The organism is Pseudomonas sp. Leaf58 (assembly GCF_003627215.1).
Taxonomy (GTDB): domain Bacteria; phylum Pseudomonadota; class Gammaproteobacteria; order Pseudomonadales; family Pseudomonadaceae; genus Aquipseudomonas.
Genome location: NZ_CP032678.1, coordinates 558,645 through 671,356 on the forward strand (window position 1 = coordinate 558,645; position 112,712 = coordinate 671,356).

The 112,712-nt window shown below is 54.4% G+C and carries 114 protein-coding genes and 2 pseudogenes (2 of these 116 cut by a window edge); 60 read left to right on the plus strand and 56 right to left on the minus strand.

Annotated elements, in window-relative coordinates:
* Positions 1-118 carry the start of a hypothetical protein gene (locus tag DV532_RS28245; protein ID WP_056798539.1) on the minus strand. The gene continues 1,073 nt to the left of window position 1, outside the view, so 118 of the gene's 1,191 nt are visible here — the first part of the coding sequence; it begins with the start codon at positions 116-118; its stop codon lies beyond the left edge, outside the window.
* Between the two features lie 127 nt (positions 119-245).
* Between DV532_RS28245 and DV532_RS28250 the strand changes: the two genes are divergently transcribed.
* Together DV532_RS28250 and DV532_RS28255 are read left to right on the plus strand one after the other, a co-directional pair.
* Positions 246-1,307: a hypothetical protein gene (locus DV532_RS28250; protein ID WP_120715488.1), complete on the plus strand. Its 1,062-nt coding sequence runs from the start codon at positions 246-248 to the stop codon at positions 1,305-1,307.
* A gap of 26 nt (positions 1,308-1,333) precedes the next feature.
* Positions 1,334-2,380, plus strand: a complete 1,047-nt coding sequence (locus tag DV532_RS28255; protein WP_120715489.1) for a LysM peptidoglycan-binding domain-containing protein — start codon at positions 1,334-1,336, stop codon at positions 2,378-2,380.
* A gap of 25 nt (positions 2,381-2,405) precedes the next feature.
* On the opposite strand, the gene DV532_RS28260 is transcribed toward DV532_RS28255, so the two are convergent.
* The 4 genes from DV532_RS28260 to DV532_RS28275 all read right to left on the minus strand — a co-directional run bounded on the left by DV532_RS28260 (position 2,406) and on the right by DV532_RS28275 (position 8,478).
* Positions 2,406-3,188, minus strand: coding sequence for a hypothetical protein (locus tag DV532_RS28260; protein ID WP_056798532.1), 783 nt, complete (start codon positions 3,186-3,188; stop codon positions 2,406-2,408).
* 410 nt (positions 3,189-3,598) lie between these two features.
* Positions 3,599-5,221 carry a hypothetical protein gene (locus DV532_RS28265; RefSeq protein ID WP_056798529.1) on the minus strand — a complete coding sequence of 541 codons (1,623 nt, stop codon included), beginning with the start codon at positions 5,219-5,221 and terminating at the stop codon, positions 3,599-3,601.
* A 60-nt stretch (positions 5,222-5,281) separates the two neighbouring features.
* Positions 5,282-6,928, minus strand: coding sequence for a hypothetical protein (locus DV532_RS28270; RefSeq protein WP_156675911.1), 1,647 nt, complete (start codon positions 6,926-6,928; stop codon positions 5,282-5,284).
* Positions 6,929-6,951: 23 nt separating this feature from the next.
* On the minus strand, positions 6,952-8,478 hold the full coding sequence (locus DV532_RS28275; RefSeq protein WP_056798524.1) for a hypothetical protein: 1,527 nt from the start codon (positions 8,476-8,478) through the stop codon (positions 6,952-6,954).
* A 119-nt stretch (positions 8,479-8,597) separates the two neighbouring features.
* Here DV532_RS28275 and DV532_RS28280 point away from each other — a divergent pair, with 119 nt between their 5' ends.
* The gene (locus DV532_RS28280; RefSeq protein WP_056798521.1) at positions 8,598-9,950 is read left to right on the plus strand and encodes an HD domain-containing protein; all 1,353 of its coding nucleotides are present in this window, start codon (positions 8,598-8,600) and stop codon (positions 9,948-9,950) included.
* Positions 9,951-10,008: 58 nt separating this feature from the next.
* Positions 10,009-10,374: a hypothetical protein gene (locus DV532_RS28285; protein WP_056798518.1), complete on the plus strand. Its 366-nt coding sequence runs from the start codon at positions 10,009-10,011 to the stop codon at positions 10,372-10,374.
* A gap of 10 nt (positions 10,375-10,384) precedes the next feature.
* Here the strand turns inward: DV532_RS28285 and DV532_RS28290 are convergent, their stop codons facing one another.
* The 7 genes from DV532_RS28290 to yidD all read right to left on the minus strand — a co-directional run bounded on the left by DV532_RS28290 (position 10,385) and on the right by yidD (position 14,062).
* On the minus strand, positions 10,385-10,744 hold the full coding sequence (locus DV532_RS28290; protein ID WP_056798516.1) for a hypothetical protein: 360 nt from the start codon (positions 10,742-10,744) through the stop codon (positions 10,385-10,387).
* Between the two features lie 34 nt (positions 10,745-10,778).
* Positions 10,779-11,234 (minus strand): hypothetical protein, encoded by a 456-nt coding sequence (locus tag DV532_RS28295; protein WP_162949016.1) that lies wholly within the window; start codon positions 11,232-11,234, stop codon positions 10,779-10,781.
* Positions 11,189-11,596, minus strand: a complete 408-nt coding sequence (locus DV532_RS31310) for a DNA-formamidopyrimidine glycosylase family protein (RefSeq protein WP_120715492.1) — start codon at positions 11,594-11,596, stop codon at positions 11,189-11,191. The genes DV532_RS28295 and DV532_RS31310 overlap by 46 nt, the downstream gene beginning before the upstream one ends.
* A gap of 48 nt (positions 11,597-11,644) precedes the next feature.
* Complete coding sequence (locus DV532_RS28305; protein ID WP_056798510.1) at positions 11,645-12,343, minus strand: glyoxalase superfamily protein; 699 nt, start codon at positions 12,341-12,343, stop codon at positions 11,645-11,647.
* 288 nt (positions 12,344-12,631) lie between these two features.
* Complete coding sequence (locus DV532_RS28310; RefSeq protein ID WP_056798507.1) at positions 12,632-13,129, minus strand: hypothetical protein; 498 nt, start codon at positions 13,127-13,129, stop codon at positions 12,632-12,634.
* Between the two features lie 16 nt (positions 13,130-13,145).
* Positions 13,146-13,634, minus strand: coding sequence for a hypothetical protein (locus DV532_RS28315; protein WP_056798504.1), 489 nt, complete (start codon positions 13,632-13,634; stop codon positions 13,146-13,148).
* The gene (yidD, locus tag DV532_RS28320) at positions 13,631-14,062 is read right to left on the minus strand and encodes a membrane protein insertion efficiency factor YidD (RefSeq protein ID WP_082476801.1); all 432 of its coding nucleotides are present in this window, start codon (positions 14,060-14,062) and stop codon (positions 13,631-13,633) included. The genes DV532_RS28315 and yidD overlap by 4 nt, the downstream gene beginning before the upstream one ends.
* 131 nt (positions 14,063-14,193) lie before the next feature.
* Here yidD and DV532_RS28325 point away from each other — a divergent pair, with 131 nt between their 5' ends.
* Positions 14,194-14,469 (plus strand): type II toxin-antitoxin system RelB/DinJ family antitoxin, encoded by a 276-nt coding sequence (locus DV532_RS28325; RefSeq protein ID WP_056798501.1) that lies wholly within the window; start codon positions 14,194-14,196, stop codon positions 14,467-14,469.
* 25 nt (positions 14,470-14,494) lie between these two features.
* Here the strand turns inward: DV532_RS28325 and DV532_RS28330 are convergent, their stop codons facing one another.
* Complete coding sequence (locus DV532_RS28330; protein ID WP_056798498.1) at positions 14,495-15,112, minus strand: hypothetical protein; 618 nt, start codon at positions 15,110-15,112, stop codon at positions 14,495-14,497.
* Between the two features lie 119 nt (positions 15,113-15,231).
* On the opposite strand from DV532_RS28330, the gene DV532_RS28335 reads away from it, so the two are divergent.
* Positions 15,232-15,885, plus strand: a complete 654-nt coding sequence (locus DV532_RS28335) for an Arc family DNA-binding protein (RefSeq protein ID WP_236707500.1) — start codon at positions 15,232-15,234, stop codon at positions 15,883-15,885.
* A 102-nt stretch (positions 15,886-15,987) separates the two neighbouring features.
* On the opposite strand, the gene tuf is transcribed toward DV532_RS28335, so the two are convergent.
* From tuf to recA, 4 genes and pseudogenes are all read right to left on the minus strand, one after another.
* Entirely contained in the window at positions 15,988-17,178 is a 1,191-nt protein-coding gene (gene tuf / locus DV532_RS28340) for an elongation factor Tu (RefSeq protein ID WP_056798492.1), read from the minus strand.
* A 182-nt stretch (positions 17,179-17,360) separates the two neighbouring features.
* Entirely contained in the window at positions 17,361-17,906 is a 546-nt protein-coding gene (locus DV532_RS28345; protein ID WP_162241124.1) for a CbrC family protein, read from the minus strand.
* 146 nt (positions 17,907-18,052) lie between these two features.
* Positions 18,053-19,516 carry a hypothetical protein gene (locus DV532_RS28350; protein ID WP_056798485.1) on the minus strand — a complete coding sequence of 488 codons (1,464 nt, stop codon included), beginning with the start codon at positions 19,514-19,516 and terminating at the stop codon, positions 18,053-18,055.
* Positions 19,517-20,063: 547 nt separating this feature from the next.
* A pseudogene (gene recA / locus DV532_RS28355) lies at positions 20,064-21,071 on the minus strand (recombinase RecA); the annotation flags it as partial.
* A 346-nt stretch (positions 21,072-21,417) separates the two neighbouring features.
* On the opposite strand from recA, the gene DV532_RS28360 reads away from it, so the two are divergent.
* Positions 21,418-22,083: a sigma-70 family RNA polymerase sigma factor gene (locus tag DV532_RS28360; RefSeq protein ID WP_256659152.1), complete on the plus strand. Its 666-nt coding sequence runs from the start codon at positions 21,418-21,420 to the stop codon at positions 22,081-22,083.
* Between the two features lie 288 nt (positions 22,084-22,371).
* On the opposite strand, the gene DV532_RS30555 is transcribed toward DV532_RS28360, so the two are convergent.
* The gene (locus tag DV532_RS30555) at positions 22,372-22,656 is read right to left on the minus strand and encodes a hypothetical protein (RefSeq protein WP_156675909.1); all 285 of its coding nucleotides are present in this window, start codon (positions 22,654-22,656) and stop codon (positions 22,372-22,374) included.
* 183 nt (positions 22,657-22,839) lie between these two features.
* Here DV532_RS30555 and DV532_RS28370 point away from each other — a divergent pair, with 183 nt between their 5' ends.
* The 4 genes from DV532_RS28370 to DV532_RS28385 all read left to right on the plus strand — a co-directional run bounded on the left by DV532_RS28370 (position 22,840) and on the right by DV532_RS28385 (position 24,929).
* The gene (locus DV532_RS28370) at positions 22,840-23,313 is read left to right on the plus strand and encodes a 3'-5' exoribonuclease (RefSeq protein WP_056798476.1); all 474 of its coding nucleotides are present in this window, start codon (positions 22,840-22,842) and stop codon (positions 23,311-23,313) included.
* Positions 23,314-23,447: 134 nt separating this feature from the next.
* The gene (locus tag DV532_RS28375) at positions 23,448-23,861 is read left to right on the plus strand and encodes a hypothetical protein (RefSeq protein WP_056798473.1); all 414 of its coding nucleotides are present in this window, start codon (positions 23,448-23,450) and stop codon (positions 23,859-23,861) included.
* A gap of 53 nt (positions 23,862-23,914) precedes the next feature.
* Entirely contained in the window at positions 23,915-24,355 is a 441-nt protein-coding gene (locus DV532_RS28380) for a hypothetical protein (protein ID WP_056798471.1), read from the plus strand.
* Positions 24,356-24,362: 7 nt separating this feature from the next.
* A complete protein-coding gene (locus DV532_RS28385) occupies positions 24,363-24,929 on the plus strand; it encodes a hypothetical protein (protein ID WP_056798467.1) in 567 nt (188 codons plus the stop codon).
* Between the two features lie 60 nt (positions 24,930-24,989).
* On the opposite strand, the gene DV532_RS28390 is transcribed toward DV532_RS28385, so the two are convergent.
* Positions 24,990-25,508 (minus strand): hypothetical protein, encoded by a 519-nt coding sequence (locus DV532_RS28390; RefSeq protein ID WP_156675908.1) that lies wholly within the window; start codon positions 25,506-25,508, stop codon positions 24,990-24,992.
* Positions 25,509-25,709: 201 nt separating this feature from the next.
* Between DV532_RS28390 and DV532_RS28395 the strand changes: the two genes are divergently transcribed.
* Together DV532_RS28395 and DV532_RS28400 are read left to right on the plus strand one after the other, a co-directional pair.
* Entirely contained in the window at positions 25,710-26,096 is a 387-nt protein-coding gene (locus tag DV532_RS28395; protein WP_056798462.1) for a hypothetical protein, read from the plus strand.
* 96 nt (positions 26,097-26,192) lie between these two features.
* Complete coding sequence (locus DV532_RS28400) at positions 26,193-27,011, plus strand: hypothetical protein (RefSeq protein WP_056798459.1); 819 nt, start codon at positions 26,193-26,195, stop codon at positions 27,009-27,011.
* Between the two features lie 122 nt (positions 27,012-27,133).
* On the opposite strand, the gene DV532_RS28405 is transcribed toward DV532_RS28400, so the two are convergent.
* The 6 genes from DV532_RS28405 to DV532_RS28435 all read right to left on the minus strand — a co-directional run bounded on the left by DV532_RS28405 (position 27,134) and on the right by DV532_RS28435 (position 33,406).
* Entirely contained in the window at positions 27,134-28,258 is a 1,125-nt protein-coding gene (locus DV532_RS28405) for a hypothetical protein (RefSeq protein WP_056798455.1), read from the minus strand.
* Positions 28,259-28,307: 49 nt separating this feature from the next.
* Complete coding sequence (locus DV532_RS28410; protein ID WP_056798452.1) at positions 28,308-29,252, minus strand: hypothetical protein; 945 nt, start codon at positions 29,250-29,252, stop codon at positions 28,308-28,310.
* A gap of 311 nt (positions 29,253-29,563) precedes the next feature.
* Complete coding sequence (locus DV532_RS28420; RefSeq protein ID WP_056798446.1) at positions 29,564-30,055, minus strand: DUF2269 domain-containing protein; 492 nt, start codon at positions 30,053-30,055, stop codon at positions 29,564-29,566.
* Between the two features lies 1 nt (position 30,056).
* On the minus strand, positions 30,057-31,157 hold the full coding sequence (locus DV532_RS28425) for a saccharopine dehydrogenase NADP-binding domain-containing protein (RefSeq protein WP_056798442.1): 1,101 nt from the start codon (positions 31,155-31,157) through the stop codon (positions 30,057-30,059).
* A gap of 211 nt (positions 31,158-31,368) precedes the next feature.
* Positions 31,369-32,340 (minus strand): hypothetical protein, encoded by a 972-nt coding sequence (locus tag DV532_RS28430; RefSeq protein ID WP_056798439.1) that lies wholly within the window; start codon positions 32,338-32,340, stop codon positions 31,369-31,371.
* Between the two features lie 172 nt (positions 32,341-32,512).
* Positions 32,513-33,406, minus strand: a complete 894-nt coding sequence (locus DV532_RS28435) for a hypothetical protein (protein ID WP_056798436.1) — start codon at positions 33,404-33,406, stop codon at positions 32,513-32,515.
* 613 nt (positions 33,407-34,019) lie between these two features.
* On the opposite strand from DV532_RS28435, the gene DV532_RS30560 reads away from it, so the two are divergent.
* Positions 34,020-34,508 (plus strand): hypothetical protein, encoded by a 489-nt coding sequence (locus DV532_RS30560; protein WP_156675907.1) that lies wholly within the window; start codon positions 34,020-34,022, stop codon positions 34,506-34,508.
* Positions 34,509-35,031: 523 nt separating this feature from the next.
* Here DV532_RS30560 and DV532_RS28440 read toward each other — a convergent pair.
* Positions 35,032-36,858 (minus strand): AAA family ATPase, encoded by a 1,827-nt coding sequence (locus DV532_RS28440; RefSeq protein ID WP_056798434.1) that lies wholly within the window; start codon positions 36,856-36,858, stop codon positions 35,032-35,034.
* A 497-nt stretch (positions 36,859-37,355) separates the two neighbouring features.
* On the opposite strand from DV532_RS28440, the gene pilV reads away from it, so the two are divergent.
* Complete coding sequence (gene pilV, locus DV532_RS28445; RefSeq protein ID WP_120715494.1) at positions 37,356-38,795, plus strand: shufflon system plasmid conjugative transfer pilus tip adhesin PilV; 1,440 nt, start codon at positions 37,356-37,358, stop codon at positions 38,793-38,795.
* 367 nt (positions 38,796-39,162) lie between these two features.
* Here the strand turns inward: pilV and DV532_RS28450 are convergent, their stop codons facing one another.
* The gene (locus tag DV532_RS28450) at positions 39,163-39,999 is read right to left on the minus strand and encodes a hypothetical protein (RefSeq protein WP_056798429.1); all 837 of its coding nucleotides are present in this window, start codon (positions 39,997-39,999) and stop codon (positions 39,163-39,165) included.
* A 289-nt stretch (positions 40,000-40,288) separates the two neighbouring features.
* Here DV532_RS28450 and DV532_RS28455 point away from each other — a divergent pair, with 289 nt between their 5' ends.
* The 4 genes from DV532_RS28455 to DV532_RS30570 all read left to right on the plus strand — a co-directional run bounded on the left by DV532_RS28455 (position 40,289) and on the right by DV532_RS30570 (position 41,688).
* Complete coding sequence (locus DV532_RS28455) at positions 40,289-40,714, plus strand: hypothetical protein (RefSeq protein ID WP_056798426.1); 426 nt, start codon at positions 40,289-40,291, stop codon at positions 40,712-40,714.
* Positions 40,715-40,812: 98 nt separating this feature from the next.
* Positions 40,813-40,998 carry a hypothetical protein gene (locus DV532_RS30565; protein ID WP_156675906.1) on the plus strand — a complete coding sequence of 62 codons (186 nt, stop codon included), beginning with the start codon at positions 40,813-40,815 and terminating at the stop codon, positions 40,996-40,998.
* Complete coding sequence (locus DV532_RS28460) at positions 40,973-41,308, plus strand: zeta toxin family protein (protein WP_120715495.1); 336 nt, start codon at positions 40,973-40,975, stop codon at positions 41,306-41,308. The genes DV532_RS30565 and DV532_RS28460 overlap by 26 nt, the downstream gene beginning before the upstream one ends.
* A gap of 197 nt (positions 41,309-41,505) precedes the next feature.
* Positions 41,506-41,688, plus strand: coding sequence for a hypothetical protein (locus DV532_RS30570; RefSeq protein WP_162949019.1), 183 nt, complete (start codon positions 41,506-41,508; stop codon positions 41,686-41,688).
* Positions 41,689-41,796: 108 nt separating this feature from the next.
* On the opposite strand, the gene DV532_RS28465 is transcribed toward DV532_RS30570, so the two are convergent.
* Positions 41,797-42,240 (minus strand): hypothetical protein, encoded by a 444-nt coding sequence (locus DV532_RS28465; RefSeq protein WP_056798422.1) that lies wholly within the window; start codon positions 42,238-42,240, stop codon positions 41,797-41,799.
* Between the two features lie 504 nt (positions 42,241-42,744).
* Here DV532_RS28465 and DV532_RS30575 point away from each other — a divergent pair.
* The gene (locus DV532_RS30575) at positions 42,745-42,885 is read left to right on the plus strand and encodes a hypothetical protein (RefSeq protein ID WP_156675905.1); all 141 of its coding nucleotides are present in this window, start codon (positions 42,745-42,747) and stop codon (positions 42,883-42,885) included.
* 608 nt (positions 42,886-43,493) lie between these two features.
* On the opposite strand, the gene DV532_RS28475 is transcribed toward DV532_RS30575, so the two are convergent.
* Positions 43,494-43,691 (minus strand): hypothetical protein, encoded by a 198-nt coding sequence (locus DV532_RS28475; protein WP_056798418.1) that lies wholly within the window; start codon positions 43,689-43,691, stop codon positions 43,494-43,496.
* A gap of 403 nt (positions 43,692-44,094) precedes the next feature.
* On the opposite strand from DV532_RS28475, the gene DV532_RS28480 reads away from it, so the two are divergent.
* Positions 44,095-44,667, plus strand: a complete 573-nt coding sequence (locus DV532_RS28480; RefSeq protein WP_056798416.1) for a hypothetical protein — start codon at positions 44,095-44,097, stop codon at positions 44,665-44,667.
* A gap of 202 nt (positions 44,668-44,869) precedes the next feature.
* On the opposite strand, the gene DV532_RS28485 is transcribed toward DV532_RS28480, so the two are convergent.
* Positions 44,870-46,123, minus strand: coding sequence for a HipA domain-containing protein (locus tag DV532_RS28485; RefSeq protein WP_056798413.1), 1,254 nt, complete (start codon positions 46,121-46,123; stop codon positions 44,870-44,872).
* Positions 46,120-46,344, minus strand: a complete 225-nt coding sequence (locus tag DV532_RS28490; protein WP_056798410.1) for a helix-turn-helix domain-containing protein — start codon at positions 46,342-46,344, stop codon at positions 46,120-46,122. Before DV532_RS28490 ends, DV532_RS28485 begins: the two co-directional genes overlap by 4 nt.
* Positions 46,345-46,623: 279 nt before the next feature.
* On the opposite strand from DV532_RS28490, the gene DV532_RS28495 reads away from it, so the two are divergent.
* Positions 46,624-46,824: a hypothetical protein gene (locus DV532_RS28495; protein WP_056798407.1), complete on the plus strand. Its 201-nt coding sequence runs from the start codon at positions 46,624-46,626 to the stop codon at positions 46,822-46,824.
* A gap of 213 nt (positions 46,825-47,037) precedes the next feature.
* Here the strand turns inward: DV532_RS28495 and DV532_RS31315 are convergent, their stop codons facing one another.
* Positions 47,038-47,919, minus strand: a complete 882-nt coding sequence (locus DV532_RS31315; RefSeq protein ID WP_372340015.1) for a hypothetical protein — start codon at positions 47,917-47,919, stop codon at positions 47,038-47,040.
* Positions 47,920-48,131: 212 nt separating this feature from the next.
* Between DV532_RS31315 and DV532_RS28505 the strand changes: the two genes are divergently transcribed.
* Positions 48,132-49,859 carry a Shedu anti-phage system protein SduA domain-containing protein gene (locus DV532_RS28505; protein WP_056798403.1) on the plus strand — a complete coding sequence of 576 codons (1,728 nt, stop codon included), beginning with the start codon at positions 48,132-48,134 and terminating at the stop codon, positions 49,857-49,859.
* A 45-nt stretch (positions 49,860-49,904) separates the two neighbouring features.
* On the opposite strand, the gene DV532_RS28510 is transcribed toward DV532_RS28505, so the two are convergent.
* From DV532_RS28510 to DV532_RS28520, 3 genes are all read right to left on the minus strand, one after another.
* Complete coding sequence (locus DV532_RS28510; RefSeq protein WP_082476795.1) at positions 49,905-50,189, minus strand: Arc family DNA-binding protein; 285 nt, start codon at positions 50,187-50,189, stop codon at positions 49,905-49,907.
* 478 nt (positions 50,190-50,667) lie between these two features.
* Positions 50,668-50,790: a hypothetical protein gene (locus tag DV532_RS31045; RefSeq protein WP_256659154.1), complete on the minus strand. Its 123-nt coding sequence runs from the start codon at positions 50,788-50,790 to the stop codon at positions 50,668-50,670.
* 491 nt (positions 50,791-51,281) lie between these two features.
* The gene (locus DV532_RS28520; protein ID WP_120715498.1) at positions 51,282-51,542 is read right to left on the minus strand and encodes a hypothetical protein; all 261 of its coding nucleotides are present in this window, start codon (positions 51,540-51,542) and stop codon (positions 51,282-51,284) included.
* Positions 51,543-52,184: 642 nt separating this feature from the next.
* Between DV532_RS28520 and DV532_RS28525 the strand changes: the two genes are divergently transcribed.
* Positions 52,185-52,820 (plus strand): ERCC4 domain-containing protein, encoded by a 636-nt coding sequence (locus DV532_RS28525; protein ID WP_056798397.1) that lies wholly within the window; start codon positions 52,185-52,187, stop codon positions 52,818-52,820.
* Positions 52,821-52,921: 101 nt separating this feature from the next.
* Here the strand turns inward: DV532_RS28525 and DV532_RS28530 are convergent, their stop codons facing one another.
* Entirely contained in the window at positions 52,922-53,713 is a 792-nt protein-coding gene (locus DV532_RS28530; RefSeq protein ID WP_056798393.1) for a hypothetical protein, read from the minus strand.
* Between the two features lie 299 nt (positions 53,714-54,012).
* On the opposite strand from DV532_RS28530, the gene DV532_RS28535 reads away from it, so the two are divergent.
* The 5 genes from DV532_RS28535 (at position 54,013) to DV532_RS28555 (ending at position 59,353) form a co-directional block, all read left to right on the plus strand.
* On the plus strand, positions 54,013-55,242 hold the full coding sequence (locus DV532_RS28535; protein ID WP_156675904.1) for a hypothetical protein: 1,230 nt from the start codon (positions 54,013-54,015) through the stop codon (positions 55,240-55,242).
* Positions 55,243-55,333: 91 nt separating this feature from the next.
* Positions 55,334-56,317 (plus strand): ATP-binding protein, encoded by a 984-nt coding sequence (locus DV532_RS28540; RefSeq protein WP_056798388.1) that lies wholly within the window; start codon positions 55,334-55,336, stop codon positions 56,315-56,317.
* A 76-nt stretch (positions 56,318-56,393) separates the two neighbouring features.
* Positions 56,394-57,416, plus strand: coding sequence for a hypothetical protein (locus DV532_RS28545; RefSeq protein WP_056798385.1), 1,023 nt, complete (start codon positions 56,394-56,396; stop codon positions 57,414-57,416).
* A 192-nt stretch (positions 57,417-57,608) separates the two neighbouring features.
* A complete protein-coding gene (locus DV532_RS28550) occupies positions 57,609-58,322 on the plus strand; it encodes a hypothetical protein (RefSeq protein ID WP_056798383.1) in 714 nt (237 codons plus the stop codon).
* Positions 58,323-58,381: 59 nt separating this feature from the next.
* The gene (locus DV532_RS28555; protein WP_056798380.1) at positions 58,382-59,353 is read left to right on the plus strand and encodes a DUF6685 family protein; all 972 of its coding nucleotides are present in this window, start codon (positions 58,382-58,384) and stop codon (positions 59,351-59,353) included.
* 72 nt (positions 59,354-59,425) lie between these two features.
* On the opposite strand, the gene DV532_RS28560 is transcribed toward DV532_RS28555, so the two are convergent.
* Both DV532_RS28560 and DV532_RS28565 read right to left on the minus strand, forming a co-directional pair.
* Entirely contained in the window at positions 59,426-59,866 is a 441-nt protein-coding gene (locus tag DV532_RS28560) for a hypothetical protein (RefSeq protein WP_056798377.1), read from the minus strand.
* Between the two features lie 63 nt (positions 59,867-59,929).
* Positions 59,930-60,751, minus strand: coding sequence for a ceramidase domain-containing protein (locus DV532_RS28565; protein ID WP_056798374.1), 822 nt, complete (start codon positions 60,749-60,751; stop codon positions 59,930-59,932).
* A gap of 192 nt (positions 60,752-60,943) precedes the next feature.
* Here DV532_RS28565 and DV532_RS28570 point away from each other — a divergent pair.
* Positions 60,944-61,872, plus strand: a pseudogene (locus DV532_RS28570) (DUF808 domain-containing protein).
* Between the two features lie 136 nt (positions 61,873-62,008).
* Positions 62,009-62,542: a hypothetical protein gene (locus DV532_RS28575; RefSeq protein ID WP_056798369.1), complete on the plus strand. Its 534-nt coding sequence runs from the start codon at positions 62,009-62,011 to the stop codon at positions 62,540-62,542.
* An 84-nt stretch (positions 62,543-62,626) separates the two neighbouring features.
* On the opposite strand, the gene DV532_RS28580 is transcribed toward DV532_RS28575, so the two are convergent.
* A complete protein-coding gene (locus tag DV532_RS28580; protein WP_156675903.1) occupies positions 62,627-62,881 on the minus strand; it encodes a hypothetical protein in 255 nt (84 codons plus the stop codon).
* A gap of 482 nt (positions 62,882-63,363) precedes the next feature.
* Here DV532_RS28580 and DV532_RS28590 point away from each other — a divergent pair, with 482 nt between their 5' ends.
* On the plus strand, positions 63,364-63,771 hold the full coding sequence (locus DV532_RS28590; RefSeq protein ID WP_056798363.1) for a hypothetical protein: 408 nt from the start codon (positions 63,364-63,366) through the stop codon (positions 63,769-63,771).
* A gap of 238 nt (positions 63,772-64,009) precedes the next feature.
* Here the strand turns inward: DV532_RS28590 and DV532_RS28595 are convergent, their stop codons facing one another.
* Positions 64,010-64,726, minus strand: a complete 717-nt coding sequence (locus DV532_RS28595; protein ID WP_056798360.1) for a S24 family peptidase — start codon at positions 64,724-64,726, stop codon at positions 64,010-64,012.
* 333 nt (positions 64,727-65,059) lie between these two features.
* Between DV532_RS28595 and DV532_RS28600 the strand changes: the two genes are divergently transcribed.
* Together DV532_RS28600 and DV532_RS28605 are read left to right on the plus strand one after the other, a co-directional pair.
* Entirely contained in the window at positions 65,060-66,046 is a 987-nt protein-coding gene (locus tag DV532_RS28600; protein ID WP_056798357.1) for a hypothetical protein, read from the plus strand.
* Positions 66,047-66,136: 90 nt separating this feature from the next.
* Positions 66,137-67,843, plus strand: a complete 1,707-nt coding sequence (locus DV532_RS28605; protein ID WP_162241123.1) for a Shedu anti-phage system protein SduA domain-containing protein — start codon at positions 66,137-66,139, stop codon at positions 67,841-67,843.
* 156 nt (positions 67,844-67,999) lie between these two features.
* Here DV532_RS28605 and DV532_RS28610 read toward each other — a convergent pair whose 3' ends face one another.
* Positions 68,000-68,638, minus strand: a complete 639-nt coding sequence (locus DV532_RS28610; RefSeq protein WP_056798352.1) for a hypothetical protein — start codon at positions 68,636-68,638, stop codon at positions 68,000-68,002.
* A gap of 334 nt (positions 68,639-68,972) precedes the next feature.
* Here DV532_RS28610 and DV532_RS28615 point away from each other — a divergent pair, with 334 nt between their 5' ends.
* Positions 68,973-70,172: a hypothetical protein gene (locus DV532_RS28615; protein ID WP_056798349.1), complete on the plus strand. Its 1,200-nt coding sequence runs from the start codon at positions 68,973-68,975 to the stop codon at positions 70,170-70,172.
* Between the two features lie 85 nt (positions 70,173-70,257).
* Here the strand turns inward: DV532_RS28615 and DV532_RS28620 are convergent, their stop codons facing one another.
* The 3 genes from DV532_RS28620 to DV532_RS28630 all read right to left on the minus strand — a co-directional run bounded on the left by DV532_RS28620 (position 70,258) and on the right by DV532_RS28630 (position 71,931).
* Positions 70,258-70,575 (minus strand): hypothetical protein, encoded by a 318-nt coding sequence (locus tag DV532_RS28620; protein ID WP_156675902.1) that lies wholly within the window; start codon positions 70,573-70,575, stop codon positions 70,258-70,260.
* A 412-nt stretch (positions 70,576-70,987) separates the two neighbouring features.
* Positions 70,988-71,230: a hypothetical protein gene (locus DV532_RS28625; RefSeq protein WP_162949020.1), complete on the minus strand. Its 243-nt coding sequence runs from the start codon at positions 71,228-71,230 to the stop codon at positions 70,988-70,990.
* 29 nt (positions 71,231-71,259) lie between these two features.
* Positions 71,260-71,931 carry a hypothetical protein gene (locus DV532_RS28630; protein WP_120715501.1) on the minus strand — a complete coding sequence of 224 codons (672 nt, stop codon included), beginning with the start codon at positions 71,929-71,931 and terminating at the stop codon, positions 71,260-71,262.
* A 222-nt stretch (positions 71,932-72,153) separates the two neighbouring features.
* Here DV532_RS28630 and DV532_RS28635 point away from each other — a divergent pair, with 222 nt between their 5' ends.
* The 5 genes from DV532_RS28635 to DV532_RS28655 all read left to right on the plus strand — a co-directional run bounded on the left by DV532_RS28635 (position 72,154) and on the right by DV532_RS28655 (position 77,920).
* On the plus strand, positions 72,154-73,011 hold the full coding sequence (locus DV532_RS28635) for a DNA/RNA non-specific endonuclease (RefSeq protein WP_056800080.1): 858 nt from the start codon (positions 72,154-72,156) through the stop codon (positions 73,009-73,011).
* A gap of 340 nt (positions 73,012-73,351) precedes the next feature.
* On the plus strand, positions 73,352-73,816 hold the full coding sequence (locus DV532_RS28640) for a helix-turn-helix domain-containing protein (RefSeq protein ID WP_056798340.1): 465 nt from the start codon (positions 73,352-73,354) through the stop codon (positions 73,814-73,816).
* The gene (locus DV532_RS28645) at positions 73,809-74,375 is read left to right on the plus strand and encodes a hypothetical protein (RefSeq protein ID WP_056798337.1); all 567 of its coding nucleotides are present in this window, start codon (positions 73,809-73,811) and stop codon (positions 74,373-74,375) included. Before DV532_RS28640 ends, DV532_RS28645 begins: the two co-directional genes overlap by 8 nt.
* A gap of 62 nt (positions 74,376-74,437) precedes the next feature.
* Positions 74,438-75,979, plus strand: coding sequence for a hypothetical protein (locus tag DV532_RS28650; protein WP_056798334.1), 1,542 nt, complete (start codon positions 74,438-74,440; stop codon positions 75,977-75,979).
* Positions 75,980-76,276: 297 nt separating this feature from the next.
* Positions 76,277-77,920 (plus strand): GNAT family N-acetyltransferase, encoded by a 1,644-nt coding sequence (locus tag DV532_RS28655; protein ID WP_156675901.1) that lies wholly within the window; start codon positions 76,277-76,279, stop codon positions 77,918-77,920.
* A gap of 104 nt (positions 77,921-78,024) precedes the next feature.
* Here DV532_RS28655 and DV532_RS28660 read toward each other — a convergent pair whose 3' ends face one another.
* The 3 genes from DV532_RS28660 to DV532_RS28665 are packed head-to-tail and all read right to left on the minus strand — an operon-like array spanning position 78,025 to position 84,537.
* Entirely contained in the window at positions 78,025-79,611 is a 1,587-nt protein-coding gene (locus DV532_RS28660; protein WP_236707496.1) for a hypothetical protein, read from the minus strand.
* Positions 79,574-81,250: a DEAD/DEAH box helicase gene (locus DV532_RS31050; protein ID WP_256659155.1), complete on the minus strand. Its 1,677-nt coding sequence runs from the start codon at positions 81,248-81,250 to the stop codon at positions 79,574-79,576. The genes DV532_RS28660 and DV532_RS31050 overlap by 38 nt, the downstream gene beginning before the upstream one ends.
* The gene (locus tag DV532_RS28665; RefSeq protein WP_256659156.1) at positions 81,247-84,537 is read right to left on the minus strand and encodes an NERD domain-containing protein kinase family protein; all 3,291 of its coding nucleotides are present in this window, start codon (positions 84,535-84,537) and stop codon (positions 81,247-81,249) included. The genes DV532_RS31050 and DV532_RS28665 overlap by 4 nt, the downstream gene beginning before the upstream one ends.
* A gap of 884 nt (positions 84,538-85,421) precedes the next feature.
* On the opposite strand from DV532_RS28665, the gene DV532_RS28670 reads away from it, so the two are divergent.
* The 3 genes from DV532_RS28670 (at position 85,422) to DV532_RS28680 (ending at position 86,847) form a co-directional block, all read left to right on the plus strand.
* Positions 85,422-85,661 carry a hypothetical protein gene (locus DV532_RS28670; RefSeq protein ID WP_056798324.1) on the plus strand — a complete coding sequence of 80 codons (240 nt, stop codon included), beginning with the start codon at positions 85,422-85,424 and terminating at the stop codon, positions 85,659-85,661.
* Complete coding sequence (locus DV532_RS28675; RefSeq protein WP_056798322.1) at positions 85,661-86,257, plus strand: YkgJ family cysteine cluster protein; 597 nt, start codon at positions 85,661-85,663, stop codon at positions 86,255-86,257. The genes DV532_RS28670 and DV532_RS28675 overlap by 1 nt, the downstream gene beginning before the upstream one ends.
* A gap of 284 nt (positions 86,258-86,541) precedes the next feature.
* Positions 86,542-86,847, plus strand: a complete 306-nt coding sequence (locus DV532_RS28680; protein ID WP_056798319.1) for a hypothetical protein — start codon at positions 86,542-86,544, stop codon at positions 86,845-86,847.
* 63 nt (positions 86,848-86,910) lie between these two features.
* Here DV532_RS28680 and DV532_RS28685 read toward each other — a convergent pair whose 3' ends face one another.
* The 3 genes from DV532_RS28685 to DV532_RS28695 all read right to left on the minus strand — a co-directional run bounded on the left by DV532_RS28685 (position 86,911) and on the right by DV532_RS28695 (position 89,137).
* A complete protein-coding gene (locus DV532_RS28685) occupies positions 86,911-87,612 on the minus strand; it encodes a CerR family C-terminal domain-containing protein (RefSeq protein ID WP_056798316.1) in 702 nt (233 codons plus the stop codon).
* 162 nt (positions 87,613-87,774) lie between these two features.
* Positions 87,775-88,836: a hypothetical protein gene (locus DV532_RS28690; protein ID WP_056798314.1), complete on the minus strand. Its 1,062-nt coding sequence runs from the start codon at positions 88,834-88,836 to the stop codon at positions 87,775-87,777.
* Positions 88,823-89,137: a hypothetical protein gene (locus DV532_RS28695; RefSeq protein WP_056798312.1), complete on the minus strand. Its 315-nt coding sequence runs from the start codon at positions 89,135-89,137 to the stop codon at positions 88,823-88,825. Before DV532_RS28695 ends, DV532_RS28690 begins: the two co-directional genes overlap by 14 nt.
* Positions 89,138-89,506: 369 nt before the next feature.
* On the opposite strand from DV532_RS28695, the gene DV532_RS28700 reads away from it, so the two are divergent.
* From DV532_RS28700 to DV532_RS28745, 10 genes are all read left to right on the plus strand, one after another.
* The gene (locus tag DV532_RS28700) at positions 89,507-91,174 is read left to right on the plus strand and encodes a hypothetical protein (protein ID WP_056798310.1); all 1,668 of its coding nucleotides are present in this window, start codon (positions 89,507-89,509) and stop codon (positions 91,172-91,174) included.
* Positions 91,175-91,301: 127 nt separating this feature from the next.
* Complete coding sequence (locus DV532_RS28705; RefSeq protein ID WP_120715502.1) at positions 91,302-92,771, plus strand: hypothetical protein; 1,470 nt, start codon at positions 91,302-91,304, stop codon at positions 92,769-92,771.
* 108 nt (positions 92,772-92,879) lie between these two features.
* A complete protein-coding gene (locus DV532_RS28710) occupies positions 92,880-93,647 on the plus strand; it encodes a hypothetical protein (protein ID WP_056798303.1) in 768 nt (255 codons plus the stop codon).
* 208 nt (positions 93,648-93,855) lie between these two features.
* Positions 93,856-94,962 (plus strand): hypothetical protein, encoded by a 1,107-nt coding sequence (locus DV532_RS28715; protein ID WP_056798301.1) that lies wholly within the window; start codon positions 93,856-93,858, stop codon positions 94,960-94,962.
* Between the two features lie 96 nt (positions 94,963-95,058).
* Positions 95,059-96,429 (plus strand): hypothetical protein, encoded by a 1,371-nt coding sequence (locus DV532_RS28720; RefSeq protein WP_056798297.1) that lies wholly within the window; start codon positions 95,059-95,061, stop codon positions 96,427-96,429.
* Positions 96,430-96,501: 72 nt separating this feature from the next.
* The gene (locus DV532_RS28725; protein ID WP_056798294.1) at positions 96,502-97,875 is read left to right on the plus strand and encodes a hypothetical protein; all 1,374 of its coding nucleotides are present in this window, start codon (positions 96,502-96,504) and stop codon (positions 97,873-97,875) included.
* A gap of 281 nt (positions 97,876-98,156) precedes the next feature.
* A complete protein-coding gene (locus DV532_RS28730; protein ID WP_156675900.1) occupies positions 98,157-98,450 on the plus strand; it encodes a hypothetical protein in 294 nt (97 codons plus the stop codon).
* 227 nt (positions 98,451-98,677) lie between these two features.
* Positions 98,678-99,250 carry a non-canonical purine NTP pyrophosphatase gene (locus DV532_RS28735; RefSeq protein WP_056798288.1) on the plus strand — a complete coding sequence of 191 codons (573 nt, stop codon included), beginning with the start codon at positions 98,678-98,680 and terminating at the stop codon, positions 99,248-99,250.
* A gap of 4 nt (positions 99,251-99,254) precedes the next feature.
* Positions 99,255-99,512 carry a hypothetical protein gene (locus DV532_RS28740; protein WP_056798283.1) on the plus strand — a complete coding sequence of 86 codons (258 nt, stop codon included), beginning with the start codon at positions 99,255-99,257 and terminating at the stop codon, positions 99,510-99,512.
* A 130-nt stretch (positions 99,513-99,642) separates the two neighbouring features.
* Complete coding sequence (locus DV532_RS28745) at positions 99,643-100,581, plus strand: hypothetical protein (RefSeq protein ID WP_056798279.1); 939 nt, start codon at positions 99,643-99,645, stop codon at positions 100,579-100,581.
* Between the two features lie 160 nt (positions 100,582-100,741).
* Here DV532_RS28745 and DV532_RS28750 read toward each other — a convergent pair whose 3' ends face one another.
* Positions 100,742-101,035 carry a hypothetical protein gene (locus DV532_RS28750; protein WP_156675899.1) on the minus strand — a complete coding sequence of 98 codons (294 nt, stop codon included), beginning with the start codon at positions 101,033-101,035 and terminating at the stop codon, positions 100,742-100,744.
* 213 nt (positions 101,036-101,248) lie between these two features.
* On the opposite strand from DV532_RS28750, the gene DV532_RS31320 reads away from it, so the two are divergent.
* Positions 101,249-101,590 carry a hypothetical protein gene (locus DV532_RS31320; protein WP_372340016.1) on the plus strand — a complete coding sequence of 114 codons (342 nt, stop codon included), beginning with the start codon at positions 101,249-101,251 and terminating at the stop codon, positions 101,588-101,590.
* Between the two features lie 180 nt (positions 101,591-101,770).
* Positions 101,771-102,859 (plus strand): hypothetical protein, encoded by a 1,089-nt coding sequence (locus DV532_RS28755; RefSeq protein ID WP_056798267.1) that lies wholly within the window; start codon positions 101,771-101,773, stop codon positions 102,857-102,859.
* 442 nt (positions 102,860-103,301) lie between these two features.
* On the opposite strand, the gene DV532_RS30580 is transcribed toward DV532_RS28755, so the two are convergent.
* The 4 genes from DV532_RS30580 to DV532_RS28775 form a co-directional block, all read right to left on the minus strand.
* A complete protein-coding gene (locus DV532_RS30580; RefSeq protein ID WP_162241122.1) occupies positions 103,302-103,847 on the minus strand; it encodes a hypothetical protein in 546 nt (181 codons plus the stop codon).
* A 341-nt stretch (positions 103,848-104,188) separates the two neighbouring features.
* On the minus strand, positions 104,189-106,156 hold the full coding sequence (locus DV532_RS28765) for a TonB-dependent siderophore receptor (protein ID WP_056798261.1): 1,968 nt from the start codon (positions 106,154-106,156) through the stop codon (positions 104,189-104,191).
* Positions 106,157-106,366: 210 nt separating this feature from the next.
* Positions 106,367-106,747: a DUF2388 domain-containing protein gene (locus tag DV532_RS28770; protein WP_056798258.1), complete on the minus strand. Its 381-nt coding sequence runs from the start codon at positions 106,745-106,747 to the stop codon at positions 106,367-106,369.
* A complete protein-coding gene (locus DV532_RS28775; RefSeq protein WP_056798255.1) occupies positions 106,737-107,186 on the minus strand; it encodes a chemotaxis protein CheW in 450 nt (149 codons plus the stop codon). The genes DV532_RS28770 and DV532_RS28775 overlap by 11 nt, the downstream gene beginning before the upstream one ends.
* 167 nt (positions 107,187-107,353) lie before the next feature.
* On the opposite strand from DV532_RS28775, the gene DV532_RS28780 reads away from it, so the two are divergent.
* Complete coding sequence (locus tag DV532_RS28780; protein WP_056798252.1) at positions 107,354-107,845, plus strand: hypothetical protein; 492 nt, start codon at positions 107,354-107,356, stop codon at positions 107,843-107,845.
* A 42-nt stretch (positions 107,846-107,887) separates the two neighbouring features.
* Here the strand turns inward: DV532_RS28780 and DV532_RS28785 are convergent, their stop codons facing one another.
* Entirely contained in the window at positions 107,888-108,859 is a 972-nt protein-coding gene (locus tag DV532_RS28785) for a hypothetical protein (protein ID WP_056798248.1), read from the minus strand.
* 299 nt (positions 108,860-109,158) lie between these two features.
* On the opposite strand from DV532_RS28785, the gene DV532_RS28790 reads away from it, so the two are divergent.
* The 4 genes from DV532_RS28790 to DV532_RS28805 form a co-directional block, all read left to right on the plus strand.
* Positions 109,159-110,622 (plus strand): hypothetical protein, encoded by a 1,464-nt coding sequence (locus DV532_RS28790; protein ID WP_056798245.1) that lies wholly within the window; start codon positions 109,159-109,161, stop codon positions 110,620-110,622.
* Between the two features lie 66 nt (positions 110,623-110,688).
* Positions 110,689-111,309: a hypothetical protein gene (locus tag DV532_RS28795; protein WP_120715505.1), complete on the plus strand. Its 621-nt coding sequence runs from the start codon at positions 110,689-110,691 to the stop codon at positions 111,307-111,309.
* Positions 111,264-112,151, plus strand: a complete 888-nt coding sequence (locus DV532_RS28800) for a hypothetical protein (RefSeq protein WP_162949021.1) — start codon at positions 111,264-111,266, stop codon at positions 112,149-112,151. The genes DV532_RS28795 and DV532_RS28800 overlap by 46 nt, the downstream gene beginning before the upstream one ends.
* 2 nt (positions 112,152-112,153) lie before the next feature.
* A protein-coding gene (locus DV532_RS28805; RefSeq protein ID WP_056798238.1) for a hypothetical protein crosses the window boundary here: on the plus strand, positions 112,154-112,712 show its start. It continues 875 nt past the right edge of the window; the window shows 559 of its 1,434 coding nt (coding positions 1-559); the start codon lies at positions 112,154-112,156; its stop codon lies off the right edge, out of view.

Consider the following 112,712-nt stretch of genomic DNA (forward strand, 5'->3'; position numbering starts at 1 on the left):
GTCCGTCGATGACCTCGGCCAGGATGACCTGGGGAAATGGACTGCGCGGTGGGGACTGAACCTTGGCGACACTGCCGTCTGGGTTGAGGGTAATCTGGGTGAAGAAGGCAGTGATCATTAAAGGGCTCCATGGCTTTCCTCGATTATGGCTGACCCGGAAAAATGGGGCAACAAAGTGTTGTTACCGCTATATTGGGAGTGATAGCCTATAAGCATAATTCGAACAATAATACGCAGGTGCTGCCATGTCGGAATTGAAACAGCCTCTCGACCTTAACCAGGTGAACGACTACCTCACGTCCCTGATGGTCTTGCAGAAGGCCGAAGCCAACAACGAGCTTGACCCGTACTTCAGGGGCATCGCTGATCAGCTTGGCAAGAATACCGCCGCTAACGCACCGTTTGAGTTGATCTCCAAGTCGTTCTCGCCGGAGAACTCGCTCGACATCAAACTGCAGTACGGCGATTATTGGGAGCAGATCCATGGCCAGGTGAAAGCCGTGGACATGAAATCCAAACTTGCCATCGCCGGCTACAGCGCAGAAGAAATTGACTCGCTGCCACCTGAAGTCGTCCAGCATTTTGCGACCGTTGATGTCTTCCAGGAGCATTTCCCAACCGCTGACAAGAACGACAGCCTCCTGACGCGTTTGACCAACGGCAAAGATGCGCTGTTCGACGCCCTGAACTCCGAAGGCGGCAAGAAAACCCTGACTGCGATCAGCCTGGGTATCTCGATTGGTACCGGCGCCATTGTCACCCGCATGGCCCTGCGTGGCGGTGCGTTCGTGGCCAGCCAGATCATCGGAAACGAGTCGGTGCAGGCGTTTGCCTCCAAGATGCAAAGCCGGGTGGGCAACTACCTGGAGCGCATGGGTGTCCCGACTGGCTCCATTGCTCAGAAGTTCCAGGACTTCAAGGACAACGCCCGTGCGGTCATGGCCTCCGATACCTTCCAGCGCTATGGCCGACCAAGCCTGGCCCTGGCCGGCATTGCCATGGGTGCCCTGATGCTTGGCGACTTCAACCACGAGAAGGCCCTCGACCTCGCCACCAACGGCTTCAACAAAACTGTTGACCTGGCTTCTGCCGGCGTTGAGCTCGGTGCGCAAGGCGCGCATGCCGCCAACGAGGGGATCAAGGTGGCTGGCGAAGCCGTACTGGAAGCCAGCTCCAAGGCCGCCGACCTGGTCGCTGACGCATCTGTCGCGGCTTATGATTCGGTCGCCCAATTTGGCTCCGACGCTGCCCATGCGCTTTCTGGTGGCGTAGGCACCACCATGGACTTCGTGGCTGACACGCCGTAGATGCCTTCCGGGCCGCTGAGACTGGCGTGATTGTCGCCGGCAAGGCCCTGATTCACGGCGTGGAAGCAGGTGCCGAACTGGTGGCCGATGGCGCCAGCGCCGCCTACGACGCCGCGAGCTATGTCGCCGCCACCGCCGTCCAAGGTTCCACTGAAGCCGCAGGCGCGGCATCGGAGTACGTGGCGTCCGCGTACGATGCCACAGCCAACGGCCTGGCGAGTGCGGTCGACAGCGGTCGCCAATTCGTCGGAGACGGCTTGCATGCTGTTGGTGACCACATCACTGGCGCTGGAGACCTGGTGGCCGGCACTGACGCGCCAGCGACTGTGAACGATGCTCTTGCATCAACAGCAGATGCCGCATCTGCTTATGATGAAACCCAGGTGACAGCCAACCGCGCTCCAGATTCCATCATCCCTTCGGCTGGGCATTCGCCAGACTACATTGAGCCGACGCCAGGATCTGATACGCAGGTAGCAAGTGCTGCACCTCAGGCTCACACCATTCACACCATTGAAAAAGGGGATTCGCTCTGGAAAATTGCCAAAGAGCAGTTTGAAGCAAACGGAGTTCAGGCATCAAACGGGCAGATTCTTGAGGCCACAAAGGCCCTGTATGAAGCGAACAAGGAAATGATTGGGGCTAACCCAGACCTGATTTTTCCGGGTAAAGAGCTGCATATCAATCCGGAGCTGTTTGCCGCTCACTCCGTAGCGGAGATTCCGGCAGCAGTCGCCCCAGAGACCGTAGCACCTGTGGTGGCAGCACCAACAAGCGAGCTCGACGCCTTGAACAAACTGCTTGGCAACAACGGCAGCTTCCCATCGAGCATGGTGTTCGCTGATGATCAAGCTGCAGACATCGTGGCGAAGGCTGGGATTGGAAACACCGTGGATCACAGCGCTATCCCCGATGTGAGCGCAACACCACCTGTTGATCCAGATATCAAGTCAAAGCTCGAAACCTTGCTTCAGGAAAGTCCAACCTCGTCGACCCCTGAGACAGGAGCTTTCAAAGACGCGGTCGAGAGGTATGCGAACAAAAACACCAGCTTTACCCCTCCGACCCTGTGAAAATGCCCCCCCGGCTTGCCGGGGGTTAGAAACCCATTTTCTTATCATAAGCTGCGCCTTGAACCATGTCCTGTTTGAGGGCAGCTACAAACGCTTTGTCATCCAACAGGGTTTTGGCAAGATCTGCAGGATCAACCGAGCATACCCCCTTGTTAATGCACATTTCTACCGCACGACGCACGCTGAGCGGGCCTGGATTGGAAGGGTATGGGCTGGACAATCGGTTTCGGAAGAACTCGCCATCTTCTTTGATGTTCTGGTTGACCAGGAAAGAAAAAGACATCGCTCTTGCAAGAACCTCCTCAAACATCCTCAGTTGCTTACCTTTTGTGAGCGATGGCTCCAATGCGATGACGCGTCTTACCTGGTCGGTGTACCCAGCAGTGATCTCTGCAGCCTGAATCCGGCAATGCATCAGTTCGTGCATTAATGTGGAGCCCACTGCGGCTTCACCCTTGCGGAGGAAAACTACAGTACATAGCTTGCGATCCTTTCGCTCCGGCAGCGCTTTATCGTATGCAGCCAGGGCTGTCACGTCTGAAGTGGTTTCCACGTTGATGCGAGGGGCAGAAGCTTGGCTGGATTTTGAGATACCGATCTTATCCATGGCATCAGGCAGAAGCTCTTCAGAAAATTTTGCCCGATTTTTTGCGTCAACAAAATATGGGCTTACAGTCGATGGCAGCACCTTTTCTGCATAGGCCGCCAGCTCATGCCCCTGGGTGCCCGGACGGTACAGGTTCGCGGCTGTCGCATTCAGGGCCAGGAGGAAGAGGGCGCTTGCCAGCAGGAATTGGGTGGTTTTCATGGTGCACCTCGACTTCAGATACACTCAGTATACCTAGCGTTGCCATATTGTCAATATATGGAAAACAAGCTTGATTGCAAAATGCTGGATCTCTCTGGCCTGTGATTTTCTATTCGCCGCAGGCGGCTGGATTGCCATGCTCCACTGGGATGATGGAGCGGGTCTTGCGCGGAGCATTTACCAATTCGACGCGAAAGCGTGGCTCCGCTTTTTGCTTGTGAGGTGCATGTGCCTTGCGGACGAATCACGGCCCCATCCTGCGCGCCTGCATCAGTCAACGACCGGGCGCAACAGACAATTCACCGCTGACCTGGCGATTCGGCGCGAAGCGCGGCTCAGCCTTGCGCTTGAAAAGCTTGCGCAGAAGCTGGTAGCCAAACCTCGATTCGGCGCAAAGCGCGGCTGCTCTTTTACAGCCCCATGTCCAGGGTCAGCGACCGCGCCAGCTGATCTTCCGATGCATCGGCAAGCTCCTGCCCGGTTAACCCGACACCACAGCAGAGCCGAACATCCGGAGTCACAAGCTCAGCCGGCAGGGCGCACAGCGCCCTTTCGAAAAGATGTCGATCGTAGTGAAGCTCCCCTGACCGACCGCTCAGTCCTGCAGTCATCCCGCATTCCGTGAGGAACGTTGAAAGGACAAGCTCTTTGAGGTCAAAAACCCCCAGCTCTTGCCCGCGTTTGAGGGTCATGGCAACCAGTTTGGCGAGCGCGTGGTGGTACAGATGCTCGGAGGACTCAGCGTCCTTAGCTGGACTGTGGAGCCGATCCAGATAAGCCAACAGGCGCTCGCCCATCACTGCAATACTGGCGGCATAAGAGCTGTAGCGACTGATGTAGCTGCCGGTGATGATGTCGTGGTAATGATCCAGGTAGGTGTCGACCTGCTCACGGCCATAGGCGCCGTCACTGTGGGAGAAATTATGCAGAAGCGATGGCTCGGGGCGGATGAATGCCTGCTCGAAGAACTCCCGGTTATCGATCATGTGCTGGGCAATCATGGAATTGCTCAGGCCGCCCAGATCGCCATAGGCAATGAACTTTGAAAATACTTTACACATCTGCAGGACGTCAGCCCTGTTCAGCCGGTGATTTCCAGGAAAGACCGTGCCGACTACGGTGAAATCATCGAATTCGGCAGTCAGTGTCGGGTAATGACAGTTCCAATCCGTCGTGAAAACGTCCTCAAAGCTCACGGTACCCTGTGTATCACGATCGATTTCATTGCGAAATTCTGCTGAATTCGTCTCGGGCTTGAGAAATTCCTTCAGCCACCTGTAGGCCAGTTCATGACAAAGCTCCGTGGGCAGTGCAAAGCGCTGGATGGTAGCGCGGGTCTGAGCTGAAATGGCCTCCAGGCTATGGCCATGAAACGCGATTTGGTGCAGCACCGAGCGCGGCAGCGTATTGACCGGCGAGGCGTTGAGAATGACGGTGGAGCGCCCCGGCTGACCTACTTCGCCGTTGAGCATGGTGGGGTTGAAATGATTGAGCTCGAAGTTGACCGGGAGCGAATCAATTGCCTGGCATCTGGGTTGCGACACATACTCACACAGGTACCGGAGCGCGCCATCCAGATGTTGGCCAAAGCGCAGGCGCATCAGATCGGATTCACCAAAGGATGTTACCGCGCACAGCAGTGCACACTTGTGCAGCGTCGACATGCTCAACACCAGATCGACCAGGTTCTGGTCATTTCCCGCCACCCAGCGATCGCCCAATTCAGCATGCAGAATCCAATTGAGCGCATGCTCATCCTGCTCAAGTCGCTGCATGAACAAGGCCACATCCAGCTCGGCCTCGGCAATTTTGTTGGCAGCGTACCGCGCTGACAGCGCATACATGCACAGCACCACCCTGTTCTGAGGCCCCGGAGAGTCGTCACCACAGAGGACTTGCAGCTCACTGATATGCGTGAACGGATAAGGTGACGACAATGGCTCCTTGCGCTTCAGGGTAACCCTGAGTTGCTCGCTGTTAAACTTGCCATCGGTTTGGTTCCACAGGTCTTGCAGGTTGTTGAACTGGTTCATTTGGCTACTCAAAAGGGTCTGGGTGAGTTGATGGCATCAGCTAGGGAAAGTGTCATGGCTCTACATGCCCAAATCCAGCATGAGAGAGCGCTCACGCTGACTTTCCGTGGCGTTCTCCAGCGCTGCAGGGGAAAGGCCCAGGCCGCAGCAGAGCAATACATCAGTGGTCAGTAAAGGGGCTGGCAGTGCAGCCACGGCTGCAGTGAATTTCCGGGTGTCATGGCGCAGGTCTTGATTGAAGCGAGCTTCATCCGACCTGTTCAACCCGGACTTTTTCAGAAACTCGCGAAGGCTCAGCTGTTTGAGATCAAAGACGCCGAGCTCCTGCCCCCGGTGCAGGGTCAACACCACCAACTTGGCCATTGCATAGGCATGCAGCTGTCCATTGGCGTCTTCCGGAGGCAAGTCAGTGGCCGTAGCATGCAGGGATCCCAGGTAGCTCAGCAATCGCTCTCCAAGCTCGCAAGGATGCGCCTGGACGCTGCAGAAGCGGCTCAGGTACCCACCTGTGACTTCATCCTCGTACTGCGCGATGTAGCGATCGACGTGCGCCTTCCCAAAGGGGCCCTGCAAGTGCATGAAGTTGTGGAAAAGCGAGGGTTCGGGTGCAATGAAAGCCTGTTCGAAAAAGACCTTGAGATTTTCAAGGCTCTTGGTGATGGTCACTGGCGTATAGGCGCTGAGTGAGGCGTATGCCAAGTGTCTGGAAAACGCTGCGCTCATGAGGCGGGCATCATGTGGGTGCAAGCCACTTTGACCTGGCGCCAAAACCTTCAGGTAATGTGCTACATCAAACGAAAATTCGCTCACCGGGTAGAGGGTGTTCCAGGAGGTGGTGAAGAGGTCTTCGAAGGCCAAAATCCCTCCGGACTGGTAGCGGATGTTTTTTCTGAACTCCACGGAGTTGGTGTCAGAGCCGATGTAGTACCTCACGAAATTTTCAGCTTGCTGGATCGCCAACTCACTGGGAATGGTGAAACGCATGATGCGCTGCCAGGTCGAATCCTCAATGGGCAGTACGGCCTCTCGGTTTCGTGAATAGATTTCATGCAGCAATGCACGTGGCAGTGTATTGACCGGCGATGCGTTCAATACCAGGGTTGAGTAGCCTGGCTTGCCATTCTCGGAGTTGATCTTGTTGTAATCCGTCAACATGAAATTAACAGGCAGTGGATCAATCGCCTGGCAACGTGGTTGCTCCGCATACGCGCAGATATGCTTGAGTGCTGAATCCAGATGACCGCTGTAGGCGGACGTCAACGCGGGGAGACTTGGCAGCGTGCTTGACCAGAGCAGCACCGCCTGCTTTTGCTCCAACGACAGGCTCAGCACCAGATCCACCAGGTTCCGATCGTTTCCCGCCATCCACAGCTCACAGAACGTGTTGTGCACCATCCAGCTCAGAGTGTCCTCATCACCCCTGAAATGCTCGAACAATGCAACGACATCTTCGGCTGCGTCAAGCTCTTGCATGCCCTTTCCGAAGTGATAGCGGGTCACGAGATTGTTGAATAACTGCATCGCTTCTCTACCAGGAGGCGTAATCCCAAAATTGGTAACGCCCTGCACATCTTCCAGGCTTTCGAACGGGTAGGTGGTCGTCAAGCGATACGTGCCAGAAAGCAGAATTTCTGCCAGTTTCCAGTAATCATATTGCCCAGATTGCTGGTTTTGCAGGCGAGCTATGTCAAACACTGGCCTTTTCATGTCGTACTCACTTGATCTCATGTTCACAGGCCCATGTCCTGAGCAAGGGCGCGCTCCCACACCCTTTCAGGGGTGCTACCCAGCTCACCGGGGGATAATGTGCCACCCAAGAAGAGCTTGTTTTCCGCCGTTTTGAAGCGCTCCGGCAGCAGATCAAAAGCTTCCAGCTTCCGCGATATCTGGTACTGGTTGTCGAAATTGACTTCATAGACACCTAGCTTTTGGCAAAAATGGTCAAAACTGTCGTCAATCTGCACGAGACCCAGGTTCTTGGCCAGGAACTCCTTGCAACCCAGCGCCAGTCGGACGAGGCCGTATTCGTGGAACAGCCCATCAGTGCGGTCAGCAGTAGTGAGTCTCAGCTGAAAGTTGCGCGAAGGCGTCGAATTCCAATCAGGCATGAGATAACGATAGACATTGACGCTAACGGTCGAATCCGCACCAGAGTCGAGATAGTCATCAATCAGTGCTGTGGTCAAACGGGTAGGGGTCGCATCCAGGAAATTATTGATCAGCGGAAGGCCAGGAATCTTGTCCAGTTCCTGGGCAAGGGTCGCCCCCATTGATGTCAGGATAGTGGGCCCAGACCGATCAGCCATGGCGTAGGTATGGGCGAGTAGGCGCATGAACTTCTCAGCGCAGCCACCTTGCTCACCGCCGAGTTCATATAATATTGGCCAAAACCGCTCATAACCAACTCGTTTGGCGCGCAGAAATCCTCCCACCACCGGGCTTGGCGTCAACGTGAAATCTTCGAATGAAACTATGTCACCGAAGTTTTTTTGCAGATGGCTATTGATGGCGGTGATCACCTGAATGCCCCTGCCGGGCGTGTTGATTTCATCCAGAATCTCCAGCTGATGGGCCGCTGCCATGGGGAACTGCCTTGCCAGTTTTTGGGTTCCAGGCTGCAGGGATGGCCGTTTGGGGCCCTGGCTCATCTTGATCAGCAACGTTTTGGGCAGTGTGTGCAGGGCTGATGCATTGTGACTGATGGCACTGGTGCGTGGATCCCCTGTGGTGGAGTTGGCCATGGCCAACAAACTCGTGTCCGTGGGCAAAATCTGGAAGCTCTGCGCTTGAGGCTCGGCGCACAGGTCGCAAATCTGGTTGATCGCCGAGTCCAAGTTATTCTGATAGGTGTGTTGGAGAGCAGGGGAGGGTCTCAAACCACCCAGAAGAAGCACCAAAGCCAACTTCGAGGCCGGAGGCAGCGATTTGACGAGGTTGATCACATTGAGGTCATTGCCGGCCAGGTAGCAGCCTTGCGTCAGTTCGAAGTGCAGCGCCCAGTTCAGCACCGTTTCATCACGCTCCAGCCGTTGGAACATACTGTTAATCAAGGTCAATGCCGTGGCCGGATCGGCACTGCCTGCCCGCATGTAGGCCGTTTTTATGCCGCGAATACGTGCCGAGTTGCCGTTGAGATGCTGCACCTCGCTGAGGGTTTCAAAGGGATAGGCGCCCACTAGCTCGACGGCATCATTATCCAAACACTCAATAAGCTTTTCCTGGGACAGCACCCAAGCGTCCTTGATCCTGAATTCCATGGTCTGTCGCTCCGGCGCAGTCGTTTCCCCATTATCCCTTAGCTTGGTTGTTCATAACTACAATTTTTTAGTATATTGAGTAGATATGGCGTGCAAAACCGCAATGGAGGAGGGTGCACATGAGAGCATTACTGGTAGGCGGTTTCGTCCGGGACACCCTGTTGGGCCTGAACCCACATGATCGTGACTATGTGGTCATCGGTCAAAGTCCGGACTCCATGCGCGCCCAGGGCTACGTTCTCAGCGGCGAACACTTTCCGGTGTTTCGTCACCCGATCTCCCAGGAAGAGTATGCCCTGGCCCGCTCCGAGAAAAGCACTGGCCATGGGCATGGTGCCTTCGAGTGCGCTTGGGAAGGGGTAACCCTGGAAGACGACCTGTTCCGGCGCGACTTGACTATCAATGCCATGGCCTTGGCCGAGGACGGCACCCTGATTGACCCGTACGGGGGCAAGGCCGACCTGGACGCCGGGGTGCTGCGCCAGGTGTCCCGTCATTTCCAGGAAGATCCGCTGCGCATCCTCCGGGTGGCGCGCTTTGCTGCGCGGTACCAGTTCACCGTGCACCCTGGGACGATGGCGTTGATGCGGCGCATGGTCAAGCAGGACATGCTGGAGACGCTCTCTTCAGAGCGCCTGTGGCAAGAAACCCAGAAGGCCATGCTGACCGATCACCCCGGCATCTACTTCGATGTCCTGGATGCCTGCGGCGCCTTGGAACGGGTCTTCCCTGAGCTGCACTGCCTGAAGGATATCCCGCAGCGCCCCGATTACCACGCCGAGGGTGACACTTGGGTGCACACCCGCATGGTACTGGAGCAAGCCTGCGCCTTCAGCGCAGAACTGGGCGATGCCCGCAAGCTGCGCGTGCGCATGGCTGCCTTGCTGCACGATCTGGGCAAAGCCAATACGCCGTTCGAAGAACTGTGGGCCGACAACGGTGAGTTGATCGGCAGTCATCATGGCCATGAAGACCTGGAGCGCTTCGGGCCTCCCCTGGAGGCGCTGTCGGAACGCATCAAGATGCCGGGCGGTGTTCAACAGTTTGTAGCCGGCGTTGCGATGGTTCACCAAAAGGTGCATGGCATCTTCAAAGCAGGCGGCCATGGCCTGGTCTCGCTGTACCAGGCCCTCGATTTGAGTCGCAAGTTGCGCCATGACCCACACATCATCGACGATGTGGCGTTGGCCTGTGCCGCCGATAACTACGGGCGCCTGACCTTGCTCAAGGACGGCTCCAAGGTGGCACCGACCAGCTATCACCAGGCTGATTACTTCAAGAAGGCTATGCTGACCATCCATTCCGTGGATCCAGGCACAGTCATCAAGGCAATCCTGGCCAAGGGGCATGGACTGAAAACGGCCAAGGAGCAGCTGCTGGCCCGTCAACGCGGATCAGTGAAGCCCATGATTGCCGAACATCGGGCGCTCGGTGAGGCTGCGATTGCCGAAATGCTCGGCACGCGAGCCTGACCCATTAATTGAATCGGCGCGCCGCTGGGTTTGCCGATCTATACAAAAGGTAAATTCGATGAAAATGCTGTATTGCCTGGTCTGCCGAGACGTTTTCAGTGTTCGCCAAGACCGCGAAAGAACCTGTATTTGTGGCCAAAGCAAATGCCGGTATGAAGACGATTCGGTAACCGTGACGTACACCGGGCCTGCGGTCATGCTAGGGTTTGCCAACAGTCTGATGGCCGGCGCCATTCGCGATCAGATCACGCATCAGGATCACGGCCTGAACTACCTGCCATTTCCGATGGAAGATCAGCTCCAGGGCCGGCAATTCCAGGGATGGGTCATTCCTTATGGTGCAGACGCTCTGAACAAGCTGGATGACCATCCCGACTGGGACAGTCTTAAGGTGGCCCGCGAAGGCTATGTGGACACCGAGTAGGGCAGCCGCCCTACTTGGCAATGACCTCTTTCGCTGCCGCCGTCAGATCCACCCCAGTGCGCTGCTTGTAGGTACTGAAAGTGTCCTGCAGGGTCAGCTCGAAGCACCGCTCAAAGCTATCACCCGACACGTCGGCCCATCCCTGGCAATAACCTGCGACCCAGACAGTCAACAGCTCGTTGAGTCGCTGTGGCGCAGACTCGGCTTGCGAGCTTTGCGCAGGCTTGATCGATGGCAGGGTGCTGATGGTGGGCTTCACCGCCTGCTCGGGTGTGGTGGGCGCCGGTTGCAGAGATGCCGTGGCGCACCCGGCAAGCGCCAGGCATAACAGGGCAGGAGTCAGTGCTGCTTTGAGGTGATGGACGATCATGCTTTTTCTCTCTTGTTGTTGATCAATCTGTGTTTCAGGCAACCGTACTCAGCTGTAACGCCGGGACATAGTAGGTGCTGCGCCCACCCTTTTTCGAAACGGCCACCGCATTGCCGAGCGGATCCACTTTGCGCCCGTAGACCTGGAAGGTGGCTTGGAAACCACCCTTCTTGTTGTCTGCATCCACATAATCGGAAATCGAGGAGCCACCCAACTCAATGGAGCGCAGCAGCATCTGCTTAATCGCCGGCACCATGGCCTGGGCCTGGCCAAGACTCAGCCTGCAAGTGGGCATTTCAGGGTCGATTCGTAGCTGGTACAACAGTTCGCACGCATAGATATTGCCAATCCCCGTCACAAATTTCTGGTCGAGCAGAAAGCTCTTGATCGGGCGCGTGGATTTGCGTGTCAAGGCAAACAGGTGATCTGCGGTGAAAGCGGCGCTCAAAGGCTCCATCCCAACCTTGGCGAGGTATTTGTTTTCCGACAAATCCTGCTCGTATAAGAGGAACCCGAATTTTCGGGCATCGTTGTAGACCAGCTCGCTGCCGTCCGGAAACCAAGACGAACGTGGTCGTGTTTGGCCGGTGCTGGGTCAATCAGCAGCTTGCCCGTCATACCGAGGTGAGCCACGAGATAACCGCGATCGAGGACAAAGACCAGGTATTTGCCACGTCGCTGCACATCGACCACCGTTCGGCCAACCAGGTGCTGCTCCAGATCTTCCTGAACTCGCTCGCGCAAACGCGAGGTGAGGGTGGTCACCCTGGTGAACTCACGCCCTTTGAGGCGGGCGAGGCTATTTTTGACGCATTCTACTTCCGGCAATTCTGGCATGACGCCCTCGATCATGGTTTTGGCTGAAACAGCGAGAGCCCCCGTAGGGGCTCTGCGCGCTTGTTAGGCGCAAGTGCCCTGATGGATGAAGTACAGCGCCTCATGTTCAATCAACTGTTGCAGCTCGCGCCGATACGCTTCATTTCCACGCATGAGCGCCATGAGCTGCTGCTGAGCGTTGTCGACATCATCTGCGGTGAGGTTGATGATCACATGTCGCCCCTGGGCCACGCATTTCATCACCTCGGTCAGGACAACCTGGCTTTGCACATGGCCGAAGTACACGTGATCCGGATCGGCGCGCATGGCACATCTGAGTGCCTCACGCCAGGCATCGATTCCCGTGTTCGTCGTGGGGGCGGGCGGCGCGTCAGTCCTCACCTGATGCTTGAGCATCTGCTCGAAGAGCAAGCGTGTGGTCGCCGATGTGCTGCCGCTCGGCGCACTGGAGATGACGATCAAGCTGGGCTTCGCGCCCGACTGTAGGCGCTGGCCGAGGTGGGCGATGATTTGCTCATGCCCCCTGAAGCGCACTTCAGCCTCGGGCTGATCCGATGGCGCCGTCTCCACCTGGACGCTGGCTTTCAGCGGATTGCTGGGTGGGCAGCGACCCTGGCTACCGCACAGGGCATCCCAGGACGGGAAATTGTGCTCCCTGGCCACAATTTCCAGGGCCTGCGAATGGGTGACGGGCACCCCCAATACAGCTTGAATGGATGTGCGGCGAAGTTTGGCCATCGCCTTGTACTGCGAAATGTTCATGTCTGGCACTCCAGTATTCCAGGCACCGCAGAGCGGGTTCGGAGTCCTCATTCTCGAAGCCTGGCAAGAGTCTACCAAGGGCATCATACCGCTCTCACTTTCACCGTACCGCGAATGCGGCGAGGACGACAGGCTGTGAGCGCCCTTGATGCATACCTCTGCAGACTGATGAAATCTGCAGAGGTATACAGCATGGTCGAAGATCCCAACGCTGCACCAAAATCCTGTATTGTGCGTACAGGCAGGCGAGGCTCGCTGTTCAAGCGCCTCACCGTGCCTGGACAGCAGTCAGTGCGCCCAAGTCGCGGTGATCAGCAGGGTGCGAGGCTCTTTCGCCGGCTTGCTGCCATCCTGAGCGCCCGTGGTGCCCAACGAATAGCTAACCCCCATAGGTTGTCCGTTGGTGAGCTTTAGAGGTGTATTGAGCCTGCTGGTGGCGACATTCGGCATGTTGACCAAGGGTGGCTGTTTATCGAGCTTGGCGTCGATGAATTTCTCTTGATCGACCAACAGAAGGTTCGAGGTGAGAATACCCTTAGCGTCGACCAGGTTGCCGGTCAGCTCGATGGAGACCTGGTCGTTGAGGTAGTCCAGGGCCATATCCTGATCCTGGCGATCGATTTGTGCAGACGCCAGGTGAACCCCTTTGCCCATCGGTGCGCTGGTGGTAAAGCTATACACCAGATGGCCATCTTCGACGATCTTGACATCGTAGGTGACGGGCTTGGCAGCCAAGGCTACCGAGGAGAGGAGCAGGGCGGGAAGCATGAGGGCAAGGCGTTTCATTCAATTTTCCTTCAAATCATTCGACCGTGATGTTCAAGGCACCCTTGCACCAGGGCTTGGCGGCATCCAGACAGAGGTTGTACTCATGCTTGAACGGTTTCCCACGCTCCAGGACAAACACGCTAGCAGTCTCGTACTCCCCCTTGGTCACATCGTTGGGGGCATACCCATGAACAGCAGTGCTATCGGAGAAATTGACGGCCAACGTCACGGTGCTTCGGGTGGTGTCCGCGACATCAAGGTTAAGCCTCACGTCAGAGTAAGTATCGAGGAGTTGCTTGTGTTTTTCAGTGTTTACAAAACGGCTTCCCGGTTGCAACAGCTTGAACTTGGCCGAATGCTGAATGACACCTTTCATTTCCAGCAGTGAGACTCCAGCCTGGGCAACCTCCACCTGAATGGGCACAGGGGAGTTCTCAGGGGTTGCAGCCGCCAGGGCTTGCCCGCAAGCAAGCAGGGTTGCAAGCGAAACTGCGTAGAAGCCGATTTTCTTCTGAATGCTCATGGGTGTTCACGTCCTAACAGGAATTTCAAAGAGGTGCAGCTGGCATCAGGGCCACAGGATCCGCAGTCCGGGAGATCCGGAATCCGGCATTTGGACGCGTCTGGCAGGCAGTCCACAGCATCTCCCGCCACTTCCGTCAAACAGCAGCTACTGTTGGGAGAACCGCCTCCCGAGCTATCGTTGCGCCGCTTGCGGTCTTCCGCTTCGCGCTTTTTGCGCTCCCGGCGCGTTTCGGCTGCTTCCTGACAGGACAGGAAGCGTGATCTGATCGAACTCAGGCCGCGAATCAGGCCTTGGGTTTCAAGGATCTCCAGGACAGCGCCTGAGCAACCTGGCCCCCCGTACTCAAGGGAATGGGCGCAGCGGTAACCTTTGCGCGGCGACAGATGTTTTTGATAAAGGCTGATGCCGAAGCGATAGATGCCCATCACTCATATCCTGAAACCAATTCACATCAATATACGCCTTAATCGCAATATTGCCAACCGCATAATCGTTGTCAAGGGGCATTCAGACCCGAGATAATGTAGGCACAATGTAGCCACAAAAGGAAAATCCCATGAGCAAGGACACCACTGTTCGCTCACGTGTAGACAGCAGGCTGAAAGCCGACGCTGAAACCATCCTCAATGGCCAGGGCATCACCATGTCCCAGGCCATCAATCTGATGCTCCGCCAGGTCGTCATCCAGAACAAACTCCCCTTCGACATGGAAGGGGCACCCAAGCTCAATGCGCGGGCGCAGGCGCTCTGCGATGCGTACGATGCCGGGGTAATACCCACCACAGAGTACCCAGACACGAAGGCGTTCTTCGCCTCCCTGGGTATCAATTGACCGCCCATGAAAGCAAGGGGATGCCTTACAGGCGAGAAGCTCTCAGGTCACGCAGGTTGACCAGGTGTTTCCGCTTGACCCAGCCAAGGTGCGAATTACCGGCCTTGTTGGTGTATTCGACCTGACACCATGAATCTGTGCAGACGAGGATGCCCACCACATCGTCCCGAACGATGTACCGAGCATGGGTCGCATGCACCTGTGGGGTCTGATACAGGTAGGCCCTTGGGTCTTTCACTCTGGCCATCCCGATCCACTGCTTGGGCTCGACCATGCTCAACGCCAGTCCCGTGTTGATCTCAGGTGGGAGCAACATGCCGCACCCAGGCATCTCAGTGGCCGATTCAATCGAGAACGCTACGCCATCTCCCTCTGGTCGCAAGCTTCCGGCGAAGCCCATCGGCGCCTTGGTCACGAAAGTGACGTGGCCCATTGCGTCAACCTGGCCGCTCATGGAGAACGAGCAGGTGATCCGCGTCGAGCCCGGCATTTCATCGTAGTAATGCCCTTCAACGTAGCCATCGGGCGTCACCGCCAACAGTAGCTGCTCATACTTCCCAGAGTGCAGTACCTGGGCCGAAAGGGCTGTGGAAATCAGCTGCAGGCTTGCGGCAAGCAGCAGTGCGGGGAATTGTGGTATCACCTTGTACACTCCGTTAGATGATCCCATTACGGGATGTTTCGAAGCCGATCGAATCGAGACTAGGCCGATAACCAAAGCTTCGGTCGCAAAAGAGCCCGAATGGTCTAGATCGGCACACCGTGGCCGAAGCAACATCGTCAGCTTACAAGAAGTCGAGCGAACTAGGGGGACAAGGTATAAAATGCGTCCCCGCCATTCATCAGCTGATCGTAACGCTACCGGAGAAAATGTTGAAGCTTTCGAACCCTGTCGCCCTTCGAGCCTTCGAAAAAGCACTCACCAAGGTCAGGGCGGGCCCGCGACCACGCCCGAGATTCAGTAGCCGCACCGCCGACAAATTTGTTATCAGAGGCTATGTGGAGCTGTTCGAGGAGCTCAAAGGGATTGGCTTGCACCAGGGTCGTAGCATGAACTCTGAAGCCGTTGCAGCCATTCTAGATAGCCTGGAAGGCAATCTACGGTCTACGGCGAGGGTCAGGGTTTTGCAAGCTCACCTCGGCAGGCGATTGAGCGCTGAGGTCATGGCCGAAGTGGGGGAATTCGACCTCACCGTTTGTGCAAAGCCCCAGAAGTTTGTGGTTCGTCTTCCGCCCAGCGTTAGGGATATCATTCGTGATGGCGTCAAGAAGGTAACTTCTCGTGAGGGTGGAAAAATTTCGATGCGTGATTGGGTGCTAGAGGCGCTGGTAAAGTGGGTTAACTCTCAGCGCCAGGAATTCGCGCTGCTGACTACAATTATTGAGGTCGACAAAAGCTTGCTCGAACAGTTTTGATTGAGGAACAGGGCGACGTACAGCCGTCCAAGCTAATGGACGCTTGCAATCAAACAAAAACGCCCGGCAAGCCGGGCGTTTCAGCAGTGTGTGACGCGGGTATCACAGGATCTTCGAGACCACGCCGGCACCCACGGTGCGACCGCCTTCACGGATCGCGAAGCGCAGGCCTTCTTCCATCGCCACCGGCTGGATCAGCTCGACAGAGAAGGTCAGGGAGTCACCCGGCATGACCATTTCCACGCCTTCCGGCAGCTGGACGTTGCCGGTAACGTCGGTGGTGCGGAAGTAGAACTGCGGGCGGTAGCCCTTGAAGAACGGGGTGTGACGACCGCCTTCTTCCTTGCTCAGCACGTACATTTCCGCTTCGAACTTGGTGAAGGCCTTGGCAGTTCCTGGCTTGACCAGCACTTGGCCACGCAGCACGTCTTCACGCTTGATACCGCGCAGCAGGATGCCGCAGTTTTCGCCGGCACGCCCCTCATCCAGGAGCTTGCGGAACATCTCGACACCCGTGCAGGTCGACTTGATGGTGGGCTTGAGGCCAACCACTTCGACTTCTTCCTGCACGCGCACGACCCCGCGTTCGATGCGCCCGGTAACCACGGTGCCGCGACCGGAGATCGAGAACACGTCCTCGATCGGCATCAGGAACGGTTTGTCGATTGCACGCTCAGGCTGCGGGATGTAGCTGTCGAGGGTCTCGACCAGTTTCTTCACCGCGCTGGTGCCCAGGCCTTTCTCGTCATTACCGTTCAGCGCCATCAGCGCCGAACCGATGACGATCGGGGTGTCATCGCCAGGGAATTCGTACGCGTTGAGCAGGTCGCGCACTTCCATCTCCACCAGCTCCAGGAGCTCATCGTCATCCACCATGTCCGCCTTGTTCAGGAAGACAACGATGTACGGTACGCCCACCTGGCGGGAAAGCAGGATGTGCTCGCGGGTCTGCGGCATCGGGCCGTCAGCGGCGGAGCAGACCAGGATCGCACCGTCCATCTGGGCGGCGCCGGTGATCATGTTCTTCACGTAGTCCGCGTGGCCGGGGCAGTCAACGTGTGCGTAGTGGCGAGTGGCCGAGTCGTACTCCACGTGCGACGTGTTGATGGTGATGCCACGCTGCTTCTCTTCGGGCGCGCTGTCGATCTTGTCGAAGTCAACCTTGGCCGAACCGAACACTTCCGAGCAGACGCGAGTCAGGGCGGCGGTGAGGGTGGTTTTGCCATGGTCAACGTGGCCGATGGTGCCGACGTTGACGTGGGGTTTGGTGCGCTCGAACTTTTCCTTAGCCATGCAGAATTCTCCCGTCAGGCTTGCAAGCCGTTATTGGCCGAATTCCCATCATATCCTTTATACGAATATTGTCAACAGCCCCGATTTTGAATGCATAAAAATTGGCTTAGCAATTTATCTAGAAATCGTTATTTGGAGACGTATTTGCAATGCCTTGGTGTAAAGGCTTAGCCACTACTTTGTCAGTCCGCTTCGATGTGCACCAGTTTTTGGCTACAGTGCCGGCACTGAAAAATCCTGGCGACAAGCCAGCCAGCTTCCGCTTCCAGCTCATCAACATATTCATCGAGAACCTCGTGTTCGCCGCAATAATCCTCCTGAATTTGCGGGAGCACCTCGGCGTGCTCCTGCCGGATCGTCTTACCATCACAAGCCCCCAGGAACACGGCTGCATCAGCACAATGGGACAGCCAAATTTGATCCTGCCAGGTGTTGAAGCCCGGTGTACGCTTGCAGATTTCATCTTTCACCGCCCGGCTCACCTCCTGGTCATTCTGATCGTTCAGGATCAAGTTAGGGTCAGAGAACTCCAGCGCAAGCGCTGAATACGCCTCTCCACTGGCAATGCACCAGGGGCAGATCGGGATCAGGTTGCCTAAATTAGGGTAGACAGGGCCCATGTACTGGAAGCCTCGGGCTTGTTTGCAAACCCTGCAGACCTGATCAGAAGGGATGAAGGTGCTCGTTTTGAGGGGATCAGGGTGATAGATAAACACGGGCAGAATCATCGAACATTTCTCAGGTTGGTGTATGGAGTACAAATGTACTCCTGGCATAAAACTGAAGATTAGAGGGTTGTGAACGCAATTCACATTCATTGTGGCGCCAGTCCAGGTAGGGCTGGCCGCTCAGATAGGCCTTGATGCCGGTGGTTTCAGCGCTCAAGCGTGATGGAAGCCTGATCCTTGATGAGATCCTGCTTCTTCAGCGCTTCCTTGAAGCTGGCTCGCACCAGGTTGGTGGCATCACTCAGCCCATAATCACTGCCACTTTGAATCGCCCTGCGCATGACCACGCCGCCGCTGGTTTGCTGGTAGATGGCATCTTTTTCCGCCGTGCGTTCGGCAGTGGTGCCAGCGAAGAGATCGCGAAGGCCTTTGCTGCCCTCAATATGCTGCTGAACCTGGACTTGCGTCATGCCCAGCGTCACGAGGGCAGCCTCATGGTTCATGGCTTGTTTTTCCACCACCTCAATCGCCTGGGTCAGATGTTCTGCATCGACGGTGCCAGCGCTGAGCGCCTGTTGCTGATTGGCAACTGACTGCTGACTGAGGGCCATGAACTCCATGGTCGCTCGGTGCAACGCGCCGTCATCGAGCAGCGCGTCGAAACGCTCCATCATGGCCCTTTTGGCAGGCTCCACCCCGATAGTCAGCTGCCCGCGAATATGAACCTCTTCGACGATCGACTTGAAGCCAGGGGAATTGACCGAAAGCTTGCCGTTTTCGTAGAAATGGTCTTGGAACAGTTGATTGACGTAGTCCGTGACCTGCTCATGCGACTTGCCAATGAAGTCCGCAGGATTGACGCCCTTAGCCTGTTCATCGGCCAGGACGCGATAGACCGCCAAGGCATCGGCGTGGTCGAAATCCCATTTCACGGCCTGTCGGTAGTTGTTGATGACACCCGTGAAACCGTCGTACGAGCCGGTGAGTGCTGCCGTTTGGTACACCGCGTGCAGATCCGCATAGGCTTCTTTCACCGCCGTTGTGTACAGACCCGCATCGAACGCCGCCATGCGATTTTCCAGGACATAGTCGGCGCCCTTGGCAGCAACTCCGACCAGGTCGACCGCGCCATCGCCTTCCAGTGCTTGCACCAGGGCGATATTGATCACCGAGTTGATGTTGGCACCGGTTCCTGCCAGGTCTGCCTTGAGCCCTGGCATGACGGAGAAGTCGATGCAATGGCCCATCTCGTGGTTGGTATTGCTCACCCGCGCCAGCTCGGAATTGACCAGGAGCAGGTCGCCACGGGCACCGTGGAAGGACAGGTTGTCACCCGCCTTGACCCAACCATTGTCCTGGAAGTTGACCACACAACCGGGGTCTTTCATGTCCATCACCACGGGTGTCGCCCTGGGCACATCAGGCAAGCCCTCGTAGGTAACGTCACGGCCCTCGACAAGAAAACGAACCTTCTGGCCGTCCATGCTTTTGGACGCAAAGTAGCGGTTGCTGGCGAAGTCTGAGGACTTCAGCATGGTATTGTCCTGCACAACCTCCTGTTCAGGCTGCACCTGGAAGTCAGCGGCATTGGCAAAATTCTGAACTGCCATGAAACCACAGGTTACCAAAAGTGCAGAAGCAAGGAATCGAGACGGTTTTTTCAGGATCATGGCAGACTCTCGTTTATGGCTACTATTGATGTATTGTCAGCTTAGACAGCGCGCTCAATCAAGGTTAAAGCGTGCATAAGCTCATGCATTTTCCTGGCTGCCCGGAATCCAGATACAAAAAGGCCAGGCATTCATGACGAACCCTGGCCTTGTGCTTCAGCGTTGATCAGTCGATGAAACCCTGAACCAGCACTCGCACGCTCTGATCGTCATCCAGGGTCTTCTGGGCGTCAAGGCGGCTGGCACCGATGTTGCGATCTTGGAAGTAGAAGCCATCCGCTCGCTGCTCGATGACGTCGCACTCCACGGCCACATCAATTAGCAGGATCTCATCCGGATCGGGCTGCTCGTTGACCGGAGGAAGCTCTCCTGTAGCCGACTTAATCAGCGCTGCCGACACCGAGGTCACCTTCGCAACAGGTTCATTGGCTGCCGCGCTGTGCGGCGTGGACGCTGCAGGGGCGCTTGCTGTGGACTTCTGTGGGCTGGCCACTGACTTGGCGGCAGAAGCCAGGCTGGTTAGCGTAGCTTGGGGGGCATCGTTTCGTTCAGCCGGGATGGCCCTGGCCAAATGCTTTGCCCGGATGGCTGCTTCGATTTCGTTCGAGATGGCAGGGTTATCCAGCAGGTACTTGGCGGTGTTGGCTTTGCCCTGGCCGATCTTGTTCCCCTTGTAGGAGTACCAGGCCCCCGCTTTTTCGATCAGACCGTCAGCAACACCGATGTCCACAAGTTCCAGCGGCTTGGCGATGCCTTGGCCATAGAGGATGGCGAACTCTGCCTGGCGGAAGGGTGGGGAGACCTTGTTCTTGACCACCTTGACACGGGTTTCGCTGCCCACCACTTCGTCGCCTTCCTTCACGCTGCCGGTACGGCGAATGTCCAGACGTACCGAGGCATAGAACTTCAGCGCATTGCCACCGGTCGTGGTTTCCGGACTACCGAACATGACACCGATCTTCATCCGGATCTGGTTGATGAAGATGACCAGGCAGTTGGCATTCTTGATGTTACCGGTGATCTTGCGCAGCGCCTGGGACATCAACCGGGCCTGCAGACCCACGTGCATATCCCCCATCTCGCCTTCGATCTCGGCCTTAGGTACCAGGGCAGCCACGGAGTCGACGATGATCACGTCGACGGCATTGGAGCGCACCAACATGTCGGTGATCTCCAGTGCCTGCTCACCCGTGTCAGGTTGCGAGACCAGCAGGTCATCCACGTTGACGCCCAGCTTGCCGGCGTATTCAGGATCGAGCGCATGTTCGGCATCAACGAACGCACAGGTGTGACCCAGCTTCTGCGCCTGGGCAATTACCGAAAGGGTCAGCGTGGTTTTACCGGAGGATTCAGGGCCATAGATCTCAACGATGCGGCCTTTCGGCAGCCCGCCGATGCCCAGCGCGATGTCCAGTCCCAAAGATCCTGTCGAAATGGCAGGGATCGGCTGGCGATCGTGATCACCCATGCGCATGACCGCGCCTTTCCCGAACTGGCGTTCGATTTGTAACAACGCGGCAGAAAGCGCCTGCTGCTTCTGGGGAGATTGAGACATAGAGGCTCCGGAAACGGGGGTAGGTAGTGCTCCATATTAGGGCTACCAGGAATTTTGTCAATAATCGCTCAAGCCCGCCAACGAACCTGCTCTAGAATCCGCAATTGAAAGGGTCGTGTCCAGCAATGGCGGTGCTTTTATGGTGAAAACGTTGACAATTTGCCAATAAACAGTAAACTCGAATTCATGGAAAAACACAGGACATCACGACGATGTTTGCACACACCCTTTGAACGCCTCAACCGCCACGCACGTCAGTCGGATCAAGCCCTTGTCACACGAGCGGTGCAATGAGCTGCTTGTCAATGTCAGGCAGGACAACTGCCGCAAATCCTTTGATGCTGTGGTGACCAGCTTCATGCCATTGGCTCTGAGCGTGGCCATGAAGTTTCGCCACCGGGGTGATGTCAACGACTTGTTTCAAATCGCCTGCATGAACCTGATGGATGCGACACGCACATTCAATGACGGTTTCGCCACTCATTTTCCGAGCCATGCGCGTACCTGGATCACCTTGGGCCTTCGCCGTCACCTGCTGTTCGAATCGCGGCTGATCAAGGTGCCAGAGAACCGGGCAATTTTGAAATGCTATCGCCGTATGCATCAGTTCAGTGCCGACAAGCCACCCACTGCGTCGCAGATCAGCGCCTTTACCAAAACCCATGCTGTGACCAAGGATGAGTTCCTGGCGGCTTATGAGCTGTATTTTGCCACCTATGAATCCACCAGTCAGGGCATCGACGATGAGGCAGACCCCCTGGAATCGCGTTTGTCCAATGGACTGACACTGGAGGACGAGGTGATCGCTGCTGACGAGCAAGCGGATACGGTGAAAATCGTAAACCGCCTGATGAACGTACTCACCGATCGAGAGCAGACCGTGATCCGCGCCAGGGTGCTGCAGGACGAGCCTGTTCAGCTGCGCCTGGTGGGAGAAGAAATGGGGGTTTCCTGCGAGCGCGTACGCCAGATCGAGAAGCAGGCCCTCAACAAAATCCGGATGGCGGCTTGATCAGCTCTCGCTGAGACCTTTGCTTGCAAACGCCAGGCGTGTAGCAGGTGCGCGCTACCTGCAGCCTGGTGGGGCGGGTTCATCACCCATGGCTTCTTAACGCCCTGACCGCGCTAAAGGGCGCCTGTCGGCCATTTCAGTGCTGGATCGTTTCTCACAAGGCTGGGCGCAGGACTGTCATCATCGATCGGCTCACGCTGGGTGCTGACCCTATGCCTGCAATCCAGGCAGCATTTCTTGATATCGCTGGCGACCAGGGCTTTCAAGGCGCCGCCCGCTCATTTGAAATCAAGGCTCGACAGGGCTCGGCTGCACATCCACGTGGCGAATCTTGCCATCGCTTCCCATTTCAAGTCCCCTGGCATAGCTTTGGGCTTGCCGAAGCTGCCAAGCAAGGCGATCACCTTTGACATGAACACACAGTCCAATCGTTCGCAAGTGGCCGACCGCAAGCAGCGGATCGCCATTGGCAGCGCGCAAGACTTTCTGGCAGTTCGTAATGGATTCGCCAGTGAACTCGCGCATTGCCTTGAGGACTGCGGCGATGACTGTGGGGTCTTGTGAAGTGGGCATAGGGCCTTGCTCCAGGGCAATCGGTTCTTCCCTCGGGGCTTCATCCCGAGGGCTGCGGCAATGATTGCATTGAGCTTGATTCGCTTCGCAATCGAAGGGCTGCAGTGTAAAATCAAAGTCAATCACGGTTTAAGCCATTATTGACTATAGATGCTTAAATAACAACTTAAAAAGGGCTTCACCATGCGCGATCGGTTCGTTTTCCTCGATACAGAGTTCACACAGCTTTCTGAATCAGCCTGTCTGATTTCCCTGGCCTTGGTCGCAGACACTGGTGAGCAGTATTACGCAGAGATCACCAACGGGTGGTCGGTAGACAGCTGCTCGGATTTTGTGAAGAGTATAGTTCTGCCGCAGCTGACCCCTCTGGAATATGGACGCAGCGCACTTCAGGCAGGCATTGAAATCCAGGAATTTGTGGAATCGCTCGGCAGGCCGGTCAAAATTGTGACCGACTGCGCCGATTTCGACTGGTGTTTTCTGTGTCAACTCACCTTCGACGTCGGCCTATGGCCCCAAAACGCGAGCATCCATTGGGTTCATGTCAGTTCTCTGCTGAGTAAAGAGGAAATTGCCACATACCGAGCTGCAGCGCCGCATCACGCGCTTAAAGACGCACGCATTTATGCAGACCTATTCAATAAATCAAAGAAATGAAATTCCCGCTCATTTGTTAATATTGTGTAAAGAATAGTAGCCATTTGATATTGGCAGTCGTCATGATATGCACTACTATAATGGCAAGGCTTTGAGGCGCATTGCCCGAACTACTATTGCGAGGTTTTTGCGTTATGAAGCTACTGATGGGCGTCCACCGCAAAGAATTCCGCGCCTGGTCGGGTGGGCGACTCGATATCGTCAAGTCGAGCGGAGATTGTTTCCAGTTCTTCATCCATTCCGAGGGTGCCACCTTGGGAGTCGAGGTCGGCCAGGATGAAGCCTCGCAAATTGCCCAGCAGATGCTGGACATCTGCGCCTTCAGTGGCCAGCGCAGCGCTCTGGATCAGCTGCGCAGCTCATTGCACCTGGAAAATTCGCTGGGCGAAACACTGGTTGTCCAATATGTCAATGACGGTGAGCCATTCCGTGAAGGCGTGCGTCTTGCCCTGGCAGTGAAGGGTCGTTGGGATCTGGGGGAAAGTCTGGATTTTGAACACCATGAAGCGAAGGGTATTGCCAGTTTTTTGCAGCATGTGGAGCAGTAGCGCTTCTCTGAGATTTAACTCATAGATCAAACTGTGAAGAAAGGAGAGATACCATGAAACCCAATCCATTGCTGATTGAACTGTACGAAACCGATGAGACTGGAAAGCCAAAACCCCTGTTTGAAATCAAACATGGCCCCTCACCGAAAAAGGCTCCACTCGTTTTGCACCATGCACTGCATGCTCTACCGGCGCTCGAAGCGATCGACAAGCGCATTGACGAGATCCTCTCGTCGCTTGGAAAGCGTGGGCAGAATGTTGCCGAGCTGATGGATGAGGTCGAGGCCCTGCAGATTCATGGCTGCAAGCTATTTGCCCAAACCATTTACCTGGATACCAGTGACCGCAATTCCTGGCTATCCATCAACCAATGCATGACCCATCAGCCTCGCTCGAATTCGGTCTATGGCTCCCACGCCAAAAATCTGAAGGCATTCTGGAAAGGGAGTTTGCATCCCGCGTCCCCAAGCGTCGAGCCCGCTGTCAGCCTGTGAGAAACACATGAATCGCGCAAGAGAGTTCAAAGCCAAGCTCCACAAACGCTTCGGTAGCCTCCAGGCCATCGGGGCGTATCTTGCGGATCTGAATACCAATGAAACCGAGGAGGCGTTCACTGCCAACCCGGAAAACTGTGGCGTGATGTTTCGAGCGACCCATCGCCTGGCCAATGGCAAGCCGATGTACGATGCATGCAACTGCGCTGAATACATTCTGGATTCGGTAGAGGAGGAGGGTGGCCGTTATGGATTCCAAATTATCAATAACCAAACTGCTGCCGGCGACTGCTATCCACGCGGGCATCACACCTTTGTGGTGCTCAACTCTCGCTTTGTCGTCGACATCTGGATCAGCCTCTATGCCGAACGAACCGCTCAGGTTGTGTTCGACTTGCTCGACAAAAACGATCATGAGCTGATTCAGCATCTGTACGGTGATCCGGAGCAATGGTGCGTCTGGGACAAAGAGCAGCAGGTGTACCAGCCCTGCATCCAGCTTCCAGACAATCAGCGGCCACGGCTGGGGCATTATTTGAAGTTGGTGGCAGCCTTGGAGCCGGGGAGCCTGTAGCCCCGTGAAGCTCGAATCTACAGGCCTTGTTAGCTGTCTGTGGACGTACGAACAACTTGATCAATTGAATGACGGCTCACTGTAGCCTTGTTGATACTGCCTGCAGCTCTCTTCATGGGAGGTAGTGGAGGGCGTCGCCATCTTTGATCCGCCAGTGCTGGCAGCAGCGTGATCAAGAATGGCGCCCATATCCTGATAGGTGAAATGTGCGTCAATGTCGCGCAATGCAATTGCAACCTCCCGATTCCACTGCTCTTGAGTGAAGGATCGGTAGCTGCCAACCAGGGTGAGCTCCTGGAGCTTCGCTTCGGTAAGGTCTTCGTAATAGGGTTGTCCATGCCCCCTGATCCAACCGTTCTGGGTCATTGGGGTCAGTCCGTCGATATCGAGAAAAAACTCGCCTCCAGGGGGAATTACCCAGGCATGCTCAACGTAACCTGGCTGAATGTCATCGCAGATGACGGCCTGGATTGTCCACCCGAGTTTGCGATGGAGCGCTGCCGCCAGGTGCATGCACCAACCAGATGAATAACGATCGTATATTTCAGTTGGAACGTTGAGATAAATCACATCAATCACCCTTTTCCTTAGAATTTACCATGGGTAGTACAGCCCCCTGCAATCACCGGGGATTACCGGGGTCTCAGAGGGCAATGCAGAAGATCGCAATCACAGCTTAGGGGCGGTTATGAGGATTTGGCTTTCGGTTGTAATCGACTAGCCTGCATTGCCTGTGTCAAACTAGGAGTATAAATCAAGTTAAGGGTAAGGATGGACGACATGTCAGAACCTGGGAAATCAGCAACCATTCAGCGTTACGACAGACTGGCACCGGGGCAAAAGCTCCTGGTGGATGCCATTTCGGATTGGTGGAAGGATGCACAGTTTCTGACCACCGGAGACCGAGGTGAGTGGAACGTTTTTGACAATGACCCCATGTTTATCAGGCAGATTGAAATCATCCGTAATCCTGAAAAAGCAGACTGGTATTGGCAGAATTATGGCGTCACCTTTGCCGAGATGGCAGCGGAAGTTGTGAAATGGTGGGACAATTTCGATGTCATCGATGGCGACAGAAATATATTCGATGAGGAGCCCGAGTTTGTTGGCAAAGCCCGGAATTTTTTGGAAAAAAAGGCCAGCCATGACGCTGAGCCAGGGCTGTAACAGCCTATTTAAAAAGCCTGTCGTTCTTGAGCGTAGAATGGCAGGCGCGTAAACTGGTTGAATAAGCCCTCAATATAAATACATAGGATTGACACCATGTCGTTCAGGTACGGTATCGCAAAGTTCAGGGATGGCACTGAAGCGTATCTGGTTTACGCTGACAGCCCTGGCTGGGCCCTGAAGCCACTCTTTCCATCGCTGGAAGAGGCGATGGATTGGCGCAACCGTGATTTTCCCGAGATGCCCAATACGGGAATTGCGCTTCAGATGCACGCCAAATCTGCCGAAGAGCCCGTGTTGATCTTGGCCGATATCTCCAGCCCTGAATGTGCAGGGTTGTGGTTCTATACGACTGCCTCGAAAAACGACATGGTCATTACCGGGCCGACCTCTCAGCTGGAAGTTGAAGAAGCAGTGCTGCTGGGTAACGAGATCTGCACCAAGGAATTCTACGAAGCCTGGGACACCGCCAAGAGCGTTCTCCCTCCCCTGATAAAGCCCAGGGAGACCAGCAATGCTGGCGTTCTCCGGACAAGATCAGATGGCTTGCCCACGACCTCCAATGCTGAAATCTGCGCGAAGTGGGTTGCCGACCAGGAATCTGGGCCTTTCGGCATACACCCACTGATCAAGGGCTTTCTACTCGGGCACCCTGAGTACTGCCGGCGCTTCCCCGCCCTGGGCATGCGCGGCTCGCCCTCTCAAGCCAAATGGGAGAATATCTCAAGGCTGATGGTGCTAGCGAATCAATCCCGGCGTGGCTCTGATCCCGTGCTGTACCCCAAGGGCGTATTTGACGCAGAGCTGTCCCCGAGGATTGGCGAGGAATTTGTTGCCTTTGCCAAAGAGCAAGGTATATCACTTAAAGCTATAGCGTCACGGGATTATTCTCAGAAAGATGATCTCACTCGCTAGACTGGTCTTCACCCTTGTCCGAAACTTCAGTGAGCCCCCAACCTTCCTCACGAGGAGGTTAATGCTCATCGGTAGAAAGGCACGGCTGTCGACCCGTCATCTGCGAATGTTATTGAACACTATCAAGCTTCGTAAATTCGTCCAGGGGGCTCGCCGAGGCCAGCGTTGACGACTACTGGTGGTATGAACACAATCTTGCGCATGGCGCGCTCTGGCCCATACGGTTGGTTGCGAAAGTGGCCACGTCGATAGTGTGTGACCATGGTACGCCCTGTCTCATGATGATCACCGTAATCCACGCTTGCCGCAAATTTGTGCCCCACCAGACGAACTTTCAGATAGTCCCGGTTGGACAGCGTGCGTTCGGCGGTCTTCCGGGCACCTGGTTTGTCTGCATGCTCAGCCTGATGTACCAGGTCGCTCGGGGCACGGTCATCCCAGCGCTCGACAACGTCATGCTCAGCGATGGACAGAAAGAGCAAGCAGTTTACCGCCAGTGCGATTCCCTTGTTAAGTTGGGCGCTATCCATCATGAGAGTAGAGCCTAGATTTAGTGAAGTGGCCGGCAGACCAAAGCGCAAAGCAATGTCAGCTTCTTGTTGGCGAATCCGCTCCAGCATCACGGCGTTGGATGCGACGATCGCTTCTGATGAGGCTTGTATGGCTGCAGCAATGCCCTGGCTGGGATCGGACACATCAATGGGCACTCCCATCATAGGCTCACCCTTTTCGCTAGCCCAGAAGAAAAGATTTGAAAATTGACTATGAGTGGTAAAGCGCACGTTAAGCCTAGGCGTTTCACCAGGAAAAATCTTCCAGCTAACGAAAGCACCTTCAAAGCCAAGCGCTTCCACAACCTGATGCCCAAAATGCAGGTACAGCGACGAGCTGATTTTGGGGATAGCAGAAATCGGCAGAGAGTCCACATCCGTATGCATCAATGCGACTGTCAGCCCTTTATGGAAATCATAGATGATACGGCCTCCGTCCAGGAAGCCAGAAAAAACCTGGACGTTTGTGATCTCCGCCTCTGCTGGGCCAGGGCCTGGCTGAGGCCCCATCCGGTCAAGTGCCTTATGGATGGCTGGAGCTAGCTCTTCCGTTAGAAAATGCCGCCTCTGCTGACTCGTGCCTTTGGAGCGTGCGATATATTGCGTCCCCAGTCTAACGGCGAAGGGACGTGTCGCCTCATACCTGAGGGGGGCGTACATTGAGTGCTTGGTGGGAGAGACACGCTGGCTGGCCATGAATGCACCCTTGAGTCTTGGGGTAGTGGGATGTCTGCAGAAATCTGGTTTATGAGACTATCATCTTTGAGAGCCTAGTCAGTTCAACATCAGTAATTTTTTGGCCGCTGATGATCAGCGCAATGGGTATCTGGCTCAGGACGGCTTCCAGCCACAAATCCTGGTTCGAGCGATCCTCCGCCACGGCCTCTTCGTTGATGAGCTTGAGCAGCTCGGACACCTCTTTCCCCTGGTGCTTTTTCTCAAAGAGATTCAGGGCAGAAGTCACCACCTCCAATAACTCAGGCTCGTGAGCATAGGCCCAGCTGGCAAAGACTTTGCGGGTCGCCAGGCCTTCATCATTGCACGGCCATGGACTTGGCGCCCTGGCATACGATTCCCCGGTCAGATGATCGCGAACCGCATTCGAGAATGCCGCGCCATAGCCGTCACGGTCAGTGTTGGGAAAGCGAGCCCGTTCAGACATGAAGCTGTCGAAATAAGACCTGGTGCGCTCGACGTGCGCAGCCCCCTGATAGCCACACACAACCGTTTCGATGATGCGGTAGAAATGGTCAGGGTAAACGTAGGGAAGAATCTCCGGCCAGGCATAGAAATCTTTCGGTACCTGCAGCGCAAACAAGGTGTCGGCAATGACGCTGCGCACGGCGTGTGCACCACAGAGCAGTTCGCTAAAGATGTGCATGCCACCATCTGAATCTCCTTTGCCAGGCACGACATTTTCTGCAAGAAACGGCGCCAGGTTGTCCATGTTGTGCAGGACGATCTCGCGAACCTGCTCCCGAAAGGCTGCCGGGAAGAGTCGCATGTAGTAATTGGGTGCACAAAATGGCTTGAAGCTGTCCAACCAAAGCTTTGGGATCTGGAGATTTTCATAACCTACGGCACCGAACAGACTGGAAAAGTCATGGCCAGCTTCAAAACATTGGTGCGACGTCGAAATCCGGAATGCGAAGTCACCATAGTCTGGGTGGGGTACGGACGCAGCATGCACGAAGGCGCTTTTCAGCCCGCTGCGTGTTCCAAGCTTTCCATGTAACAGTAGGCACTGTCGATATCATCAAAGGCTCGCAGCACCTCGCCACAGATGGCAATCGCGCCCTCCACCAAGAGCCCGGTGTGACCCTTGGTTGACAGCCTCTGTAACTCGAAAGAGGCGCATTGTGCCTGAGCCGAATCTTTCATTCTCTGGGTTCTTCGTGCTCTCACATGGCCTCCTGGATTGGCAATACGCCCGGCAACATAGGGCATCTTGCCACATTAAGAAAAGCAGTGTGAGGGATTAATCGTCGCGAGCGCGATCCTTCATGCCAAAAGTCGGAGGAGCTCCACGGGTGTCATTTTCGTGACCATGGCCAGCGCGATCAAGAACATCCCTGCAAACCCCGCCACCCCTATCCACAACCACCAGCGATAAAGCTGCCTGTGATTCACGGGGAGTGGGGCACCTGTCGCGACTGAGCCCAGGGCCATGTCCCTGAGCTGTTTTTGGAGCCAAAGGACAGGAAGCCAGAGCAGGCCAACCAGGACAAACACGCAGGCCGAGTACAAGACCCAGGGGGCATGCAGGGTGAGGTCGGCAAGGCTGGCCAGTGCGTAGCCCGTGACTACCTGGACAACCCCGGCAGTGGTGGTGATCCAGGCATCAAACCACACCACCATCCTCCCCACGGCACTGATCACGACAGGGTTTCTTGTCCGGTTGGCTGCAACAAAATAGAGGTAGGAGCCCATGCCGAAACCAAACAGGAACACCGCAGCGACAATGTGCATGTACTTGAGCAGCAGATACGTCATGTCAGATTCCTGAGTGGTCTCGGGTAGTGATCAAGGGTTCTCCGATCGCCTCAAGATAAGTTTCCATTGGAATGACGCCCACACAGGCGCGGGCCCCTGCTTCGATCGCCACACCCGCCATCTGCATTGTGGTCAAGGCCACAGCTCCTGAGGCGGGTATGGTCGGGCCCTTGTCATCCCAGGCCTCGATCTCCCAGCGATGGGAGTAGGGCAGGCCGTCGATGCCGATGCCGGCAATCGTGATGAACATGAGGCTTTTCTTGTCCCCCAGCCATTCAAACCGCTTGCCAATTTGATGAAGCCAATCGGCACACACACTGGCGCATCGGACAACACCCAGGCGTGCAAGAGAGGCGGCGCAGAAATTTGCGAGCGTGCCAAGCTTCAGACCCGCGCCTGCCTGGAACCGCACGGTAAGTGCCCCGTATCGAGCTGGGAAAATGTCCATGTCCGGGACGTCGACGTTGGCCAACAGGCGACCGCCAAGACCAGGAAAGCGATGCAGGGTCAGGTTTTGCCAACCAAACACGCGCTTGACCATTCCATTTTCAAATTGCTCAATGTGTTTGCCAGCATACTCAAGCACACCCCGCACCGTCGAGACGCCGGGCATTTTGGAAGACGAGGTGATACCGAAGTCGATCGTGTGGATCTTCCTGAACAGCGGTTCGAAGTAGTCGATCACTCCAGATGAGAGGGTCGGTACCGAACTACAGCCACTCAGGACGAAAACGCCCGCTTGTTGTGCCAGGTCGTCCAGAATCGAGATGCCACGAACGAAATGTCGGCAGTCGGACAGGTCGCAATAGTTGGCACCTGCGGTGATTGCTGATCGGGCGACCGCATAGTCCTGGCCTTGGAACGGGCCCGCCGTGTGGATCACCAGGTTGATCTGATGCTTGCGCAGCACCTCTACGAACGCCGCAGAATGTGCATCTCCCGCCCAATAGGAACCCTTGTCGCCCTGGCAGAGAGCACTGAGCTTCTGCTCATCACGTCCAACTGCGAGGATGAAGGGGGCATTGGCCTCACCCTTGAGCTTGCTGTAGATGATGCTTCCGAAATTCCCATATGCCCCAACGATTGCGACTCTGTACATAATGACTCACCGTTAATTTTCAACGATTTAATCATATATTGCCAGCAGTTTGCCACTGTGAATGGAAAGAGTGTTGGTCGGTTATGACCACGGGGCAGTAGCCGCAGTGAAACGATTTGAAGCACCTGCAAAGCTTCTTGAGCATAGAGGTTTTCTTTTTTCATCAAGTTGGGTGGGCCATATGGGATCAGCACCACCCTGATCCCTGCCGGTATCAACGCGCCTTCAAAAACAGTCTTTTCTCGTTTGTCGAATCTGCATGCTGAGCGTAGGTAGTCCCCAACACGGGGCACATGCGATTGGCGCCTGGAGTGTTGGCGCCACCACACGCACCACTGCGATTCGGTGTCGTCCAAAGCCCAAACGGTGCAGTCATGGTCTGTGCAGAGGCCCATCCTGCTCCAGGGTGATAGAAAAGATAGCTACCCGAGGGGCTAACAGCAGGAATGCCACTATAGTTCAGGTTTGTGTCTGCGGGAAGGGTTTCAAAGCGTTGCCAAGCACCGTAAGCCTGAATCCAGCTTGGGTTCCCATTTGCAATAAGAACTTTATCTGAACTGTTGATGATGCCGGCTGGAATGATCGGATAGTTGGCGCTGTCATTCGTCACGCCCTTGATTGGCTGCCCCTTGACCACCACGTTGTTGAAGGTTGCGTTAGCCAGACTCGTCCAGCGCGCCACCAGTACCCACTTGCCACCATCGGTGGTCATGTCTACGTAGGCGCTAAAAGTGGTTGAGCCATTTGTCACCTGGTAGATACCATTGCGTCCTGCGACCGCATTGAGTACGGTAAAGCCTGAGGTGGAGGTTTGCGTACCGATGGCTTGCTGAGTTTTGTGCTCTTCCCTGGAGGAGGTTTTTACAGTCGTAGGGCCCACGTTGCGGTACACACCTGTGGTGGAATACAGCTCGCGTTGTTGAACACTCTGACTGCTGGTGGTCGTGCAGGTTGTGGACTGTTCGAACTTCAAGCCCTCCATCATGCTGTCGGTACTAGGGGCCCATTCGTCACAGGTCTCATTGACGTCGTAGGGCTCTCCTAGCAAAGGATCGGCGGGCAGCCACTCTCCTGCTGTCACATAGCGGACAGGGGCCTCCATACGAATTTCATTGCCGGCTATGGCTGAATGACAGAGCGGCAAGCAGAGCAGGGCACCCCAGAGCAGTCGTTTTATCATTTTCATGACGCACCTCAATTCAAGATGCTCATATTCTAAGGAATATCCGCTGTAGCGTGCAAAATACTTCGCTTATTTCGTAAATTGTGCTTATCTATCAATGCTATCAAGCATTTTCTCAGATGAGCGCACCAGCACCTGCCTTGAGCAACATCCCAAGGCAGGTACATCTGTTAGCTCAAGACTGAGTATTTGGGGCCGCGTCTACACCCACCAAAGCGCTTTCTACAAAGATGTACCGGGTGCCTGGTGCGTGATGGGCGTATTCGCCTCGGTAATAGCGCTCATCCCGAAGCTGCCTGAAATGCCAGGCGCGGTAGTGTGCTGTGCGGCCTGCATCATGCCGGACTGACTCACTGTTTGCCAGTGGCGGTGTGCTGTTGACCAGCGTCACTGGGGCAACCTTCTGTTCGGCGCGGCGACCTTCCATGCGCGGAGCTTGAGGCGTCGGGAAGCCTTGCTTGAGCTTATTGCCCTGGGTGGCCACGTGATAAACACCAAGGGCGGCAATCAACTTCAAGCTGTAGAACTGTATGTCGCTGTCTGATTCTGACAGATCCTCTTGCGCGAGGATGAGGCCTTGGCTGACCATGGCCTCGCGGTATGCCTGTGGGTTTTTTGCACCCAAAAGCACAGGAATGTTTTGGCCATAGATAACGGTTCTTGAGCATTCACCCGTTTTATCTCGATAGATCAAACTCAATATGCCGTCCTGGGGAAGCTCTGAGAATGACACTCGGTCACCAGGAACCTTGATGTAGTCGAGGAAAGGGCGGAGCACCTCGTCCTTGAAGCCATCCCCAATGACCCAGCTGACCAAGAGGCTTGGAATCTCAATGCCCTTAAAAGCGTAACCACGGGGTGGAGCAAGAATGAAGGATGGGAACGGCATGTCCAGGCCTTCGCTTGAGGACAGCGAGTATCGCGCTTTGAGCAGGTTGTCCAGGACGAGGGATGATTCGGGAAAGATGACTTGGCTGTTATGCGATTGCAGAAAGAGCTCTTCGGCCATAATGTAGAACGCATGATCGTTTTGAATGTCAGGCTGGCGCCGAATGAAGTCGCTTAGCACCGTAGCATCTGAAGAGGATCTGCGCTCCTTTCCAGGTAGGTGCTGTCGAAGGCCGCTGACGATCTTATTGGTCAGGAGGGGGTACAAGGTATACGATAACTTTTTAGTCTGAGTCACAGCACTGGATCTCTCGTCGACGTTGAGTGGAAACTACTAGCATTTAGGCGTGTAGTGCAATAAGCATGAGCGTCAATATTCTGACCCCGCCCGAAAGCCAATGATGAAAACGTCAGTCTTTGGTTGTTGAATTTGACGACGATCACGCGTCGTGAGGTGCAGGTTGCCTGAAGCCTCGTTTGGGCTGTGCAGCGCCGGACTTGCTGGAATTCGTTTGACCTGGCGACCACCTGAGTCTTTAGTTGTGGCAGGATTGATCAACGGCCTCGATTTAGCGTAGTATTGACATATGAGCACCAGTGTCTCTGTCGTCCAAAACGACCTTAGGATACGGAGATGTTCATGCGCACATCAATGCCAAGGCCTTTCACGCGCCTTTGCAACCCAGGCTTTGAAAATGACAGATGCGTGAATTTTAGAGCCCTTTAGCTTAGTGCTGATTTTAGGCTTGAAAAGCCCGTAAACAACAAATACGTGTAGCATAATGGAGAAACAAATGAGTCGAGCGGTGATTGCAAAAATGGCGTTGTGCGCCCTAATGATGAGTTCTCCACTCACCTATGCTGAGAATATAATCAGAGTGAGTGCTCCAATTACCATGAAAAACACCCCGGAGCCAGAGTTTGACCTTGTGGATGTTGTAGGTTTTTTTGACAAACACTCCATTACCAGTAGTCGCGGACTTGTACCTGCGAGCTATAAATATAGCGAGACTGGGAATGTGGTCACAGCAACATTTACTTCAGTTTTGCCGATTGACTTCAATTCTGTCGATGCGTTCGACGAAAGTGGATCGAGGGCAATATTATTGACAGAGATAAAAGGTCAATCTTGCACTGGAGCCTTGAAGTCTTATGATTGCTCAATCACGATTGAGGTAGACGCGTCGCAATCAGGTGCAGGATGCAGCACTTTGGCTCAATGCAGTGCAGCTGGCATGTATATTGTTTACTCGTTCAGAGGCAAAGGCAAAATTTTTTACTAAGGGTTACTTGAAAGGGCAATGGCATTGGCCACCAGGATGTTTGGACAGATGCTTCCATTCTCTCCCGCTTGCACAGCTGACTACGTCGATTGCAAGGCAGCCTGCACGAAATCATAAGGAATCTGTGCTGCATGGAGGGGTGGTCGGCTCTTTTTCTTTGGCGGCTATCCAAAGTGTTTTGCTCTTATTTATATGTCTGAAAGCTGGAGCAATGCCAGCTATGCAAATCCAATAAAACATTTAAGCACGAAACAAAAATCCAGGCACAGGGGCGGGATCACTCAGGGTAAGTTCAGTCTTAGCCTCACCGCTCACCAACAAGGCGCTTGTAGAAGGACTCTTCGCCCCTTCAGGGCGAGGAGCAAGTCACTGAGGTTTTAGCCCTTGATGTGTTACAAATGCTTACGCAGCCAAGCGGAAGAAATAGTGACCTCGCTTGAAGCCGTAGTGCCCGGATGCTCGAAGAGCTCGGTTATTGCCTCCTCCAGCAGCAATCGCAGTTTTCGGAGGTTTCCGCCCTGATTCAGGTGATCAAGGATCTGCCGGCAGCATAGGTCATCAAGCGGCTGTAGCATCCCTCCGGAAGCTCCAGATCAACAGTGATTTGTTGCACCAGGTCGTCGACGACGGTGCGATCCGCGTAGGCTCTGACGGGCTCGATGTTGAATATTGTCAGGCGGGTCAGCAGAAAATTGTCGAGGTTGTTCAGGTGATTGGTCGTGAAGAACCAGTTCAATTTCGAAAGGTCGATTTCTTCCTGGGTGTAGGCATCCCTGAATGTCTTGGATTCATTATGATCCAGCGCCTGCAGCAGCACTGCGATCGGATTGAGTCCGTTGGTGGAAGAGATCAGCTTGAGCTGCGATAGCTCATCGAAAAGCACCAGGCTGTTGGCGACCTGGGTGCTGGCCAGGTGCTTGCTCAACGCACCTGCTTGCCCGGTCGACCATGTAGACTGCAACCCCGCCAAGGCGGATCCACAGGTAATCTGTGCCGCGTGGAGGGTGAGGGCGGGCAGGGCAAGCACCTCCTTGAGGTGCTGCAGGTAGAAGGTCTTGCCCACCCCAGACGGGCCTTTCAGAACGATCGGCGGCGTGTGAAAGGGTTTGTTCAGTTTGGTGGCAAACAGCAGTTTCTTGCGGACATGGGCGGTGACCTCATGGAAATTGGGGAAGCGACGGTCAAGCGCTTCGAGGTCTGACAGGATCGAGGGTGAGCACAGCTTGACGTAGGTCTGGATGGCTTTCGAATGCGCGTCGCTGTAACGCTCCTTTTTGATGGGGAGGTTCATGACCTTGTAAGGCACTCGCCTTGCCGTCTCTCCCTGCTGCCAACCCGAATCTCGACCCTTTTCAAGGTAGTCCAGGAGACCTGGGATTTCCCATTCCTTGTACTGCAGGGCAGCTTCCACAATAAGTCGAGGAGGAGCCATCTCCAGCATGTGCCGCATCCAGATCGATTGACTCAGTGCCAACACCCCGTCAGACCTGTCTTTCTCAATAATGGCAGAGAGAAAAACATCCTTGGCCAGGAAGGAGGCGACTGGCGACTTCAGGAGGGGGATCAGATAAAAGCAGAAAGGGCTTTCCAGGGCGCTTGAATCGTATTGCTTTGCCAGCAATTCCGTGATTTCACCAGGGCAGAGGTTGGCGTTCGGGGCTTCTGATGTGATGGCATTGGACAACGCGGTAAAGAAACCTAGATTTTCGTCCTGCTGCAAAGGCCCATACTGCTCCTGGCATAAGCGCAAAATCCAGGCCCTGATGAAAATGACCAGGCTCTGGGATTTTGCCCCGGTTTTCTTGACCTCTTCACTAAATGCCTTGATGTCAAAAAAATGCTGCGTGTGCTCCTCGAACTGGCTGATCCAGTAATCCGAAACGTCCAGAGGTTTCTCGAATAGCACCTTGTTCAGCGCCTGGTAATGGCCATCTTCGTAGCTCCAATCCTTCTCGACCCCAAACGGTGCAGCCTCCCAGCAGCGAGCCACAGGAATCATGTCGAGAAAGAAGCCACCGACAGAGCACTTGGTGCCCGAGAGCTTTGTAGCCAGCAGCAGTGTCTCGCTTGTGGCTGGCGAAAGCCCAAAAATCTTGACTGCACTCGCGAGGATTTCTGGATTGAAATCATGCACTGGATCTCGAATGTGCTCTGCGGTGATTTCAGACCCGCAAGGCACCTCAAGGGCCTGACAAACGCCACTCCAGGTCTCCTGCTTGGCATTCATCAGGTTGAGTAGCCAGTCGGCGTCGGAAGCAGCGCTAAGGCTGCCTGTCGGGGGATACTCAGCAAGTCCAGCATAATTTTTTGAATGGTCGAGGCTGCCCAAGGTGTTTGCATGGCTGGTCATTGTGAAGGTCTCCTTTCGAGAATCCTATCAGCCAGCCGGTGATTGTCAATATATGAATATCTCGTTCCGGTTGCGCCGGGGGCACGGAATGTAGCCGCATGGGGAAATGAAGGCCATCCATGGGCCCTCAAGAAAGGGGCGTCTGAAGCAAGAAGGGGTTTGAGAAAACATACTTTTACTGTGGGGAATACTCAGCTTTTCTGGAACAGTGCCAACAAGTAGCCTCAATGGGAAACACACAGCTGTTAGCCGCGTTGAATGGTAAGTGCGAGCAGGCACCTCTAGGTCGACTTCGTTAAAAATGGCTAGAATAGACAACCAGTACATTACATTTCAATAGATGATAGCCGCTTGCTAATCAATGATCATATTTGGTGGATATTATACCCACCACCTGTACTCGAATTTTCAATTTTTCAGACGACATGCTTGTAATGGTTGTTTCAGAGCCCTACCATTTGCACAGCAATCGAAAATAATAAGAAACGAGGTTGTCAATGCGACGCACCCTATATCGTGGATTCACGCTTCTGGAAATGCTATTGGTGATCGGCTTGGCCGCTGTCGCCACCATTGTCGCGCTACAGTCGAAAGAAGCCGATCTGGAGCAATCCCAAGCACGTGCGCTTGGATCCTATCTCTTTCAGTACAACAATGCTGTGCGCAATTACATTGCAAAGAATAATCAGATCACTCCGGCAAGTTACTCAGGTTCTAGTTGGTTGAAAAATCAAAGCTGCGGCGGCCCCCTAACTGTGGGGAACGAATATTTGCCATGCTCCTTCCCTGCCGCTACCGCTATCAGCCCCATCCCATTTGGAGCTATCAGCATTACAACAAATATTCAAGTTTCTGGAAGTGCTCCGGATCGCAAGCTGACAGCCACCTCGGTGAGCAGTCCGTTCAAAATGACGCATACAGGCACCCGGCAGACTCGTTCGGATTTAGCTGGCCTGGCGGCAATCACTGCAGCGGCAGGGTATCTGCCTGGATCCTCGGGAAATGGTTTCAGTGTAACTTCAGATTCCAGTTTTTCAGCGGATCCGTTTGATGGCACGATTTCGATGATAGCCTCAAACAACGCTCAGCAGGACATCTGGCTGCGCACGGACGGGGGGAACAGCATGCACGCCAGCCTGACCTTCGACAGCTCAAACCCGTTGAATAGGCAGATCGTTGGAGCTTCCCGCATCCAGAATTTGGCTGCAGAAGCATTATACCTGGGACGAAACTCAGGAGTGGCTCCTGCCTCTGGAGCTGGTCTGGTTGTGGATGCCAATACTGAAATTATTGGCGCACTACGTATTCGAAATGCTTTAGCGGTTGATGGCGGTGCCAAGGTGACAGGGGACGTATCTGCGACTGGAAATATCACAGTAGGTGGTGTTGCAATGGCCCAAGTCTACTACGATTCGAATAATACAGCGTATTTTGTTGATCCGTCTGCTACATCCAATCTCAACGCGCTGGAAACGAAATCGATCCACTCTGCGGGCAGGATCAGCACAGATGAGTATCTGTCGATTGGCGGATTTGCTGCTCAAGGTCAGAACTGCTCACCCAATGGTTTGTTAGGTGCTGACAACACGGGAAAAATTTTATCGTGTCAGTCTGGAAAGTGGGGCAGCAACGCTGGCAATATGTCAGGCCCAGTGCAGCTATTTTATTATGGTGGGTTTGGCATTAGCCGATGCTTAGATATTGCGCGAAATGCCCTGATCACCATTTCAGCGCCGGGCGCCACCACCATGACCATCAACGGGATTAGGGTAGGGCGCACGTACTCCTTTGGCGGTAAATATTCTGACGTGGCCAGTGATGCTAGCATCACGCATGCTGCCAGTGCGGGTTCGCAGATGTGCTTCACCAATGCCGTAGTCGATTCATCAATGGTGACAACCGCTGGCATCAACGTCATGGCGACCTACCTGGACTGACGTTGGGGTCAGGGTGTGTAATCCCAGGTACTTGGCCAACCCGAGAACCTCGGGGGCTTTGAGATCAATCGGCACAAAGTCATTGTTCACAAGGATACCCAGCGGATTGCCCGCAGAACACCAAAATGGGGTTGCAGGCTCCCCATGCCACGCATCAGAAACCTGGCCAGTTCAAGCGCCTGGTGCCTGGCCGTTAACGCAATCATCATTTGCCTGCAAAAGCGTTTGTGTGAGCAGGTTCTATGGGTGGCAAGCGCATCTGGGTATAAAGGTCATCCATTTGGAGTAACCTCTCAGCCATTCAGGTAATACCTGCAGATTCGAGGTCGCTTAAAGCCATTGGCAGCGTCGCCTGCAGGTATCGTGCTTAGGGGGTCGGGGTATTGTCAGCTACCTTGAGTTGATGCCTTGCCCACCTGTCAGCCACATCCTGCATGCTTTGGGCGATATCAGGCACCAGCATCAATTTGCTGGGGTCAGTGATAAATGTGGTCATTACCACTTCCGCCCCAAAAGCCTTCGGGTCGTGCTTCAGCACCATTGAGAGACACTCAAAGTCCATACCATGCTTGGTGTTGAGCAGCGCCAGATCCTTGCCCTCGGGTTTTACATGGGCTTCGAGGGCAACCATGATGGCATATCCACCCTGAAGGCTCGCCTTGTCAACGCTGAGCCCACCATGGTCGTACAGGACACCTTCTTGCCAGAGCTGTTCGCAAGCCTCTACGAACGCTCTGGAGATATGCTCCGAGTGAATGAGGTGATGACCGTAGGTGTCACTGAAGTTGTCATAGCGATTCGCCCATAAATCCAGGCCATGAACACCCTTTTCACTTGGCTGGATAGGGTAGGTGAACACCAGGCGACCTGGATCAACAACGGGCAGCATGCCCCGGATTTCATCCGGCCCATGGCCGTCAACGACCAGCTCAAGGAGCTTGTCCTGCACTTCCTCGGGAGTGAGGTTGTATAGCTTGGCTTGCTCGAAAAGCAGCACCATCTTGGCTTTCAGAGTATCCCCTGACTTTGCCGGGAATCCGAAAATTTCACCAGAAGCGTCGACGGTGCTCATGGCAACCTGAGCAGCCACCTTGCCATGCTCTTGCTGCCAAGAAGTCACGGCGGCCTGAATATCACCCCTGGAAAGGTTGTAGAACATGGCTCTTTCGTGAAAATTTTTGACATCTTGCAATAGGGTGGACATTACGGGATTCCCAATTGGTAGGCTTCAATCAGTATGGCCACTACCGATGCCTCCGATCAATTGGTAAAAGCCAGATCTTGACGGGAATTATGACAAGGCTTTGCTTGCCTTCCCTATGCTTAAGGATTTATTCCGGCGCTTTGTAAACGGTAGCCTGAGCGTTGTCCGTAGGTGCTGGCATCTTTCAAATAAAATCCCAGGTGCGCAGCTCTGGGCCAGGTGATTGAGGATGACTTCCAGCAGTTGCTATGCCTACAATACCTGAAATGAGCTCAGCTTCGGAGTTACCATGAACCAAAAAATCGATCTGAAATCCCTGGATTTGCTTCTGACAGATAGCACCTGGCTAGACCAGGCCCGTCCGGAACCAATCTTCATGATCGACAAGTTTCATGAATTTATGACCGACATGATGAGCACCAACCTGGACGGATACTATCGATTGTCCCGCAACCATGTGGATGCCTACAAAAAACTGTGGGGCGAGCCGGCTTTCCTGTTTAACGGCAAGAAGACCTATCAAACGTGGATCTTCAATCTGGCTGAAGGTGAGTACCTGGTGCTTTACAGCGCCAATGAGGGCGGTACGTCGTTCGAGTACGCGGGGTTGCCAGTACCTTCGGACGAAGCTTTCGAAAAGGCGGCCAGTATTTTGGTTGCCATCCGAGACACCGTGCACAAACCGAGAAAGCCTGAGGTTGGGCTTGGGTTGTAGCGTAATTGCTCAAAAGGCCTTTGCATGGTATTGACATTGAACGAACAGCGTGCCCATGATATAATAGCTGATACCTTAAAAAAGGGTGGTTCACGAACATGAAAACCTTCATAGACCGAAATCCAAAGGAAAAAGCAGTTGAAGAATCCTTTGCAGTTTTGGCGCGAAACAGCTACGTCCATCAGACCGAAGACCCAGCGGATAAAGCCTTTGTAATAGCTGACAGATTGAAGCGTCAAAGCAGAAGGAAAAAACTGCATGCAGAATCAACGCCCTCCATCTGAGGGGAGGCCCATCGCAGTCTTTTATGCGGGGACGAATGGCTCAGGAAAAAGTACGCTGCGTGGCCTCTACTCTGACCCTGGCATACACATGCATATCGATCCCGATAGCATTGCTAGGCATTTGAATCCAAATCACCCCAGATCTATGGATGTGGCTGCTGGGAAGAAGGCTGTGGAATTCTTCAATCTTTCCATTGAAAATTTAGAGCCTTTCACAATGGAAACAACGCTTACTGGAAAGAGCATTATTGGGAGAATGCAGAAAGCCAAGGGTGCGGGATTTACCATTGAACTCCGTATATTGGACTAGAGTCTGCCGATCTTAATGTAGAGCGAGTCGCGAATCGTGTTGCAAAAGGTGGCCACTACATTGATGAAAAAGTCATAAGGCGGAGATATGATGAGAGCAGGGATAACTTCACTGCGGCCAGCAAAATTGCAAATCGCGTAGCCATCTGGGACAACTCAAGCAAAGTTGCCAAGCTATGCGCTACGCTTGAAAAAGGCGTGCTGGAAATTGACGATTCACAACCTTTGCCAAACTGGGTCAAAGTCGTTGTGGAATCTCTTTGCGTTTATACTTTGAAAATTCAGATCAGAAACTTAAAAGGCCTTCCATTGGCACTTGGTAGTTTCACTGATAGTTTAGCTCGTGCTGAAATCAAAAGTGATAACAGCTACGAGCCTTGATTATTAGCTTTAAGATGAAGCGGGGCAGATGTAATCCACATGGAGCCTTCCAATGCGCTCCAGGCGCCTGGAGCGCGGCATGATCACGGGTACACAGCAGCACACTGTCTAGCGCCAGGTAGGCGATCTGAATGCCGCAGCCTTTGCAAAAATGGCCTGCAGTACGTCTACGGCGGGTTCGGAAACGAGCAGTTGGCGAACCGTAGGCCCGCCAGGCGCCAGCGTCTCAGCGACGAAGAAATGGGCCATTTCCAGCTCGCTGCAGGACGGCGCTAGAACATCCCAGAGGTCATGGAAATGCGGGATATGGTACTGGCCCTGGAATTGAAACAAGGGCACGTACAGATCGCGCAGGACGAAAATACCCATAATCGATCGGTCGATCATCCTCAGTGTCAGCTCGGCAGTGTCCATGCCGAGGAACTCAGTAGCCTTATCCAGCGTTAACACGCCGCCTGTAGGGCTCAACAAGTTGTGGAGCGTGATGACTTCACGCAGCTCGCGATCTTGCTCGCCAGCCCTGGTGATCATGTATCCCATCATTGCAGCCATGATGTTTTCCTCATACGGTTCTGAGGGCACGTAACCAATATACAGTAATCTCGGCTGCCTACAAAAAATCAGGATCGTCCTGAGGAGGAAGCGGGTGCACCACGAGGGGGAATGACATCGGAACGAAGCGGGGCTGGCATATGATCAAACAGGTCTTTGCCTGTACATACATGTGCATACAACCAATTTAACATAAGATAGATTATGAGAACTAAGTCATTGATCCATAAGGGATTATCGGCTGCGCTTTTTACGCAGGTTCGCGCAGTGAGAATCACCAATCTGGCAAAAATTGCCTTTTGAGCCATGGCCAGGAATGCCAGCAGTGGTCGTTTTAAAATGCTGCCGAAATCACTTTACAGGAGCGTCGAATCTAGCGAAGCTTCGCCCGAAGCTTCGGTTTTCACCCCTGGGTGAACCGGATCTCGACGGTAACTTGCCCTGCGAGTACGGCACGTGTGACGCTGAGGTAATAGCCCCAGAAAAATGAGCCACGGGTCGAAAATGAGCAATAATCGTCTAACCCTAGAGGAAGACGCGCAGAACAAGGTTTGGCCAGAATACATGGTCAATGCTGAAGCGATCGCCGCATACGTTTCCGAGCTGTCGCCGTACGAGGTTTGCCTTGAGCAGATCGAGGAATAATACTTTGGCTGCCGGGCCAGGCTGACCTGGATTGAGCTCGACACGCTGGTAGTTTATGACCAAGACCATCATGAGCCCAGCCTGCGCCGGCAGAAAGCCGTCGACAGCCTCCCCGTTGCGACGATGCCGCCCTTGCTTGTAGAAGAATTCCGCCTGGAGGATGGCTACCATCGTCTTCGCAAGCTCCGCCAGGACAACATGGCCTATCACTGGGCCTAGGTTATTGAAGAGGCACCTGAGCCTTCCGCAGCGCCTGTACCACGCAAGCTATTCCGATGGGATGAGATCTACGACCCCTTTTCACAATGACCTGTCGGACAGTTTGTGACTTAACTAGACTAAATAGTCATTTAGTAGAGTTAATTTTTGATTGCATTTCATTCCAGTTTCTTTGGGAAATGCGCCCGAACCTGTTGACCATGCTCAATCATGTCTGGCTTGACGAAGTGTTGGGCATTGCAAACTGAGTCGACCATGTGATGCTCGCGGCCCCCTCACCCAATTCACCACTGATTTGTGAAACCCCGTGTTTCGCAAAGGGGGAAATTATACGGGCAAGCACGCTGTCGAGATGCAGCCAGCGCTGCTGAAACAGATCGACTCCCCCTTTATGGCTCAAATGCAAGCCGCATGCTGGCGCTAAGGAAGTCGAGCCTGCCAGCAAGTATTGCCAGGCTTTTGAGCATTCTGATGCAAAGCTCGCGATTGTTCATCTGGTCTACATCTTCCAGTGACGCCATCACCCCATGCTTCCTTGACTCTCTCATTTCGGAAACAATCTGATTTTTCAATTCTGTGGATTTCATTGAATTAATCACTGGTCTCCTGATGGTTAATCATAGAAAACAGGGCTTTTGAATCAAATCATGCTTGACCGCATAGCAAATCAAAAAGATTGCTTTAGTATTAAATTGTCATGCATGGATAGCAATTTAGTCAAAATCGACACATCATTTCACGAATGCATACGCACAAAAAATATGGTATACACGAATCAACCATCGAGATGGAGTTTCTGAATGCTAGTCTATGCCAACAGTTTTGAGCTGGAGCCGGAACATGACCACACCCCGAACCAAATGCCACGACATTGGCTAATGACCTATGGCCTACCAGGCTTCTGAATTTTGTGAGCAAAACGGCCCTCCTGGCCTTGATTGCACGCGGTAATCCGGCAGAGGTAAGATGGAAAAAACAGGAGGTTTTGTCATGAATTTTCTCGTTAGAAAAGACCGTATGTGCGGCCCCCACCACGGCGTGCTCTTCAAAGCGCTGGATGAGGTTTACTATGACTCCAATGGCGCAGGTCGTGCAGCGGCAGGTGAGAAGAGCTATCCACACTTCAATATCTTGGAAGACAGCGGCGCCATTGGGGCAGTCCACGAAAATCTGCATCAGTTCTTCAGCGAGCCGGCCAGGCCTGGATCGCCCCGCGCCCTGATGCTTTCAATCGACTGGTCTCAACACGGCTCGCGCAACAGTCAAGCCAGAGCTGAATGGGCCAATTTCATCGATATGGCGCTTTCGAAGCGGCTGATCAATGACTTTCCGCTCGCGGGGGATGTCGATCTTTTCCTGCTCGTGGATGACACCCTCTATCCAGAGCCCTTCCAGCACATCGATCCCGCAACAACCAGGCTGCTGGACTACTCCGGCATGGATTTGAACACGGCGATCGACTATGCCGTCTCTTTCATCAAGGAGACACGCCACCAGGATAAGCCCTATGTGCCATCCTGGAAGCGTGATCAGGAGCCAGATGCTGGGCCAACAGTTCCTTGAGGGGTCTGACAATGGGAAGTCGAGCCTGGCTCCCCATGCCTGAAAATGCTGAATGGTCACTCAGGTCTGTCATTCGGCTACTTTTACAGAAGGTGTACGACAGGCTTTGGAGTAGATGCAAAATGCAAAGGTTGCCCCCCCCTCACCCACTCTCAACACCATAAACAGGCTAGCTCTGAAACCCCGGCCCGCATGCAATGGATCAAGGCTTGAGTCGTTTCACCATGTCAGTGATCACGCCGTAGATGATCCGTCTCACCAGGTACTTCTCCCCGGCTGTCATGCCTTCCTGGTGGTTCTCCATTAGAAAATGCGCAGACTCTAGGAGCTTTCCAGAGACTTTTGTGATCAAAGAACCAGCGATCTTCTCCCCAAGACCAATTTCCTTGCCTAGCTTGAGGAAGCTACCGAAGGTGACTTCACCAAAGGTGCGCGCTCCATCGAGCTTCCAGACCAGCTCAGCATTGATCCAGGGCGCCATGTCTTCACCATAAACGGCGGTACACAACATGTCGTAATGCGGCGTCATGTGGTAAGAATCACCCCTAACAAAGAACGAAAGATTCTTGAGGTGATTGTCACCATTTCCCACCAGCGTATTGAAAACCAACCAGGTGAATAGCTGCATACGGGTCTGCGCAACGTTACGCACCATCCCCAAAATTTTCTGCAGGGATTCAAGCGTGGCCTGGTTGTACTTGAAATTCCTATCCAGGCCGAGGAGCTGACAGGCATCCAGCACGTGCTCTCTGACAAGCTGACCATTCACCCTGGCCCTGTCGAATCTCTCGATCAGATATACCGGCTCTGGGACGCGCCGGATGGATACCGGAGGTACCTGACCCCATACACGCTTGGCGAGGGACATGATGAACCATTCGTTCACTACGGTGGCGTTGTACTGATTTGGCTGATCATGATCAGGCTTGAGGATGTGGGTTGATGGAGTCGCGCCCTCAGGCTCAAACAATCCCTCATCGTTCATCACCACGGCCAGTTTGTGCTGTGCACCTGCGAGGGACATTCGTTTAGGTGCGCCAGTGGTGAGTGCCACCCGAGGAAGGTTCTGTATCCGCTCGCTAAGCTCATTGTCCGGAAGTGGTCTAAGCCCACCCTGCTCCTGGGCATCCAGTGTATTGAGCAGAGTGATAGCACCGGCAGACTCGGCACCGTAGTAGCCAAGAAGGCCAAAGGCATCGGCGAACTCGATTTCGGCATCTCCAGCGAGCAATGTGCGTGCTTGCTCTTCAGGCAGCAGATTATCGAAAAACCACTGCACCGGACGTTTCGTGGATCCGTCCAAAATCACGCCAGCAGATCTTGGCAATGTAGGCGCCAGGTCATATCCATTAGGATGTTCGATCCAAGCAGGGGTGTACTCAAGGCTCCAGATTCCAGATTGATCCTTTAGTGTGGCCACGTGGTCGGAATTGATGACTACCTGAAGCTCTCTCACTGGCTTGGCTCCACGTACATGCGGATGCCAAGCTCATTGAGCACCTGGAGCACGCTTGCCAATGAAACAGAGCCCTTGCCGGTTTCCAGATCGCGCAGCAGTACATGACTCTTGTCCGTCATCGAGGCCAGGTCTACCTGGGTGATGCCTTGCTTCTTCCGTGCCTGGCGCACGATGTCACCAAGATCGATGGCTGTCCGAATGGGCTTCAGATTGTTCATGACGGATCCTAAAACTAATCTATAGCTTACATTTTTGACTGCACCCCTGCTTCTGTCAAGAAAATATAAGGAATTCTTTCGATTTACTCTGTCGAGCGCAAGTTGGGCTTTAAATATAAGGAATTATTTAGATTTTGCGCTCGGAGATCAAAGATCATGGAAAATCGAAAGCAAACCTTAGCTTGAGCCGGGTGCACCAGGTGCGTTTTGAGTACTGGGGTGATCTGGGTGGGAGATCGCCGGCAGAAGATCTTTGCTTGGCGAGGCGCTGTCAATGCCATGGATGCCATCAACACCCCTCACACCACCGCCCTCACCTTCTCTTTCCGCTATGGCCAGCCAATTGCCGAGATGGCCAACCTGGTGCTGGCTAATTTCTTGAACGATTCCAGCTTCAAGATCGTGGGCTCACCGCTGGTAGACTCCAAGCTTCAGGAGATACACTACCCCAAGGCCATCCTCTGTCGCAGTGATCCTTGATCCACATTTAACCCAGGCAATGCAAAACAGAGATGGCAAGCTTTCGAATGAATTCTGCTGCAGCTTGCTCTTTGGGGTTGCGTTCAATGAGCGATTTCATGATGACGGCTCCCCATGCGGAAATGTCATCTTAACCAAGCCAGGGAGGGGATTCCCCTGCTTTGCCAGCATGCTGGGCACCCTCCCCAGCCTGTCGATTTGACTATGCTCTGATCAACTGTAAAACACTGGGCTCTGATGTCTCCAGGCACCCATCACATGAGCACGCCACGGGTGAGCCTTCTTGCCTCCGTTGCTGAACAGCTGCTCTTCCGCCTGGTGCGGATGAATGCCCAGTCGCAACCCCACATCTTCGACCAACAGGCAAAAATCTTCGTAGTCCGCACCTGTTACCTTGTCGACGACACGCACGCGCAACTGATTAGGGTCATTGATCGCCTTTTTCTTCGTGGTGTAATCCGTCTCAACACTGGGCCAGTGCCACTGCCCTGTGAGCAGATGAACACTGCGTGCTGTCCACTGATCGAGGATGTAGCCATCGGCCTTGGGATCGGCGAAGAAAATGATCTTGGTGAAGTACGCTGGGCCCATACACGGCAGCTTCCCACTCGCCTTGAGCGTGGAAAAAGCATCGAACGCACTGCGGCGGGTGTGCTTGCCCTGGCGAACCTCATCGCACAGTGGCAACCAATGCGCCTTCGCCTTCCAAAATTCCTGGCCATGGTTGGTCTTCATCCCACCCCAAGCCATGGTGCTCAGCACACATACCTCTGTCGTAATCTGTGGGTTCAACCACAAGGCGCGTAGCGCCGATCGGGTCAAGGCAGTATGTGACACCCCTGGCAGCCCCTGAAGGGTCGAACAAATATGGCGTGCCCACTGGTGCGGTTTCTTACCCGACCACGCCGGCAACGGAATGCCCTGCATTCGACTGAAAACTGAAAATGGTGCGGATTGAATCGCTGGTGGTGGCATCCTTTGACCTCTCCTTGTTCGAGCGCTGCACGTTGTGAATTCAGGCGATCGCCATACTACCCCGCCCTCATGCTGATCACACGCTTTTTTACGGAGGTGGTTGGGGTTAATTTCATACATAGTGGATAACGATCTAGACACCGCCGAAATACAGCGGCCATTATCGGGCGCAAAAACTCCAATTTAGTTGAAACCCAATACGACTTTAAAAAGACCTGCAAAACTGCTTGTGCCTGACGTTGTTTGGAACCAAACTTCGCAGCGAAGCCACGACTGCTCACTGGTGGCGGAACCCTCTCCCGCCAGGATGTCGGACACTCAGGAGCCTGCTCATGACCAACCCACCGTACACCCCGCAGCGTCGACAGCAGATCCTGGAGAGTTTTGATGCCACGGTGCACGAACGTCTTTCGTTCACCCAGGAAATAGCTGCAAAGACCAGTAAGCCACCACTGACCGCAAGCAACCGCTATCATAAGCAGGCCTTGAACCAGCGCCTCAAAGAGCCCTCCGCCACCGAAAGACGGGGGCCGAAATCTGACAAGCTGTCAAAAATCACCAAGGGTTTCCACAACGAAGGCCGGCTGCAGAAAAAAATTGAAGAGCACCCCTTCTTACTGAGAACCCCTGAGCTGTATGCGGGCGGCTTGTACCTGGATTCAATCATCACTCAACATACCCTTCCCAGCCGGCTGCGGCCAGATTTCCTGTACGCCACCACGCAAGGGACAGTAATCAAACTGGTATTTGTGGAGATCAAGAGCTCCAAATTCAGTGTCTTCAGCACGGACTCTCAACTCAAAGGCACGCTTCACGAGCACACCGTGAAGCCATTGAATCAGGTTCGAGAGTATAAGCGCACCCTGCATAAATACGGGGCGACCACCGTCCTTCTACAAAACCTTGAGTGTCTTTTTGAAAGGTATCCTACCAAGATCCTGGACACTGAGGGCAAACTGAACCCAGCGATCCGGATCGAAACCAGCTTCGTGCTGGTGATGGGCACGGATATGCCCAATAGACCCTGGCAACAAGCGATCATTGATGACCTCTACCTGCGCGAAGGCATCATCATGATGACCTACCCTATGATGCTAGAAGAGGTTAGCCAGGAAGAGGAAACAAAAAACTGCCTGAAGGTGCTCGCTCGCTCTATCAAGCCCGTATCCATTCACAAGCCTGATTTGCTGTTGGCCAAGGTGCCAACACTGAACATGGGGCCTTTCCCTATTCCAGACCCGGATCCATACGGTGTCACTCTGGCGGGCCTGGGCTGGCCCAGGGCAGGAGCGCTTGGCGTGAGCCCTCAATTGCTGGTCTCCCTGTTTCACCGGTCTCAAGGGCGATGCGAACACCACGATTGTGCGAACCCTGTCGTTCAGGAGGGGGCTTTTACCGGTGGGCTTGCTTCAATCTACAACTTCTTCAAGCCAGGCTTGCCCTTCAAGCCCTACCTTTTGAGGCACATGGGGCTGTTCTGCAATGAACACCATCAGGATGTCAACGGGGGTGAGCGATACCCCGTTGATAGACCACATCCCTTACTGCCAAGGCTTAGTGCGACCAAAGGCTATCGCTTCCAGACGGATCGTGATCGGCAGGTCTTCCTCAAGCAAGTCGCTGCGCAACGCACGGCGGATTTTTGCAGCTCGCTGGGGATCGACCCGGTCAATCATTCAGACATCTACCCCCATATCGGACAGCGACTGGCCGCTCTGACAAGCTTGCCGATCGACCTGCACAAGAAGATGGCTGGCATCCTGGCACAGCACTACGGCATCAGCAGACCAGTCCACACCCGTGACCAGTCCTCAGCCGACATCCGGCAAGACAGCGACGTGCAACGACTGTTGCAAGCAGGCATGATTGAATTGGAAGGCATAGAGCCTGAACCTCTCAGAGTCAAGCCCACTGCTACCGACCAGGCCTTGATTGAACTGATTTTTAAGAGGTTCCCGCATCAGGCATCTGTGATCCTGATGGGCTTGGGCTTTGGAGACCACTCGATCGTTCAGCTTGGCGCTAACCGGAGGTCGCAAGCATTGTCGAAAAAAGAATAGGGTGGCAACTATGCAGGTCTTGAATGACCCGCACTGGCTTTGTTTTTAACTGTCGCTCAGCAGCAGGAGCAGCGCCTGGCGTCGACTTTTTGGCATCTCTCGAAAGCCTTTGAGCAGGCTCATTTCAACAGGTGAAAGGACATTGCTCTGCCCTTGCTTGGGTGCGTCGGCCTCTGCGGCCAAGCTGCGAGAAAGGCGATAGATGATATCGGCGTTCATGGAGCGAGACCCCTTCTCTGCTGACCATGAAATTTTATCCCGCATACCGTGGGGTAATCTGACCACAAACTTATCGGATTCACGCGCAGTTTTATAGAGAGTCGTCGTCATGAAAAGTGGCCTTCACATTCAAAATCACAAAGTCAGTTCAATCGACTGACTTGAAAATCAAGGATTGGATTGTACAGGCCCATCTCAAGAAGGTCACTTATTTTCGAAATCCCTCCTGGAGGTCGCCCAGAAGGCCAAGGACAAAGCCTCATCACGATTGTCGCTGAAGAAGTGGCCAAAACACGTGGTTGAATTGTCGCATCTCAAGCCCAGGTGTTAGGAGTCAAACGCATCGAAATCGAAGTTCGTGCCATGATAAATGACAGCAGGGATTTCTCGAATCGGCTTGTTTCTGGAGCGTTGTTGACTTGAGGGGCTCCCTACTCTCGGATTGACATGGGAGGCTTTGGTATGTAGTACGAATATACCTGCACGCATCCGAGGTTTTCCAGCCTAGGTCAGTTATGGGACAATTTGTATAAGCCGCCCTCCGGCTGATGACCTGCCTTTTTCATTCTGATCTGGCGCTTAATTCTGTTCAACACCTCAAAAATGTCATCGGCGGGATCTTTTTTGGGATGGTATAGCCAGAGTTGGCAATTTCACGTAATGATTCTTTAGCAGCTTGATCTTTGGGGTTGCGTTCGATGAACGATTTCATGATGGTGGCCCTCCCCCTGCAGAGAGCTCACCTTACCTAACCAAGGTGAGACGATTCAAGCGCCACAACCAGGGGATTGGCTGCGATGGGCCAAGATCTCCTCGATCGCGAAATTCCTCCCTGTTCAGGCATGACCATTGATGATCTTGGAAGCGCTGACTGCCCCGCTAATCCGGCTGATGACTGTTGAAACGCGGTAGAGGGTAATAAATACAGGGAATGAATAGATAACGATCTACAGCCCGCTATACACCCCGCCCTGCAGAGCGGGGTCGTTCATACTCAGCCAGAGGTTCATTTCTGGTTGGGGCGCTCTAGGAGTCGGCACATGAAGACGAAACCGTGGGGATACGACAGTGCCAGGCCGCAGAATATCTTGATCGCACCTGTTGGCAATACATCCTCGATGGCAGCTCCCCAAGGGGAAATGGCCGCGAACTCAGGGTCGACCCCCTGTTCTCGACCAATTTTATGGTAAAAGCCCGCCAGGATCATGCTGCTTTCGCCACCGGCAGACTTCTTTGCAGCACAGACTTGCCGTTGATGCGAAACATCACATCCATGCTGTCCTTGAAGCCCTGCAGATAGATATCCGATGCGCCTTTCGCAAGGGCCTCCTGCACAATCTCCTCCATGACCTTGATGTGTTCAGCGCCCTCCTCCCAGTCGATCTCCTCATTGGGATAGAGGTGGGTGAAGGACAGGGAATGGTCTGTAATAGGCCTGGAATCAATGTGCTGAGCGATGTTCATCGGCAAATTCCTCTTGGATAAATGAAGCCTGGTAGCTGCAGAAGCCCTCGGAACATGAGGCTAGCCCAGGAAGAAATCGACGTCAATTTATGCTATACTCGAATCCGACGATTGACATTCTTCTCCTTACCCTCTCGGGTTTGCCAGGAATTGATGTCCGCAACATCCATACGGGCGATCGCAACACCCGCATGGCAGAACACACCAGCGCGCTTAATGGCTTCGAGGCCCACGATACATTTGGCCATACAGGCCTATAAAGGGTCTATAAAGGCCTATAAAGGTCTATAAAGGCCCTGGAGAACTTGCACCAAGGCGTCTAAGGGGGTTGCTGGGCCTTTGCTTGCAAACTCTACACGCTCGCCAAAAACGCCGGGGCTGCGCGACAAGCCCCTGAGCAGGGAATTGCGGATTTTGCCGTGTGGGGCGGTTTCATAGGTAGGAGTACATCTGTACTCTTGAGCGATATCTCACGGAGGCACTGTGCCATTATCCCAATTTGGGGTAGCTTCAGGGACTTGCTCAATCCTGCGCCGTCACAGCGGATGGTTCTAGCTACACCTCTTGATTCGGTCTTGGCTACAAAGGCCTGCGCCGCTATGATTAGGGCCTCTAAATTACACCTTGCGATGGGTATCAACGATGATCGAAATTCATGCTGATGTACGCGAGCAACGTTCTGGCATCGTGTCCAGTCTGAAACGCCGCACGGACGTTGAGGTGGTGGATGCTGCCCTGCCCATTGGCGATTTTTCGGTGGGTGGTGGGATCGTGATTGAACGCAAATCAGCTATAGACTTCATCAACTCGATTGTCGATGGCAGGTTCCATGAGCAAATGATCATGCTCTCCCTGAATTACGCCAAACCGACCGTTTTGCTGGAAGGTGATATTTTCAACACCCGGTCTAAGTTTGCCCCTGCCGCGCTGGCGGGCGCGGTTGCCTGGATTCATGCCCAGGGTGTTTCGCTGATCCCTTCGTCGAGCGTGGATACGACCGCTGAAATCATCTACTTCATGGCGAAGAACGCCCAGACGGAGATGAAGGATCGCCCGCTTCGCGCCAAAAAGCCTGCTATCACAGAATTCAACGCTCGCTTCGTCGCTGAAAGCCTGCCGGCCATCGGCCCAGGAAACGCCAAAAAAGCGCTGGAGCATTTCGGATCCCTCAAAGCCCTCTTCAATGCAACACCAGCAGAGATCAGCAAGATCCCTCGCATTGGCATCGACTCCGCGACACGAATCTGGGAAGTGATCAATTGGAGTGCCGCCTCCTGATGCCGCGTTAAACGAGCGCACGGGTAACAAGGGCCAACTACATCACCTGGTTAGTCTGTCATATGCCAAGCGCTATGAGATCGCTCGACCAGGATGATGCATCAACACGCAGGGCCGTCGTCCATCAGTGATGGCCACCGTTGACGCGGGGCGTATGCCTGGACACATTCCCGCATGAGCTCGGCTGGCACCCTGGCCAGGGCCCAATCAAGCCAGGTCACGCCTTGACGCTCTACCCTCTCTTCCATGATGTCAGTTGCAGCCTGATCGCTGAGATCAGCCTCCATGTCATCGCGGATGCCTCGACCAGAACAGACGTCAGAGACCGACACATCCAGCACCCCCTCGTCGAAAGCGTCATCGACCTCGGATGGCGTCAATCCTGCGCCGTGAGCAATGAACTCAATCGCATGGGCCAGCTCATGTGTAGTGGTTGCCAGAAACGCTGAAATGTAGGTTTCTATGCGTGGGAGCAAATCTGCTGCAAGGTCTCTTTCCGTCTCCTCACGCACCCATTTTCGTAGTTCGAGCTCGTCACAGCCAACGATCACCCGAAACCGGTCAGCACACCACGCGGTAGTATCGAACGCACCCGAGCTTGTGGCAAAGATACCCAGGCACCCATCGTCATCACGATCAAGAATGGCGCTGATGTCGCTCAGCGCGGCGCACAGGTGAACATCGACCTCAACCAGCCTGCTTGCATCTGGAAATTGGATGTCGGGGTAGGCCTCTGCAGGGAGAATCGAATGCAGGTTTTGCAGATCGGGATGGTGAGCCATCACCTCAACCACCGCCGACATCATTCGCGCCAAGGGGGTTTTCAGGTTCAAGTGCTGCAGGTCATCGATATCGAGGTCATTGCAGGTTCTGAGCGTGGGCTTGATTTTCACAAAGCGTGCCTTTTCTTACCATTATCGCAGCCCGTTCTTTTGTGATGCAATCAACACCCGCCAAACGCTTAATGCTGCCAAAACCCCGCTTGGAGGGTGGTCTTCAGATTGCCCTCAGTGAAGCCACGGCCTACTGCCCATTGTAGTAGCCAATATTTCAACAAACCGACTCGAAAGCCATTCAACCCGGATTGGACAGGTGTGCACGCCCACCCTCCTAGTTACACACCAGGCCCGGCTCCCGTATACTGCACCTAATAGGAATCTCTCATCATTGCAGGCACGCCATGTTCCCATTCATGCAAATCGAAAGCTTCTACCGCAGCAAAGTGGATGGCCTGTGGCTCGATGATGAGTACCCTGCCGTCGCCGGCTTGTGCCAGGAGTGGCTGGCCAGCCTGATCCCAAAATCCATGGGCAACCTGAAAGTGGGCGACCTCAAACCCGCTGGCCATGCCATGAAGGCCATGAAATGGCAGGAAAGCGACTACCCCAACTCAGACCGTCTGCACTTCGCACTCGCCATGGCGCTTTCCATCCCCGGCAAGAACACCGATGCACTGTTTGCGGCCTATTACGACACGCTGGATCAACAGTCGTTTGAGATCGGTGCTCACATGGAAGACATCAATGGAAAGATTCAGGATCACCCCAAGATCGATGTCTACCAAGCGTTCAGCCTGCTTTCTGGGCGCGAATATTACAGTGTCGCCCGTCGAATCTACATGACGGAGTTGGAGCATGTGCGTCTGCAAGCGGTCGCCAGGGACGATGTCGGCGTCTTCAAGTGGACACTGCCGGAGGAAACCGAGCGAGCTTCCGTGGTCGCTTACACGGCCATGCTGGAGTTTCCCGTCGACCCTGAATCAGCGATCTACAAAGGCGTGGTGACGGATGAGGTGGCTGAAAAAGCCCTGTTCAGGCGCCAGGTTTCCAAACTACGGCACATCGCCACGGCTATGAATGATGCCGACACCAGCGAGGTCTACGGATTTCAGCGGCCCCTCCCCGCTGAAATTCCGGTTCTAGAGCCGTTCAAGGAGAATGCCTTCCCACGCGCCACTGCTGAGACATTCATGCACGCCCACAGGAAGCCAGATTTCGCTCAGAAGGTGATGCGCGATGCATTCCAGGTGACAGGCTGCTTTTTTGACCTTATGCAGAACAACCTTGTTGGGTATTGCAATGCAGGCTACGTTCAGGAGGTGACCCAGGCGTTCATCGATGCTGGCCTGAGCCCTTCCTACCTCATGTCCACGGGTGTTTGTGGCGACCTCGAAGGCGACAGTCCCGTGACGCTGAAACGTGCATTAAGCCATCTGGCTAACATGGGCCCACGCAACTGGACGTTCTACGGCTACCTGTACCAGGAATTTCTCAAGCCCTACACCACTGAAGAGATCATCGCCAACTGTGATGATGACAGAGCGATTGAGGCCCTGTCACAAATCACAGGCGATCGAGCCTACATCGAAAACGCCAGTGGCGCGGCCCTCGCCAGCATCTGCGAAAGGGATCTGGGGCTCTAACCAACCCACGATCATCATCGGGCTTGGAATCATTTAACCTTTCCAAGTTGTCGCTTTGCCTGTATATTGCACTCAAATTTTGGGGACGACTATGACCGAAGCCACTGCAGCATTGGAAAAAAAAGCCCGTAAAGCCAGTGACAGCAGCATCATTAAGCTGCTGCCGGCGCTGGTTGAACATACGCGCTGGAACGACCCCGTCAAGCTGCGCGAGATTCTGGTTGATCTGTCCGAGAAAACCAGGATCAGCTACCCGGCCATTCATAAGCGAATCGAACGCGATCTTCGCCATGGCCTGGCACCAACGCCAATGCGAACCCTGCCCAAAAACCTGGTGGAGCTGTCCACGCCGGTCATCCAGCTTGATGACGTAGTGCTTAACGAACAGCTGAAAGCCGAGGTGCTGGCGATCATTCAAGAGCACGATCGCGTCGAAGACCTGGCCGCGTTTGACCTGAAGCCTCGGCACAAGGTGCTGCTGTACGGCGCGCCCGGCAATGGGAAAACGCTGCTGGCGGAAGCACTGGCCTCCTCCCTGGACATTCCCTTTGTGAAAGCCAAGTACAGCGGCTTGGTTGACAGCCACCTGGGTGAGACAGGAAAGAACATCGCCTCAATCATGGAATATGCGGAATCCGGGCCTTGCCTGCTGTTCCTGGATGAATTTGATGGCCTGGCAATTGACCGCGCAGCAACTGGCGATGTCACTGAAATGCGCCGGGTGACCAACCAGTTGCTGATCTCCCTGGACAAGCTACCGCACTACTGCGTCTTTGTCGCCGCCACCAACAGCGAGAATTTGATAGATAAGGCGATCCTGCGCCGCTTCGACTTCTCTCTGAACATCCAGGCGCCGACCCCTGACCTCGTGCTCCAGCTGGCACAGAAGGAGCTCGACCCCACACGAACGCCCGGCAGCGATGTCCTGCACTATGCCCCACGCATCGCCCAAATGAAGCTCAAGAACATGAGCGAGACGGTGATGCTTTGCCAGCAAATTCGCCGCGACTTGGTGCTCAATGACGGCCAGGGGATTGAAGCGATCCTCAACAAGACTCAAGCACAAGATTCCTGAAGCACCCAAGCAGCACCCGACCAGTCCATGGCCAAGCCATGCATCAATACTTACCGCTCCTCATGGAGAATGGATTATGCGCATCATCATTACCGAAAAATTTTCTGTCACCCATGTCCTCGCCAAAGTCGCTGGCGATTTTTACCCTGACGAAGAAATCTTCTTCATCGAGGCATTACCCTACTGGCTCAACAATTTCAAATTCCCCAAGGGCATGGCCCTGAGCGAGTACCCATATTATGGGCGGCCCTTGTACAAACGCGATCAACCGTGGGGTGGCCTGAGACGACGACTGTCCAAACTCATCGACCGGAAAGCCGTACTCATCAATCCGATCTCCTTGGATGAGGCCGCAGCATTCATGCTCAAAGCGGATGACATCATCTGTGCCTGCGACTGGGATCATGCCGGCATCTGGGGGTTTAACCTGTTCATGGAGCAAACCCTGGGGGCCAATAGAGCTCCCGCCTATCCAGTTCTGGCGCTCAGAGGTGGCCAAGACACCAAAAGCCTCTGCGCGGCCTTCAACACCATGATTGATACCAATCACCCCGATTTCAAGGCGCTGCTGAGCGCCGGCAGGGTCAAGCGTCTATTCGAATTCAGCTACGCCATCAATAGCCAAGCCATCCTGGGCAACCTGTACCGCAGACTTGCCGGCACCAACGAGCCTGTATTTGTCAGCAAATACGCCTTACAGGCGCTTATCTGGCTTGCTGAGCACCCTCCGACCCTGTGTTACAAGCTCGAAGAGCTGATGGCCAGCAAGTGGCAGGGCACGGGAAAATACCCGAAGGACAGCATGAACCACCTCTTAGGGATGGGCTCAGCCGCATCGCGCCAGCATTTGCTCGGTAATTTGATCCAGCTTGGCCTGATCAACCAGTCTGAAACACATATGCTTTCAATTACCCCGCTTGGCACAGCCTTCGTCGGCGCCCTGCATCCAGATTGCCGGGATTTTGACTTGCCGTTTCGCCTTGATGCCTGGATGAACATGGGCGTGGAAGCTGCAGAACCCGCAATCAAGCGCTACCTGAAGACATTTTTTGGGAAGCAACTGAGGTTCGACAGGGACAAAATCCTGACAACCCGATAGAAGCTCCCTCCTGCGGCCAAGCTGGCCAGGGGCGCAAGAGGCATCTTCCCATCAGCTGTGCCTGCGAGCCCTTCCAGGGCTTGCCTGGCGTAGCGATAAGCTTCTATTGCCCTCACGTCTTCGCTTTTCATGGATATTGGCTGAGAATACCCCTTATCATTGCATGATCACCCTCTCAAAAGCGGAGCCCTCATGGAAAAGCCTAAACGCAAATCCCTTTCCATTGAAGAAACATTCACCTATCTCACCAGCCTTCCGGAGGCGGAAGCGGATCTGCTGCGGCGCTATTTCACGAAGGATATAGAGTTCCTGGCCCAGATGGGGTATGCACAATCCAAAATCCTGGCCAAGCATCTGGTCGGCTTGGGATACATGGATCCTCCGATCGAGCAGACCGACGAGGAGCGCATTGCGATGTGGGCCAAGTATGGCTTGCCGGTGTCAGTCCCCAGAGGTCGCAGCGCCTTCAGCGATTCCATGATGCTGGCCGAGCATGATGGCGTGCCGTACTGCGTTAACGAAAACACCCATTTGCTCAAGGATGGCAGCGACGCAAAGATTCACCGGAACATTGCCTATCGGCAGATGATGATCGACTGCTACCACAACAAGATCAAGTCAGTGTATGAGCACTGTGTGCAGCTCGATCGCGGCCCGGTCTGGGTGTTGGTCGGAGGTGGGTCGCAGGTACAAGCCTTCTTCGGCCATGACCAGGGCTACTTTGCCATTCTCTTCCTTGATGACTGCAACCTTCCCCGTGATACTCAAGCGCAGCGGGAGAAGCTGGCCAGAAAGTGCCACATTCTTCAGCCGCAAGGGGCGCTGAATGAGCAGCTCCTGGGCCAGATGAAATTACCTGGCGTAAAGGTTGAGTTTTTCGGCCAAGCCCCCTCCCCTATGGACTGATCATGGGTCTTTAAATGCCTGCGCCACATCAGACATTTTAGTGAATCCAAGGTGCTTGAATGCTCAAACAAATTGCACAATCCATTTACAGGAACATGTTGGATGAAGTGGGTGTGCCAGCAAGCCTTGCCGCCGTGATCCAAGACCACCCTTCTCTTCGACAGGTCGTATTCGAGGAGAAAAAGACTGCTTCCTCTCGCGACATTCAGCAGTGGGAGGATCTTGGGCTCAGCTCAAGAGGATTTGATGCACAGCGTGGCGTGCTGCTCGGCTGGACTGATACTCAAGGCAGCTACGCTTCGATCGATCTCCCGGTCACTGCGCTCAGTCGGCTGGTTACCACCCGAAAAATCGAGCAGTTCACCTGCGATATCACTGACATCGAAACCCTGGGTGCAGCTAAGAGCAACCTTTCTGAGTACAACAACTTGGACGAATTTGCAGAACAACGGTGCGCCAATTTACTCGGCGACATCAGCAAGGAGGGCCTGTTGAACATGCTTGAGCATGACCAGATCCGAAGCGTAGGTGCCTATGCTACCGACACGCTCAGCCGTTATGGTTGGGATGGTCGCCTCAACCTGCTCAATGAAGGGGGTGCGCACCATTTCGCGGCGGCACGGTACATCGCAAAACGCACAGGCATCCCCGTTCCGATCTGCACAACGCTGCATGAATACGTGTTCGAGCCATTGGCTGTGGAGCAGCTTACCCAGCAGTTCGAAATCTTCGCCATAGGTGATCCAGCGAATGATGCCAGGTCTCACTTGGCGCTGCAGGATGCGTTCAAGAAGGTCAGGGCTACTTTCTTCATCGGCGCGCTCCCCTGGAGCGCTGGTGAACATGCCAGAGACGCCAGCGCCATCTTCCTGCTCAAGAATGACCGCAAGTCCGAGCGGATTGCCGACATGTTTCGCAAAGAGGGATTCATGGATCTCGGCCAGGTGCTGGAGAGCAAAATGGCCGTACAACAGTCAGCCAACAAAATCACCCACAGGCGCTCGCACCAGCCTTCCGAGCTGGGCATGTAGCGGTTGCATAACTCATTCGAGCGCCGCGCACCTGGCGACCACTATGGATCTGCGGCCAGGTGTTAGCGGCGTTCAGTTAGGCAGCCTCAAGATTCGGCACATCAAAAAAAATTTATCGGGCATTGCTTGGACTACACACCGAAGTCGGACGTTTACTCCCGAAGACAGCTTCTCTTCAAGCAAAAGGCCGCAAGGCTTTATGCGGACGTCGGCCAAGTCAACGCCTGAGGCCAACGCCTCCGTCATGTAGAGACCTGCTAGCGTATAGCTGCACTCCAGTGCATTAAATTCCTGCCTGACCACAGTTTTACCCCTGATCGAGTGCAAAAGTGTCATGTGCCCAAGCTCGCCGATCAGATCCAGGCTCGCGGAACCCATCTCGACTGCATCTTCCACCAAGCTGAGGAACTCCGAGCTCATCACGAGTGCATCGTTTTCGCTGATCCACTGCGCAGGCGGGCACAGATCGAGGAGTGACAAACCTAGGCTTTCATACTCGTTTGGAGCGCTCATAGGGAAATCCGCATTGAAAATCTGCTGCACCAGAGGTGGGGCCGCGCCACGGGAACAGCTCGATTAGTGGCCACTGATCGCGCTTTGTTGCGGGAAGGCCGTCCACCCGTCTTTGATCTCCAGTAGCACGACATACGTTGCCATGGCCGCTGCGGCATGCTTGATGGCATGTCCCGCCATTTCGAAGTGCAACAGCGCATAGATGGCGTGATCCCAGTGCTCCAGCACCTTGGCCAGCACGTAGAGCCCAAGCACTTTCCAGATCACGTGACCCTGGAACGCGAGGCTTCCAGAACCCTTCACCAGGATCGGAATGAGCAGGATGGGGAGGAACTGGACGATGACATAGGCCCTCAGATCACCCGCGCCCTGACCTTCCGTATAGCTCCAGTACACGACCGATGCGATACCCAAGATCAACAGCGGCCAAAGCGACAGGCGTGCGGCGCTGAGGTCGGCGTGACATCCGATGATGATGGAGAAGAACGCCATGAATGAGATCGTCATCGGCAGCCTATCCCATATCAGAGATTGATTGGTGGGCTCAAAATGGTAGTACCCGGAGCCCAGTCCTGTCAGGAGCACGCCGGCAAAGAATGCGGCGCCAGCCCAGGGTAGCTCTTGCATGACAAAACCTGGCGGTGTGTGACCGCTAGTTTGTCTCCGACATTCGCGCAGCCCAAGCCACCCCACAATCACGAAGGGCAGGTTGGAGACTACGTTCCAGAAATTGCTTATGCCCAAGAGGTAACGGTGATCACCAAAGGCATGGTATGCCACGTCTTGCGGAATGCGAGGCATGGTGCCAACCACGATCAGCGCCAGCAGGGTAACCAGGAGGACAGCGCCCCATTTATAGGGATTTTTTAGAAGTGGTGCCCACATATCCAGGTCTCCGCTGTACAAAAATGGGGAATGACGTCGAGCAATCAAAGCCGCGATGCCGGCAAAGTCTACTGTTCGTGCAATGATTGTCAATATATGCAAAAACAATACTTAACACTCTTTAGCTATTTATTGACAACATTTGAAACAACTGCTCTAATATCCATTCCCAATCACTGAAGGATATCTAACATGGCTGGCGCAAGCCTGCTGACCCTGATGGACGATGTCACCACCTTGCTGGACGACATTGCCCTCATGACCAAAACCACCACCCAAAAAACAGCCGGTGTTTTGGGCGACGACCTGGCAGTGAATGCCCAGCAGGTCGCAGGGGTTCGAGCCGACCGCGAACTGCCCGTCGTCTGGGAAGTGGCCAAGGGATCGCTCAAGAACAAGGCACTGCTTGTTCCTGGGGCCATGTTGATCAGTACCTTCACGCCGTGGGCCATCACCCCTATCCTGCTGCTGGGTGGCGCCTACCTTTGCCTTGAAGGCTTTGAAAAAGTCGCGCACAAGTACCTGCCCCATGAACATGATCAGATGAGCACGCCGACAACAAGGCGGCTGCTGGCAAGACGCCGGCTGAAATCGAGAAGATGAAAATCAAGGGTGCGATCAAGACGGACTTCGTCCTGAGCATTGAGATCCTCTCGATCGCCCTCGGTACCGTCCAAGGCGCCAGCCTGCTCAACCAGTTCCTGGTCTTGAGCCTTGTGGCTTTCCTGGTAACCGTGGGGGTTTACGGCCTGGTTGCCGCCATCGTTCGCCTTGACGACGTTGGCTTGTACCTGGAGAAGAAGAAAAGCGCCTTCGCTCAATCGATTGGTCGCAAAATTATCCTCAGTGCGCCTATTTTGATGAGGGTCTTAACCGTACTGGGCACGTTGGCGATGATACTTGTCGGCGGTGGCATTTTGACCCACTCCATCCCTGTGCTGAGCGATGCCATGCACCTGGTGGAACATGCGGTCACTGCAGTGCCCCACGTTGGAAAAGCGCTGGGCTTCGCAGTGTCCTTGATGGCTGAAGCTATTGTCGGCTTTGTTGCAGGTGCAGTGGTTCTCGCTTCCTTGAAGACGGTGTCCTGGCTCATCAAGCAGGTTCGAATCGGATCGTAAAATAATGCACTGATAAAGCCCCAGCTATGCAGGGGCTTTTGTATTCCGATGCGAAAGCATTGTGCTCGTGCCGGGGGCATTCGCGCATGGTAATCCGACTTGGCCGGGTGTTACTCTGGGAAAAAAGAGGCTCATCATGCTCACCCGCTATTTGGCCCCCTCGTTTGTGACATCCAGCTTTCTGTACCATGGCAGCCCCCATCGACAGGGCGCCATAGCCTTCGGACTTCCAGGCAACCAGGCCCCCACCATCACCGCTGGGCAGCCGTTCTACGTGACCAACAGCCTGAAATACGCCCGCCACTTTGCACGCGGAGGTGTCGTCTCGGCGCTGCAATTTACCCAAGGTGCCATCATCGACTTTCACCATCTCAAATTACTCGATCATCTGCTCGATATCTACAATCAGGATCCCAAGATTGTCCAAGACGATGGGCCATGGAACGAGGAGTTTGAGGGCAGCATTGACGGCAGCCCCTACCGGTTACTGGAGTCACCCGCTGTTATGCAGTACTTGCAGGATCAGGGATTTTCAGCAGTCTTTTTGCCCGAAGATATCGAACTGAATGTGACTGCGCTGGCAATTCTCGACGCTGGGAGTGTTGAGTTTTCACACATGATGCCTGAAAGCATCCTCAGGCATCATGACGAGGCATTTGACGGGCCTTAATACGTGTTTGGTAACATTTTATGGATGGCTTCAGCCAACCACCAGCCTCACATCCATCAGAATCATCTTGGGTGGCTCATTACCCTAGAACACCAGACCGACCAGCCAGGCTCCGACCTTGAACAGAAGCCAGAAAATCAAACCCAGTGCCGCGAAGAACACTACGTAGCAGGCGCCGAACTCTAGCAGGTGCTTGACTTTCTGTCGTGGTGAGAGCTTGTCATAGCCATCCCACATGCCTCCCCAAAAATAGGCCATCAGGTACAAAATGAACCGAATAAGCATGGCTATTGGGTTTCTAGAGAGTACCCACCACACCTTCAACGCAATTTTCTTCACAACCATTTCCTTGTTTTGGTTTGGTCACGCTTAGCTGCTTGACCATTGTATTGCTGACAAACACCTCATGCCAAACGACGGCTAAACCTGATAGTCGGCCCAAGCAGACATAGTGGATGATCTTGGCAACCATCTGGGCTAATGGAGGTGTTTTATAGGGCTCTGGGTATCCTGCAAGTCATCGAAGAGCCCCTCAACCCTAAGGATCTCACGAATGTCGTAGCACTTCCAGGGCTGATGGCCAATACAGCAAGTCCGCATTGAGTGCTTTGCCAAGACGCCCCTCGAATGTCGGTGACAATGGCTTGAAACGGGTCTTGAAGAATTGATTACTGGCAACTCGACATGAACCCCCGCCTGAATACCCGCTCGTACGGCCCGTGGAGGAGCCTGAACCCTTGCCGAGAAACTCCGTTAAGACCTTGTTTCTTTGCGGTGATACACTGGGATGATTTAGCACAGCAGACGGAAGCGCCCCTCGAATGAAAAGCATTGGCACCTACATCCTGGATGGCAAGACTCCCGTGGGTTGTGAAGACTATCTCCAGTGGTCGATTTGGCTAGGGACGGCTGATCGAACCGTAGCGCTGACACGCGTCGCCAACGTGAAGATCAGCACCGTCTGCATCGGCGTTGACCTGAATCCTGAGAATATACCTCCACAGGTTTTCGAGACGATGCTTACCCTGGTGGGTGGTGATGAGCTTCCCGCCACCGTGCAAAATGCCACGCGCCAATTCGCCAATCGGGGCAGACGATCGGGCACGTGGGATGAGGCGCAGCAGGTTCATGATGAATACGTTGCACTCGTCAAAGAGGCAGTTGCTGCTGCCAAAACGTCCATATCCAGGCAGGCAGTTAACGACAGCACCAATGACCCTCAACTTTGAGGCTGCCTACATTTTCCGAAGCATCTCAACACAGGAATTCAGCGCCTAATCGCTCAGAACCTGAGTCCCTGAGCGGTGCATGCAAGAAACCATTCTACCAATTTACTTCTAAACCCAATAGAAGCTGGCCTCCTTGCCACGAGCATCATGGCATTGCAGCGATTGCTCGATGATAGCCGTCAATGGGTTACGTACATGCCCTACGCAGGTCACTCTTGCTTATCATGCCGTCTCAGACCTACCTGTTCCATCGGGAGGGTTTGGCAATGGCATCCACGACATGCACAGCCTGGATCGATGCGTCTTCGATGTACACAGAATCGCCGCCGCATACCCCGTCAAGCCGGCATTGTCCGTCTCTGCGGTAGATGAACTCCCTGAGCATGCAAAGACCGCCATCAAGCTGAACCAACACCTCGTCGCCTGCCTGGCAAGGTTTCCCAGGCTCAATGACCAGGACTTCTCCGTTTCTGAAGCGTGGGGACAGGTGATTGCCTGACAAGACCAGGCCATACGCTGCAGGATCAGCGCTATAGATGGATAAATGCCCAAAGGGCCCCTGCTCCAGATCAAAGCTCCTGGCATCGCTCAGAAGGGCCTTGCAGCTCACAGGCACGCTACCTGTGAGTACTGGGAGGCGATAAGCTTCCACTTCGGTATCCACAATGCCTGGTAGCTTTGCAATGAGCTCCATGGTGCTGGCCAGGCGCGGACTCACCTCCGAAGGACTGAAGCGAAGCACCAGCGCCAGCTTCAGCAAAGAGTCCAGGTTGAGCGCCATACGCCCGACCAGCAACTGACTAAACACGCTCTGTGCTGAAGCCCAGCCACAAGCCCTCCCCACCCCAGCCTGGGTGATTCGCTTACCCCGTAGCTTTGCTTGTAGTTGGCGTTCCTCAAAAATAGCCCGCAGCTTCTTCGACTCTTCGATCTGATGTTCAGGGATAATTTTCATCGCGCAAATATATTAGCTGAACTGGTGAAATGCAAAGAATCTCGGGCCAATAACAACCAACATTAGCGCTACTTGTAGATATCTGGTCGCAGAACTCCCATGCAGCTACAGGTGGACGAGGGCCCGGACTCCCAATGTTCTGTTGACATCGTCCGCCCATCGCCCTACATTTGCCCCTGAGCTTGCCCTCGCTCCGCCGACCACTGCGGGAAAATAAAGGCCGATGTACAACCTGCTGCAACGCCAGCATTCAAAGCACAGAAGCCAATCCGGGCTGATGTGGCATGTCTAGTGGTCGAGATAACGTCATTTGCCTGGATCGGGAATCGTGCCATGAAGCCGAGCAACCTTCCTCCAAAACCCAAAGAGTATTCACTGCTGCTCTTGGGGAAACCCTATGCTGTACGCAAGAAAGTCTTTGATCGCAAAGAATTTCTGCTGCCTGGTGCCGGCAAGAACCCTACACGGGCTGAAGCCAAAAACGCTGCTGTGCACACCCCTGTCACTGAGATGGATGTGCTGATCTTTGGATCGGAGAAGGTCTTCAATGACATCAGCCTCGCGTTCGATGCGCCAAAGCTGACCATCGCCATGCCAGGAGCCCCAGACACCCTTAGCCTCAAGGATCTGCAGGCCAGAGCAATCGAAGAATTTGCGCTGGAGGCGAAGGCGAACAAGGCGTATGACCTGTTCACCGTAAAACACCTCAAGCAGCATTACTCCGATGTGGTCGACAAGACCAAGAAGGCCTTGCTTGTCCGTTTTCGCGATGCCTTTTCCCAAAACGAGTTCGAGCCGCCGCTGAGCCCCGCCAAGCAAGGCATGGGGCACAAAGCGGATGTCTTCAGCCATAATCTCGTCTGGGCGCCAGAGTCCTCCATTGCTACCTACAAGGCATTGGCAAGGCAAGGCCATGTCTATTCCCAGTACCTCGCAGGGCTGCTACTCGCGATGCCGGTCGGCGGTCACAGCCCGTCATGCATCAGCTACCTGCTGATGGCGCACAAGAACAAGCATCCCAAAGCCTTGGGGGTGCTGGCTGAATACCTGTTGTTCCGGGATGACTACCTGGGCGCTGTCCAATGCGCGCTGCTCTCGATCGAAGGTGGAAACCGTGATGCCTACCGGGTCATCAAGCACACCTTTGGGATCAACAGCCAATTGGTCGTGAATCTGCCCAGTGGCATGACCTTCGGCACCGTCGTTTTGTTGCACGACTTGCATGAGACCGGGTTTGACAGCTTGCTCCAAGAGCATTGCCCAGACCTTGCCCCGTCGAAGGCAGTCTCCGAGACGCTGCTCCGCCAATTCTTGCGCTAATGGCCGCCTGCGGCCTTCTGCTCCCATCCACATCAGCATCCAAGGTGCAGGCCCCTGTCCTGCCACGGGTTGCCCATGCGAGTAAATGACATGACCGAGTCCACCAATCAGCAGCAGATCATCGACACCTTTGAGCGCCTGGTAAGCACGCCCCGCTCGATGCTCTCCGAGATCAAAGCCAAGCAGGCTTCCCCCCAAGTTCCAGAGCCGCGCAACCGTATCAAACGAAAAGGACTGGAAAGCCAGGCTGGTAAGAGAAAACCCGTGCGCAGCGCCCCACCGGAAAAACCCCAAGCGCCTACCCGCGACGAACATTCCATTCACAAAATGATCGTCGACCACCCTTTCCTCCTCCATACGCCCGAGCTCTTTGGTGGCGGCCTGTACCTCGATTCGGTGCTCAACAAGCACCGACTCCCCTGCAATCTGATTCCTGACTTTGCCTATATCACCGCGCAAGACAGGGTCATCAAGATTACGCTGGTCGAGATCGAGCGCTCCGTGAAGGGCGTTTTTCACTCCCACATAAGCATGAGGTCAACGTTTCGAAGCGAAACGGTGGAGGCCATCAACCAGGTACGGGAATGGCGGGCGGCCATGGAAAATGACGACATGCGTCGGGCCCTGCTGCGAAATCTGAGGCCCTTGTTCCAGAACTACCCGGTCGGCATTTTCGAACCTGACGGACATGTCTCCAACCTGGCCAGAATCAGCCTGGGCTATGTCCTGGTGGTCGGTTCAGAAACGGTGGAAACACCCATCCAGCAGCAGATGATCGATGACCTGTACCTGCATGAGGACATCATCTTCATGACCTACCCCATGATGATCCAGCGGCTCAGAACCGGGATACGCGCCAAAAACATGCTCAAGGTCGGGCCCAGGGGAATCTCGGTCGAAACCCTGGGGGCACCCACCCAACTGTTGAGCAAGGGCCCGGATGTCGGACTGCCTCGGGAGTTTGACACCGATGCCTACGGCATCAAGATGGCAGGTCTTGGATGGGCGCTCAGTGGGAACGCTCGACGGGCAAGCGCCGTCCATCCTGCCTCGATCAAGCAGATTTTCTACCGGGCCAATGGCCTGTGCGAGCAGCCAGGCTGCACTACAAAAATCATCCATGAGGGGGAGGTGCGGGGCCGTCTCAGGCACCTGTACAACGGCATTGATGACCTGAGTGACGTGGAGACCCTCTCGGACACCGATCATGTGCTGCTCATGTGTCACGAGCATGCCGATGCGCTCAACAAAGGCCAGGTCTTCATGTTGGGAAGACCACACCCATTAAATGATGCCCTCAAGCTACGCCGGCCTTACAGACCCCTGCTGGATGACGATGCTTACGCCTTCATCGGCGAATGGAACGATTCGAAGTCCCACCCCATTCTGGAAACGCTTGGAATCGACGCAGCGCTTGAACCGGAGCTCGCCCGACTTGTTCATTTGTGGTCAATGGCCGTAGCCTCCTTGCCCTGGGTTTGCCAGATCAAGCTGAGCCAGATTGTCAGGGATCATTTCGATCCCAAGAACAGCTGGAACGTTGACCGGTCACGCCGATATGCCCATACCAACCGCGTGTGTCATTACCTCTGGCGTGCAAGCGTCATACGGGTGAATGACTTGGCACGACCTGGAAAGGAAATCGAGCCCACCGTGTTCAGCAAGACCCTCATCGATCGCGTGAACAAGCGCTTTGGTAGCCGCTCCATGGCTGCCATCAGCGCGTTGTGCGAGGCCAATGGCCGCAGGCTTGAGGAGGAGCTCAAAAGGGCCATCAGGGAGGCCCAGGAGGTCTGATCACGTGGGTTGGTCAGGACTCAAGGACGAGTCCTGGGGTCGGGTAGAGCGGAAATCGGCGGCATTTACTTATCAACCATGCGACAAGCCCCTAGGCAATTACGAGGTAAGGCGGGCAAACGTCGTAGACGCCGAAATCAAGCTTTCTGGAAGAGCCTAAAGATCCTGCCGGTATTCAACGGGACGCCGTGAGTCTACCCGCTCCTTTTCTGCTATTTGACGCTTGAGAATTTTGATCCTTTTATACTCACGCGTGTTTTTCATGCTGGCATCTTTGAGAATCAGGGCTTCACGGTTGAACTGGCGATCCATCTCCTGATTTCGCTGGTAGTGGTGTAGAAGAATATTGATTACCCGCTGATTGGCGTTCGTGCGAGGTGCCAGGCTTTCCAGTGACTGCAAGCCCATGGCCGAGCCTTGGGGCCAGAAATTCTGAATGAAATCGTCAACGCTTCGACATTTATAGGCCACATCATAACTGAAATACCCCAAGGCTTTTACAGCCATGTCGAGTGACACTCTTCTGGGTATTTTCGCCCCTGCCTCTGCTGAAATCTTACTGATGAGCCAAGCGAAGCGTTTTGCCTGCCCCACGTACAGCCCAGTTGTCGCGCTGAGCATGAGTAAGATGTCTCCTATCCTGTCATTGCGCAGAACGTAGTCATGGTCGTCAGGCCAGCCTTGCAAATTGTTTGCAGCCAAAAAACCTGCAGCATGCTCACCCAGACTCTGAATTGCAAAGCGTGCGGTGATCTGTGGCTCATCTGGCTGTGGAGGGAGAACGGTGATTTCCATGACTGGTTTCGCTTCAGGACGTTGGGGTGAATTAAGCCCTTGAAGACTCAACCGCACCGATATTTGAGCGCACTGGCGTGCGAGAAATGCGGTCATTCTAGATGCATATCTCCGACTATGACCAGCACGACGAAACATTGTGGCAAGCCGTCAGCGAGCCAGGGAAACGAAGGCCGCGTATTCTAGGATGATCTAGGTCTTTGACCCTGCGCTCTGTGTACGATCATAATAGTTTAAAGATAGCCAAAGCAGGTGCAAGGAGCTGCTCGCAAGCCCCTCAATCAAGGGGGCGAGCAAGCCGACCACCTGCAATAACAGAAGCAGGCTTTTTACCATGACCACCAGGGCCGAAGCTCAAGCTCGACTGCAGCAGATCAAGGACACACACGAAGAGGTGTATGTCCAAAACCGCGCACTGAAAGCCATCGTTGCCATCTCCACCATCCTGGATGACTATGGCAGCTTGGGCGGCTTCTTCACTGCCTTGAACCTTCGCTCCAACAAGCAGAAAAAGGAGGCCTATCGGTACGTTGCCCTGTCGTTTGAGCAGGCGACTTCTGTGGATCATGGGGAACACAACCGATTCATGGGCGAGCTGCGTGGCCTGAAGCGCAACGCACTCGAAAACATCAAATCGCAACCGCGCCATGAATTTTACGCATATTTGACAGATCGCTATAAAACAGACAATCCCAGGACAGTGTCGGGCACACCTGCTGCGCTGTGGGATGAAACGGGCGCGCTGATCCGCGATCCTTCGATCTTTGCCGAGTTCCAGAAGGAAAATATTCGCCATCAAGCTGAGCGATTTTTCGATCGGAACCCTCCCGCCTGGATGAATGCGTGTTCCAGTTTGGAGACGATGGATGAGGGCGATCGCAAGGAAATCGGACGACTTTTGCTCCAGATTCACGCGTATATGCATGTCCCCGCCATGGATGAGCGCCGCCTCGCGCTTCGCCCATTCATTGATGTGAAAACCGAACTGTCCGAGACCATGGAGACCATGGATCTGCGCAACACCATGGCCAGGGCTACCCAGGACGACCTCAAATCACGGATCGTCAACTTCATCGAGATCGCAAAACATGAAGGTGAGGTCGATCTTGCAAAAGACCTGATCAAAGAGAACCTCCTCATCACGTTCAAGCGCAATCCTGGCGCTGCACAGCATCGTTCATCCACTGAGGTTTACATGAGCCTTTTGGATGCCTACGAAGGCATTGGAGGTGACCTGCAGCCGCTGAAGCATGAGATTTTTCACAGCAACCATAACCCCGAGCTGTCACCGCTCGAAATCATGATTGATCAGCTCAACCCTTCCCAAGAAGGTCAGCTGGCCGAAGCTACAGCGTCGAATGTGATCGCTGGCGCCTTTTTCGAAAAGATCGGTAAGGCCGATTTACTGGAAGCCGACCTCAACCCGGAGCGATTACTGAAGGCCTATGCCTACACCAAGTCGAACATGCTGCGCGACAGGATCATGGACACTGAAGTCGTCGACGAACTATTGGCTATGGATCTTGGCCTTTGAGGCTTCGCCTTGCGCCAGGGGTACACCCCTGGCCGAAACCGCATCACGGCGAATGATCCAGCTTGCGGCGTCACTCGCAATCCAATCAACCCCCTTCTCCTTCACCCTTCTTGGGGCGAAGAAAGCCAGCCCGCCTCAAGCTCTTGCGAACGTTATCCAGGCCCTCCCAGATCTGCGCCGCGATCTCTGGCGTAAGACGCTCGTAGTAGGCAGGATCCTGAAGGGCCGTGTTCGCTTGATCAAGTGAGTGGGGCAGGGTCATCAATGAGCCCCGCAGCGCGCCGGCTTTGACCACTGCATTTTTCTCTGCCAGATAGCGCTCTACCTGCTCAATTTCCTGCGGCTCAAGCAGCTCACGCACGGCGTCTGGCAGCGTCTGCGAATACTTGTTGAAGCTGGTCACGAAGGTGTCCTGGCTGCGCTTCTTTTCTGATGAGTAGCTCACCCGCAGGAGCTGGATTCTGGAGCCTTGGGGTCTGATTCGCATGAGCGGATTTCCTTATAGTACGCCTACAGGATAGCCGATATTACGCCTGCGTATACAGCTAGAGGTGGCATACAGACTCAGCTACGGTACGCATACAGGCAATTGTACAAGTCGCATACGTGCCATGTTTTTAACCGCATGCGGGCAATTATTAGATACGCCTGCGGGTGGCATTGTTTCCCGCATGCGTCTTAATCAATGATACGCATGCGGGGAAATTTATGGTCGCCTACATGCATAACGTTAGTATGCATGCGCACCCCCAATTAATACGCCACCCGCAAAATAGCTCGGCTACGCCTGATCATCCGGTGCTACGCAGGGGCGCCTATTGGAGCCAGCCCACATAGTCAGTGTCGAATGTGCCAACGCGGTCGTGGTATATGAAGCGCTCCTCCAGGGGGAGCAAGCGAGCTCTTACAGCAGCCTCAACGTCCACGGCCCCTTCAGGATTGGTCGAAGCACCGAGGGCTTGCAAGGTGACGAACCAGAGTGCAGTCACGGATTGCTCAAGGGTTTCACGGCTGTTGAAGCGTTCGATATGATCCAGGGCTTCAATGGCTTTGCACATATGGCCCTTCAGCACCACGAACTCGCAGATCAAGCCATGGGTAGTCTCTGGCGAAAAACCAGCGCCGACCGGGTGAGTCCAGTCCAGCCCAGTCGAAGTTTCTCAGGCTCGCATTCGGTGGTGATGGTTTCCAGGCTCATGTTCAAGGTGTTCGCGCAGGACATTAGAATGATCAGCGAGTCGACCAGTTTTTTCTTCACCGTCTCGTGATCGCCAGTCAAACCCGCTTCCATCATTGAACTTGCGTATTTCGAAAGGTGCAGGGTGAAATGACCCATCTTGTGATGAGTGCTCAGAACAAAAATGTCCCGGTGATAGATCTGATCGTGCTGCAGCTGTTTGTATTGCAGGCGATGGATCTCTGCAGGGGGCGCGGGTTGGGCAGGCGCTTGCACATCCCGCTCGGCGGCTACGGATCGGATTGAGGGCTGGCGCTTTTTGAGCAATAGCGAGAAAAGGCAGCAGGCGTAGGTGCCGGCGATAAACACCGTGATTTCCATGATGGCCAAGAAAACAATCGGCCCGGCACTGAGCCCCAGGGACTGCTGAAAACCTTCTGCCATCATAAAAATGGCGAACTGTATGACCGCTCCAAATATGGTCAACAAAGTCGCCAGGAGCAGCACCAAAACCTTGCCGCTGCCGCCCTTATCAATCAGGTAAGCGAAGCAATTTCTTTCATCCAAGGCGGTCGTTTTCATGATGGTGACACACTCCAATTTTCATAAGGCACAAGTGCCACCCGCCATTGCCGGGCGACGAAGCATGTCGTCAATAATGCAGCAAATCGAAGGCCCGATCAATTATCGGCCTGCGGTGGTTTTCTCCATTATTATGCTGGCCGCCCTGGAATTTTTCACGCGCACGTTGTAGGCTGAATTCTTAGTTAACAATATATTGATTTGGGAATGATCATCGTGAACATGAAGACACTCAAGCTGGCAGCGCTGGCCTCCTTGGCCCTTGCCCTGGCCCCATCTGCACAGGCGAAAGGCTTTTTCGACCTGACACCCGTGTTTGAACCGAGCGGCTACCAGCGCGGTGATCTCAAGGATTCACAAGCTGCAGATTTATATTCCGCAGAACAAAAGCAAAATTCCTTCGACGACTGCGTCGACAAGTTCCCGGATGAAACACCATTTTCCGCAGGCATTGTGCCCCAGCACATGCAGACCATGGCATTGTGCTCTGACAATTTCGCGGTGCTGTACTCCAAGACCAGCAAAACGCCACTGGTGGTAGTCGAGCGCTTGAATGCGCAACTACTGCAGGATGCAAAGGGCGAAGAACGCACCAATGCGTTTTACGCCGACCCACGCATCCCCGCCCAATTCCGGGCGGAATTGTCCGATTATCGCGGCTCGAAACTGGACAGGGGGCACCTCTCGCCTGCCGCCGATGCGCCTGATGCGAAAGCCATGGCGCAGAGTTTTTCCCTCTCGAACATGGTGCCACAAGACCCCAACCACAACCGCAAGATTTGGAGCAAGGTTGAGCGGGACGTGCGCAAGTTCGCCCAACGGGTCGATGGCGACGTTTACGTGTTCACCGGGCCACTGTTTGACCAGGGTCACAAGACCATCGGGGCCAACAAGGTCTGGGTACCCACACGCCTGTTCAAGCTGGTTTACGACAAGAGCAGTCAGCGCGCCTGGGCTTATGTGATGGTCAATGGCAATACGGCCATTCAACGACCTGTAGATTACCAGACGTTCGTGGAGCAGACAGGCCTCCACCTCCTGGGCGACCTCCCAGTGTCGGGCAGCGTTGGCCGCTCCTGAACGCGCTGCCCAGGATGAAGTGGCTTTCAGGCTCTACGACCTGGCAGCCACTCAGCTTGCCGGAGCGCGGTCTTTCTGCTGAGACTGCCAACCACCAGCTCCTAACATCGTACAAGCCCACCTCTGCTGATGAGGCAGTGTTTCATCCCCGCTTGGCCAGCCCGCACAGATCCAGAGCAACACCCATCAGGGTTTCACCTCAGCCCCTAGCCATTCGGGCGACCGGCCACCAAGCTACCCCTGCTGCAACGCCTTCTGTGGGGGCGACTTGAAGGCTGCTGGCTTTGGTCTCAAATTTGTACTATTTTACCCACCCGTCCTGCCCGGTGAGTGATTGACCATGGTTGCTGTTGTCAAAGCCAAGACGCCATCCAAGCGCGCCACAAGCGACCTCGCTGATTTCGCCACGCGGGTACGCCAGGCGCGCAAATTGCTTGGTTTGTCCCAGCAAGGGCTCTCAGACGCGTCAAAAATTCCGGCATCCACCCTGAAGAACTACGAGCTGGGGCACTCCAGCCCAAGTGCCGAAAACCTGCAGAAGATGTTCAGGGTTGGGATCAATCCCATGTGGGTGTTGCTCGGACACAAGCCTGTCCTGGTCGAAACCTTCACATCCCCCACGACTCGTCATTCCAGGGCCCTTGCAGCCGCCGCCCGCCGAGACGCAGCGGCCTTGTCCACTGGCCGCCCCCAGCCCAGGGCGCCCAGCAAACCACCGATTGCGTCAAAGCGGGCCATCACCACCATCAAACGTGAAAACGCCCCCTCACCAACCTCTTCTACCCCCGAGGTCGACAATGACTAAAACCGCCAAGGCCAAAAATCCTGCCGACAAGCGTGGCCTGGAGTTGCTCAAGCGCCTGTTCGGCCCCAAGGTCGTGCCTGCGCTGCGCGTTGTCTCAGCATCAACGCCAGACGAAATCAAGCGCGCCGCAGACCGCGCCCGCATCAGAGCGCTTCGCAAGAAGTTGGAGATTCAAAAACGTGTGGCTTGGGCTTGCCGGCGCGCCGAGCGCAAGCGGTTGGCTGAAGCGATCACCACAACACAGGCTTCTTCCCAGGGTTTGATTGATGGCCTGGAAGTCAAAATCAGTGAGCTCTCGGCGGCAAATGCCAAGCTGGAGGCGCTTGTGCAACAGCCTAAACCTGATGCGGATGAGGTCAGAAGCCTTGAGCGGAGATTGGCCGCGATGCGCGAAGATCTTCTGGGCTGTGCCCACGATTTGCTGAAGGCAGATCCCCAGGCCTTTCGCCGCAGGTTTTCGACCCATTTCGACACTGCGTCGACCAAGCTGTCTGGAAGCGACATGAAGGTCAGCAGCCCCAAGCCGCTGCCAGGTGGCATGTCGACCACCCGCAGGTAAAGGGGGGTAAACTGGCGCTAGGTGTTACGTCACCCGTAGACTGAAAGAAAACGGTCAAATTCATGTTGGTCGAATCAAAACCCGATGCGCTCAAGCATAAGAAAGTCGCTTCAAATCTGGTCAAGCTGGCACTCGGGAGCCAGGGTCTGACAGACGGGCCCGTGCACCTGCACATCCACAAAGGTGAAGTCCCGAACGACTTCTATCGAAGGCTCTTCAAAGAGGCCGACCAGCGACTCAAGCAACTCGATGCGTGGTCACTCACATCTGAACTGATTAAGCTTGGGGTCAATCCGGTGGACATGGTCATTCACTCGATCCACCCCTCATTCCCCTGGAGAGGGGGCGGGACGAAATTTGTCCCCTCGGTATTCTTCATTGGCAATCTGGAACCAACCCGTTTTTACCCCAATTTTTCAACCAAGGTTGAGGATCTGGATCAGTTGCTGCGCCAGACTTTGGATATGGAGAGCCACCCAACGCCTTCCGAAGCGGATCATCTTGGTCTGCCCCTGAAGCACCCCAAAGCCAGACTGTTTGGGTTCGTCATGTCAGGCGCCTCCCCTGTGCCGTATATGTGCTTCTCCCCCCTGATGAGGGAGTGCCTTGAACACTGGTCGGCTGAATTGCAAACCGCGCCACGTGAATACCAGGCAGGTGTAGTCGCCTACTTCCATGAGTTTGGACTTCAGCTGGGGAATTACGCGCCGGAACACCCATCAATCAATCAGGATTATCGCACACGAGTCAGTGAGTTCTTGCTGGCCATGGCAAAGGGGATTTGTGCGAGTGGGTACAGTGCTACTCCAGAGACACTCGATGCCAACACCTCGGTGCACAAGGAACCCGTGCTGAGCGAGATCCTGTCGAAACCGCAGTATCAAGAGCTTTGCAAGCTGTTTGTCGATGCAAGGATCTGGCCTTGTGAGGCACGCTTCTTGGGTGAACTCTATGACACCCCAGATGAATTTGCCGAGACACTGATGCTGTCTGGTGCGTCACAGGAGCGAGCTGAACAGGTGCTTCGTGGCTGCCTGATGACCGATATCATTTTTAGAAAACACGACGATCTACTGGCCGAGTTCTCACACAAGGTTGCCGCCTTGCGCCAAGCCTTCCTTGACGTTGGCTATCACGACATTATTGGCAGTCAGGCCATGGATGCCTTTGCAACGGACATTGATCTGGGTGAGCATTTTAATGCCCTTGGCTACATGCGCCGTGAGGACATGGCCTTGGGTAGAGCCTTTTGCAGCCGGGACGCCTCCTCGCGAAAAATGCAGGTGTTTCCGACAGATGAATACCTGGCGCGCAAGGTGGCGCTGGCAATTGCGTTGAATCAACGAGAACTTTTGAGTCGGGAGATGGAGGACTTCTTTGCTCGCAAAAACGGGGTCAACACTGAATTGGTTCGCACGGATAAATGCCAGCTCATGATCCTGACCAGTGGGCTGCTTGATCTGCAAAGCCTTCTGCGTACGCGGGCCCGCTTGGAAAAGGCCATCAATGTAGGTATCCCACCTGAGCTAATCCTCGATCAGCCGGGATTTGAAAAGACATCCTACGCAGCCGAGCGCTTCCTGGAGCGGGATCTTGGTCTTTAGCCGGACACCATTGAAGCTTGTGGAGACGCACTCAGCAATAGTCGGGTTTCCGAAAGCTCCCGCTCTAGAGCTGCATGGAGCGTCCTCACAGCTGCATGAGAAATCATGCTCAGGCTTGTGAGCATCTGAAGCCTCGGTTATTATCAGTGACTAGGTTACTGCGCGACCTTCCGCTCACACTGGTAAAGCAAATGGCGGCGCTATTAGGCACATTTTTCTAGAAGCCCATGAATTATTTGCCTGGATTTATGTTAGTGAGCAGCAGACGTCTTTCGAGATCCAGGCAAAGGAGCATTCATGAGTTTCAATCGCGAAACAGTGTCTGATATTTACAGGCTATTCAAAGAAAAAACCTGTCATCTTGTAAAAGACGGCTGTTATCTTAAGAAGTCCCTTGATCTAAATAATACCTCTCCGCTAGCAAGCGAAACGGCAGTCGCCTCCTTTGTTGCAAACTGTTTGTCTGGGGCGAAAGTTAAAGCGGACTTGTTATCTAAGGCCATGAATGTACCTCGCCATGTGGCATTAGATCTTGTATCTAATATGTGTTTTTTCGGCAGCTGGCAAGATCTTAAAGCCTCAGCCAACTCATTGGAGAAGCTTCCGCCTAGCCAATTAATGACATCCGGAAACACCTTCAAGATTTCACTTGCAGGGTGGCGAGTAAATGGCGAATACATGAATGACGAATTTTTCATGTTATTTTGCGTATTTGCTGAAATCTGGATTAAGGCAACAAACAGTGACCATGAGTTTAGCGCAGGAGAAACTGTAGCTGGCTTGTTTGGTAACGCTGAGACTGGAAGCGATGCGATTCCAGTGAAACAATTCATTGAAATTCTCAGCATGAAGAATTCAAATCCTTGTGAAAGCATGCTGATGCACCTGCTCGCCAAAAAACCCCTTGATGTTGGTAACGAAGCCAACGGATGGGGAGACATTTCAACTATCACCGTCAGAGAATTTCTGTCGAAAAAAGTGGCCGTGGGCTCCGGTCGCGCATCGACCATGATGGATCAAATGAATGGACACATCCGTGGCAGCTGTCATGACTTTGTGACAGAAACTATGCCCATGATAGGCATGCAAATTTATGACCCCGTGGAATTTGTACGGAAGCTTTCGCTTACACAGAACTCCGAGAATGCGAAGAAATCCGGCCTTAAATTACTGGAGGGTTTGCTTGATACGCCACTATTGGATGTGGTGAAGCCGCCCTTGGCTGCCAATGGTTTTCGTCTCAACCTGAGAATGGACTTTTTTTCCTATGTCTCTTCTCATTTCGACAAAATCATTGTTGACAACCACCCCATATCGAATGGCTATAGCATCAGCCTGTACCGGACAAAGCTGGATTACGATGATGAGGTGAAAATCCACCGTGTTGTTGCAACAGTAACTGACAGCACGGGAGCTTTGGCGGGTTTTGCTGATGCCACGTTTATTAAAAACCCTTATGGTACCTTGAGTTATTTGGGAAGTGTATTGGACGACGCCCAGCTTTCGGATTGTAATGAGCTGGCATTAGCAGCTACTTTTGACTATGAATTCGGAATCTACCATCGGTTTGAAAAGATGCTGTTCATCACTTCCTGGGAGGTATCCTCACACCACCGAAGAAAAGGCATCGGGCGTGCTCTCATTGACGCCATTCTGACCGATGGGATAAAGGGTCTTGGCAAACCACAAACCGTGCTTTCAGCAGTCAGGCCCACTGGCTACGTTGTTCCCCCGCTTGCGGAAGAAGGTGGGGACAACTTTTCCAACTATGCCAGTGATCTTCGCGTGGTACAAGAAGCTTGGGGTGAATGCGTCATCAAAAACAAAGCTCTGAAAGGATTGAAAATCACCTACGTGAATGCGGAATACAATCCTATTTTCCACGGCCTTGGAAACCTGGAAATTTTGGCTCTCATGACCTACCAAATGATTGATTACTAGTCTCACTAGATAGAAGATGGGTGATCCTGGCATGGCCGCCAGGATCAAGCCATCGAAGAGCTTTGCGAGATAATGCCTTTGGTGCCCTCAAAGGCCTTTCATTTCTACCACTTTCTCGGCGGCTTCTTCACCGTCAATTTAGCCTGACTGGTCATTGGAAATTTCAGTCCATTCGACTGCAGTAGCTCAAGACGATCCTTGTCCAAATGATTGGCGATGTCCCGTTCCGCCTCCTCACTCCACACCACATGCCCTTCACCCCGGCCAAACAGCTTGGAGTTGAGGAAGGCATCGACCTGCGCTACCCGCACCGGGTCGCAGGTGATGTAGCCGATCGGCACCGTGGCGGCACTCTCATCACTCGGCTGAAAGTGGTACTGAACCACCGCGAGCTGCCCTGGCACGAGGAAGATCTCGAACTGATCCTGAAGACCCTCGCCTTCAAACGCGATGCCGTTGGGGATCCGGTTGTGGTAGGTGCTGCGCAGCGGGCCGAACTCGCGCTTGTCCGTAAAAGGCAGAATCGCGGTGATCTTGCCTTTGGTGTGCGGCGCTTCACTGAGCTTCTCGGACGTCTTACGGCAGAAGTCACCCAGCAGCGTGCTGCTGGCAGCCCACAACGGAACAGCGCTCGACAACCACAGAGCCAGATGAACCTTGCCTTCAGGCCAGTCCTTGGACAGGTCTTCGAGCATTCGACCGATCGTGATGCGGTTGTTGTTATCGTACACCGGGCCAATCATTGCCCGTGTTTCTTGGGTGCCGTACCCCGTCTTGCGGTTTTTGTGGTCGATCAGCCAGGTATTGATATCTAGGCCGCGATCATCCAGGTAGCGCTCCAGGACTTCATCGTTGAATAGCTGGCAATACTCCTGAAGGCTCATGCCATCTTTGGGCATCCTCAGGCTGTTGAGAAAGTCGGAGATCTTGGCCTCAAGCTCCATGCTCAAAGGGCGCTGGCGGATTCCCCCAACCTTTTCCGCAACCCGCTTGATGACCTCCACACTGCCAGCCGCCGTGGGCAGCAAGCCAATCTCCAGATCAACCTGGATGTTAACCGGGGATGCCTGGTCGCACGTACCCACCTTGTAGAGCCGCGTCTTGCGCGTTTCCGACTCTGGCAGCTTGGAAAAATCCAGGTAGGCCCGATACTGATCGCCGAAAGCATCCGCCACGGCCTGCACCGACCAGGTCTTGTTTTCGAGCGGCACGGGGATCTGGGGTAGCCCCCAGCGCGTCCGATTGTTGGGGCTGGCAGGCACAATGGTCTTGGTCAGCAGCTCGAAAATCGGGCGCTCGATCTTCTCCTCGTACTTGGTAAGGCTTGGGCTCGCCGACGAGTTGCCTTTGGTGCGATCCAACAGCATCGATGAGGGCATCAGGTGCCCGTCATTGGTATGCACTGCAAGCTTGTTGCGAATCAGTGTGTCAATCAGCACATCGCATTCGCGCTTAGACAGGCCGAAGTACTGGCGGATCTCGCCTGGCAAGACCTCCCCCAGCGCCAGGAGCAGGCGGCAGGTAAACTCCTCGACCGCTGGCAGGGAAACTTCTTTCGTCCAGGCGCAGTTGATCTGGTACTGGTACGCCGGCACCAACAGGGAAATGGTGTTGCAGATGCGAAAGCCCGAGGCATCAACTGCTTGATATTCTTCATTCATGACGCTGACCCTCGATAACAGTGGTGCCATCCACGATTTCATAATCATCTGGAGCGGTGATCTGGTGCTCGTTGATGTAGCTGACAACGGTACCCAAGGCCGAAGGCGCGTTCACTCCACTCCACATACGTTTCGAGCCGATGACAACCAGGCGATCCTTGGCACGTGACAGGGCAACGTTGATCCGTGACTGATCGACCAGGAAGCCTTGAAGTCCTTTGTCATTATTCCTCACCAAGCTGAGGAAAAGTATGAGGTTTTCAGAGCCCTGGTAGGAGTCGACGGTGTCGATCCTGACGGCACCGCGCAACGGCGCGGCCCACTCGGCGCGACTCAGTTCTTCCTCGATCAGGCGCTTCTGCCCACGGTACATCGTGATCACGCCGATCGGCTGCGGACTCATCGGGGTGCGCTTGGCATTGATCTTTTCCATGTGCTCGGGGCGCGCCAGTTGCCGAAGCAGGTGCAAGCACACGGCTACCTCGTGCTTGTTCACAAACTTGCCTTTTTCAGGCTCATCTTCGTTGACGGCACGCTCCCCGCTGCCGCTGTCAATCCAGCTCACAGCCTTGTTCAGCGGGTACGGTAGCTCCGAACACCAGGACTCAGCCTTCTTGCGGAAGCTGTGCAGCTCGTTGTTGTAGAAGCAATGGCTGACGATGTTACCGATCGGTTCGATCATGCGGTATTGGGTGTTGAGCGTAATGCCGTTGTTCACAACAAAGGCCCGCTCAAAGTCGGTTTTGACCGTCTCACGCTCATCGATTTGCAGCTTCCTTGCCACTTCGCGAACATGCCGTTTCTCATACATCGGCGCCAGCTGCTTATGATCGCCCACTAGCAGGACGCGACGCCCGCACTGCATGGCAATCATCAACTCCGAAGCCTGAGCCCGCCCGGCTTCATCGATGATGACCCAGTCGAATTCCATCTCTTCAATGTGAATGGCGCCTGCGCCGATGCCGACCAGGGTGCCGCAGACAAGTTGTGAAGTCTTGACGAGGAAGCGGTCGTAGTTGGCGGCGCCCGACCCAAGGACATCGATCCAATCCTGACTGATGCTGATCAGGTTGTTCAGCCGCTGAAGAGCCAGCAGATCCGTCACGCCGTGCTGACGCGCTACCCGCCTGGAAAGCTCATCCCAGAATTCAGGCGCAGCAGGTGATGGCAAGTCGAACTCATAACCCCGACTGTCCATGTGATGCTGAAGCGACTCGACGCAACTGGCAATTCGCTCATCAAAGTCTCGCATTTGCTCGATGCGAACAGATTCTTCGATGTGCCGCTTGGAAGCTGCATCACCTTTCTGCTTGGTGTACGTACGCACCCGATCCAGGATTGGGCTGATGCTGCGGTGCAGCTTGGCCAACTCCTCTACTAGATCCTGGCTGAGCATCAGGCGCGAAGACAGGGCATTGATGCGTTTCTCGTATTCGCGTTGGAACTTGAAGCGAATCTGGCGCTGAATCGAGCTGGAGTGACACTGGAGCATCTGATCATCGATAGCTGATTCATGCCCCAGGCGTATGACGCTCACTTCTGTGCCGAGCTTGGCGCACAGTTCTCGGGCCTTTACAGCGACCGTGTCTACTGAGGCATGGGACTGACCTACAAGAAGTATGTTCCCCGCCAGATCATTCTCGAAAAGGTAGTGAATCAGCTTGGTCACGAAAGCTGTCTTACCCGTCCCCGGCGGCCCCTGGAGAACACTATCGGCCCTTCAGAGATCGTCCGCTGGAACGTCACGATCTGCCGGGGATTGAGTTGTTCGAATTCGGAATCGTACCGTGTCCGAATGGCAGCCTCATCAGGAATCTTACCAATGACCTTCGATCGCAGGGTGCCGTTCTGATCGAAATAGGCTGGTAGGTGCGGAATGCGGGATACCCCGTTGAGCACCCTTTCCATGGCCTTTTTCCGGCGCTCTCGGGAAGCATTGTTGAGTTTGGACTCAAAGATCAGCTCGGTACCGGGGATCAGCTTCTGTTTCACGCTGCGAATGCCTGCAGCAAACATGCGCACTGCCAGGCGGCTGGAACTGCACTCTTCCGCGACAACCTCACCGAACGGGCGCCCCTCACCTTCCAGGTAGATGCCAATGTCGCCCGCCTCAGCGTTGAAGTCCAGCTCCCGGTTGCCCTGAGAAACATAGGGGATCAACAGTGCACCGCTGGCGCTTTCTTCCAGGCTGGCGTTGTCGATCTCGACGCGCATCAGCTGATCACCCTCGGTTTCCAGCATCGCCCTCCAGATGGCCGTAGGCCTGATGGTCTGGTCAACGGACTCATCGCACGTATCGCTGGCCGCACACTCATCTTCATCCGCAACTTCTTCGGCCTTCTTGAGGAAGGTCTGCACGGGCTCTTGTTCCAGCAGGAAACGCACGAAGGCTTCTTCGTTCGCCTTGGTCGAGATACCTTTCTGGATGGCAATCGGCTGGACAAAGGTGGCCTGGGCTTTTTGCCCTGCGGAGATGTATTCGCCGAAGGACACATCGGCGAGCCAGGCTGAAGACAACGCCTCGCTCACTGGGTCGAAGTTGAAGGACAGGCGCTTGTCCTGAGCGGTGATCCGGATGTACAGGTGTTCCGGGTTGCGATCGGCCTTGGCCACATGAAGGTAGTAAGCTGATTCACCCGCTTGCAGTAAGGTCAGCTCGGCAGGCCACTTGTAGGCATCGGCAATGAATTTAAGCGGCTCGATGGGAGCTGCAGCCGGTTTGCGCAATACCTCAAGGGCAGCCTTGATGCTGACCGCAAGGGGGTCGATGGCAACAGGGACTCCATTGGGCTGTTCCTTGGCCAGCTCAAATTCAGCAGTGAGGGCTGCAGGCGCTTCATTTCCCAGGAGCTCGCGGACGATCTGGTAGACCGCATAACAGTCACGACCAAAACTATCACTGGTGGATGGATCAAGCGGGCCATACTCGACGTTGTAGGGCTCCGAGGTGTCGCCGAAGTCCAGGGCGTCGATGAACATCAGTGACAATGGCTCATCCGCCTGGGTAGGCCGCACCAGAATGTTGCCGGGGTGCAAATCGCCGTGGGCAAAATCCAAGCCATGAACATTGTTCAACAAGCAGCACAACGCGGCTGCAGTTTCGAGCTTTTGCTCCAGCGTCTCAAGTTGTGCGACATAGTCTGGCCAGGCAGTTCCGTCCTCGAAACGCGTGACCACAAAGAGACCATTGCCGTGGGCGAACAGGCCATGATCCAGCAGGCCTGGCAGCGGCAATTCATCCTCCTGCGTCTGCTCGATGCGCTTGCGCATGCGCAGGATACGGCGGTTGATGCCAGGATTCTTCGGATCAACCACAGCCTTGGGCCAGAATTTCAGCAGCCCTTCTTCGCCGTTGCAAAGGCAGCGGTACACCATCTTCTCGCCCACAGGGGTAGGCACGGCCCCTGGTGCTGGCGGGAAGTAGCTCATCAGCATGTACGGGTTCCAATCGGCCTTGATGAAATCGCCTTTGGCGATCTCCTGCATGACCTCCTGAGTGTCGTCGTACTGCAGCGACTTGCCGACCGCAATGCTGTTGAACTCAGCCAGCATTTCAGAGGCATTGGCGAAGCGATTTTTCTGCTCCAGATCCATGGCCTTGGCGAAAAAGGCATCGAGTTTCCCCTCGAAAGGGTCGTTCGGGATCGACCGCCAGACGGGGATGCCATCGTCCAGGTTGAATTTCACACCGTGGTAGCAAATCTTGTGCGCCACCAGGGCCAGCAGGTAAACATCCTTGGCAAACGGGCTGAGCACCTCGCCGTCCGAGGCATACACGTCCTCAGGCAACAGCGTCGAATTGCTTCTCAGCCGCTCCGCCAGATCCCGGACGGTGCCCTTCTCGGGAATGAACGCGGCATGGAAGCTGGAGGTCAGAATGATTCGCGAGTCCTGCGAATACCACAGGTTTTGTGCGTCGATGTCACGATGGGCGAAGCCCATGCCGTGCATTTCACTGAACGGCAGGAGCAAGGCCTTGGTCAGGTCTAGACGCTCCTCCACCGACCACTTGTGCCCATGCAGGTTCAGGTGCTGCTCAAGGCGCAGGGTGTTCTTGCGCAATTCGAACAATTCGACGCAGTCGCTGGTGATGTTGTCCTCAACCATCGGCGACAACGGGCGGAGCAGGAATTCTTCCAGCGGGCTGTTGGCAGCGCTGGCGGTGCGGTAGACGTAGTCCTCACGGGTCACCACGCGACGCCATGTATCGTCATCATGAAACGCCAGGCCCAGCGTTGCCAGATCCCAGCGACGCATCATGGCCTTGCTGACCGGTGGGCCAGCCTTGGTTGCCGGATACTCGCTGAACAGGTGTTGGTCATGCACCCGGTCAGGTGCATTCGCAGCGGTGTATTCCAGGTAATTGAACTCAGCCAGCTCTACGCGATTGCCACGGAAGAAGCTGTCAAAGATGTGCTGGGCCTTGTTGGGCCTGAGCCGCCCCATCTCATCGAACTTGATCATCCGCACTTGCTGGACGAAGTTGTCGTAGTCGTTGCCAGCGATTTTCAAGAAGTCTTCGAGAGTGTGAACGTATTTGCGCTCTCCCTCAGGCAAGAACTCCGGGGTCGCGCTGCCACAGAGCACCACATGGGCTTCGACATAGGGATCGTAGGACAGCTTGTGGCCGATTTCCCGTTTGAGAATGGCTGCCAGGCGATAGCCCTGGTCACGCTTGCGGTGATAGGCGCTTTTCCCTCGGTTTTGCTGACCACGCGGGGTGGTGATCACCCAGTTGCCGTCGAAATTGGTCAGCTTGCCATGCCACTCCTTGAGCTCGACGACCAGCACCCGATCATGGGTGACGACAATCAAGTCAAATTCCATCGAGCCTTGCTTGTCGGCCACCAGTACCGAGGCATAACCAAACCAGCTATTGCGCAAGTGCTTCTGCATTTGGTCAAGCGCGTTCGTTTCGCTCTTGTGCAGCCCATTACCGCGAACGATGATATCCATACTGACATCCCTTGTGCTGACCTGCGCGACCTTGGAGTGACCAGGGGCGTCGGCGCCTCCATGGCATCCAGCTGTTGAATCGTGCGCAGTTCCCGCTGGCTTGAGAAAACACTCTTTCAGTGCTGGTTCAGATTCTGGAAGCCTGGCATACCTTGCCAGCGTCCGAGCTGTCGCGAATGGTATAAGAAAAGATGGCCATTGAATAGCCTTTCGAGATCATCTCAACATCATCGTGGTCATGTAGCAAGGCCGTTCGTTACTGGGTTGGCGGTCATGCTGAATAATGAATCTCTTTCACACTCGGAAATACCTCACGGATCGACTCAACGGTTTAGATGTTTATTGAGTCAAAAATGCTAGTTGCGTCAAGACGCTCCTGACCACCATAGCCCACATCGCAGCGACAAAATCAGAGATTGCCTGCACCAAATGAGATTGTCCTTACGCCTGACACCCAAAGGAGGCGCGCATCTGCAACGATTCCAACAATCCGTGGGTGACTCCTGATGGCGTTCAATTTGGCAGTACCCACACCTCATAATAAAGCTCATCTGACTGTTAATCTAAGTTGAAATCCCTGGTGCTTTGGATTAAGCGCAAGCACCCGCTGCAAAACTATCAAAGGAGTTGGTCAAAAATATATTGCGAAAATCTAATGCGGAAAATGCGTTTAAGGCGACAATCTGGCAGCCTAGCCTGCTGATTAAAATGAGGCTCTCTGCACCGCTGAGGAAACTTCCATACCCCCCCGATGGAGTTCATGGGGCTCTTGAATGCACTTCCCATCCTCATCAATGCCACCCATGATTGCGCCATTATTTCCTTAGGGTGCAACGCTCTGGTAGACTCCAAGCCTCTTCAGATCAACGTCAACAGGTGCACAAATGACCAAGGCAGAAATGCAGATGCTCGAAAAGGTCTGGATTGCAGAGGTGGAGAACCGCCTGCCCTTTCAGACAAAGTCCAAGGTCGCTCAAAAGCTTGTTGACGAAGGCATGCTGCAACCTGACGTGACCACCATCAGCGGCATCAAGATCGAAGGGTTCGCCCTGACCCATGCTGGTCGCTTCACCTATTGCAACAGCTGTGAAGATCCCGAAATGGAACAAAGCAGCCCCCTCTGATGGTCGAGCTGATCAAATCCGTCGAGGTCGTTTACTCCAAGGCACAGGCCGAGGCACAGGGGCTTACCAACCTCAAAGCCATGAACCTGGATGCCATGGAGGATGACCCCCGCTACGCCTTCATGGCGGCCCTGGAGCGGGACATCCCTGCCAGGGCCAAACTCAATCAACTTAAAAAGGCCTCTGATCAGCTAACCCGAGTCGTGATCCCGCACTCAGCCTGCCGATCGGGTTGCAGCTACTGCTGCAACATCTCGGCGGTGATTTGTGAATCCGAAGCACGAGCGATTGCAAAGGCTTCCGGGCGCCAGATGAAGACACTTCAGGGCGTGCCCAGCCCTTCCGTGCGCGAAAAGTGGCACAGAGTACCCTGCCCGTTCCTGAAAAAAGGCCGCTGCTCTGTGTATGACGAGCGCCCCATGGTGTGCCGACTGATGTTCAACATGGCTGACACGCCCGAACAGTGCAATACCGACATTCCCTCTAGCGACAGCCATGTCATCACACTGAATCTCAAACAGTTGGAGCATGGATTTGTCGCCGCCTTCGCGCATGAGGCCTGGGGTGACATCAGGGATTTCTTTCCGCCCTCCTGATCATAGCCCTCAGACTAACCGTCGAAAACATAATCCTCTCCCCCCAGTTTGCTACCAAGAACCGACCATGGATTTGAATAAGGGGAAACCTGACCTGGTTTGGACACACCCTGGGATACCCATTATCATAGTTTGACTGGGTTTTGGAAAATTGATCAAACACCCTAGGTTGACGGCCTGGCGCTTGGACTGCAGCCCACTGTAAAATGAAATGCATTCAGGCTCTGTCGTATTTTTGCCTTTAATTATAACCTCAGGACACCTCTGATAAAGGAACAGTACCCATGCGTCTTGGTTTGGAACAAATTACCCGTGAACAAACGGTCTGGCTGCTTCGCGATGAGCAGATCGCCCCGTTCAAGGCCGTCGATGTGAAAAGCAACTGCATCGTTTTGCAAGATTTTGAGCAGCCACCCCGGTATTTGCCCTATGACGGCAAGAACGGCTCACTGTATGGATCTGAAAAGGATGCGCGTGTTGCCCTGATCAACATCTTCCAGGAAGACCTCGACATCAGAGCACGTCGCCTGGCTTCTGCCAAGGCTGCTCTTAATCAGCTCTTGCGCCAGCTCGAAGATCCAGCCCCGTAATCCTGGCTGTTGATCACCACAGGCCAGCGGGCCCTGCACGGTCTGACCTCTGCCTGGAGACGATCACCCTCCGTAGCTAGACAAGGCGGCTACGGATTGCTCCCTGAGCACGGTCTTCAGCAGGTCAAGGTCTTCACCAGAAATCTGAGTCCAATTGAGCGCCGCCTCGGTGTATCGACGCCCCACGTGAAAAATCAAAGTCTGCCCCAGTAGCGTCATGGCCCGCACTTTCACCAAGGGTTCTTCAGGTGGCAACGAGCATGCGATCGCCACCAGGGTCTGGGCGGCGCTGTCGATCTTGTCGGCAACATGCTCACGCATCAATGTAAAACCACATTCCAAACCTTGGCCTGTCTGCGACATGGCCATGAACAGGCGCCGGGTGTCATCCTGTTCACCGCACCCCAGGAGGCGGTCGACAATGGAATCCTGCAGGTCGCAAAACAGGCAGATCGCCTGCTTCCTGGAGACCGGTTGCAGCAAGTGCGCCTCGATCATGCTCAACACTGATTTGAAATGGCTGCTCGCATCGTGCGTGATCAGTTCGGCGCAGGCCCGATACAAACCTTCCTTGTTTTCAAAGTAGTACTGCAGTGCAGGTGTATTAACGCCGGCTTTTTCCGCTATCTGGCGCGTCGTAGCAGCCTGGAAACCTTTGGTGGCAAACACGTCAATGGCGGCTTCGATGATGCGCTTACAGGTCTCGTCGCCACAGTGATAGGCCTGACGATGGGTGCGTCTGATCTTCTTGTCGGGGTGCGGCATGAACCTTTCCAGCTCAATACATGGGTAAAGCAATTGTATCAGCCGGGCAAATAATTCCAATCAGGAAATCATAAAACCTTCACCAAGGGCTGCCACGCTTGAAGCGCACAGCCAGTGGATGGCCGATGCACCCTGCCCAGGGAATGGGCAGGTATCAGGCGATTAAAGAGAAGGGGCAGCAACCGAGGTCTGTACAGAATGAGGGGCATGCTCAAGTTTCAGGGGCTCCCGCCTGGTGCCAAGATCCATTTCTTCCTTGACGATGGTTTTAGGGTCGATCGCGTACCTTTCAGCCCAGCCCTGTGGAAGATGACGGCTTTTCAGAATCGCTGTCAGGTGATTGGTGTCCCCTTTAATGTCAACGAGCATGGACAAAGCTGTCTGGTTGGCAAGGTGCCTGTCGACCAGGTAATCCTTCACTAGGATTTGCGCGCTGCGCTCGACGTGCTTGAAGGTAGGCTCGTCCTTGCGCTTGGTCAGATCCAGGATTTTTTCAGTCGAGAGGTTCATTTTCTGCATCGTCTGAATGCGATTGAGCGACTGCTGGCTCACCTCAGGCTCAGCAAAATACTTCCCAGTGAATCGGGCCTTGCACCACTGCATGAAGGTCTTTTCCTTTGCCAGCGCGCCATCAAGAATAGCTTGATCGCGCCCTTCCAGGAACTTTGCGTTGTCGTAGTGCTTTTTGGCGTCCCAACCCAGCTTCAAGCTGATGAGCCCGAACGCCACCAGGCCTGCCGCCGCCGAGGTGCCAAACCAACCCATGTGGATCTTGTCCATGCTGTAATTCATCATCTCCATGACAGGAGCCATGGTTGGAGAATTGAAAAACGAGTTCACTGTCCGCCCTTCCAACCCCATGCCGAGCGCAGCAGCAGCGCCGATAATCATGGCGTTTCCACCGACATAGCGAGCCAACTTGTCCGCAATATTGGCTTTGGTGCCTTCATCAATCGGCTTAATGAACACGCTTGACAACCAGGGTTTCATCTTCACGAAATTGTTGAAACCCGTACCCACCTTTTGCCAGAAGACATAGGAGTCGGGACGCGTGTAGTGATGGATGCCATTGAGCCCCAGGTTCGGCTTGAACTCGGCTCCAATAAGGTCTTTGGCCAACACGCCCACCACCTGGTTGGCCTGAGCCTCAACGACAGGGGCAATCTCTTTGGCTTGAGCGTCAAAACGCTCCAGAATCTGGCTTTCGAGCTTAAGCTTGGGCATGGCGGTTCCCCTTGACCCGGAGGATGAAATGATCGATTTGATACAGAAACTCCTCGGAGGCCTTGAAAAAGCGCTCTTCGACAGCAGGGTCAATCATCTCATCGATGCACCTGAGTTCTGGAATGTCATGGCATGACACCAGCAACGACATGCGCGTGCTGATCACACTCAACCGCCCAAGGATTTGCTGAAGACTCTCATCATCGACATGGGGCGCCAGATCAATGACTTCTGCGGTAATCCTGCTGTTGGTCGTCAATATCTTTTCGACCCGCACGACTGAAACGGGGTAATTTCTCATGCCTAACCCTTCTTAGCGAGGTTTTGGGATATTCTAACAGATAGTGTGCTGCAAATTACAATTTCAGCAATGCGTCTAGTGCGGGTCGCATATGAGGGCTGGATCATCCTGCCTGCGCCTGAAGCAACTTGTAACCCATTTGCGATTTACCCTACTATTGAAGATGCAGGGTATTCTTCAATGTGCCTGTAAGCCTCAGCGATAACCAAGGAGTCGGGCCTCTTGAGCGTGGTACCATGAATGGCATTTCTGGTAGCCCATGTTCATACACCCCAGCTCAACCCTCACTGTGGGGAACCGGTTTGAGCATGAGATACTTGGCCAGTTGCCCCACACTCCATCAACAGTACACCTAAGGCGGCAGACCTCGTGTTCACAATCAATCAAGGCTTCTCAATCAACCCCAGCAGCATGGCCAGCCAACAGCTGAATGATGATGCCGACGCCCTGCTAAGCAAATGCTTTGAGCTGGCGCCCATTGTTAACACACGATCCGTCGAAGCAGCCTTGCTGGCCAGCGATGATCCCGTGGGTGCAGCCGGCAGTTTCTATGGGAAGCTCAACGTTGAGCTGATGTTCGAGTTCATGCCAACCAAAATTGATCACGAGGCGAACATTTTTGAAATGTTGGTCGATCGAGGCATCAATATGGTTGATGCGTGCCTACAGAACATCAAGCTACCGCTGCTGAGCGTTTCCGAGACGCTCCATTTGATACCGGGACTAACCATGACCGCGTCAGTGAAATCTGATCGGGATGGACTGGTGAAATTGCCCTACGCCATTGCCAGGCTGGATCAGATCTACGCGAAGGTGCTCGACCTGGCGTGCTTCGCCCCCGACCTTGACGTCCGACGCGGCCTTCCCAGGGTGTATCCAGGACAACACCTGGGCATTCCCCTCAATGATCCGAAAGCACGTGCCTTCGCCCTTGTGTTGAACACACCCAATCCACTGCCGTATATCGCCAATTCCACCTTGATGCAGGACTGCATGGCGCATTGGTTTGACGAGTTGCAAGGGGTGGAAGGAGCCTATCCCCACCTTGCCATCGAGGGCCTTCTAAATCGGTTCAATCGTGCTCACACCGACCTACTGCGGCGCATGGCGTTCTACACCGATGACCGCAATGGCAATGAACTCGGCATTGATCGCTTGCTGATCACGGTCGCCAAGCGGATCTCCCAGCTTGACCTGCGCCAGGACATACCGTCTTATCGCGCCCTGGATTTCGAACAGCTCTTGCTGCCACTGGGTGACGCTGTAGCGCTTGAAACGCATCTTGAAACGCAGGGCGCCACGCTTTTCCAGGTGGCATCTAACATCATTGCTTCCGGCAGCTTCCTGGAGTCCAGGCGCATCCTCCAGTCGTTCTTCACGTTCCCTGAGTCATTCGTTCGCTTGCTGGTTGACCAGGAGATGGAACCAGATCGAGCCTTTTCGCTGTTCGCTCATGCCCTCGGTGATTACCTTGGGAAATCAAGATTCACGCCTGACTGCGCCGACCTTCAGGGGAAAATCGACTGGTACCGTGAGGTTTTCCAGGCTGCGGGGTACCCCGACCTGAAAGGCACTCACGCGCTGGATACGCTGTGCATGAACATCGAGCATGGCGAATACTTTCATGCCAGGGGGTATTTGCGCACCGAGGAGATGAACCTGGGGAGCGGTTTCTGCAGTCGTGGTTTTAACTCACCCTTCTCGGGACTGCAAGCTGAAACGATGGCGCGTCGGGAGCGAAAGGTCGCATTCGCCCTCGCCATGGGGCAGATTGAGATGCTCCTGCCCAGTGCCATCCATTTGCTCGACAGATCCAAGCCCAAAGGCATTGACAAGGACTATGAGATTCCCAGCCTTATATTGAACCTTCTGAACCGTTCGCTTGTAGCTCCGAGCCAGATCATCTTCTCCAAAACAGCCTTCAAGGCGGCGATGACGATGGGCTGCTCAGCCCACTTGCTGTTGGATGACCCAAAGGTGGCCGATATCATGCGCGACAGTCTCGACGACATCCTCGAAGACGAGCTGGGACTTTGAACATGCCACTCTCAATCCACCCTTGGGATCGCAGGGCAACGCAAAAACCCAAATATCGCGTCGTCGCTGATTATCAGAACCTGATTGATCAAGCAGTGCGCAGGGTGCTCGCAGCGCGCCCTTCTCCATGAGTGCTGCACAGCGCAAGCCGCTGCGCGAACTGATCGATGTGGCCCTGCATCCTTCGAACCTGAGCAGGGACTCTTTCTGGAATCATCTGGCCAAGGATCTGCGCGATACCCTCGATCCGTATCTCCATGAAACGCCTGTGGAGCAAATGCGCCTTTGGGAAGGTCTCTCAAAATGCGGGCTGGAGCCGATTGCATTTTTTGAAAACACCAACCCATCGATTACGGGCAGCATGGTACCGTCCCCGAGATTGCATCTGCCTGAACATGATGAGGATAAGCACACAGCCTTTCGACACTTCAAGGATGAGATTCGACATCTTGATCAAGCCATGGAAACGTTCCTTTTCCCTGAGGAAAACGCCATTCAAGTAGGTTCAAAGACCTTCGCAAGCCATGAGGCAAGGCTCTACCACCTCATCAATGCAACGCCTGCCAACGCGACCTACTTGGCTACGTCAAAGCTCATGGCGCGATGCAGAGGCTGGTGGCTTGACGAGTTGCAGCAACCCACCGCCCCTCGGGTGTTCAATGCCAGGACTGCCTTCTACCACTCCTTGATTCATTGCCCAAGCCAACATGAGTTCGCACGGACACTAGAAGCGCTGCATAACTACTTTCTGTCGATGTCCATCGCCTTTGCCGGCATGCCTGCACAAGAGGATCCCGAAGCGTTCGACTGGGAGTGGGTCGAAATGAAAACCCACAGTATCCGAGACCTCCAGTTTGACGAAGAGCAGGCAGTAACCTTGGCGGCGACAGCACTGATAGCAGGCTCTATCAAGGGGGCAGCACGAATCCTGGAAACCTTGATTGATCAGCCTGACGCTTTCGTTCAAGCATTGCGCGCTGGTGGGCAAAATAACGAGCAAGCCCAGTATTTTCTCAAAGTGTGCCTTTATAGCCATCTCAACAACAGCACAATTAGCCCCTCTGAGGTGCTTTCACTGGTCGAGAACATGCGCACGGCCTTCGTAGGCTATGGGTACCACGACATTGTGCGTACCCAGGCGCTGGATGCAGTGACCTGTCGCCTGGACGCTGCTGAACAATTTGAAACCATGGGCTATTTGCGCACCGAGCCGATGGGTATGGGGGATGGCTTTTGTCGCACGCCCCATAAGGTAAAGAATAAGCTAGCTCCTGCGGGTACCCGAGAGGTTGAACCGCAACATTGCGAACGTGCGATGGCACTGGCTTTGCGGCTCCAGCAAACAGAAATGATCGAGCGTGCCGCCACCGTGTTTTTTGATTTTGAGATCGATACCGCAGAGGAATCGATGCTGTGCCACGGCGCGGCACTCCGCTTCCTGATAGACAGTGACCAATTCGACCCGACGACTATCATCACCACTCCACGCAGGGCAGAAATGGCCTTGAAGCTGGGGGTTAGCCGGGAGAAATTCCTCGCCCACCCGCAGCTTAAACATTATGCCGCCAGTGCCCTGGAGATAGATCTGGGTCTTTGAGCAAGCCGGGCAGCGCTTCGCTCGCCCGAACAGGGCGACCTCCTTGGGGTTGATTGCGCCAGGGTTCGCTCATCGACTAACCTAGAAAAAAGAATCCAGGAGCAAAACATGAAAACGCCGGCCCAACTTACCGAAATTCTCGAAGCCTTGGTTGACTCCGGGAAGGCCAAGATCAACACCGTCATGACCTCATTGTCGGACATCAATCACCAGCTCGTCTTTCCCGGCGTGAACACGGTGTACGTGGCTCCCAAGTTCGAAGTACCATTGGCTGGCGCAGAGGCTTCAGCGGCGCTGTTCATCGACCATCTGCTCAAGGACAAAGGCGCCCAAGTCCGCAGGGACTCCATCCTGCAGCAGGCAGAAACCGGCGAATCCGAGCTTTTGTTCCTCAAAGAAGTTCAAAGCACCAGCAAGGCATTTCAAAATGCCCCCGTGGGTGAGTTGGCTCAGTCGGGATCCAACGTCATCGAGGTGTACTACCACACCCGTGACCTGATCGAATTCCACCCCAATCTGTATGTCCAGGCCACCATTTCGCCAAACGATGCCATCATCAAGCAGTTGACTGACAAGGGGCTGTTCGAGCGCGCTGCGGTCGTCATTTTCCCGGAAGGGGCTGAGGCGACCAACCTGGAGGCGGCGTTTGAGTCCACGCAAAACATCGAAGATGCCTGGACAGCGCACAAGCATGTCATTGCGATTACAGAACGTCCGCGCTCCTCAATGGTGGGGGATGTCATGGTCAAGGATGGTAAACCCTTCGTGGTGGCGATGATGGGCTTCAAGCCATTGGAAAGCTTCGACCCCTTCCCAGAGCCAGAGGTCAAGAAAGCGGCGGTGCGCGCCATGGACAGTGACGGCCTGCTTTACTGATCGTCCTCACCAATCGACCCCTGCACAGGGGGTCGATCTGCCTCCCTGCAGCCCCGCCTGCAAATGCCCCCCACACACTCCATGACGATGAGAGCCTCAGGCTCAGCTCAGGCGTCCCCAAACGCGGCACGCTTCGGTTTTAATGAAAATTGCCTCGATCCACTCGTGTATGATTCAATTGCTTTTTAAATAATAAAAAGAATTGATTATGATCCCTCGCTTGCACAATTGGCTCACCCGTCGAAAAATGGAAACTGACTTCCCGCCCACGCAGTGGCACAGGGTGGGTGCCATTGCCAGCAGCCTCACTTTTCTACCCTTTCTGCTCTGCTATGCCGCGCCATTGATCTGGCTGGCACTCGACAATCCCCTGAGATTTGTCGCCGAAAATACTGCTGTGGCATTGGGGGTAGTTGGCATCGGATCCGTGATGATCATCGATATCTGCGTTCCCTCCCACCTGAAGAAGCTTGGATTGAATCTCCTGGCACTGTGTTTCTTGAGCGCGCTCAACCTTGTCTATTCTGAGTTGGAATTGAAGATGGGCGAGCTCCTAGTTTTACTGCATGAACATCGCGTAACGCTCACGTCCATGGCTCTGCTTGCCGTGGCCTTGTGGGGCTTTTTGAGCCTCATGAAACACCCTCTGCAAATCCTCATTGATCGCCTGTTCGGCCTCTGGGCCAAGGAGTGGGAGGCCCAGGGTTACATGAGCAAAGCCACCCGATTCACCTGGTTCGACAAACGCAGCATTTCGATTCATGAAGCGGGTCATGCCGTGGTTATGGCGCTTGATCCTTTCCTGGATGACAGTGCCGAGGTCGTGTTGGCCCAAGGGCCTGACAGAGGCAGTTTCGGGTACTGCCGACACAATGGCTGGCCCCACAATGTCCTGATGCGTGAATACATGCAGATGCGTATGATCGGGATGCTGGCAGGCGTCGAGGCTGAGCGACTGATGCTGGGAGGCTATGGCTCCGGAGGCGCAGCGGATTTTAGAAATTGGCTGGCGCGGGCACCTCAGTTCATGGCCACTGACCCTGACGATGTGTATTTCACATCACCAACAGGATTGGCAGAAATCGAACTCAATCGCCTGACCCTGAACGAGGTGAGGAAAAAACACCAAGACCAGGCCCGGCGAATCCTGAAGGCAAACAAACCAATTCTCGAAGAGATCGCCGCCAAGCTGGTTGAGAAGAACCGCCTCCACGGGGCAGAGTTACGAGAAATTCTAAGCCGAGTCGTTTCGGTCGAGGGCGTACCAGACTTTTCCCGGTATCTCGAATGGCAGAGGGCGCACCAAAAGGCATAGGGCTCGGGGAGCCGCCTTGGTTGCGTCGGCACCTGTCCTTCCGGCATCATGGAATTGATAACTAACCTCTATATTGCCGTTTGTGGACATCCTCGCATGAAGCCTGACTGCTCACCACCCCCTGCCGCGTCGGCTGCCCGCGTTCCAATGCCACCGCACCTGGAACTGCACAGACAATCCCGGTGCATCCTGGATCTGATCGGGAGCGGCCTCAATAGCGGTAACGCTGCCCTGATTCATGACGCTGGCAAGCTGCTGGAGGCCTTCAGCGCCTACGGCAGCCAGCAACGCCTATATGCCCTGATGGCGTCTGAGCTGGTTAAAATCAACGACACGATCCCCTACGGACGTACCCTGGAATCCATTCAAAAAGGACTCACCTCCAGTGAAAGCCTGTGCGCCCTTTTTGAATACGTTGCACCACCCCTCAATGTAATTATCAAGGCTATTGATAGCGCCCCGGATGCGGTGCCAATGGCGTTCGAAGCCTTTATTAGAACCGGGCTGGTCGAAGATCACGCAATCGATGACTTGATTCAAGAGGTCTACCCCTTGCCTGACTCCAAAGCGCTGGCGGTGCTCATGAAGCACAAACTTGATCGCTACTGCAGGGGTGACGAAGAAAATTTCAATGTGCCCAGATTAGTTTCCGACTACCTCTCTGATACCGGCTTGCCCGCAACCCTGCGAGGCGCAGGAGCGATCGGTGAGTTCCTGAGGCAAGAGCTGCCAACACTGGTCGAGTGCGTTGAGCAAGAAGAAGCATTGGCTAGCGGCAATTTAGCTCATCTGTTTTCCCTGAGCAGTTTTGAGATGCTTGCTGCCAGCGGCTTTACGGCAGAAGTTGCAAGAATGGCAGTTTTCTACCTGAACTATGAGATGAGCGAGGGTCGAAGCAGAAGTCGGTTGGCAAAGCTTGTTCCTGCTGACATTGTTGCGGAGCGAACCCTTGACATCCTGAACACCTTGAAGCGCATCAGCACGGGTCATCTGAACTTTTGCCTCGAAAGCCCGCTTATCTCCACGGCGCAGTTTTGCGCGATCCTGAACGTGGGGGATTCGCGCCTGGAGGCCAACGGGATGATGACAGCACTGGGAAGCGCCCTCTCGGTCTATGACGAAATGAATGACGTTTGTCGAGGGCAGCTCCTCGAAAAAAGCAGTTTGATTATACAACGCTTTGTGGAGCTGATTGGGAGCTACTCCCAGGGCATCTCAACTGAGCTTGCTCGTGGATTGAATAGGGTGTACCGCCAATACAGCCATCTCGATGCCACAGGACAGTCCATGCTTGATCAGCAAACCCTCTGGGCGATCAACCATTGCATGCTGACCATGGACAGTAATCCCCAGCTCAAAGAAAAACTGCAACACGAAATCATCACCCTGCCGTATCTGCCCAAAACCGTGTGGTCGTCCGTAGAATGGATGCAAACGCAAAAACTTGAGCTCGACCTTGGCCTCTGATGCCTGCGCCCCACACGTTACAGGTGAGGCAATCCTAACCGTCCATTTGCCCAGTCCACGGATATCGAACCGATGAACTCAGAAAGCCCGGCACCTGCCAATCAATGGCTCCAGATGAGCAGCATGCTTGAACCTTTGGATCAGCTGGGTGTGCTGTCCAACCGCATTCAAGTCTTGTTCGAACGCGGCCTGATAACCAACGATGTGTCGCTGATTCATGACGCCGGCAACATGCTGGCGACATTTACAGCATTCGGAACCCAGCACGGTTTGTTTGCAAAAATGACCGATCACCTGGTCGAAATCAGTAAAACCCTGCCCTTTGAGCGAACGTTGATAAACATCCAGCTGGGTAGCGTGTCCAGCGATGTATTTGAGGCGCTGTTTCATTACGTGTCGCCACGCATGAGTCAGCTCGGGGAGCTGATTGAGCGTGCTCATGACACGGTTCCCGCTGCCTTGCACGCCATGCTTCGTAACGGCCTGGTACGTCAGCGGGAAGTTGATGAGCTGGCAACGCGCCTACACCTCATCCCGGACAACCTGGCGTTCACCATGCTGCTGGAGTACAAGCTAGAGGGTCTTCGCTCAGGCACTTCGGACTATTTCAATGTACCCTACCTGGTTTCCGATTATTTTTCGGAGGTGGGCCTTCCCGCGAATTTACGCGATGCAGGTGCATTGGGGCAATTTCTGATCCGCGAGCTTCCCGCCCTGACGGCTCAAGCCGTGGGCGCCGAAACAGCCAGGAACTCAGGCCAGGCCAATCTTTTCTCGATTGACGCACTGGAGCTGTTTGCGAACAGCGGGTTCAAGCAAGAAGCATCCGCCATGGCCGCCTTTTACCTAGGATTCAACCCAAACGACGATCGCCATATGAGTCGCCTGGCACAACTGGGTCATGGCGAAGTCATGCTGCAAAAGCTAGTGGCTGCGGTCGGTACTCAACAGCCGATAACCACAGCGCAGGTCAATTTCGCCCTTGAAAGCCCGCTTGTTTCCAACGCCCAATTTTGCGCGCTGCTGTGCATCGACAGCTCTCGCCTGGCCCCCGGCGCAATTATGGAAGGACTCGGCCATGCCTTTTCGGTGTATGAGGAAATGGAAGAGACACAACAACAGCAGCTGATTGACAAAGTGGGGTTTGCGTTCGACCGGTTCATCGAGCTTCTGGATCCAATGCCACCACGGTGGCGAAACGAACTGGTCGAGGGCTTGATAAATGTCTTTTACAATTACGAAAGCCTTGATCCCGCAGCAAAGGCAATTGTCCAGGAAAGATCCATTTTGACGATGAGTCACTGCCTCAAACGCCTGGACAACAATCCCAATGAGCAAGTTGCCCTGCAACGTAAGATACTGGATATAGAGCACCTACCCAGAACGCTCTGGGAGGCCGTGGATTGGATGCACACCCACAGCCTAGAGGCTGACCTCGGCTTGTAACAATACACCTTTCCTCTGAACGCCAGGGCAACAAAACCCTCACTGTTTAGGCTTGGCCAGCCACAGCGGATATTCCGTCAGGACACTGCCAAAAAACTCGCTGTCAATGATCTGTTCTAGATCCCTGACCTTGAAAAAACCGGCCTTACCGATGGACGATTCGGCAGCACATCGAGCTTTTCCAGGAAGGCAAAGGTTTCTTGCGCTGTACGTAACCATCAATGGAGGCTTCGGTAAGAGGCTTCAACTTCACAGCAGTGCCGGCAGGCAGACTCGTGGTGATGAGCAAATACGAAGCAGTATCCAGGGACATGGGGCTTCTGGGGGAGCTTGCCAACAAGCTGTCCGAGGAGATCAAAAGCCTGATGGCCAAACCGATTTCCCAGCAGGAGAAGGACGCGCTTGAAAGGTACCTCCCCCTTCTGCATAACGGCTTGACTGTCATAGGGGCACTGAATAAAGGGCTGCGCCCCAAAAACATGGACATCGATAAATTCACATTCAGCTACGCTGAGGCGCTCAAAAATGTATCCGAGGTCGTTCGCTCGCATCCCAGTTTTAACCCATTCCCCTGATATCAAGCCATTCTGAACTCAGGTCATAACACTGGGAATAGGTTGTGAGCATCCGCCTTGCGGGGTGGATTCATGCTTGGCACGCTCCATAGGCCTAACGATGAGAGGTGGATTCGTTGATTCTTTCTGTCCTAGCTCCACTGCTATACGCTTTAGTGGTAAATTGCTTGCTTCCAGCCCCCATGGGTTAAGTTGGTAGATTGGGGGCATCGTTTTTGGAGTTTTTTATGACGACCGTAAACCGTCTTGAAGGGCTGAAGATTGTCAGCTCCAACAAGACAAAAATCGCCGAGTACCGCAGGCTCAGCGGCAACACCATTGAAGTTCAGCCTGGCAGTGATTTACCTGAGATCCTTGGTTCCCCGGATCAGATCGCGCTCTACAAGGCGCTTGAAGCAGGCGAAGGCCTGATCGTAGAGGATTCCATCCTGGTGGTGGATGGCGAGCCGCTGATCGACATCAAGTGGCGCTTGGAAGAACTGACGCAGCGTGCTCAAAATGATCCCTGCAAGGTGGTCTGGGAGGTCAGGCTGGCGTATTTGCAGGATGGCCTGGTCAAGGTATTCCTGGGCTCACTGGAAGGTCGTCTACGGCCCTGGGATGTCGCCGGCAGTGGCTATGACCCCATCTTCAACGTGCTCGGGGTAGGCCAAAGCCTGGCCAGACTGGAAATCAGGGGGCTCAAGGATCAGTACTCCGCCCGAGCTCGCGCATTCAAAGCTTTGCTGGCAGACCAATACCACCTTTCTATCAACCAGAGCGCACTGCCCGCCTGGACAGGCGCCTACCAGAACGAGTAAGACCATGGACAACGAAATCAGCTATCCACCGACCTACTACTTGATCCACCTTGTTGACGAAGAGGCCATCAAGGTGCTGAAGCTCTACGACTCTCAATCCCATGGGCGTCATGACTACGTGATGGCCTCCAGAAAACAGTGGCAAAACGCGAGCGAGGCCACAGCCTATGGCCTGAAGCTGGCTCAACAGCACGGACTGACGTTCAAGCATGACCGAAGCGTGGACGACGAATCCTACCGGGAGTCGATGCTGCTGGACTGACAGTCCTCAATTTTGCCTTTATCCACGTCACACCCCCTTGCAGTGTTATGCTGCAAGCGATGTGGAATTTCCTCGCCGAGCCTGCTTAAAATGAAGCAGCAGACCTTCAGCTGATCCCGAGGACAATCCGATGGACAAAGAGCACCTTCCCCGCACCAGCAGAGTGCAATGCGCTGATGGGGTGGTCATGAATGTAACCGTTTCCGAAGGACGCTCCCAGGTGGCAGATTCTCCGATCATGGTCATTTCCATAAAGGCGGATGACCTTGAGCTGGAGACCTGGATTGCAGAGTACAGCTACTCCAATGCAGCAATAGCAAAAATCCTCTACGCCGCCAAGCATTCACCTGAGTTTCGCGAGTCGCTTAAGGTCAAGGACATTGCTTATCCGGAATCCGATGCGCTGCAGGTACTGCTTGAGCAATTGGACAAGCCCTGCTTCATCGAAACCAGCGGCAACGTTGATCAGGCGCCCGTGCATGAGGAGCGCTGCACCATCCTCAACTTCCCCGATGGCATACCCATCAATCTGGAAAAAGCTGCCAGGAAGGCCGACTGGTTGTCGGTGCGCCATGGGGGTGGTCAGCATCGCCTCAGGGTCTATGCAGAGTATGGCAACGCTCATACCTACAACCGACGCTTGATCGATTTCCTGGGATCCTACCTGTCCGGCACCCTGGCGAAGGCCCACTACCCTTATCTAGGATGCGGAATAGCCTCAACCATCATCAAGACGCCTGCCATCAAGCGTGTGCCTGTAGCCATTTCGCCAGCGGAATTGGAAAAGCAGATTTCCTACATCAAGCACATGCCCCTCGCAAACGCCGAGGATGCGCTGCACCGGCTCAAGGCAGGTCGGGACGCCTGGTCAACGATGAAGGAGCCTGAGCTACGATCTAAGGTGACTGATCCTGAGAGTTTGAAACTGATCCAGGGCGCATTCAAAGACATTAGAGACCGTCAATCCGCCTACCGCTGGCACTTAAGAGGCCTTCCGGCAGCCTATGCCATTCACAAGATTCATCTGGACGCCCAGCGGGGGCTGGAGTATGCCAGGGCGTCACGTTAGCAGTGACAGCCCCTGAGGGGCTGAGTGCCTGCTGGGTAGCGCAGCAGTAGGTCAGTCAGGGAGAGATTGCTGCGAGATGCCCGCGAATTTGAGCCTGGCTAAAGTCCGCATGCGGGCCTTCTGCCCGCACTCCCGATCGCGTATAGCCGAAAATCCGAGTTTAGATGAGTGAGCAAGGCTTTCGGTTCAGCGCCCAGCTCACCAAGGCAACGAGTCCTCCGATCAGGACAGCCTGGGGCGGGGTTCCGCCGATCAAGCTGATGCCTACCAGTGCAACGAAACCGCTGAGTATTGCTGTACATTCATTACGCAACTGATGATGCAAGGCCAACAACTCGGCCTCATCCAGGGCAGTGAGCGGCGCCTGAAACCGTTGATTCATCAGGTGCCGATAGCGGACAGGGCGGCTATTCCAGCGGGGCTGGCTAGGTACGTCATTGTAATTCTTGTTCACAATGCGAGTCTCTCAGATGGGCTAGTCCTTGGAGAAGCATACCTCGAACAATCAATATATGCAAAAAGGTAATTCGCTCACCAAGGCGATCCGCTCCTGCGGTATTATGGCCTAAAAAATAACTGAGGATTTTACTATGAGCACAGGCAAGACAGACACGCTGCAGCGGATCGCCGATTTTCTGTATGGCGCTGGTACTAGGAGCATGACAGGGTGTTCGCCCGAGCGTGTCGAAGACATGCTGGCGTTGGCCAACAGCGCTTTCCACACAAGTCGGTGTGCGTGGTAACGGATTGGATCTACGCCGAGCTTGAGGTTTCTGAAGAAGACCGCGCCGTGTGTTTGGCCACAGGCATTGAGCCGGTGATGATCTATTCGAGCAGTGTGGTCAGCGATCCGCGACGCCCATATTTTGTCGGTGGCTGGGTGCGTAGCACACCCATGGTCAGCTTTACTGAAGGCTGCCTGTTTGAGAGCTGTAACACCATATACTTGCTGCAAGGGCCTGGTACCGCTAAATCGGTAGGCGCCGACGTCATCATGTCTCTTCAATGACCAGTTTCGAATATGCAACTGACGCGGCTTGAGACATCAGGCTTCGAAAACAGAGTTCAGGGCGCTCACAGGTCAAACCACCCGGCGTCCCTCTCCCCGTCAATCAGGACGACCAGGCTTGCCGGCACCGCTTCGGTGTAGTCACCCGTGGTACTCGTATATGCCTAAGGAACACTCAGAATGACTGCTACAAACCACTCCCTTGCGGAGCGCATCGATGAAGCATTAGGTACGCATTATTTTTCGCCGCAGCTATGTGACATCCTCACCCGTGAGTACGATGCCGCCATCGACCATATCGTCGAGGCTGACAAGCCTGAAGAACTGGCTATCGCATTCCTTGGAAGTCCCAGTCCGATTGTTGCTAAAGCCATGGTGGAGGTGCTGAAAAGGATGCCCGAATCTCCTTCTATCGCGCTGTTGAACAAGGCCGTTTATGCTGCGTTTCATGCCTACTTCCCCGAGTCCCCCTATGCGTTTGAGCGCCGGTTTGGGGGGCAGTTACATCATGACGTGCGATCGTTCCTGGAGCAGAATATCGACAAGCAGACACTCGGTTTTTTCACTGCTACATTGTATGGCAATCTGTTCAGACTTGCCCCTGATAGCCGCACATGGATTGCAGAAAATTTCCTCTCATTTTCTCCTCTAGACCCGAACGCCTGTGCTCAAGGTTTGTCCAGCATTGAAGCCATGAGCAGCACACTCAATGCCGTAGGGCTGAATAACCTGGTCATCAGGGAGCGTTCTCGCGAGGTGCTCGACGTCCAGATTGCCAACGCAGTGGTCAATCCGCAGTTCGTCTACCTGCTGGTTGGCCAGCCTGAGTTCGACACGTTGTATCTGGCCAAGCTAGCCCGCTATCTGCGGGAGGAAGACCCGTACTCGCCGCTGGCCCTGCAGGATAATGAAGAGACCTTGAGGAAGCTGGCGAGGGTCTTTGTCTCGAATGCCCCCTTACAGAAAGTTGATGAAATTCGCGCCACCTTGACGGCACTTTGCGGTGACGAATTCACCGTCAGGCCAGATCGGGATGGCGCGAATCTGCTCATGGACTTCGCTACCGCCAGCCCCATGGCCAGCAAGGCTGTGCTAGCTCTACTGTACCGCCGCAAGATCCTGACGCCTGCAGAGATTGGCCCGCACCTCCTTACACTTAAAGACCTGAGTTTTGCATCCAGGCTGAGCCGCTTGCCGGTGCATGAGCTGCTCACTCATGCCCCGGAGTCACTTCAGGCGCTACACCTGGAACATGAGATCGGCCTCTAGCAGAAGCGCCAGGCTAAGCGACATCCTGGCCCGTGTCGATCAGCAACATGGCTTGGGCGCTCCGCGCTTTGCTGTCGCAGGGTGCCGCGCAGACAGGCGCAAATCATCATTCCGAAAGCATGTTCCCTGTGCTGGCGCCTGCATTCAACAATTTTCACTAAAGTCGAACGCCCCTTGGCCGATAACCTGTGATTTTGCCAATTTTAGCATTACCGGTCATGGCATCCTCTGAGATAGCTGCAGAGGCTTTCAAAGACATTTTCTTGACGCAACACCAGACCAGCGGTCACCACCGCCACAATCGCCAGAGCAACTAAGGGAAAGTGCCTGGAAGGTCGGCGCGAGCAGTTGGCTCAGTGACCTTCACCGGGCTTAGATGAACGAGATAGCACGAATCGAGGTAGATTAACAGGTGTAAAAAGCGTATACCCAGTTCGCTTACTCATTCTTTCTTCGAACCAATGTAGATTCCATACCTGGCGGCAAGAAGCTCATTAGTTACAATCTTATACTTTTCGAAAAAATTGAAGCCTTTCCCGGAGCCGTCGATAATTTGCGCACCTATCTTCGCCCCTAATGCGGTGAAATCGGTATGAACGGAACTAATTGAGCCTCGATTTGTGTACAGATAGTTATAGCCACCGATCATTATCTTATTTTGCCGCATCCCCAGCACGAGGTAAGTTTTAAAATCCTGGAGAGACCAAATTTGCTTATTTCCAGTAATTAAAACTGCATCGACACTTTGGTACAAATCACGCATCACTTGGGCCACCACCTGATTGTCCTGAATCTCAATCATCTTGATCTCCATCCTATGGGGAGTGGCCATAATCTTTTTTATTTCAGGAAGCTCGATATCATTTTTATTGTAAAGAATGCCAAGTGTTCGAATGCTCGGCATATTCAAATCAGCATGTTTGACTTGTAGCGCGACTGGTTGATCCATGTAGTACCCCCAAGTGTCAGGGCTGTACATGTTTTTCATGAGGCTGACCATGTACCGTGACGATATGACAACCAATTTCTTATTCGGACACTGGCTTGCAATCTTGCTCCCAGCGTCTGATCCCCACACAACCAACTCCGAATCGCGGACGCACAACGACTTGTCCAGGACTGAAGTCACATTCACTTCAAGACCAGGATTTGACGCCAAACCATCCCGGATTAGCGCTATTTCCGGGGCGTCTGACAAAAACGCAAGCGTTACTTGCTTTCTCTCATCCACACCCTGCACTGGAGAACCGTATACCAGTACGGAGAAAAGACAAAATAAAAAGAAAGTACTATAACGACATATGCATGCCATACATACTCTCTCAATAATCAGAAGCTCACGGAAGCTTCCATCCAATACGCTTTCGGAGAGTAGGCTTCAGGCCGGAAATTCGACTGTCCGCCAAGCAAGTTGCTCCCTGAAAGTTTAGTGCACACCTTTGTCGCCCCAATAGAGCCAAAACATTTTTCAACAAACATGTCCAGATTGTGTTGAGTATCCAGCATCCAGCCATTTGACCAGGCAAAGCCCTGCACCCTGTTGTACATGCCGCCTACTCTCCAGTCATTGGCGAATGAATACTGCCCCATCAGCGTAAAGACCGTGGTCGGGCTCGACTCCCCGATGTTGCTGGTATACGTAGTGGGATCAACGTGGCTGTCCACATCGGTATACGAGCCGCTAGCAGCCAACAGTATCGCTGACGTTGGTCGCCAGTCAATGCTTGCCTCAACCCCTCGAACAGTGCTGGAGTCCTTCAGGTTTTGAGCGGTCGCCACGGTTTTCCCGGTTTGACTGAAAATCCCTGGGTTGGGGGCAACCACATAGCCAATCATGTTATCGTACTTGTTGACATAGTAACGAATTTCTGAATTCACTGTCTTGTCAAGACTTGAGTACATCCAGGCCAATTCGTACGTCCGCATTTTTTCTGGTTCAAGATCAACCGTGTTATAAACGTCATATACTGGAACCATCCCCTGATCAAACAAGTATGCCTTACGTGCAGATTCCTGCTCGTACAGCAAAGGCAGACGAGTGCCTTTTGAAAAACCCACTCTGAACGTATTGTTAATGTCCAAATCATGCACCAACGAAACAGATAGCGAAGAAGTCCTACTGTCAAATTCGCTTGATGCCTCACCCTCAAACCCTGTATTCAGGGTGGTTTTATCTGTCAGTTTCCAGGTCTGACTGGTAAAGACTGTGTTGTAATCCAAGTTGTAGCTGTCGTCTTTAAAAAGCGTGTCGCTATTGGCCTGATCATGCGAATATTTATAGCCGCCTGACAGTTCAACAAAGTCGAAGTTTTTCGTCAGGGTGAATTCACCAGCGGTCGAAGTCAAATCATAACCGATGTTCCAAAAAAGCCGGCCAATGGCTGGGCTGACTGGAGCGGTCAAATAATCTGACTTGCGATGCAGGTAGGTGTGGGAAAAATTACTGGTAAAATACGTGCTGTTATCAATCATGTGAGTCCAGGAGGTGCTCACAAACCACGTGGAGTCTGAAGCCCCATGGTCATCACTGTTCAGGTTGGATGACGTCCACACATCAATGTCCGATTGGGCCGCGCCAAACGTTGCGGAAATCTGGTCTTCTTCGGTCGGCTGATAATCCGCCCGACCAAAAATCTGTTGCTTGTGGGTGTCGTCTGCTCGATGAACAAGCCCCTCATCATTCGTGCGACTATAAGAGCCAGAAACGAAGACATCACCAAGCTGTGTGCCATGCTGAATGTAAGTGTCATCAATGCCGTTGGTACCGTTGGCCTGGCTTATTGTTGTACCCTGACGCTCTTCTGCATATGCTGTAAAAATCTTGATTGTCAGCAACATGGAGTTGGAGCCAAACTCGCTATGCGCTGGCCCTCTATACACTTCGATACGTTCTATATCCTTGAGCGGGACAATGTTGAACGATACAAGGGTACCTGTCGTTGGGGTAAAAATTCCGCGCCCGTCGACGATCATATTTATGCGCCGGCCAAATTCTTCGGCCCCACCTTGCGTACCAATCGAGAGCGAGTGTCCGAAGCGGTAACCGACCGTCACCCCTGGGACAATGCGAAGGATGTCCCCGAGCGAACGCGCCCCGCTGGCCTCGATCATCTTCTTGTCAATGACGGTTACCGACGTTGCTGATTTCTTGGGGTTGGCAGGAAGGCTTACGTCGGCCAGGGTGAGGCCTGGGCTGAAGGAGTCGGCATCACCATACGCCACGCCAATTTGTGTAACGCAGGCGAGGAGCACTGCAGCTTTTAAGGTGGTGATAGTAAGGCTCGACATCGTCTTCATTTGCTCCATATCAGGGCGTACGCCCAGTGCGGAGGCTATGAGACTACAACGAAGACCGCATGTCAATAACAGTCATATGCGAAAGCACCTCCAGCCGAGCCAAGCAGGGCAGAATGAGACACAATTTCCCCAAATCATGTTTGCCGATTATTGCAACGCTTATCTTTTGACGTTTACGGCGACAAGTGGAAGATCAAGGTGCCAATATTGTCAATAAAGTGACTCGACCCAGGGATCATTGGCAAGGATCGCCACGGCGATCTCAAGCTTGGCCATGCTTCCGGAGGGGTACTGGTGGCGGTACCGATCAAAGGCCTGCTCCAAAGCAGGTCTTTCCTCAGCCCCCTGCGTGGCCACATAGAATGCCGCATCATCACGCATCGCCACTTTCATGGACGATCGATGAGAGCTTGATCCCGACGCATCAGTGCTCCCAATAAACCCGATCATCGTGATGCCCGTGGGGATGCTCGACATCAAGCTGGGCAGCATCGCCGCTGCCGCGTCGACCTCCGCATGGCAATGGGCGGTGAACCAGAGGCTGAGCACGGCAAACCCTTTGCCGCTGATCCGCAGGGTTCTACGCAGCATGCTGGACACCCCCGGCTGGCGCAGTGGCGTTGCAGCGAAAGACGGCCAGGATGTCGTCTGCAGACAATTTTTGAATGAGCCCGTCCTCATCCTGGATGATACCTTCAACGAAACTGCCGTGGGAGGAGGCCTGGCTATCCAGTGGTCGAGTGGCCTTCATCACCTGACTGACCTCAAGTACCGCGAGCGCGATCGGCTCGCGCTCATCCAGCACTACTGCCAGATCAGGCTGAGCGCCACGCGGCTGCCGGAACAGAATGGCCTTGGTATCTATGACTGGGATGTATTGATCGCGCACCCTGGCCAACCCGAGCATGTGCGCGGAAGCCCCTGGCACCTGATTGAGCGCCCCCAGCTTCACAATCTCACGAATCTGCGAGACAGCAAGCGCATACCGTTCCCTTCCACCAAGGCCGAAAATGAGGATGTCTTCTGACATGGGGGCAGCCCCTTAAAAATGTGCAATCAATATATCATTAAAGGGAGCGAATGCAAACCCTGGTGACTTCGGCTACGTAACCCACCGACGAAATTACCCAGCGCCAGGTGACTTTCTCAGTGAGGTATATGGTAAATTGGATTAATAACAAAAAGGAGATCCGCCTCATGAGCACCACCCCGTCGTTCATTGATCAAATTCTCGCGAATGCCCGTCCCGTATCAGAAGCAATGGCACAGCAATCCCGCCCTTACATTCCTGCTGATGTGGATCTGGGCACCCCGGCCCGCAGCAATCCTGGCGGCGTTTTGAGAGGTGCGACCATGAAGTTGCCCGAGGTCGGCAAGCCTGCACCAACCGCAGCGGATGTTCTGCTCTCAACCCCCATGCAAGCCCCTGCAGTGCGGCCAGCGCCGACGCCGCTCGGTCATATCCCGGATGATTACGATCTCATGGCGGATCTGCCCGTCGCGGCGCCTGGCCCCTTGGAAGCCCTGCAAGGACGCACCATGTCTGTCCCTGTGATAGTGAGGCCAGAAAGTCTGGCCGAGCGTGTACTGCGCACGCCGATGAACTTGCCTGCCATTGGCTTTGGTGATGCGGTCAAGCGCACGCTGGCGCCTGCGGAGCCCCTCCATGACCGTGAATTGTCCAGGTAAGAAAAACCCCGCCGAGGCGGGGTTTTTTGTGAAGTCCAAGGCTCAATTACCTTCACTCGGCTCTTCGCCCGCTGAGTCAGCAGCGTCAGGCGAAGGAGCGCCACCTGGTCGATAGGCCCACAAGCCAACATCCAGCCAGCCACGCGTCGGCATGGTGAGCATGGGCAGCAGGATCTTTTGAATGGAGCTTGGGTACGGCTCCGACATCCGCGAGATGTCGGTCAGCATGGTTGCCCACAGCGGACAATAGTTGCCTTGTGCGCGAGCTTCGGCAACCTTGCGTACGCTGTCCTGATCCAGCGAGCCAAGCCATTCACCTGCGAATTTTGAAAAGACTTTTTGTACGTCCACATCATTGATCACCAGCGGGGGGACGCCGGAAAGAATGGTCTTGACCGCCTTGGTCTCATCCGCAATGGCCTGGGTGACCAGGTCTTCGTCCACATCGGTCAGCCAGGGGGCATCGATCACCAGCAAGGTGGAGTAGTCCTGCGGCAAGTACCGGCACATGGACGGGTCGTGCTTGCCATAGTACGTCGCCACTTGCGCAATCAGCTTGGCCCGGTTGATCAGGGCTTCGTTGTCCATCACCCCAGGGGCTTGCCGCAGCAACGATTGCAGACTACCCATGGCCGCCCTGCTGGCGCGCTCGGGATTTGAATCCCCCTCATTGAGCTTGTCCCGGTAGATGGCCATCTTCAACAGCGCCTTGTAGATGTCCTGTTCCGCCAACAAATTTTTACTGGCCTGCTCTACCGTGTCGGCTAACTCGGTTTCGACCGGGGCCATGGCGTCATGAATCGCGCTCTGGGTGTTCTCGATCAACTTGAACAGTGCTTCGGCGTAGGGCCCCTTCTCGTCCTGGGTATCAGCGTCATTGCCCTCCTGCCCCTTGGCTGGCTCCTTTTGAACCGCACCAGCATCCGCAACGGCAGGCTGATCCGCGAATGCGTGGCCCATCGCAAGGGTGCCGGCGAGCATCAGAGTCGCGCCCAGGGTTCGGTGCAGGTGCATAAGGAGTCTCCAAGGGTGAAGGAGTGTTGATGAGGGATTCTTCACCCAGCACCAATATACGCATAAATCGCTCGATGTCAATCCAACCCCCACGCCGTTGGTTGCAGCCCCCCTATCGGAAACAGGGATTGGCGCACAGGTTTGTGGACAAACAGGACAGAAAATCGTTTTCAGGACGACCATGCCAACGTTATGCTCAAGCTATAGACCTTTGCCGTGCGCCAACACCTCCTGACCGGGACTGATCGTCTTCTCGGGCTGTGCCCCACCTGGCAAGCACTCACCATGAGACCGATCCAATGACCAACGAAGAAGCGGAAGACTACACCCAAACAAGCGCCAGGTTGTCGGCTCGCATCAGCGAGCACTTCAGCGCCTTTGGCTGCACCAATCTGGCCCTGATTGATGCGATGCTTGCGACTGATCAAGAGTCCGTCGAGCTCTTTTTTAACAAGGAATCCTGGGGCTACTACCCCAAGACCCGGCACCTGCCGTTCATGATCGCGGTACTGCATGATTTCTCTGCGCGATCGCTGGCCGAGATCGCCAACACGTTTGATATCGACCCGGTCGAGTACATCTCAGACATCGATTATAACGACGAAAAAATACCGTCCGTTTCAGGGCAAAGAGTCGATGGCCGCGTGCTGGCCTCCAAAATGGTTGAAGCGTTCGAAATCCTCGATCCTCAGATGGCGAAAAGGAGTTTCACCGATAATTTCGACCACAGTGGCATCGCATTGGCCTATATTGCGGCAGGCAGCAGCACCGGAGTTGCCAATGCCCTGATGGAGACCGAATTCAAGCGGGCTAAAACAGGTGATTTCAACTGGAACCTCCCACTGCAATCCCAGATTGCTGAACTGGCAATCTTCGTTGACCACCCGGAGCATTTACCCAATCGCTCAATTGCAGAGTTCCTGGAGAAGGCCGGCGCCTGGAACCCTCACGTTCTAAAAAAGACCCTGTATCAGAACTCATGCTGGGAGTCGATATTGGCATCACGAACCAAAAAAACATACCGATTCCAGCGCAAAATGCTGGACGACTTGGTCACACCACTCAACCTTTCGCTGAACAGCGAAAAGGTCAGGATGATGCTTTCGAATATCACCATGGACACGACCGAACAGGAACACGACTATCATGTGATGGTCGAAGATGTCCTGAAGTGGATCAGAGGCACTCCGATGCGCGAATACGCCAGCAAAGTGACATTTGGGCTGAGCCTGACCCGCAACTACCTGCGTTTCTCGGATCAGCCAGTCAAACCCCAGGATCTGTTTTGCGGCGATCCTGCAACCGGGCCACATTGCCTGGAGCTGCAGGCGCTGTTCGTCAGCAAGGGGCGCCGATTACTCCAGTCCGTCATTGATGAGACGTTGGAGATGCCGGATGACCACATCGGGTTCCATCACCTGAGCGTACCCTACATTTTGCGCAAGCTGGATCTGCCTCGGCAGCTGGTGAAGAAAGGATCATTCGAGGCCTATCTCACAAAGCTCGCCAGGGTGGGCGAAGCGTTCCAGATGGAGGGGGAAGTGCCAGAATACAAGTCCATGATGGACAGCATGGTTGATGAGGGGATGCGCCACTGGATCAGGGAGGTTTCGCAAACCATGCCGCTGGACGCCACGAAGCTTGATTTGCGCAGCGACACCATTGCTGACCATCTGGTGCGCTGGGGGCTGGACATCAGCTTGATCCCGGAACCCACTGAAAAGTCCTTGAGCGCATCCCTGGAACGTGACATGGGCCTCTGATGGGCAGGATGCCCCATCACTTGCCTTTGACCTGGCCACTAAACCTGCGAGCTATCGAGATTACACATGATCATTTACCCCAAAATTCACAAGCTGCTCCGCGACAAGGGCCTGGGTGCCTTGCCACTACTTTGTGAAACCGAATTCACCGATGAATTCTACCCTGTCAACCTGGACAGCGAAGACAATGGCTATCAACTGGTTGACCGCATCATGCCGCTTTTCGCTGCGGCCCACCTGGGGTACGCGCCGCACGCCATTGGGGCGATGATGACCGCCTTGAAATTGAACCTGATGGATGTCGACCGGGGATTTGATCAAGGCAATCTGTGGGCTATTGGCCGCCAGCAGGGGAAGTACAAGACCCCCGACCCGGATGTTGTCGACTCCAGCCTTTTCGACGGCATCGTCTTTTTGCAGCAGATCGCCCTGGCTTACAACGTCGCCAGCCCCGACCCCGACGCGGCCCTGGCGGCAACCAAGACCTGGCTGTGCCGCACCAGCACGCGCATGCTTGCCGCGATGTCGCTGGGGATTCCTGAACTGTCGGCAAAAGCATTGATGGATGAGCAGGCAGAGCAAGTCGCCGCTGGGCTCGACCTTGAACTGATCGACACAGCTGCCATTGATGTGGCCGAGGTGTGCTTGAACACCACCCACCCCGTCCTCTGCCCAACCGCTCACTAACCGATTTCTTTGAGCTCACCGGGGCTTTCAGTGACCATGTCCTGCGCAAACGGATGGGCTCAGGCTTTTTCTGGGAGCAGCTGATTGCACAGAGCACTGACGATGAAATGAAGACCCTCATGCTCGATCATGTGCTTTCAGTTCATTTGGGCCACTCACCAGCCCAGGTCAAACAGATGCTGCTAGCCCTTGAGTGCAGCACCCTTGACGATCTGGATGGCATCAACGGCCTCCAGGTTTATGAGCATCTCTTCTGCCAGCTGCAGCACACCACGTTGAGCCCCCTGCTGTCGGAAGAGGCATTTGTCATCGAGCTCCTCTCCACAGACATGATTGAGGCAGGCCAGTCATTGCTGGCGAACAACCACATGACCTTTGCCACATCCCTGCCGGAGGCTGAGGCCATCTTGAGGAAAATGTTCGAAGACCCCGGCACCCTGTACCAAAGAATCATGCTCTCCCAGATGCACGACTCATCCATTGCAGCGCCTCTCGGTCATTTTATGTTGTGGGGCAAACTCAAAGACGCCCAGCTGGGTCGTCAGGTCATTGACCCCGACGTGGCCACGCGCTACATCACACACATGGCGTCCCAGCTCCAAACCCTGCGTTATCCAGGGTACCAACAGACCCCGGAACTTGAGCTTTGTTACGACGCCATTGGCCAATCCATGCGTCAGCTGGGCAAGCGACTTGCACACCTGGTGGATTACACCGCACTCAAGGAGTTGCCTGAGCAGCAGCGCGAAGACCTGATCCTGTGGGACTTTAACATCAAGGAGCTGGGGTTGGTCGAGGGCCGGGTGGCGACCAAACGATTGGAAATGGATCTGGGGCTCTAACCATGAACAGACCTGAAGCGATCCAGCGGGTGCTGGCAACTACACGCACGGATGAGCTGTACCGCATCCGAAGGCTCGGGTTGTCAGACGCCCCCATGGCGATAAAGATCGGCGAGCGGTATATCCAATACCCCGAACACCTGGCGCCCTTCCTCAACGCCATGCACCTGGGTTTTGAAACCAGTGAAATGGCGGTGATGGTCAAGGAGCTGGGTTTCGAGCTAGCGTGGCTTGATCCGACGTTGGAGGAGCTGCCATGGCTACAGGGGGTATCGGGTACAGCCAATGCATCCTTCGACCACCTCAATTTCCTGCAAAAAATGGTGTCGGCATTTTATCTGGCCCACGGGGAGTGTGAGGCTGCTGCCAGGGAGATCAGCCTGTGGATGGGGCAATCGCCGGTGTTTATGGCGGCGGGGCTGGTCATTGACTCACCCCATACCGGGGCAACCGAAGCGCTCAACCAACTTTCATTTGGCCCGACCGGCCTACCCCCCTGCTTGTCCAGCATCAAAACAATGCAGATGATGAGCGGGACGACTGAAACCCTGGTGGACATGT

What these genes read in the sequence shown, in the direction of transcription:
- DV532_RS28250 (WP_120715488.1), top strand. Translation starts at nt 246, where the DNA reads ATGTCGGAATTGAAACAGCCTCTCGACCTTAACCAGGTGAACGACTAC.
- DV532_RS28260 (WP_056798532.1), bottom strand. Translation starts at nt 3,188, where the DNA reads ATGAAAACCACCCAATTCCTGCTGGCAAGCGCCCTCTTCCTCCTGGCC.
- DV532_RS28265 (WP_056798529.1), bottom strand. Translation starts at nt 5,221, where the DNA reads ATGAACCAGTTCAACAACCTGCAAGACCTGTGGAACCAAACCGATGGC.
- DV532_RS28270 (WP_156675911.1), bottom strand. Translation starts at nt 6,928, where the DNA reads ATGAAAAGGCCAGTGTTTGACATAGCTCGCCTGCAAAACCAGCAATCT.
- DV532_RS28275 (WP_056798524.1), bottom strand. Translation starts at nt 8,478, where the DNA reads ATGGAATTCAGGATCAAGGACGCTTGGGTGCTGTCCCAGGAAAAGCTT.
- DV532_RS28280 (WP_056798521.1), top strand. Translation starts at nt 8,598, where the DNA reads ATGAGAGCATTACTGGTAGGCGGTTTCGTCCGGGACACCCTGTTGGGC.
- DV532_RS28285 (WP_056798518.1), top strand. Translation starts at nt 10,009, where the DNA reads ATGAAAATGCTGTATTGCCTGGTCTGCCGAGACGTTTTCAGTGTTCGC.
- DV532_RS28290 (WP_056798516.1), bottom strand. Translation starts at nt 10,744, where the DNA reads ATGATCGTCCATCACCTCAAAGCAGCACTGACTCCTGCCCTGTTATGC.
- DV532_RS31310 (WP_120715492.1), bottom strand. Translation starts at nt 11,596, where the DNA reads ATGATCGAGGGCGTCATGCCAGAATTGCCGGAAGTAGAATGCGTCAAA.
- DV532_RS28305 (WP_056798510.1), bottom strand. Translation starts at nt 12,343, where the DNA reads ATGAACATTTCGCAGTACAAGGCGATGGCCAAACTTCGCCGCACATCC.
- DV532_RS28310 (WP_056798507.1), bottom strand. Translation starts at nt 13,129, where the DNA reads ATGAAACGCCTTGCCCTCATGCTTCCCGCCCTGCTCCTCTCCTCGGTA.
- DV532_RS28315 (WP_056798504.1), bottom strand. Translation starts at nt 13,634, where the DNA reads ATGAGCATTCAGAAGAAAATCGGCTTCTACGCAGTTTCGCTTGCAACC.
- yidD (WP_082476801.1), bottom strand. Translation starts at nt 14,062, where the DNA reads ATGGGCATCTATCGCTTCGGCATCAGCCTTTATCAAAAACATCTGTCG.
- DV532_RS28325 (WP_056798501.1), top strand. Translation starts at nt 14,194, where the DNA reads ATGAGCAAGGACACCACTGTTCGCTCACGTGTAGACAGCAGGCTGAAA.
- tuf (WP_056798492.1), bottom strand. Translation starts at nt 17,178, where the DNA reads ATGGCTAAGGAAAAGTTCGAGCGCACCAAACCCCACGTCAACGTCGGC.
- DV532_RS28345 (WP_162241124.1), bottom strand. Translation starts at nt 17,906, where the DNA reads ATGATTCTGCCCGTGTTTATCTATCACCCTGATCCCCTCAAAACGAGC.
- DV532_RS28350 (WP_056798485.1), bottom strand. Translation starts at nt 19,516, where the DNA reads ATGATCCTGAAAAAACCGTCTCGATTCCTTGCTTCTGCACTTTTGGTA.
- DV532_RS30555 (WP_156675909.1), bottom strand. Translation starts at nt 22,656, where the DNA reads ATGCCCACTTCACAAGACCCCACAGTCATCGCCGCAGTCCTCAAGGCA.
- DV532_RS28370 (WP_056798476.1), top strand. Translation starts at nt 22,840, where the DNA reads ATGCGCGATCGGTTCGTTTTCCTCGATACAGAGTTCACACAGCTTTCT.
- DV532_RS28375 (WP_056798473.1), top strand. Translation starts at nt 23,448, where the DNA reads ATGAAGCTACTGATGGGCGTCCACCGCAAAGAATTCCGCGCCTGGTCG.
- DV532_RS28380 (WP_056798471.1), top strand. Translation starts at nt 23,915, where the DNA reads ATGAAACCCAATCCATTGCTGATTGAACTGTACGAAACCGATGAGACT.
- DV532_RS28385 (WP_056798467.1), top strand. Translation starts at nt 24,363, where the DNA reads ATGAATCGCGCAAGAGAGTTCAAAGCCAAGCTCCACAAACGCTTCGGT.
- DV532_RS28395 (WP_056798462.1), top strand. Translation starts at nt 25,710, where the DNA reads ATGTCAGAACCTGGGAAATCAGCAACCATTCAGCGTTACGACAGACTG.
- DV532_RS28400 (WP_056798459.1), top strand. Translation starts at nt 26,193, where the DNA reads ATGTCGTTCAGGTACGGTATCGCAAAGTTCAGGGATGGCACTGAAGCG.
- DV532_RS28405 (WP_056798455.1), bottom strand. Translation starts at nt 28,258, where the DNA reads ATGGCCAGCCAGCGTGTCTCTCCCACCAAGCACTCAATGTACGCCCCC.
- DV532_RS28420 (WP_056798446.1), bottom strand. Translation starts at nt 30,055, where the DNA reads ATGACGTATCTGCTGCTCAAGTACATGCACATTGTCGCTGCGGTGTTC.
- DV532_RS28430 (WP_056798439.1), bottom strand. Translation starts at nt 32,340, where the DNA reads ATGAAAATGATAAAACGACTGCTCTGGGGTGCCCTGCTCTGCTTGCCG.
- DV532_RS30560 (WP_156675907.1), top strand. Translation starts at nt 34,020, where the DNA reads ATGAGTCGAGCGGTGATTGCAAAAATGGCGTTGTGCGCCCTAATGATG.
- DV532_RS28440 (WP_056798434.1), bottom strand. Translation starts at nt 36,858, where the DNA reads ATGACCAGCCATGCAAACACCTTGGGCAGCCTCGACCATTCAAAAAAT.
- pilV (WP_120715494.1), top strand. Translation starts at nt 37,356, where the DNA reads ATGCGACGCACCCTATATCGTGGATTCACGCTTCTGGAAATGCTATTG.
- DV532_RS28450 (WP_056798429.1), bottom strand. Translation starts at nt 39,999, where the DNA reads ATGTCCACCCTATTGCAAGATGTCAAAAATTTTCACGAAAGAGCCATG.
- DV532_RS28455 (WP_056798426.1), top strand. Translation starts at nt 40,289, where the DNA reads ATGAACCAAAAAATCGATCTGAAATCCCTGGATTTGCTTCTGACAGAT.
- DV532_RS30565 (WP_156675906.1), top strand. Translation starts at nt 40,813, where the DNA reads ATGAAAACCTTCATAGACCGAAATCCAAAGGAAAAAGCAGTTGAAGAA.
- DV532_RS28460 (WP_120715495.1), top strand. Translation starts at nt 40,973, where the DNA reads ATGCAGAATCAACGCCCTCCATCTGAGGGGAGGCCCATCGCAGTCTTT.
- DV532_RS28465 (WP_056798422.1), bottom strand. Translation starts at nt 42,240, where the DNA reads ATGGCTGCAATGATGGGATACATGATCACCAGGGCTGGCGAGCAAGAT.
- DV532_RS30575 (WP_156675905.1), top strand. Translation starts at nt 42,745, where the DNA reads ATGAGCAATAATCGTCTAACCCTAGAGGAAGACGCGCAGAACAAGGTT.
- DV532_RS28475 (WP_056798418.1), bottom strand. Translation starts at nt 43,691, where the DNA reads ATGAAATCCACAGAATTGAAAAATCAGATTGTTTCCGAAATGAGAGAG.
- DV532_RS28480 (WP_056798416.1), top strand. Translation starts at nt 44,095, where the DNA reads ATGAATTTTCTCGTTAGAAAAGACCGTATGTGCGGCCCCCACCACGGC.
- DV532_RS28490 (WP_056798410.1), bottom strand. Translation starts at nt 46,344, where the DNA reads ATGAACAATCTGAAGCCCATTCGGACAGCCATCGATCTTGGTGACATC.
- DV532_RS28495 (WP_056798407.1), top strand. Translation starts at nt 46,624, where the DNA reads ATGGATGCCATCAACACCCCTCACACCACCGCCCTCACCTTCTCTTTC.
- DV532_RS31315 (WP_372340015.1), bottom strand. Translation starts at nt 47,919, where the DNA reads ATGTATGAAATTAACCCCAACCACCTCCGTAAAAAAGCGTGTGATCAG.
- DV532_RS28505 (WP_056798403.1), top strand. Translation starts at nt 48,132, where the DNA reads ATGACCAACCCACCGTACACCCCGCAGCGTCGACAGCAGATCCTGGAG.
- DV532_RS28510 (WP_082476795.1), bottom strand. Translation starts at nt 50,189, where the DNA reads ATGACGACGACTCTCTATAAAACTGCGCGTGAATCCGATAAGTTTGTG.
- DV532_RS31045 (WP_256659154.1), bottom strand. Translation starts at nt 50,790, where the DNA reads ATGAAATCGTTCATCGAACGCAACCCCAAAGATCAAGCTGCTAAAGAA.
- DV532_RS28520 (WP_120715498.1), bottom strand. Translation starts at nt 51,542, where the DNA reads ATGAACATCGCTCAGCACATTGATTCCAGGCCTATTACAGACCATTCC.
- DV532_RS28525 (WP_056798397.1), top strand. Translation starts at nt 52,185, where the DNA reads ATGATCGAAATTCATGCTGATGTACGCGAGCAACGTTCTGGCATCGTG.
- DV532_RS28535 (WP_156675904.1), top strand. Translation starts at nt 54,013, where the DNA reads ATGCAAATCGAAAGCTTCTACCGCAGCAAAGTGGATGGCCTGTGGCTC.
- DV532_RS28540 (WP_056798388.1), top strand. Translation starts at nt 55,334, where the DNA reads ATGACCGAAGCCACTGCAGCATTGGAAAAAAAAGCCCGTAAAGCCAGT.
- DV532_RS28545 (WP_056798385.1), top strand. Translation starts at nt 56,394, where the DNA reads ATGCGCATCATCATTACCGAAAAATTTTCTGTCACCCATGTCCTCGCC.
- DV532_RS28550 (WP_056798383.1), top strand. Translation starts at nt 57,609, where the DNA reads ATGGAAAAGCCTAAACGCAAATCCCTTTCCATTGAAGAAACATTCACC.
- DV532_RS28555 (WP_056798380.1), top strand. Translation starts at nt 58,382, where the DNA reads ATGCTCAAACAAATTGCACAATCCATTTACAGGAACATGTTGGATGAA.
- DV532_RS28560 (WP_056798377.1), bottom strand. Translation starts at nt 59,866, where the DNA reads ATGAGCGCTCCAAACGAGTATGAAAGCCTAGGTTTGTCACTCCTCGAT.
- DV532_RS28565 (WP_056798374.1), bottom strand. Translation starts at nt 60,751, where the DNA reads ATGTGGGCACCACTTCTAAAAAATCCCTATAAATGGGGCGCTGTCCTC.
- DV532_RS28575 (WP_056798369.1), top strand. Translation starts at nt 62,009, where the DNA reads ATGCTCACCCGCTATTTGGCCCCCTCGTTTGTGACATCCAGCTTTCTG.
- DV532_RS28590 (WP_056798363.1), top strand. Translation starts at nt 63,364, where the DNA reads ATGAAAAGCATTGGCACCTACATCCTGGATGGCAAGACTCCCGTGGGT.
- DV532_RS28595 (WP_056798360.1), bottom strand. Translation starts at nt 64,726, where the DNA reads ATGAAAATTATCCCTGAACATCAGATCGAAGAGTCGAAGAAGCTGCGG.
- DV532_RS28600 (WP_056798357.1), top strand. Translation starts at nt 65,060, where the DNA reads ATGAAGCCGAGCAACCTTCCTCCAAAACCCAAAGAGTATTCACTGCTG.
- DV532_RS28605 (WP_162241123.1), top strand. Translation starts at nt 66,137, where the DNA reads ATGACCGAGTCCACCAATCAGCAGCAGATCATCGACACCTTTGAGCGC.
- DV532_RS28610 (WP_056798352.1), bottom strand. Translation starts at nt 68,638, where the DNA reads ATGGAAATCACCGTTCTCCCTCCACAGCCAGATGAGCCACAGATCACC.
- DV532_RS28615 (WP_056798349.1), top strand. Translation starts at nt 68,973, where the DNA reads ATGACCACCAGGGCCGAAGCTCAAGCTCGACTGCAGCAGATCAAGGAC.
- DV532_RS28625 (WP_162949020.1), bottom strand. Translation starts at nt 71,230, where the DNA reads ATGTGCAAAGCCATTGAAGCCCTGGATCATATCGAACGCTTCAACAGC.
- DV532_RS28630 (WP_120715501.1), bottom strand. Translation starts at nt 71,931, where the DNA reads ATGAAAACGACCGCCTTGGATGAAAGAAATTGCTTCGCTTACCTGATT.
- DV532_RS28635 (WP_056800080.1), top strand. Translation starts at nt 72,154, where the DNA reads ATGAAGACACTCAAGCTGGCAGCGCTGGCCTCCTTGGCCCTTGCCCTG.
- DV532_RS28640 (WP_056798340.1), top strand. Translation starts at nt 73,352, where the DNA reads ATGGTTGCTGTTGTCAAAGCCAAGACGCCATCCAAGCGCGCCACAAGC.
- DV532_RS28645 (WP_056798337.1), top strand. Translation starts at nt 73,809, where the DNA reads ATGACTAAAACCGCCAAGGCCAAAAATCCTGCCGACAAGCGTGGCCTG.
- DV532_RS28650 (WP_056798334.1), top strand. Translation starts at nt 74,438, where the DNA reads ATGTTGGTCGAATCAAAACCCGATGCGCTCAAGCATAAGAAAGTCGCT.
- DV532_RS28655 (WP_156675901.1), top strand. Translation starts at nt 76,277, where the DNA reads ATGAGTTTCAATCGCGAAACAGTGTCTGATATTTACAGGCTATTCAAA.
- DV532_RS28660 (WP_236707496.1), bottom strand. Translation starts at nt 79,611, where the DNA reads ATGGCACCACTGTTATCGAGGGTCAGCGTCATGAATGAAGAATATCAA.
- DV532_RS28665 (WP_256659156.1), bottom strand. Translation starts at nt 84,537, where the DNA reads ATGGATATCATCGTTCGCGGTAATGGGCTGCACAAGAGCGAAACGAAC.
- DV532_RS28670 (WP_056798324.1), top strand. Translation starts at nt 85,422, where the DNA reads ATGACCAAGGCAGAAATGCAGATGCTCGAAAAGGTCTGGATTGCAGAG.
- DV532_RS28675 (WP_056798322.1), top strand. Translation starts at nt 85,661, where the DNA reads ATGGTCGAGCTGATCAAATCCGTCGAGGTCGTTTACTCCAAGGCACAG.
- DV532_RS28680 (WP_056798319.1), top strand. Translation starts at nt 86,542, where the DNA reads ATGCGTCTTGGTTTGGAACAAATTACCCGTGAACAAACGGTCTGGCTG.
- DV532_RS28685 (WP_056798316.1), bottom strand. Translation starts at nt 87,612, where the DNA reads ATGCCGCACCCCGACAAGAAGATCAGACGCACCCATCGTCAGGCCTAT.
- DV532_RS28690 (WP_056798314.1), bottom strand. Translation starts at nt 88,836, where the DNA reads ATGCCCAAGCTTAAGCTCGAAAGCCAGATTCTGGAGCGTTTTGACGCT.
- DV532_RS28695 (WP_056798312.1), bottom strand. Translation starts at nt 89,137, where the DNA reads ATGAGAAATTACCCCGTTTCAGTCGTGCGGGTCGAAAAGATATTGACG.
- DV532_RS28705 (WP_120715502.1), top strand. Translation starts at nt 91,302, where the DNA reads ATGAGTGCTGCACAGCGCAAGCCGCTGCGCGAACTGATCGATGTGGCC.
- DV532_RS28710 (WP_056798303.1), top strand. Translation starts at nt 92,880, where the DNA reads ATGAAAACGCCGGCCCAACTTACCGAAATTCTCGAAGCCTTGGTTGAC.
- DV532_RS28715 (WP_056798301.1), top strand. Translation starts at nt 93,856, where the DNA reads ATGATCCCTCGCTTGCACAATTGGCTCACCCGTCGAAAAATGGAAACT.
- DV532_RS28720 (WP_056798297.1), top strand. Translation starts at nt 95,059, where the DNA reads ATGAAGCCTGACTGCTCACCACCCCCTGCCGCGTCGGCTGCCCGCGTT.
- DV532_RS28725 (WP_056798294.1), top strand. Translation starts at nt 96,502, where the DNA reads ATGAACTCAGAAAGCCCGGCACCTGCCAATCAATGGCTCCAGATGAGC.
- DV532_RS28730 (WP_156675900.1), top strand. Translation starts at nt 98,157, where the DNA reads ATGAGCAAATACGAAGCAGTATCCAGGGACATGGGGCTTCTGGGGGAG.
- DV532_RS28735 (WP_056798288.1), top strand. Translation starts at nt 98,678, where the DNA reads ATGACGACCGTAAACCGTCTTGAAGGGCTGAAGATTGTCAGCTCCAAC.
- DV532_RS28740 (WP_056798283.1), top strand. Translation starts at nt 99,255, where the DNA reads ATGGACAACGAAATCAGCTATCCACCGACCTACTACTTGATCCACCTT.
- DV532_RS28745 (WP_056798279.1), top strand. Translation starts at nt 99,643, where the DNA reads ATGGACAAAGAGCACCTTCCCCGCACCAGCAGAGTGCAATGCGCTGAT.
- DV532_RS28755 (WP_056798267.1), top strand. Translation starts at nt 101,771, where the DNA reads ATGACTGCTACAAACCACTCCCTTGCGGAGCGCATCGATGAAGCATTA.
- DV532_RS30580 (WP_162241122.1), bottom strand. Translation starts at nt 103,847, where the DNA reads ATGAAAAACATGTACAGCCCTGACACTTGGGGGTACTACATGGATCAA.
- DV532_RS28765 (WP_056798261.1), bottom strand. Translation starts at nt 106,156, where the DNA reads ATGAAGACGATGTCGAGCCTTACTATCACCACCTTAAAAGCTGCAGTG.
- DV532_RS28770 (WP_056798258.1), bottom strand. Translation starts at nt 106,747, where the DNA reads ATGCTGCGTAGAACCCTGCGGATCAGCGGCAAAGGGTTTGCCGTGCTC.
- DV532_RS28775 (WP_056798255.1), bottom strand. Translation starts at nt 107,186, where the DNA reads ATGTCAGAAGACATCCTCATTTTCGGCCTTGGTGGAAGGGAACGGTAT.
- DV532_RS28780 (WP_056798252.1), top strand. Translation starts at nt 107,354, where the DNA reads ATGAGCACCACCCCGTCGTTCATTGATCAAATTCTCGCGAATGCCCGT.
- DV532_RS28785 (WP_056798248.1), bottom strand. Translation starts at nt 108,859, where the DNA reads ATGCACCTGCACCGAACCCTGGGCGCGACTCTGATGCTCGCCGGCACC.
- DV532_RS28790 (WP_056798245.1), top strand. Translation starts at nt 109,159, where the DNA reads ATGACCAACGAAGAAGCGGAAGACTACACCCAAACAAGCGCCAGGTTG.
- DV532_RS28795 (WP_120715505.1), top strand. Translation starts at nt 110,689, where the DNA reads ATGATCATTTACCCCAAAATTCACAAGCTGCTCCGCGACAAGGGCCTG.